This window comes from Nocardia beijingensis NBRC 16342, from assembly GCF_001612785.1.
Taxonomy (GTDB): domain Bacteria; phylum Actinomycetota; class Actinomycetes; order Mycobacteriales; family Mycobacteriaceae; genus Nocardia; species Nocardia beijingensis.
The window spans coordinates 1-108,013 of sequence record NZ_BDBC01000011.1; the positions used below are offsets into that span (position 1 = coordinate 1).

The 108,013-nt window shown below is 69.2% G+C and carries 98 protein-coding genes and 1 pseudogene; 52 read left to right on the forward strand and 47 right to left on the reverse strand.

The features are described from left to right. Positions 1–711: AMP-binding protein (locus tag NB3_RS07450; RefSeq protein ID WP_157111611.1), on the forward strand; the 711-nt coding region annotated here is incomplete at its 5' end. 15 nt (positions 712–726) lie between these two features. Here NB3_RS07450 and NB3_RS07455 read toward each other — a convergent pair. Both NB3_RS07455 and NB3_RS07460 read right to left on the reverse strand, forming a co-directional pair. Continuing rightward, positions 727–1,665, reverse strand: coding sequence for an undecaprenyl-diphosphate phosphatase (locus tag NB3_RS07455; protein ID WP_067798566.1), 939 nt, complete (start codon positions 1,663–1,665; stop codon positions 727–729). A 190-nt stretch (positions 1,666–1,855) separates the two neighbouring features. Next, positions 1,856–2,076, reverse strand: a pseudogene (locus NB3_RS07460) (hypothetical protein); the annotation flags it as partial. A 510-nt stretch (positions 2,077–2,586) separates the two neighbouring features. Here NB3_RS07460 and NB3_RS07465 point away from each other — a divergent pair. Further along, positions 2,587–2,844, forward strand: a complete 258-nt coding sequence (locus NB3_RS07465; protein ID WP_067798571.1) for a hypothetical protein — start codon at positions 2,587–2,589, stop codon at positions 2,842–2,844. Between the two features lie 262 nt (positions 2,845–3,106). On the opposite strand, the gene NB3_RS34855 is transcribed toward NB3_RS07465, so the two are convergent. Next, the gene (locus NB3_RS34855; RefSeq protein ID WP_157111613.1) at positions 3,107–3,244 is read right to left on the reverse strand and encodes a hypothetical protein; all 138 of its coding nucleotides are present in this window, start codon (positions 3,242–3,244) and stop codon (positions 3,107–3,109) included. 277 nt (positions 3,245–3,521) lie between these two features. Continuing rightward, the gene (locus tag NB3_RS07470; protein WP_067798574.1) at positions 3,522–4,370 is read right to left on the reverse strand and encodes a helix-turn-helix transcriptional regulator; all 849 of its coding nucleotides are present in this window, start codon (positions 4,368–4,370) and stop codon (positions 3,522–3,524) included. Between the two features lie 138 nt (positions 4,371–4,508). On the opposite strand from NB3_RS07470, the gene NB3_RS07475 reads away from it, so the two are divergent. Then, positions 4,509–5,288, forward strand: coding sequence for an NAD(P)H-dependent oxidoreductase (locus tag NB3_RS07475; protein WP_067798577.1), 780 nt, complete (start codon positions 4,509–4,511; stop codon positions 5,286–5,288). A gap of 15 nt (positions 5,289–5,303) precedes the next feature. On the opposite strand, the gene NB3_RS07480 is transcribed toward NB3_RS07475, so the two are convergent. The 4 genes from NB3_RS07480 to NB3_RS07495 all read right to left on the reverse strand — a co-directional run bounded on the left by NB3_RS07480 (position 5,304) and on the right by NB3_RS07495 (position 9,518). Beyond that, positions 5,304–6,338, reverse strand: a complete 1,035-nt coding sequence (locus tag NB3_RS07480; RefSeq protein WP_067798581.1) for a cytochrome d ubiquinol oxidase subunit II — start codon at positions 6,336–6,338, stop codon at positions 5,304–5,306. Positions 6,339–6,341: 3 nt separating this feature from the next. Then, complete coding sequence (locus NB3_RS07485; protein WP_067798584.1) at positions 6,342–7,763, reverse strand: cytochrome ubiquinol oxidase subunit I; 1,422 nt, start codon at positions 7,761–7,763, stop codon at positions 6,342–6,344. A 183-nt stretch (positions 7,764–7,946) separates the two neighbouring features. After that, a complete protein-coding gene (locus NB3_RS07490) occupies positions 7,947–9,035 on the reverse strand; it encodes an NAD(P)-dependent alcohol dehydrogenase (protein ID WP_174553176.1) in 1,089 nt (362 codons plus the stop codon). A 6-nt stretch (positions 9,036–9,041) separates the two neighbouring features. Continuing rightward, positions 9,042–9,518, reverse strand: coding sequence for a DUF4334 domain-containing protein (locus tag NB3_RS07495; RefSeq protein WP_067798590.1), 477 nt, complete (start codon positions 9,516–9,518; stop codon positions 9,042–9,044). Between the two features lie 85 nt (positions 9,519–9,603). On the opposite strand from NB3_RS07495, the gene NB3_RS07500 reads away from it, so the two are divergent. The 5 genes from NB3_RS07500 (at position 9,604) to NB3_RS07520 (ending at position 14,675) form a co-directional block, all read left to right on the forward strand. Further along, positions 9,604–10,185 carry a TetR family transcriptional regulator gene (locus NB3_RS07500; protein ID WP_067798593.1) on the forward strand — a complete coding sequence of 194 codons (582 nt, stop codon included), beginning with the start codon at positions 9,604–9,606 and terminating at the stop codon, positions 10,183–10,185. 124 nt (positions 10,186–10,309) lie between these two features. Further along, a complete protein-coding gene (locus tag NB3_RS07505; protein WP_067798596.1) occupies positions 10,310–12,253 on the forward strand; it encodes a glycoside hydrolase family 15 protein in 1,944 nt (647 codons plus the stop codon). A 110-nt stretch (positions 12,254–12,363) separates the two neighbouring features. Further along, entirely contained in the window at positions 12,364–12,999 is a 636-nt protein-coding gene (locus NB3_RS07510; protein ID WP_228828055.1) for an MspA family porin, read from the forward strand. Next, the gene (locus NB3_RS07515; RefSeq protein ID WP_067798599.1) at positions 12,990–13,316 is read left to right on the forward strand and encodes a hypothetical protein; all 327 of its coding nucleotides are present in this window, start codon (positions 12,990–12,992) and stop codon (positions 13,314–13,316) included. Before NB3_RS07510 ends, NB3_RS07515 begins: the two co-directional genes overlap by 10 nt. Positions 13,317–13,610: 294 nt before the next feature. Further along, on the forward strand, positions 13,611–14,675 hold the full coding sequence (locus NB3_RS07520; protein WP_067798794.1) for an LLM class flavin-dependent oxidoreductase: 1,065 nt from the start codon (positions 13,611–13,613) through the stop codon (positions 14,673–14,675). Positions 14,676–14,721: 46 nt separating this feature from the next. Here NB3_RS07520 and NB3_RS07525 read toward each other — a convergent pair whose 3' ends face one another. Continuing rightward, on the reverse strand, positions 14,722–15,753 hold the full coding sequence (locus tag NB3_RS07525; protein WP_067798602.1) for an aldo/keto reductase: 1,032 nt from the start codon (positions 15,751–15,753) through the stop codon (positions 14,722–14,724). A 327-nt stretch (positions 15,754–16,080) separates the two neighbouring features. Here NB3_RS07525 and NB3_RS07530 point away from each other — a divergent pair, with 327 nt between their 5' ends. Together NB3_RS07530 and NB3_RS07535 are read left to right on the forward strand one after the other, a co-directional pair. Then, positions 16,081–17,295 carry an LLM class flavin-dependent oxidoreductase gene (locus NB3_RS07530; protein WP_067798798.1) on the forward strand — a complete coding sequence of 405 codons (1,215 nt, stop codon included), beginning with the start codon at positions 16,081–16,083 and terminating at the stop codon, positions 17,293–17,295. 11 nt (positions 17,296–17,306) lie between these two features. Further along, a complete protein-coding gene (locus NB3_RS07535) occupies positions 17,307–18,674 on the forward strand; it encodes an NtaA/DmoA family FMN-dependent monooxygenase (RefSeq protein ID WP_067798605.1) in 1,368 nt (455 codons plus the stop codon). 140 nt (positions 18,675–18,814) lie between these two features. On the opposite strand, the gene NB3_RS07540 is transcribed toward NB3_RS07535, so the two are convergent. Continuing rightward, on the reverse strand, positions 18,815–19,672 hold the full coding sequence (locus NB3_RS07540) for a MerR family transcriptional regulator (protein WP_067798608.1): 858 nt from the start codon (positions 19,670–19,672) through the stop codon (positions 18,815–18,817). Between the two features lie 124 nt (positions 19,673–19,796). Here NB3_RS07540 and NB3_RS07545 point away from each other — a divergent pair, with 124 nt between their 5' ends. From NB3_RS07545 to NB3_RS07570, 6 genes are all read left to right on the forward strand, one after another. After that, complete coding sequence (locus NB3_RS07545) at positions 19,797–20,291, forward strand: DUF6764 family protein (protein ID WP_067798611.1); 495 nt, start codon at positions 19,797–19,799, stop codon at positions 20,289–20,291. 65 nt (positions 20,292–20,356) lie between these two features. Beyond that, positions 20,357–21,472 carry a polyprenyl synthetase family protein gene (locus NB3_RS07550; RefSeq protein ID WP_084485942.1) on the forward strand — a complete coding sequence of 372 codons (1,116 nt, stop codon included), beginning with the start codon at positions 20,357–20,359 and terminating at the stop codon, positions 21,470–21,472. Between the two features lie 14 nt (positions 21,473–21,486). Beyond that, positions 21,487–23,019: a phytoene desaturase family protein gene (gene crtI / locus NB3_RS07555; protein ID WP_067798614.1), complete on the forward strand. Its 1,533-nt coding sequence runs from the start codon at positions 21,487–21,489 to the stop codon at positions 23,017–23,019. An 11-nt stretch (positions 23,020–23,030) separates the two neighbouring features. Continuing rightward, entirely contained in the window at positions 23,031–23,954 is a 924-nt protein-coding gene (locus tag NB3_RS07560; RefSeq protein WP_067798804.1) for a phytoene/squalene synthase family protein, read from the forward strand. Between the two features lie 106 nt (positions 23,955–24,060). Further along, a complete protein-coding gene (locus NB3_RS07565; RefSeq protein ID WP_067798617.1) occupies positions 24,061–24,642 on the forward strand; it encodes a TerD family protein in 582 nt (193 codons plus the stop codon). A 116-nt stretch (positions 24,643–24,758) separates the two neighbouring features. After that, positions 24,759–26,108 carry a family 1 glycosylhydrolase gene (locus NB3_RS07570; protein WP_067798620.1) on the forward strand — a complete coding sequence of 450 codons (1,350 nt, stop codon included), beginning with the start codon at positions 24,759–24,761 and terminating at the stop codon, positions 26,106–26,108. Positions 26,109–26,120: 12 nt separating this feature from the next. Here the strand turns inward: NB3_RS07570 and NB3_RS07575 are convergent, their stop codons facing one another. Beyond that, complete coding sequence (locus tag NB3_RS07575) at positions 26,121–26,948, reverse strand: SDR family oxidoreductase (RefSeq protein ID WP_067798623.1); 828 nt, start codon at positions 26,946–26,948, stop codon at positions 26,121–26,123. A 165-nt stretch (positions 26,949–27,113) separates the two neighbouring features. On the opposite strand from NB3_RS07575, the gene NB3_RS07580 reads away from it, so the two are divergent. The 3 genes from NB3_RS07580 (at position 27,114) to NB3_RS07590 (ending at position 29,889) form a co-directional block, all read left to right on the forward strand. Continuing rightward, positions 27,114–27,746, forward strand: coding sequence for a hypothetical protein (locus NB3_RS07580; RefSeq protein WP_157111617.1), 633 nt, complete (start codon positions 27,114–27,116; stop codon positions 27,744–27,746). After that, a complete protein-coding gene (locus tag NB3_RS07585; protein WP_218020548.1) occupies positions 27,743–28,654 on the forward strand; it encodes an NAD-dependent epimerase/dehydratase family protein in 912 nt (303 codons plus the stop codon). The genes NB3_RS07580 and NB3_RS07585 overlap by 4 nt, the downstream gene beginning before the upstream one ends. Positions 28,655–28,998: 344 nt before the next feature. Next, entirely contained in the window at positions 28,999–29,889 is an 891-nt protein-coding gene (locus tag NB3_RS07590) for a manganese catalase family protein (RefSeq protein WP_067798629.1), read from the forward strand. A gap of 106 nt (positions 29,890–29,995) precedes the next feature. Here the strand turns inward: NB3_RS07590 and NB3_RS07595 are convergent, their stop codons facing one another. From NB3_RS07595 to NB3_RS07605, 3 genes are all read right to left on the reverse strand, one after another. After that, on the reverse strand, positions 29,996–30,559 hold the full coding sequence (locus NB3_RS07595) for a hemerythrin domain-containing protein (RefSeq protein ID WP_067798632.1): 564 nt from the start codon (positions 30,557–30,559) through the stop codon (positions 29,996–29,998). An 86-nt stretch (positions 30,560–30,645) separates the two neighbouring features. Continuing rightward, positions 30,646–31,941 (reverse strand): FAD-binding domain-containing protein, encoded by a 1,296-nt coding sequence (locus NB3_RS07600; protein ID WP_067798635.1) that lies wholly within the window; start codon positions 31,939–31,941, stop codon positions 30,646–30,648. A 170-nt stretch (positions 31,942–32,111) separates the two neighbouring features. Continuing rightward, positions 32,112–32,795 (reverse strand): TetR/AcrR family transcriptional regulator, encoded by a 684-nt coding sequence (locus NB3_RS07605; RefSeq protein WP_067798638.1) that lies wholly within the window; start codon positions 32,793–32,795, stop codon positions 32,112–32,114. Between the two features lie 63 nt (positions 32,796–32,858). On the opposite strand from NB3_RS07605, the gene NB3_RS07610 reads away from it, so the two are divergent. After that, positions 32,859–33,653 (forward strand): SDR family NAD(P)-dependent oxidoreductase, encoded by a 795-nt coding sequence (locus NB3_RS07610; RefSeq protein WP_067798641.1) that lies wholly within the window; start codon positions 32,859–32,861, stop codon positions 33,651–33,653. A gap of 76 nt (positions 33,654–33,729) precedes the next feature. Here the strand turns inward: NB3_RS07610 and NB3_RS07615 are convergent, their stop codons facing one another. Both NB3_RS07615 and NB3_RS07620 read right to left on the reverse strand, forming a co-directional pair. Further along, positions 33,730–35,532 carry an alpha/beta fold hydrolase gene (locus NB3_RS07615; protein ID WP_218020549.1) on the reverse strand — a complete coding sequence of 601 codons (1,803 nt, stop codon included), beginning with the start codon at positions 35,530–35,532 and terminating at the stop codon, positions 33,730–33,732. 391 nt (positions 35,533–35,923) lie between these two features. Then, a complete protein-coding gene (locus NB3_RS07620) occupies positions 35,924–37,147 on the reverse strand; it encodes a cytochrome P450 family protein (protein WP_084485944.1) in 1,224 nt (407 codons plus the stop codon). A gap of 209 nt (positions 37,148–37,356) precedes the next feature. Here NB3_RS07620 and NB3_RS07625 point away from each other — a divergent pair, with 209 nt between their 5' ends. Further along, complete coding sequence (locus NB3_RS07625; protein WP_371855884.1) at positions 37,357–37,737, forward strand: nitroreductase/quinone reductase family protein; 381 nt, start codon at positions 37,357–37,359, stop codon at positions 37,735–37,737. 175 nt (positions 37,738–37,912) lie between these two features. On the opposite strand, the gene NB3_RS07630 is transcribed toward NB3_RS07625, so the two are convergent. Continuing rightward, positions 37,913–38,533: a TetR/AcrR family transcriptional regulator gene (locus NB3_RS07630; protein ID WP_067798644.1), complete on the reverse strand. Its 621-nt coding sequence runs from the start codon at positions 38,531–38,533 to the stop codon at positions 37,913–37,915. Positions 38,534–38,761: 228 nt separating this feature from the next. On the opposite strand from NB3_RS07630, the gene NB3_RS07635 reads away from it, so the two are divergent. The 5 genes from NB3_RS07635 to NB3_RS07655 all read left to right on the forward strand — a co-directional run bounded on the left by NB3_RS07635 (position 38,762) and on the right by NB3_RS07655 (position 42,800). Further along, positions 38,762–39,688, forward strand: coding sequence for a metal-dependent hydrolase (locus NB3_RS07635; RefSeq protein WP_067798647.1), 927 nt, complete (start codon positions 38,762–38,764; stop codon positions 39,686–39,688). An 11-nt stretch (positions 39,689–39,699) separates the two neighbouring features. Continuing rightward, positions 39,700–40,860: a DUF7802 domain-containing protein gene (locus NB3_RS07640; RefSeq protein WP_067798651.1), complete on the forward strand. Its 1,161-nt coding sequence runs from the start codon at positions 39,700–39,702 to the stop codon at positions 40,858–40,860. A 116-nt stretch (positions 40,861–40,976) separates the two neighbouring features. Then, positions 40,977–41,432 (forward strand): peptide-methionine (R)-S-oxide reductase MsrB, encoded by a 456-nt coding sequence (msrB, locus tag NB3_RS07645; protein WP_067798654.1) that lies wholly within the window; start codon positions 40,977–40,979, stop codon positions 41,430–41,432. Between the two features lie 44 nt (positions 41,433–41,476). Then, positions 41,477–41,944 (forward strand): peptide-methionine (S)-S-oxide reductase MsrA, encoded by a 468-nt coding sequence (msrA, locus tag NB3_RS07650; protein WP_371855885.1) that lies wholly within the window; start codon positions 41,477–41,479, stop codon positions 41,942–41,944. Positions 41,945–42,218: 274 nt separating this feature from the next. Next, entirely contained in the window at positions 42,219–42,800 is a 582-nt protein-coding gene (locus NB3_RS07655; RefSeq protein ID WP_067798660.1) for a DUF2165 domain-containing protein, read from the forward strand. A 10-nt stretch (positions 42,801–42,810) separates the two neighbouring features. Here NB3_RS07655 and NB3_RS07660 read toward each other — a convergent pair whose 3' ends face one another. After that, positions 42,811–45,714 (reverse strand): UPF0182 family protein, encoded by a 2,904-nt coding sequence (locus NB3_RS07660; RefSeq protein ID WP_067798662.1) that lies wholly within the window; start codon positions 45,712–45,714, stop codon positions 42,811–42,813. 223 nt (positions 45,715–45,937) lie between these two features. Continuing rightward, positions 45,938–47,236 (reverse strand): YhgE/Pip domain-containing protein, encoded by a 1,299-nt coding sequence (locus NB3_RS07665; protein ID WP_067798665.1) that lies wholly within the window; start codon positions 47,234–47,236, stop codon positions 45,938–45,940. 65 nt (positions 47,237–47,301) lie between these two features. Between NB3_RS07665 and NB3_RS07670 the strand changes: the two genes are divergently transcribed. Then, on the forward strand, positions 47,302–47,901 hold the full coding sequence (locus tag NB3_RS07670; protein ID WP_067798669.1) for a TetR/AcrR family transcriptional regulator: 600 nt from the start codon (positions 47,302–47,304) through the stop codon (positions 47,899–47,901). A 105-nt stretch (positions 47,902–48,006) separates the two neighbouring features. Here the strand turns inward: NB3_RS07670 and NB3_RS07675 are convergent, their stop codons facing one another. The 6 genes from NB3_RS07675 to NB3_RS07700 all read right to left on the reverse strand — a co-directional run bounded on the left by NB3_RS07675 (position 48,007) and on the right by NB3_RS07700 (position 52,244). Then, positions 48,007–48,153: a DUF1059 domain-containing protein gene (locus tag NB3_RS07675; protein ID WP_067798815.1), complete on the reverse strand. Its 147-nt coding sequence runs from the start codon at positions 48,151–48,153 to the stop codon at positions 48,007–48,009. Between the two features lie 82 nt (positions 48,154–48,235). Next, complete coding sequence (locus tag NB3_RS07680; RefSeq protein ID WP_067798672.1) at positions 48,236–49,123, reverse strand: VOC family protein; 888 nt, start codon at positions 49,121–49,123, stop codon at positions 48,236–48,238. A gap of 16 nt (positions 49,124–49,139) precedes the next feature. Next, complete coding sequence (locus NB3_RS07685) at positions 49,140–50,186, reverse strand: ferredoxin--NADP reductase (protein ID WP_067798818.1); 1,047 nt, start codon at positions 50,184–50,186, stop codon at positions 49,140–49,142. An 83-nt stretch (positions 50,187–50,269) separates the two neighbouring features. Next, complete coding sequence (locus NB3_RS07690) at positions 50,270–50,497, reverse strand: hypothetical protein (RefSeq protein WP_067798675.1); 228 nt, start codon at positions 50,495–50,497, stop codon at positions 50,270–50,272. Positions 50,498–50,501: 4 nt separating this feature from the next. Continuing rightward, positions 50,502–51,644, reverse strand: coding sequence for a 3-ketosteroid-9-alpha-monooxygenase, oxygenase component (locus tag NB3_RS07695; RefSeq protein WP_067798820.1), 1,143 nt, complete (start codon positions 51,642–51,644; stop codon positions 50,502–50,504). Positions 51,645–51,737: 93 nt separating this feature from the next. After that, positions 51,738–52,244 (reverse strand): flavin reductase family protein, encoded by a 507-nt coding sequence (locus NB3_RS07700; RefSeq protein ID WP_084485946.1) that lies wholly within the window; start codon positions 52,242–52,244, stop codon positions 51,738–51,740. A gap of 224 nt (positions 52,245–52,468) precedes the next feature. Here NB3_RS07700 and NB3_RS07705 point away from each other — a divergent pair, with 224 nt between their 5' ends. The 4 genes from NB3_RS07705 to NB3_RS36535 all read left to right on the forward strand — a co-directional run bounded on the left by NB3_RS07705 (position 52,469) and on the right by NB3_RS36535 (position 57,613). Beyond that, positions 52,469–53,302 (forward strand): IclR family transcriptional regulator, encoded by an 834-nt coding sequence (locus NB3_RS07705; RefSeq protein ID WP_067798679.1) that lies wholly within the window; start codon positions 52,469–52,471, stop codon positions 53,300–53,302. A gap of 38 nt (positions 53,303–53,340) precedes the next feature. Further along, complete coding sequence (locus NB3_RS07710; protein WP_067798683.1) at positions 53,341–53,916, forward strand: PadR family transcriptional regulator; 576 nt, start codon at positions 53,341–53,343, stop codon at positions 53,914–53,916. Between the two features lie 61 nt (positions 53,917–53,977). Next, on the forward strand, positions 53,978–55,207 hold the full coding sequence (locus NB3_RS07715; RefSeq protein WP_067798685.1) for a bifunctional 3,4-dihydroxy-2-butanone-4-phosphate synthase/GTP cyclohydrolase II: 1,230 nt from the start codon (positions 53,978–53,980) through the stop codon (positions 55,205–55,207). Between the two features lie 126 nt (positions 55,208–55,333). Further along, positions 55,334–57,613, forward strand: a complete 2,280-nt coding sequence (locus NB3_RS36535; protein WP_067798687.1) for a LuxR C-terminal-related transcriptional regulator — start codon at positions 55,334–55,336, stop codon at positions 57,611–57,613. Between the two features lie 19 nt (positions 57,614–57,632). On the opposite strand, the gene NB3_RS07725 is transcribed toward NB3_RS36535, so the two are convergent. The 3 genes from NB3_RS07725 to NB3_RS07735 all read right to left on the reverse strand — a co-directional run bounded on the left by NB3_RS07725 (position 57,633) and on the right by NB3_RS07735 (position 61,228). Further along, positions 57,633–58,487 (reverse strand): alpha/beta fold hydrolase, encoded by an 855-nt coding sequence (locus NB3_RS07725; protein WP_067798691.1) that lies wholly within the window; start codon positions 58,485–58,487, stop codon positions 57,633–57,635. After that, positions 58,487–59,650, reverse strand: coding sequence for a 3-hydroxy-9,10-secoandrosta-1,3,5(10)-triene-9,17-dione monooxygenase oxygenase subunit (hsaA, locus tag NB3_RS07730; protein WP_067798693.1), 1,164 nt, complete (start codon positions 59,648–59,650; stop codon positions 58,487–58,489). Before hsaA ends, NB3_RS07725 begins: the two co-directional genes overlap by 1 nt. Before the next feature lie 96 nt (positions 59,651–59,746). Beyond that, the gene (locus tag NB3_RS07735; protein ID WP_067798696.1) at positions 59,747–61,228 is read right to left on the reverse strand and encodes an FAD-dependent oxidoreductase; all 1,482 of its coding nucleotides are present in this window, start codon (positions 61,226–61,228) and stop codon (positions 59,747–59,749) included. Positions 61,229–61,391: 163 nt separating this feature from the next. On the opposite strand from NB3_RS07735, the gene NB3_RS36540 reads away from it, so the two are divergent. From NB3_RS36540 to NB3_RS07750, 3 genes are all read left to right on the forward strand, one after another. Continuing rightward, entirely contained in the window at positions 61,392–63,785 is a 2,394-nt protein-coding gene (locus NB3_RS36540) for a PEP-utilizing enzyme (RefSeq protein ID WP_169810653.1), read from the forward strand. A gap of 80 nt (positions 63,786–63,865) precedes the next feature. Then, a complete protein-coding gene (locus NB3_RS07745) occupies positions 63,866–64,771 on the forward strand; it encodes a tyrosine-protein phosphatase (protein ID WP_067798702.1) in 906 nt (301 codons plus the stop codon). A 322-nt stretch (positions 64,772–65,093) separates the two neighbouring features. After that, on the forward strand, positions 65,094–65,294 hold the full coding sequence (locus tag NB3_RS07750) for a DUF7489 domain-containing protein (protein ID WP_067798704.1): 201 nt from the start codon (positions 65,094–65,096) through the stop codon (positions 65,292–65,294). 58 nt (positions 65,295–65,352) lie between these two features. Here the strand turns inward: NB3_RS07750 and NB3_RS07755 are convergent, their stop codons facing one another. Beyond that, positions 65,353–66,138, reverse strand: coding sequence for a tyrosine-protein phosphatase (locus NB3_RS07755; RefSeq protein WP_084485950.1), 786 nt, complete (start codon positions 66,136–66,138; stop codon positions 65,353–65,355). Then, positions 66,128–68,290, reverse strand: coding sequence for a pyruvate, phosphate dikinase (locus NB3_RS35800; protein WP_084485952.1), 2,163 nt, complete (start codon positions 68,288–68,290; stop codon positions 66,128–66,130). The genes NB3_RS07755 and NB3_RS35800 overlap by 11 nt, the downstream gene beginning before the upstream one ends. A gap of 340 nt (positions 68,291–68,630) precedes the next feature. Here NB3_RS35800 and NB3_RS07765 point away from each other — a divergent pair, with 340 nt between their 5' ends. Next, positions 68,631–70,262, forward strand: coding sequence for a FadD3 family acyl-CoA ligase (locus NB3_RS07765; protein ID WP_084485953.1), 1,632 nt, complete (start codon positions 68,631–68,633; stop codon positions 70,260–70,262). Positions 70,263–70,764: 502 nt separating this feature from the next. On the opposite strand, the gene NB3_RS07770 is transcribed toward NB3_RS07765, so the two are convergent. The 4 genes from NB3_RS07770 to NB3_RS07785 are packed head-to-tail and all read right to left on the reverse strand — an operon-like array spanning position 70,765 to position 74,846. Next, positions 70,765–71,583 carry an SDR family NAD(P)-dependent oxidoreductase gene (locus tag NB3_RS07770; RefSeq protein WP_067798713.1) on the reverse strand — a complete coding sequence of 273 codons (819 nt, stop codon included), beginning with the start codon at positions 71,581–71,583 and terminating at the stop codon, positions 70,765–70,767. Positions 71,584–71,641: 58 nt separating this feature from the next. Beyond that, entirely contained in the window at positions 71,642–72,373 is a 732-nt protein-coding gene (locus tag NB3_RS07775) for a glucose 1-dehydrogenase (protein ID WP_067798720.1), read from the reverse strand. Further along, positions 72,373–74,076 (reverse strand): 3-oxosteroid 1-dehydrogenase, encoded by a 1,704-nt coding sequence (kstD, locus tag NB3_RS07780; protein ID WP_067798723.1) that lies wholly within the window; start codon positions 74,074–74,076, stop codon positions 72,373–72,375. Before kstD ends, NB3_RS07775 begins: the two co-directional genes overlap by 1 nt. A 14-nt stretch (positions 74,077–74,090) precedes the next feature. Continuing rightward, positions 74,091–74,846: a glucose 1-dehydrogenase gene (locus NB3_RS07785; RefSeq protein ID WP_067798726.1), complete on the reverse strand. Its 756-nt coding sequence runs from the start codon at positions 74,844–74,846 to the stop codon at positions 74,091–74,093. Between the two features lie 218 nt (positions 74,847–75,064). On the opposite strand from NB3_RS07785, the gene NB3_RS07790 reads away from it, so the two are divergent. Genes NB3_RS07790 through NB3_RS07805 form a run of 4 tightly spaced genes read left to right on the forward strand, consistent with a single transcriptional unit; the run spans position 75,065 to position 78,362 of the window. Further along, positions 75,065–76,192 carry an LLM class flavin-dependent oxidoreductase gene (locus tag NB3_RS07790; RefSeq protein WP_067798729.1) on the forward strand — a complete coding sequence of 376 codons (1,128 nt, stop codon included), beginning with the start codon at positions 75,065–75,067 and terminating at the stop codon, positions 76,190–76,192. Positions 76,193–76,219: 27 nt separating this feature from the next. Next, positions 76,220–76,978 carry a glucose 1-dehydrogenase gene (locus NB3_RS07795; protein WP_067798732.1) on the forward strand — a complete coding sequence of 253 codons (759 nt, stop codon included), beginning with the start codon at positions 76,220–76,222 and terminating at the stop codon, positions 76,976–76,978. A gap of 18 nt (positions 76,979–76,996) precedes the next feature. Next, on the forward strand, positions 76,997–77,944 hold the full coding sequence (gene lipP1, locus NB3_RS07800; protein WP_067798735.1) for a LipP1 family hormone-sensitive lipase: 948 nt from the start codon (positions 76,997–76,999) through the stop codon (positions 77,942–77,944). A gap of 34 nt (positions 77,945–77,978) precedes the next feature. Then, complete coding sequence (locus tag NB3_RS07805; protein WP_067798738.1) at positions 77,979–78,362, forward strand: VOC family protein; 384 nt, start codon at positions 77,979–77,981, stop codon at positions 78,360–78,362. Between the two features lie 28 nt (positions 78,363–78,390). Here NB3_RS07805 and NB3_RS07810 read toward each other — a convergent pair whose 3' ends face one another. Both NB3_RS07810 and NB3_RS07815 read right to left on the reverse strand, forming a co-directional pair. Next, positions 78,391–79,923 carry a flavin-containing monooxygenase gene (locus NB3_RS07810; RefSeq protein WP_067798741.1) on the reverse strand — a complete coding sequence of 511 codons (1,533 nt, stop codon included), beginning with the start codon at positions 79,921–79,923 and terminating at the stop codon, positions 78,391–78,393. 882 nt (positions 79,924–80,805) lie between these two features. Next, on the reverse strand, positions 80,806–81,438 hold the full coding sequence (locus tag NB3_RS07815; RefSeq protein WP_067798744.1) for a TetR/AcrR family transcriptional regulator: 633 nt from the start codon (positions 81,436–81,438) through the stop codon (positions 80,806–80,808). Between the two features lie 96 nt (positions 81,439–81,534). Between NB3_RS07815 and NB3_RS07820 the strand changes: the two genes are divergently transcribed. The 6 genes from NB3_RS07820 (at position 81,535) to fadD11 (ending at position 89,318) form a co-directional block, all read left to right on the forward strand. Beyond that, positions 81,535–82,428 carry a metal-dependent hydrolase gene (locus tag NB3_RS07820; protein ID WP_067798747.1) on the forward strand — a complete coding sequence of 298 codons (894 nt, stop codon included), beginning with the start codon at positions 81,535–81,537 and terminating at the stop codon, positions 82,426–82,428. Beyond that, the gene (locus NB3_RS07825) at positions 82,425–83,477 is read left to right on the forward strand and encodes a PDR/VanB family oxidoreductase (protein ID WP_067798749.1); all 1,053 of its coding nucleotides are present in this window, start codon (positions 82,425–82,427) and stop codon (positions 83,475–83,477) included. The genes NB3_RS07820 and NB3_RS07825 overlap by 4 nt, the downstream gene beginning before the upstream one ends. Before the next feature lie 59 nt (positions 83,478–83,536). After that, on the forward strand, positions 83,537–85,039 hold the full coding sequence (locus NB3_RS07830) for an aldehyde dehydrogenase family protein (protein ID WP_067798751.1): 1,503 nt from the start codon (positions 83,537–83,539) through the stop codon (positions 85,037–85,039). Beyond that, complete coding sequence (locus tag NB3_RS07835; protein WP_067798753.1) at positions 85,036–86,502, forward strand: flavin-containing monooxygenase; 1,467 nt, start codon at positions 85,036–85,038, stop codon at positions 86,500–86,502. Before NB3_RS07830 ends, NB3_RS07835 begins: the two co-directional genes overlap by 4 nt. Beyond that, entirely contained in the window at positions 86,499–87,377 is an 879-nt protein-coding gene (locus NB3_RS07840) for an SDR family oxidoreductase (RefSeq protein ID WP_067798756.1), read from the forward strand. The genes NB3_RS07835 and NB3_RS07840 overlap by 4 nt, the downstream gene beginning before the upstream one ends. A gap of 111 nt (positions 87,378–87,488) precedes the next feature. Further along, the gene (gene fadD11 / locus NB3_RS07845; protein ID WP_244891802.1) at positions 87,489–89,318 is read left to right on the forward strand and encodes a fatty acid--CoA ligase FadD11; all 1,830 of its coding nucleotides are present in this window, start codon (positions 87,489–87,491) and stop codon (positions 89,316–89,318) included. 10 nt (positions 89,319–89,328) lie between these two features. On the opposite strand, the gene NB3_RS07850 is transcribed toward fadD11, so the two are convergent. From NB3_RS07850 to NB3_RS07870, 5 genes are all read right to left on the reverse strand, one after another. Next, positions 89,329–89,901 (reverse strand): GNAT family N-acetyltransferase, encoded by a 573-nt coding sequence (locus tag NB3_RS07850; RefSeq protein WP_218020550.1) that lies wholly within the window; start codon positions 89,899–89,901, stop codon positions 89,329–89,331. A 94-nt stretch (positions 89,902–89,995) separates the two neighbouring features. Further along, positions 89,996–90,226: a hypothetical protein gene (locus NB3_RS07855; RefSeq protein WP_067798835.1), complete on the reverse strand. Its 231-nt coding sequence runs from the start codon at positions 90,224–90,226 to the stop codon at positions 89,996–89,998. Between the two features lie 226 nt (positions 90,227–90,452). After that, positions 90,453–91,871: a phytoene desaturase family protein gene (locus NB3_RS07860; RefSeq protein WP_067798762.1), complete on the reverse strand. Its 1,419-nt coding sequence runs from the start codon at positions 91,869–91,871 to the stop codon at positions 90,453–90,455. A gap of 24 nt (positions 91,872–91,895) precedes the next feature. Next, a complete protein-coding gene (locus NB3_RS07865) occupies positions 91,896–93,716 on the reverse strand; it encodes a DUF3556 domain-containing protein (protein WP_067798764.1) in 1,821 nt (606 codons plus the stop codon). A 97-nt stretch (positions 93,717–93,813) separates the two neighbouring features. Beyond that, positions 93,814–95,280 carry a class I adenylate-forming enzyme family protein gene (locus tag NB3_RS07870; protein ID WP_067798767.1) on the reverse strand — a complete coding sequence of 489 codons (1,467 nt, stop codon included), beginning with the start codon at positions 95,278–95,280 and terminating at the stop codon, positions 93,814–93,816. 170 nt (positions 95,281–95,450) lie between these two features. On the opposite strand from NB3_RS07870, the gene NB3_RS07875 reads away from it, so the two are divergent. The 5 genes from NB3_RS07875 to NB3_RS07895 all read left to right on the forward strand — a co-directional run bounded on the left by NB3_RS07875 (position 95,451) and on the right by NB3_RS07895 (position 99,822). Beyond that, positions 95,451–96,677 carry a PucR family transcriptional regulator gene (locus NB3_RS07875; protein WP_067798770.1) on the forward strand — a complete coding sequence of 409 codons (1,227 nt, stop codon included), beginning with the start codon at positions 95,451–95,453 and terminating at the stop codon, positions 96,675–96,677. A 113-nt stretch (positions 96,678–96,790) separates the two neighbouring features. Beyond that, positions 96,791–97,702 carry a TIGR04222 domain-containing membrane protein gene (locus tag NB3_RS35845; protein ID WP_067798773.1) on the forward strand — a complete coding sequence of 304 codons (912 nt, stop codon included), beginning with the start codon at positions 96,791–96,793 and terminating at the stop codon, positions 97,700–97,702. A 13-nt stretch (positions 97,703–97,715) separates the two neighbouring features. Continuing rightward, a complete protein-coding gene (locus NB3_RS07885; RefSeq protein ID WP_067798838.1) occupies positions 97,716–98,570 on the forward strand; it encodes an MbnB/TglH/ChrH family RiPP precursor modification enzyme in 855 nt (284 codons plus the stop codon). Beyond that, on the forward strand, positions 98,567–98,947 hold the full coding sequence (locus NB3_RS35880; protein ID WP_218020553.1) for an SCO6045 C-terminal-like domain-containing protein: 381 nt from the start codon (positions 98,567–98,569) through the stop codon (positions 98,945–98,947). The genes NB3_RS07885 and NB3_RS35880 overlap by 4 nt, the downstream gene beginning before the upstream one ends. A gap of 374 nt (positions 98,948–99,321) precedes the next feature. After that, entirely contained in the window at positions 99,322–99,822 is a 501-nt protein-coding gene (locus NB3_RS07895) for a metallophosphoesterase family protein (protein WP_067798776.1), read from the forward strand. A 24-nt stretch (positions 99,823–99,846) separates the two neighbouring features. Here NB3_RS07895 and NB3_RS34860 read toward each other — a convergent pair whose 3' ends face one another. The 5 genes from NB3_RS34860 to NB3_RS07910 all read right to left on the reverse strand — a co-directional run bounded on the left by NB3_RS34860 (position 99,847) and on the right by NB3_RS07910 (position 104,627). Further along, on the reverse strand, positions 99,847–99,984 hold the full coding sequence (locus tag NB3_RS34860) for a hypothetical protein (protein ID WP_157111621.1): 138 nt from the start codon (positions 99,982–99,984) through the stop codon (positions 99,847–99,849). Positions 99,985–100,020: 36 nt separating this feature from the next. Then, complete coding sequence (locus NB3_RS07900; protein WP_244891804.1) at positions 100,021–101,127, reverse strand: mechanosensitive ion channel family protein; 1,107 nt, start codon at positions 101,125–101,127, stop codon at positions 100,021–100,023. A 138-nt stretch (positions 101,128–101,265) separates the two neighbouring features. Beyond that, on the reverse strand, positions 101,266–101,406 hold the full coding sequence (locus NB3_RS34865) for a hypothetical protein (protein ID WP_157111623.1): 141 nt from the start codon (positions 101,404–101,406) through the stop codon (positions 101,266–101,268). 143 nt (positions 101,407–101,549) lie between these two features. Further along, positions 101,550–103,007 (reverse strand): lipase maturation factor family protein, encoded by a 1,458-nt coding sequence (locus NB3_RS07905; protein ID WP_067798779.1) that lies wholly within the window; start codon positions 103,005–103,007, stop codon positions 101,550–101,552. Positions 103,008–103,076: 69 nt separating this feature from the next. After that, entirely contained in the window at positions 103,077–104,627 is a 1,551-nt protein-coding gene (locus NB3_RS07910; protein ID WP_067798782.1) for an acyl-CoA carboxylase subunit beta, read from the reverse strand. 201 nt (positions 104,628–104,828) lie between these two features. On the opposite strand from NB3_RS07910, the gene NB3_RS07915 reads away from it, so the two are divergent. Further along, entirely contained in the window at positions 104,829–105,167 is a 339-nt protein-coding gene (locus NB3_RS07915; protein ID WP_067798785.1) for an MmcQ/YjbR family DNA-binding protein, read from the forward strand. A gap of 11 nt (positions 105,168–105,178) precedes the next feature. Here the strand turns inward: NB3_RS07915 and NB3_RS07920 are convergent, their stop codons facing one another. Continuing rightward, on the reverse strand, positions 105,179–106,606 hold the full coding sequence (locus NB3_RS07920; RefSeq protein WP_067798787.1) for a superantigen-like protein SSL4: 1,428 nt from the start codon (positions 106,604–106,606) through the stop codon (positions 105,179–105,181). 649 nt (positions 106,607–107,255) lie between these two features. Here NB3_RS07920 and NB3_RS07925 point away from each other — a divergent pair. Next, positions 107,256–108,013 (forward strand): PP2C family protein-serine/threonine phosphatase (locus NB3_RS07925; RefSeq protein ID WP_218020551.1); only part of this gene is annotated, 758 nt, incomplete at its 3' end.

Sequence of the window (108,013 nt, forward strand, 5' to 3'; positions counted from 1 at the left end):
TTGGTCACGGCCGCAACGGTTGCCACCCCGACGCCGAGCGCGGCGGCGACCGCGGGGACCACGCTCACCCAAGCACTCGTGGCCGCGGTGGAGGACGACCCCGACTCCCCCGCCATCCTGTCGGACGACGACGAGCTGTCCTACCACGATCTCGAGACCCGCTCCTCGCGGTTGGCGCGGGTGTTGATCGCGCGTGGTTGCGGCCCCGGCGCGGGCGTCGCGGTACGGCTCGATCGCGGTGTCGAGGCGGTCGTCGCCACCTGGGCCGTACTCAAGACCGGCGCCGCCGTCGTCCCCCTCGACATCCACGACGCCGCACTACCCGAGGACCTCGAGATCAAGACCGGGCTCACCCTCGGCGACACCCACACCGGCGCCCTCGACTGGCTCGCGCTCGACGACCCCGACCTGACCGCCGAAATCGCCGCCGAATCACCACGACCGGTCACCTACGCGCACCGCACCCGCGCGCTGCGCGGCAGCGACCCGGCGTTCGCCGGAGAGCAGATCCTCAGCTACGACGACCTCGCCGCGGCCGCCGCACAAGTGCGCGACCGGGACGGACTCACCTACGAATCGGAGATCCCCTACCGCGGCGAAGCCGGATCCTCCGAGGGTGTGATCGAACTGGTCGCCGCCGGGATGGCCGGGGCGGCAGTCGTCCTGGATGCCGAGGGCGAGGTGCTCACCGACGAATGCGTGACCGGTTGATCGGCTGGTCCGCGCTCAGCTGAAGTGCACAACCGAGAGCGTGCCCGCGGCAATACAGTACGTGGCGAACGGCAGTAGGGTCCGGGTCTGGAAGTAGCGCTCCAGAAACCGTACTGCCAGCCACGACGACACCCCGGAGACGATGGCGCCGAACAACACCGGTCCCCGGATGCCTTCGGTCTCCGGGCCGACCAGTTCCGGCAGCTCCAGCACTCCCGCACCGAGAATCGCCGGAGTGGCCAGCAGGAAAGCGAATTTGGCCGCGTGTTCGTGTGCGAGACCGCGCCACAAGCCGCCGACCATGGTCAGGCCCGCGCGGCTGAAACCGGTCAGCAGCGCACCGGCCTGGGCGAAGCCGATGCCGATGGCGTCGGCTGTCCCGAGGGCGGCCAGGGGCCGGTCGGATTGGCGGCGCGTCTCCGCCTCGGCGGTGACGGTGCCTCTGCGGGCTTCCTGTCGAGCGAACCGGCGGCCGTATTCGGCCAGCGACGGCGCGTTGCGCCGGCGCAATCCCTCACCGATGATCAGCACGACGCCGTTGAGCGCGAGGAAGATTCCGGCGTAGAAGGGCGTGCCGAACAACGCGTGCAGCGGATGTTCCAGCAGGAAGCCGAGCACACCGACCGGAATGGTCGCGATCAGGATCAGCCATGCCAGCCGCTGCGGAACGGTGTCGAGTCGCCCGGTGCGCAGCGTGGTGAAGAACCCCGCCACGATGACGCACCAGTCGCGCCAGTAGTAGCCGAGCAGCGCCACCGCCGTCGCCACGTGCAGCGCCACCACGAACGCCAGATACGATGTGCCGGAATCGGTCTCGCCCTGGCCGGTCAGTCTCTCCCAATCGCCTCCGAGCCATGCCGCGACCAGTACGGAGTGCCCAAGGCTGGAAATCGGGAACAGTTCGGTGACACCTTGCACCGCCCCGATCACAGTCGCTTGAAAGTATGTGAGCATCGTTGCGAGTCTCGCACGCGCGCAACGCAACCGTGTGAGGGCCTCTCGCGATTGTCGGCAGCAGCTCTGGGCCTTCTTCGACCGCCACCACGGAATTGGCCACCGACAGCGAGGGATTCAGGGAAGCCCCCGCCCGGCACGGATGCCGCACGGGGCCGGGGGACGCGAACGCTGGGCTCCTCCCCCTTACCTACTTCGCCGGTGCGACCGGCGGCTGATCGACAGCGGCGAAGTACTGGACGGCGGCGCCGAGCGCCACCGGAGCCGTGACCAGGAACTGACCGGCGAGGGTGCCCAGCGCGCCGACGGCGATGACGCCGCCGAGGCAGCCGACGGCCGCGCGGGGATGAACGCGCCGAATAGGCCGACGATCGTGGAGGCCGCGACCGTCGCAACCGCGATGCCACCCAGGCATGCTGAGTACCGATTGCATAGTCGAGCGTCTCCAACAAACCAGGCGATCTACGGGCCGGACCAAAATCTGCAACACCATACCGTTGCGTATTCTTCGCTGAACCGCAGCCCACCACCCGCCGAGTAGGCAGGAAAGCGCACACAGACAGGCAGGAAAGTCGGCAAATTTCAGTTCGCTGCCGGGTTCCCAGCAGGTATATCCATCTGTTACATTACCGATGCGGAGCCTATATAAACACGTGCTGCTCCCCCCGTCCGGACGACAACGCAGTCAACGGACATCCGGCCCGACAACGACGTCGGCAGGCCGACAATGGCGTCGGCCGCAAACGGATCCCACCACCCATAGCGACACGAGCCCGTCCCCCGCGCATCGCTTGCGGCGGCCCGATATATCGGTCGACGTCCGCCCGCCCGGCCGTCCGGTATCCGGCCCGAATCGCGCCGCGCGGAACACTCGTGGCGCCCCGCCCCGATCGGACTTCTGAGCCGGAGGAACCCAAAGACATGCCGATCAACTTCTCGAGCGGGCTCGATCTGATCGCCGCACTCGACGTGCGCAATGTGGAAGCTCATCTCGCCGACGCCGTCGAGTCCTGCACCGCTTGCGCCACCACCGCCAATCCAGGACCCGGCTGCCCCGCCGGCCTCGCCGCGCGGATTCGCGAAGCCGCCGCGGCCACCGGATCGGCTCCGCCGACGGCGATCGAGATCATCGACAAGCTCCTCGCGCTGCGCCGGACGCCACAGCCCGACAGCGCGTAGCGCACGTGCACCCCCGCGGGCGACTTGGTCTGCGCCGGGTGCGCGTCCGACCCGATCCCGGCCCGGTGACGAGCCATCGGCCGACAGCGTCCAGCGATACACCGCGACCACGCCTGGCACGCCGACGAATGCCCGCCGCTACCCGAGCCGGGCTGTGTTCGCGTTCGGTGCGCGATCAAGAGACGGCCGACTCCCTTCTGCGGCGTGAGCGGCGCCTCGGCGCTTCCGGAATGCTCTCGGGCTGACCAGCGCAACTCCCCGATCAACTCGAGGTGGCCTGGGTGCGGGGGAAGCGGTGGCCCATGACATCCGCCCACCATGCGCTCAAACGGGACTCGGGCCAGATGATCCGGTCTCGGTCCTCGTCGTCGATGCTGGGCACGTTCGTGTCCTCGATCACGATACAGTTCCTTTGCGCCGTTCAACCTTGGGATGGGGCCCCCTCCTCGCGCGGCGCAAGCTGTTCATGACGTGTGTCGAACCGGCCGGTGGTCGAGCAGCGGGGATGCCCCGAATCGCGTACCGGCACGACCGCGCTGTCGAGCCGATACGTGCACGGGGTACCACTCGCGGCCATAAACAAACCGTTCTTTCGGTCGCGCTTCGCGAAGCAGGCCGCGTTGTCGGCGCGTGGTCGACTTTTCGGTGCCGACGCGACGCAACGGCCCGGGCGCTGGTTACTCGTTCATCTGGGCGTCGACCGTGGGATGCGCGCCACCGTTGTCGGCCCCCAAGCCCGCGAGCAGGCGCAATCCGTCCTCGGCTGGGCTGCCGGGGGCGGCGGACAGCACCAGCAGCTCCATGCCGGAGCCGTCCGGTAGGGCGAAGTTCTCCTGGTGCAGTTCCAGCAGCCCGACCAGCGGGTGCCGGTAGGCCTTGCGTCCATGGGTGCGGGCGCGCACGTCCGCGCGGGCCCAGAGGCGGCGGAAGCGTTCGCTGCCCATCGCCAGCTCGCCGATGAGCGAGGCCAGCCGGGGATCGTCGGGGTATTTGCCCGCGGCGAGGCGCAGGTGCCCGACCACGTCGAGGGTGCACGTCTCCCAGTCCGCGTAGAGGCCGCGCTCGGCTTCTTCGAGAAAGATGTGCCGGGCGGTGTTCAGGCCCGGCATCGGCCGTCCGTAGAGGAGCCCGGCGAGACGGTTCCCGGCGAGCACGTCCAAACGGTGGTCCATGATCAGCGCGGGCGCGTCGGCGACCAGGTCCAGGACGCGCAGCAACTCCGGCCGGATTCGCCCGCCCGGCGCCTTCGCCCGGCGGCGGCGCTGCCGGGCGAGCCGGTAGAGGTGCTCGCGTTCGGTCTCGTCGAGTCCGAGGACCCGGGCGAGCGCGTCGAGCACCTGCTCGGAGGGCTCGGTCGCGCGGCCCTGCTCCAGGCGTACGTAGTAGTCGACGCTGACGCCGGACAGGTGCGCGACCTCTTCGCGGCGCAGCCCTTCGACCCGGCGGCGCCGGTCGGTGGGGATGCCGACGGTCGCCGGATCGACCCGGGAACGCCGGGTGCGCAAGAAGCCCGCGAGATCGTCCATGGCCCCAGTATGGCCGCGGCGATGCCCGTGAGGGTGGTCCTGCTGTTACCAGGAAGTCCCGTCCGACGGTAGCGGAGCCCCTGAACGCCGAGCGCCGCGCCACCCAGGATCGAAGGCATCCGATCCCGAGGAGTTCTGATGAAGACATTGATCGTCTACGCCCATCCCGAGCCGAAGTCGCTCAACGGTTCGCTGAAAGACCTCGCGGTGTCCACCTTGGAAACCGCGGGACACGAGGTACGGGTGAGCGATCTGTACGCGATGCGGTGGAAGGCGGTCGTCGACGCCACCGACTACGGCCCCGAAGCTTCGAGTCCGCTGAAGGTCGCCCGGGACTCGGGCCGGGCCTTCGACGCGGGAACACTGACCCCGGACGTCCGCGCCGAGCAGGAGAAGCTGCTGTGGGCCGACACGATCATCTTCCAGTTCCCGCTGTGGTGGTACACGATGCCCGCGATCCTCAAAGGCTGGGTGGACCGGGTGTTCACCTACCACTTCGCCTACGGCGTCGGGGAGCACAGCGACACCAGATACGGCGAGCGCTTCGGCGAAGGCACACTGGCGGGCCGGAGGGCGCTGTTGTCGGTGACCGTAGGCGGCCCGGAGTCGCATTACGCCGCTCGCGGAATCAACGGCCCCATCGAGGATCTGCTGTTCCCGATCCACCACGGCATCCTGTTCTACCCCGGCATCGAGGCGCTGCCGCCGTTCGTGCTGTACGGCGCCGACCGGATGACCGGCGAGGACTACGCGGACGCCGCCAAGGCCTGGCAGCAGCGCCTGCTCACCCTGGAGTCGACCGAGCCGATCCCGTTCCGCCGGCAGAACTTCGGTGACTACGAGATCCCCTCGCTGCAACTGAAGGAGGGACTGGAACCCGCGGGCCGCACAGGATTCGGCCTGCACGTGCGTAGCTGACGACAGGCTGGTGCCCTACGCCTTCTCGGGCTGCCGGGCATCCGCGGGCTCGTCGCGGACCCACGCGTCGGTCTGGGTCAGCCAGAACAGGTAGGCCAGAGCAGGCAGCACCGTGACGGCGGCGACGGCGACGACAGCCAGCAGTCCGATCAAAGTCGAGCGTGCCCCCGCGGCGTCGGCGATGAGCGTCTCGTCGACGAGGATCCACGGCGTCTGCGCGACCGCCCATCCGATGACGATCGCGGCGACCGCGACCACCGCGGGGACGCGCGCCGAGGCGAAGCGGCGACGGTACACCAAGATCAAGGTCAGCACGCCCGCGGCGGCCGACAGCGCGATCAGCGGCAGGGCGCGCCCGAGTAGCCCGGCGCCCAGGGTCGGTGCGTCGTGACGGATCGGGGCGATGGCCGCGATCGCCACCGCCCCGGTCACGCCGCCGACGATCAGCGTGCGGAGGCGCAGATACCCGGCCAGCGCGTCGTCGCCCGAACGCGCGGCGTCCGCGGTGAGGAAGACTCCGGCCAGGAAGGCCGAGGTTCCGACGGCCAGCGTGCCGCCGAGGAGCGAGGTCGGATTCAGCCATGACCCCACCCGGTCGCCGTACCCTTCGGCGGGCACTCGCCCGGATGCGATCGCGCCTGCCACGGTGCCGAAGAAGAACGGGGTGATGAGCGACGCGCCTGCGAACAACGCGCCGAACAGGCGTGCCTGGCGCAGGGTCGCGGAGTACTTGCGGAACGCGAAGTTCGCTCCGCGCAGCACGATTCCCAGCAGCGCGAGACTCATCGGGACGAACAAGGTGGTCATCACGGCGGCGAACACCGCGGGGTAGGCGGTCCAGAGGAATACCAGGATGTAGATCAGCCAGACGTGATTGGCTTCCCACACCGGTCCGATGCTGTGATCGATGAGCACGCGCAGCCTGCTGCCGCGCCGCGCTCCGCCCGCGGTCAGGTCCCAGAATCCGGAGCCGAAATCCGCGCCGCCGAACAGCCCGTAGAGCACCACCCCGGTGAACATCGCCGTCGCCACCACGTCCGAGAGATCCATCGGTCACGGCTTTCCGACGCTGCGGGCCCGCTGCGCCTGGTCGACCGGCGACGCTCCCGGTCCATAGGGGGCGGTGATGGTCGCGACGCCGGCGCGCCAGCGGCGAGCCATGGAACGCAAGACGACGATCGCGCCCACCGTCATCCCGACGTACACCAGCACCACGCTGACATAACTCCACCACAGGCCGGTGCTCGTGCTGGCGGCGTCGGTGGTGCGCAGCACCTGCCACACCGTCCACGGCTGACGGCCCACTTCGGTGGCGATCCAGCCGCTTTCCAGCGCGAGGATCGCCAAGGGGCCGGTGACCACCGACGCGCCCAGGAACCAGCGTTCGGTCAGCGGGTCGCGGCCACGCCAGCGCAGCAGCCAGAACACGATCACCAGGAGCGCGAGCAGGGTGCCGATGGCGACCATGCCTTGGAAGGCGAGGTGGGTGACGTTGACCGGCGGCCGGTCCCCGACGGGCACCGAGTCCAGGCCCGGGACGGGGGCGGTCAGGGAATTGCGGGCGATGATCGAACCCAGCCGGGGAATCTCGAGGGCTCCCTTGACTTCGCCGTCGACGAGGACGCCGCCCAGTCGCAGCGGGGCAGGCCCTTCGGTGGTGGCGGCCAGCTCGAACGCCGCCAGCTTGGCCGGCTGCGTGTCGTGCACCCGCATGCCGAGCACATGCCCGATGAGCGGTTGCGCGAGCGCCGCGACGGTGGCGAAGACGAACGGGACCGTGAATCCGAGCCGGTGGTGGGCGTCGCGACGGCCGCGCAGCAGACCGGCCGCGTAGACACCGGACACCAGGAAGCCGACGACCATGAACGCGCCGACCCACATGTGCGCGAACTGCAGGTAGACACCGTCGTTGAACATGGCTCGCCACGGATCGACGTCGGTCACTTCCCCGTCGACGAGGCGGAAGCCGGTCGGGTTGTTCATCCACGCGTTGACGCTGACCACGCAGAAGGTGCCGACCACCCCCGCCACGCCCATCGGGATGAGCATGGCCAGGTGCCTGCGCGGCGCCATGCGACCCCACCCGTAGAGGTAGATGCCGAGGAAGATCGCCTCGATGAAGAACGAGAGCCCTTCGAAGGCGAACGGCAGGCCGAGCACGTCACCGTAGCGGCCCATCAGCCCCGGCCACAGCAGGCCCATCTCGAAGCTGAGCACCGTTCCGGAGACCGCGCCGATGGCGAACAGGATCGCCGATACCGTCGCCCACCGCTTGGCCAGCCCTGCGGCGACCGCGTCGTCGCGGACGATGCCACGGCGATGCACGACGTAGATCATGGCCGGAAACGCCACCCCGAAGCAGGCCAGCACAATGTGCCAGCCCAGCGAGAACGCCATCTGCTGGCGGGCGGGCAGCAGGCCGGGTGGCCCCTGCACCGACGCCTGGGAGAGCGCGGCGAGCGTGCTCGACACCATGCCAGCCCCTTCCTGCGGTCTCGGGAGCCGCATGCCCGCGCCGGGCACCGGCTCTCGAGCGGGATATCCCCTTTACACCGCACCAACCAGCTGAAGCCGCCCGGCGCCTCCCGTCGCAGCGGAGCTGTCGTGTGTCGCGAGCCCGCGGGCGCAGGCGTCTGGAGTTCGGGAGTTCCGGTCACCTCACCAGATGAGCACCGGCTTGACGACCGTGCCTGCCCGCTGCTCCGCGAGCGCGACATTGATCTCGGTGTGCGGATACCTGGTGATGAGGCGGTCGATGGGGAACCGTCCGGCGGCGTGCAGCTCCAGCAGATGCGGGATGAACGTCGCGGGCACCGCGTCGCCTTCGAGGCAGCCGCGGACGACCTTGCCGCCCAGGACGATGTCCCGCAGGTCGATCTCGGGAACCCCGGCGCCCAGACCGACCGCGACCACGGTGCCGCCGATCGCCGCAGCGGCGGCCGCGGTGGCGAGCACCCGCGACGATCCCGTGGTGTCGAGGGCGTGCGTGGCGCCGCCGTCGGTCAGCTTCCGGATCGCGGGCACGATGTCGTCGGCCGCGGGATCGAGGGCCGCGGTGGCACCCAGTTCCAGCGCCAGCGCCCGCCGCGCCGGTGACGGTTCCACCACGACCAGTTCGGCGACCTCGGCCGCCACCGCCGCCAGCACGCCCGCCATACCGACCGCGCCCGCGCCGTAGACCGCGACGCGGGCGTCCCGGTCCGGCCGCAGCACATTGAGCACCGCTCCGGCTCCGGTGAGGAAACCACAGCCCAGCGGGGCGAGGACGGCCGGTTCGACCTCGGTGTCGACGACCACCGTGTTGTCGGCGGCGGTCAAGGCGTACGCGGCGAAGCTGGACTGGCCGAAGAACCCGTCCCGCACCGGAGCGCCTGCGACGGTGACGCGCGCCGATCCGTCGGCCCTGGCGCCGAACTGATTGAGTTTCGCCGCTCGCAGGCAATACGCAGGCCGTTCCGCCCGGCAGTTGCGGCAGCTTCCGCAGTGCCGGAAGGTCAACACCACCCGATCGCCGGGCCGCACACCGGTCACCGCCGCGCCCACGGCCTCCACCACGCCGGCGCCTTCGTGTCCGAGCAGGACCGGATGGTCGGCCGCGCCGGCCGCCCGGGTGACCAGATCGGTGTGGCAGATGCCGGTGGCCTGGACCCGGACCAGGATCTCGTCCGCACGGGGGCCGTCGATCTCGACGGCTTCGACGGTGAACGGGGCGGCCGGGTCGCGCGACAGCACCGCGGTGGTGGTCACCATCGCTCAGCTCCGCTCGAGCAGGAAGTAGAAGTACTCGCCCTCGGCCAGCACCAGTTCCGGCCTGCCGTTCATGATGCCCATCAGCGTGTTCTCGTCCAGCCATTTGAAGTGGTCGAAGACCGGGCGCTTGTCGTAGACCATGGTGGCGGTCACCTCGCCGCGGAACTCGATGTTCCACAGCGTCGCTTCCCCGCCGCCGCCGAGTTCGACGTTGGAGAACAGTGATCCGTCCTCGGCGCGGCAGATCAACGGCTTCGCGTCCAGCACGCTGTGGAACGTCTTGCCGTGCCAGCGACTCGCCGACAGCGCTTTGCGCAGCGGGTGCCGGGTGGGGAACGCCGCGCCCTTCCACTCGCCCAGGATGTCCTCGGCGCGCGCGACGGGCAGACCGGCCCACAGCGCATCCAGCTCCGCCGCCGTCACCCCGTCTTCCCGCGCGAGGAGTTCTCGCCAGCCGGTGTCCACAGCGCCCATGGCCATCCTCGTTTCCGATGCGGTTTCCAGAACCTTTTGGTTCGGCAACTGTATATCCGAACCAAAAGGTTCGGCAAGATAGGATGCGGCCATGCGCGCAGCAGGTCAGGCCACCCGCGAACGAATCCTCGTCGCGGCCAAAGCGGAGTTCGCCACGTACGGCATCGCGGGAGCGCGCATCAATCGCATCGCCGACGCGGCCAAGGCCAGCAAAGACCGGCTGTACGCGTACTTCGCGGGCAAGGACGAGTTGTATGCCGCGGTCACCGAGGAGTGGGTCGCCCAGACCACCGACGAGACCGCCTTGGACGCCGGGGATCTGCCCGGTTACGTGGGCCGGCTGTTCGACCACTACATCGCGCACCCCGACAACGCTCGGTTGCAGGCGTGGGCAGAGATCGAGCAGACCCACATCGCCGCTGCCGAGGACGCCATCCGCAGGATCATCGCGGGAAAGCTCGCCGAGATCCGCCGCGGCCAGGAGCAGGGCTTGATCACCGACGCGTTCGCGCCGATCACCCTGATCGTCATGCTGACCGACCTCGCCCGCACCGCGGCCATGCACGCCACCCGCGCCACCCGGCACAACATCACCGAACGTCGCGCCGCGACCGTCCTGGCCGCCCGCAGGCTGGTCAGCCCGGAGGCGCCCGCGGCCGCGGAGCGTCGTTAGCTCGCAGGGCTTGCCGAGCCTGCCCACCAGGTGGTGGGCTGGTGGAAGCGTTGCATCACTCACGCCTCGATACCGCGTGTACGGCCACCGGACGGTAAGCCCCGAGACGACGACGGAGAATCGCATGGACGAGATCGAATGCACGCCGCGGCTCACGGCGTTCCCGCGCATCGACGATTACGGGTTCATCTCCGATTGTGAAGTCACCGCTCTGATCGCCCCGAGCGGAGCCATCGAGTGGATGTGCCTGCCGCGCATGGACTCCGCCAGCGTCTTCGCCGCGATACTCGATCGCTCCGCCGGTTCGTTCCGGTTCGCTCCCGCCGACTTCGTGGTGCCCACCGATCGCCGCTACATCCCCGGCACGATGGTCATGGAGACGAGCTGGCGCAGCGGCGAAGGGTGGGCGACGGTCCGCGACGTGCTGCTGGTCGGGCCGTGGCGGCACCAGAAACCCGGCCGCAGCGCTCACCGGCGGACGCCGACGGACTACGACGCAGAGCACATCCTGCTGCGCACCGTGCACTGCGAGACCGGCCAGATCCAGTTCGGGCTCGATTGCCAACCGGCCTTCGACTACGGCAGGCATCGCGCGCGGTGGGAGTACCTCGGCAGTTATCACCTCGCGCAAGCGAGCGCCGACGGGATCGATCTGCAACTGACGTTGAGCACGGACATGCGCTTGGGGTTGGAGGGCACGCACGCGGTCGCCCGGACCCTGCTGAAGAAGGGCGACACCCGGTTCTGCGCGCTCGCCTGGGGCAGCCGGGACGCGCCCCGCGACGTCGCGGAGGCCGAGGAGCGGCTGCTGCGCACGATCCACCACTGGCGGCACTGGCTGGCAGGCGGACGCTTCCCGGACCATCCGTGGACCGCGGAACTCACCCGCAGCGCGCTCACCCTCAAGGGACTGACCTTCGCCCCCACTGGCGCCGTCGCCGCCGCTGCCACCACGTCCCTGCCCGAAACACCTGGCGGAGAGCGCAATTGGGACTATCGCTATTCGTGGATCCGCGACTCCGCCTTCGCCCTGTGGGGCCTGTACACGCTGGGATTCACCTGGGAGGCGAACGACTTCTTCTCCTACATCCTCGACCTGACCGAGGAAGCCAGGGACATGCAGATCGTCTACGGCATCGGCGGCGAGACCGATCTCACCGAACAGACCCTTCCCCACCTGCGCGGCTACGACAACGCGGGCCCGGTGCGCATCGGCAACGAGGCGTACCGGCAGCGACAGCACGATGTGTGGGGCGCGGCGCTGGACGCGGTCTATCTCTACGGCCGTCATCAAGATCAGATCGATGCGCGAGCCTGGCCGCTGCTGGGCCGTGCGGTCAAAAGCGCACTGACCTATTGGCGCGAGCCCGACCACGGCATCTGGGAAGTGCGCGGGCAGCCCCGGCATTTCACCTCGAGCAAGGTCATGTGCTGGGTCGCCGCCGACCGCGGCGCCCGGCTGGCCCGCATCCACCAGGACTTCGCCCGCGCCCATCGGTGGCAACAGGCCGCCGACGAGATCCACGCCGACATCTGCGCACACGCGGTCGATTCCCGGCGGGTGTTCACCCAGTACTACGGCAGCACGGCGCTGGACGCTTCGACCCTGCTCATCCCGCTCGTTCGCTTCCTGCCACCCGACGACGACCGGGTACGCAACACCGTGCTGGCGATCGCGGAGGAACTGACCGAGGACGGCCTCGTCCTGCGGTACCGCGTCGCGGAGACCGACGACGGATGCGCCGGTGAGGAAGGCGCTTTCACGATCTGCTCGTTCTGGCTGGTGTCGGCGCTGTCGGAGATCGGCGAGAAGAAGAAGGCCAAGCAGTTGTGCGAGAAACTCCTCGGCTACGCCAGCCCGCTCGGCCTCTACGCCGAGGAGATCGATCCCCGCACCGGCAGGCACTGGGGCAACTATCCGCAGGCGTTCACCCACCTGGCCCTGATCAACGCCGTCATGCACGTCGTCCAGGACGAGCAAGCGCTCCTGCGACAGGCGCTCGGCGGTGAATCGATCGCACCGCGGCTGGATGACGCACCCCTCACCCGCGGGTATATCCACCGCTGACCCGGCCCGGCGAAATCCACTGCGCTCCACCGGTGCCGGGGCCTTTCGCGCCGCCGCGGAGGCGAACTCAGTACTATCGCCTTCGACTGTTAACAGGACTAAGGATTTCATTGAAGGGCTCGACGATGGCGATGCTCGGCATCGCCGCGACCGCGGCATTCGGCCTGACGGCCGCCCCCGCGACCGCTGATCCGGTGGCAGACAAGTCTCGCGTGGTCGACACCGAGGACGGCTGGGAGTTGCGGATCAGCAAAACCGCCGAAGACGTGCAACGCGTGCCCAATCTGGCCGCCACGCCGTTCACCAGGGAAGGGTTCGTCACCCTGTCGGCGGCGGCCGACATCGGTGGCGAGGGCCGAGAGGCGGTGAACTCGGGGACACTGCAGCTGGGTTACCAGATCGGTTGCCAGGTGGACGTTTCCAACGGCCTGACCATGGGCCTGTCCGCGGCTATCGGCCCGAACGCCATGGTGACCGTCGCCCCGTCGCCCGGCCTCGCGGTCGGCGGCAGCGCGCTGGCCCTGCCGAGCATGTCGACCACCATCAAGCCGGGCACCATCAACAGCATCACGCTGGGGACCAAACCGCTTGCCGGGCCGCACGGCTCGATCTCCGTCGATCAGATCCAGATCAAGATCGACGCGTGTGCGGGCGCGGTGAGCCTGCGCTCGTTCGCGATCGTGTCGATATCCACCGCGACGGCCGACAATTCGGTCGCGGTCTACGGTGACCCGATATGGCTGTGATCCCAGCGCCCGCGCTGCGGCGCTGGCTGGCGCCGATCGGGGTGGCGGCCGCACTGATCATCGCCGCCCCCACCGCCTCCGCTGAGCCGATCGTGCCGGTCGGGCCGAGCTGCGGTGAGACCCCCTCCCCCGCAACCGCTTGCGGAGACGACAAGCCCGCGACACGCGGCGCGCCCGCCGCGCCGCCCGCACTGCCGCTGCAAGTGCTGGCGCCCCCGCCTGGGAAGTCGGCTCCCAATACCAACACACCCGCCGGTGCACTGGTTCCGCCCGCGCCGGGGCCGGGCTCCGGCAAGCCGATCGTGCCGACCCGATAACGATCAGTCGTGGGCCGCTCGCCCCGCGAGCGGCCCATCGATTCCAGCGCGAGCAGTGATCCGCGCATCGGTATCGCGACAGGCGCATCGGGCGCCGCTGGAATCTGGATGAATTTATGTCTCATCACAGCGAATCACCGCAGGTCAGAATCGGTCTCGCAGCCTGAACAGCGCGGGCTGTGAACGACTTACGGCACCGGGCGAGGTCGATAATTCCGGTGTCCGAAGGCTGGTCGACCCGCCAGTCGGGTGATTCGCCCGTTGATCACGCCCACCGAACAGGAATCAGCGCCGATGAGTTCCGAATTCCTCTGGTACATCCCGAATCAAGTCACGCCGGGACACCGCGGCGACACCATCGTGGCCGACCACAACAGCCTGGACACCCTGACCGCTCAGGCGAAGGCACTCGAGGAACACGGCTGGCAGGGCGCTTTGATCGGCACCGGGTGGGGTCGCCCGGACACCATCACCGTCGCCACCGCTCTCGCCGCGAGGACCACGACGTTCGAGCCGCTCATCGCGATCAGGCCGGGCTACTGGCGTCCGGCGAACTTCGCGTCGGCGGCGGCGACCCTCGACCATCTCTCCGGCGGCCGGGTGCGGGTGAACATCGTGTCCGGCAAGGACGATCTCGCGGCCTACGGCGAAACCGAGAGCGATCAGGCCGAGCGTTACGCCCGCACCGAAGAGTTCCTGCGACTCGTCCGTCGGCTGTGGACGGAGGAGAACGTCACCTACCGGGGCGACTACTACCAGGTCACCGATTCCACCGCGCTGCCGAGGATCGTCGCGCGCGGCGAGCGCCGCCACCCGAAGCTCTACTTCGGCGGTGCGTCGGAGGCCGCGGAGCGGGTGGCGGCGGCCGAGGCCGACGTCCAGCTCTTCTGGGGCGAGCCGCTGTCGGGTGTCCGGGAACGGATCGAGCGCCTGCGGGCCCTGAGCGAGGAACTCGGCCGTGAACACGCGCCACTGGAGTTCGGCCTGCGGGTCACCACCTTCGTCCGTGACACCACCGAGCAGGCGTGGGCGGAGGCGGAGGCGAAGGTCGCGGCGATGGCCGACGACCACCACGCGCCCGTGCCCAACCCGCATCGCCGAACGGCGGTGGGTCAGCAGCGATTGCTGGATCTGGCCGCGCAGGGCGAGGTGCTCGACGACAACCTGTACACGACCCCCGGGAAGTACGGCGCCGGTGGCGCCGGGACGACCTGGCTGGTCGGCTCCCCCGACGACGTCGCCAAATCGCTGCGCAAGTATCAGGACCTGGGCATCACGCATTTCGTCCTGTCCGACACCCCGTATCTGACCGAGATCGAGCGTCAAGGCAACCAGCTGCTGCCGTTGCTGCGGGATTGAGACGGGCAGCGCGTGCGCTGACCCTCCCGATCCGCGTGGCGCGGGCTCAGAGTTTCAGGCCGGTCCCGTGCACGCCGTGCTCGTCGATGAGGGCGAGTTCGTCGTCGGTGAGGGCGGGGAAGCTCAGCGCCGCGATGTTGTGCTCGAGTTGCGCGGTGGAACTCGCGCCGATCAGCGCCGAGGTGACCTCCGGGCGCCGCAGCACCCATTGCAGCGCCAACTGCGCGAGCGACTGGCCGCGCGCCTCGGCGATCTTGTTCAGCGCGGCGGTGCGCTGCCGGTAGGTCTCGTCGATGACATCCGGCGACAGGAAGCTGCTGTTCTGCGCCCGCGCCCCGTCGGGAATCGTCTCCAGGTACTTGTCGGTCAGCAGGCCCTGCGCCAGCGGCGAGTAGACGATCACGCCGAAGCCGTCCTCGCGGGCGGTCTCCAGCAGGCCGCCGCGCTCGGGGCTGCGGTCGTAGATCGAGTAACGGGCCTGGTGGATCAACAGCGGAACGCCCGCCTGCCGGAGCAGCTCGGCGGCCTCGTGGGTGCGGTCGGGCGCGTAGTTGGACAGGCCGATGTAGAGCGCCTTGCCCTGTTGCACGGCGCTGACCAGCGCGCCGACCGACTCCTCCAACGGCGTGCTCGGATCCGGGCTGTGATGGTAGAAGATGTCGACGTAGTCGGTGCCCAGGTCGCGCAGGCTGTGCTCGAGCGAGGTGAGGATCGACTTGCGCGAACCGCCCCGGAGATAGGGGCTCGGCCCGATGGGGTTGCCCGCCTTGGTCGAGAGGATGAGTTCGTCACGGTAGGGAGCGAGGTCCTTGCCGAGCACCGCGCCGAAGTTCTTCTGGGCGGCGCGATGCGGCGGCCCGTAGCGGTCGGCGTTGTCGAAATGCGTGATGCCGAGATCGAAAGCGCGCAGAATGATCTCGCGTTGCGTCGCGAACGGGTGATCGGTGCCGAACTTCTGCCACAAGCCGAACGAGAAGGCAGGAAGGTCGAGGCCGGAGTTGCCGGTGCGGCGGTACGGGATGTTGTCGTACCGGTCCGGCGCGGCGGCGTAGGTCAGATCGAAGGGGCCATAGCTCATCGGGAGAGTGGACCACTTCCGTCCTTCCGGTGCGACCGGTCGGCTCACGCTGATCGAAACCCGTGGTCGGTGTGCCGAGTCCAGTACGTACGGCCGCCAAGGGTATTTCCCCTCGATCGAGCTGATCCGAATCGTTGACACCCTGGGCGCGACGACCGTCGTGTCCGTGCCCGCACCGCTGTAGCCACGCGGTTCCCGATCCGACCGCGGCGGCGTCGCCGATTCGGCCGAGGCCGGCGCTTCCCGCCGCGGCCGTGCTCGACCGGGCGCGTGCCGGTTCGCGCGTTGCACCCCACGACATTCGCGCATGAAGAGAAACGGGAGACGATGGCACCGAACCCACTGCACCTCGGCGTCGCGCTCGACGGGGCCGGCTGGCATCCGGCCGCATGGCGGGAGCCGAACTCCCGGCCCGCCGAACTGTTCGACCCCGGCTACTGGACCGATCTGGTCGCGATCGCGGAGCGGGCGCTGCTCGATTTCGTGAGCATCGAGGACAGCCTGCGCGTCCCCGGTGGTCGGCACGTGCCGTCCGGCGACGCCGTCGATCAGGTGCGGGCGAGGATCGACGCGCATCTGATCGCCGCCCGTCTCGCACCGGTCACCCGTCACATCGGTCTCATCCCGACCGTGACGACCACCCATACCGAACCGTTCCACGTCTCCAAGTCGATCGCCACGCTCGATTACACGTCGCGCGGCCGGGCGGGCTGGCAGGCGCGTGTGTCGGCGACGGCCGAGGAGGCGGGCCATTTCGGACGACGCGCGGTGCGCGACCTCACCGCCACCGAGATCGCCGAAGCGATCGCGTCCGGCGTCTATCCCGGCCACGTCCACGATCTGTTCGAGGAAGCCGCCGACGCCGTCGAAGTGGTGCGGCGGTTGTGGGACAGCTGGGAAGACGACGCGGAGATCCGTGATGTGGCCACCCGCCGGTTCATCGACCGCGACAAATTGCACTACATCGATTTCGAGGGCCGGTTCTTCAGCGTCCGAGGGCCATCGATCACACCGCGTCCGCCGCAAGGGCAGCCGGTGGTCGCGGCTCTGGCGCACAGCCCGCTGATCTATGAATTCGCCGCCCGCGGCGCTGATCTGGTTTTCGTCACGCCGAGCCGGACCGAAGGACCCGGCCAGATCCTGGAGCAAGTCGCGGCGGCCGCGGAACGAGTGGGACGCGCCGGTGAGCCGCTGCGGGTCTATGCCGACCTCACCGTTTTCCTCGACACCGACGAGGAGCAGGGGGCGCAGCGGCTGTCCCGGCTGAACGCACTCGCGGGCGCCGAATTCGATTCCGACGCCGCCTTTTTCACCGGCAGCGCCGACGAGCTCGCCGATCTGCTCACCGACTGGGGCGAGCGTGGGGTCGACGGGTTCCGATTGCGGCCCGGCGTCGCGGTCGACGACTTGGCGGCAGTGGCCGACCGGCTCGTCCCCGCGCTGCAACGCCGCGGTGTGTTCCGCACCGGCTACCCGGACGGCTCGCTGCGCGCGCTGCTCGGCCTGCCCACCGACGTCCCCAACCGCTACGCGACTGCCTGAGCGAGGTCACCATGAGCACCCCCCGTAAGCAGGTCATCCTGGGCGCCTACCTCGGCGGCGTCAACCATCACACCGCCTGGTGGCATCCCGAGGCGGGCAGCCAGATCGATTTCAGTAGTTTCGAGCACACCGCCCGCACCGCCGAACGCGGCAAGTTCGACTTCTTCTTCCTCGCCGAAGGGCTCATCCTGCGCGAACGCGCGGGCCAGATCTTCGATCAGGACATCATCGGCCGCCCCGACACCTTCGCCATGCTGGCCTCGATCGCCGCGGTCACCGAGCATCTCGGGCTCGCGGGCACCATCAACGCCACCTTCAACGAGCCCTACGAACTGGCCAGGCAGTTCGCCAGCCTGGACCATCTCTCCGGCGGCCGCGCCGCGTGGAACGTCGTGACCTCGTTCGACGCCTTCACCGGCCAGAACTTCCGGCGCGGCGGATTCATCGATCCCGCCGACCGCTATGCGCGCGCCGAGGAGACGCTGAACGCCGTTCGCGCCCTGTGGGATTCCTGGGACGCGGCCGACATCGTCGCCGACAAGGACTCCGGGCGGTTTCTGGCCAGGCCGGACGCCGGCGCCTTCGCCTTCCGCGGCAGCCAGTTCGACATCTCCGGTCGCTTCACCGTGCCGCGCAGCCCACAGGGCAGGCCGGTGATCCTCCAGGCCGGCGTGTCACCACAGGGACGCGCCTTCGCCGCGGCGAACGCCGATGCCATCTTCTCCCCGTACGGCAAATTGCCGGAGGCCGCGGACTTCTACCGCGACATCAAGTCGCGCGCCGTGGCGGCGGGGCGGGCCGCCGAGGACATCAAGATCCTGCCGTCGGCCAGTTTCGTGCTCGGCGACACCGAGGCCGAGGCGATCGAGAAGTACCACGCCATCCGCGACGAGCAGGTCACCGGGCAGACCGCGCTGATTCTGCTGGAACAGATCTGGAACCGCGACCTGTCCGGCTACGACCCGGAAGGGCCGGTCCCCGACATCGATCCCGACCCCGACGCGCCGCCGATCATCCAGGGTCGCGCCTTCGTCCACCAGGACCGCTTCGCCACCGCCGAACGGCTGCGCCAGGTCGCGGAGACGAAGAAGCTCTCGCTGCGCGAGGTGGTGATCGACCAGTTCGAACGCGGCCCCCTGGTCGGAACCCCTGCGCAGGTCGCGGAGCAGATCGACGCTTTCGTGCAGAACGACGGCTCCGACGGTTTCATCCTCGGTTCCCACCTGGTGCCGTGGGGCCTGGACGAATTCGTCGACAAGGTGGTGCCGCTGTTACAGGATCGCGGTGCGCTGCGCACCGAGTACGCGGGGACCACCCTGCGCGACAATCTCGGCCTGCCGGATGTGCGCTCGGCGAAGACGGTGCCGGCCGACGCCTGAGTTCGGCCGCGCCCGTCCTATCGACCGGCGTCCGCTGCCGGGCCCACTGGGCCGCCCGGCAGCGGACGCCGGTCCATGTCTGTGTGGCGGGCGGCCGGAGGGGGTTTGTCGTCGCGACGAGTCCGACCTCGGAGCCGGGATCAGACCGCGCCGGAGGTGAGTTCGAGCAGGGCCGCGAGAGCGTCCTCGAGGGTGGTGACGTAGGGAACCCCGGGCGGCAGCGGCACCGCGGACCAGCCCGGCCCGGCCACCAGCACCCGCACCATCGGCTGCCCCACGGCCCGAAGGGTTTCCGGCGTGGCGCTCGGCGGCAACTGCGACCAGAGCACGAGCGAGCAATGCTCGTCGTAATGCGCCAAGGCGTCGCTCAGCGCCGAGTCGGGCACCGCCGCACCCAGCAGCACGGCGACGACGCCCTGCTCGGCCAGCGCGGCCCGCAACACCTCCAGGGGAAGCACATGGTTCTCCCCCGCCGTGCACGCCAGGAGAACCGGCGGCTGGCCGCGCGGCCGCCGGACCGGCGGGAACATCCGGTGCAACCCCGCGATCACCGCCCAGGACAGTAGGTGTTCCACTTCGACCAGGCCGCCGCCATCGGCCTGCTCCGCGACGACGGTCGCGAAGGCCGGTCGGCACAAACCGTTCCACGTCGCCACCACACCGTCGCGCGCGAGCCGCGCCATGATCAGCGTGAGCGCGACATCGGGTTCGAGCCGGTCGGCGGCGACCAACAGCGCGCTGCGGCCTTCTGACGCGCGCGCAGCCTGGGCGAGCGCCTGGCGCGCGGCTCCGGCCGGCGCCGCGCCCGCCGCGATGAAGCCGATCATGCGCCGCAGAGTCGCGATGTCGGTTTCGCTGTAGCGGCGGTGCGCACCCCGCTGCCGGCGCGGCGGGCCGATCCCGTAGCGCTGGTTCCAGCTGCGCAGCGTGGCGACCGGAATGCCGAGCCGCCTCGCCACCGCGCCCACCGGGTATCGGCCGGACTCCTCGTCAACCATCGTCGGACCGCATCCGGCACATGAGTTCCACTCCTTCGAAAAAGTTCGAGCGATGCATCGATTTTGCATCACTACTGGCGTAGCGTGAAGCCTGACAAGCCGAACTTCTCGAGGAGGACGCGCCATGGACCGACGCACTTTCACCCGATCACTCGGGCTGACGACCACCGCCGGCGCGGCATGGCTGGGCATGTGGTTCACCGCACCCACCGCCACCGCCGCTCCGGCGGCGTGCCCCGCACCCGGCCCCGCCGCCACCCAGAGCACCGACGGCACGGCATCGTGCTCGGCGCGCAGCGACACGGGAGGCGCGGCGGCCGCCTACGGCATCGACGCGACAGCCAGCGCAGACGCAGATCCGAGCAGCCTTTCCCTTGCGATCGCGCAGGGCGGCGGCGTCGCCACCTCGAACTCGACGTTCCTGTCCGGTCCGGCCGCGATAGCCGTCGGACCCGACGCGAGAGTCACGACCAGCGGCGTGCGCCCGGGACTGTCGATCGGCATCGCCGGTCCTGGCGCGACGGTCGCGGTCACCGGCGTCACCGCGCCGACCTGCGGCGGCGGATTCGGCTTCGCGGGCGACTTCCAGACAGGCCAGGCCTGCTTCTCGCCTCGATAATGCATCGTTATGTGCGGTATGTCAGACGTGCGGGTGGTTGCCCGAGGCGTGGAAGGAAAGCGCGGATGAACATCGTGTGGTCGGAATCGATAGTGCGCGAACCGGCCGGCGACCTGCCGTCCCTCGCGACCACCCCCATCTCGCTGTGGCGGGAGACGGTGCGGAAGGCGGTGCTCGCCGAGTTGGGCGATTTCGTCCCGCGGGCCTGCCCCGCGCCGCTTCGCCGCCTGGGCGCGGAGGACATTCTGCGGCAATACGCCATGGGCGGGAAGTGCCTGCGATCGACGTTCATGTACCTGGGCTGGCGGTGCGGCGCGCCGGACGATCCTGCGGCGCTGCGCGCGGCCGCAGGCCTGGAACTGCTGCACGCGTTCGCGCTGCTCCAAGACGACGTCATGGACCGGTCGGCGACGCGCCGGGGCGCACCGGCGGCGCATGTCCGGTTCGCCAGGGCCCACCGCGACATCGGGGCGCCCGGCTCCGCCGCCAGGTACGGCGAGTCCGCCGCGATCCTGCTCGGGGACATGTGCCTGGTGTGGGCCGAGCAGATGCTCCGGGAGAGCGGGCTCGCCGAATCCGCGCTCGCGCGGGCGTGGCCGCGCTACGACACCATGCGGGTGGAACTGGCGACCGGTCAGTTCGCGGATCTGCTCAACGACGCGCGCAGCGAGCCCGCGCTGGCCTCGGTGCTGGCGATCGCGCGGATCAAGTCCGGCAACTACACGGTGCGATGCCCCTTGGAGATGGGGGCCGCGATGGCGGGCTGTCCCGCGACCGTCCTGGACGCGCTGGGCCGGTACGGCGCCGCGGTGGGCGAGGCCTTCCAGTTGCGGGACGACATACTCGGCATCTTCGGGTCGCAGGCCGTGACCGGCAAACCCGCCGACGGCGACCTGGCGGAACGCACGGCGACCAGCGTGGTGGTCCTCGCGCGGGAGATGGCGACCCCCTCGGCGCGGGCCGAATTGTCCTTCCTGCTGCATCGCCCCCGGCTGCGCCCCGTGGAGATCGACCGCGCCAGAACCCTGATCATCGAGTCCGGGGCGCCCGAGCGGATCGAGACGATGATCGCCGACTTGGTCGCCCGCGCGGTGGACGCCCTGAGCACCGCCGATCTCACCGCACCGATGCGCGCCGCCTTGGCGCACATGGCCTTCGCCTGCACCGGACGCGTCGCCTGACCAGGAGGTCGCACATGCGCATCGTCGAAGGAGCCACCGACCGGGTGGTGGTGGTCGGCGCCGGACTCGCGGGATTGTCCGCGGCCGCGCATCTGGCGGGCCGCTCCCGCGAAGTGATCGTCGTGGAACGCGAAGCGGTACCGGGCGGCCGAGCCGGGTACGCCGATCCGGCGGGCTATCGCCTCGACACCGGCCCGACGGTTCTGACCATGCCCGACATCGTCGACAGTGTCTTCGCGGCCGTGGGCGCCCACACGGCCGACCACTTGCGGCTCGAGCCGGTGGAACCGGCGTATCGGGCGCATTTCGCCGGCGGCCGAACGCTCGAGGTGCACGCGGACGCGGAACGAATGGAAGAAGAGATCCACCGGTTCGCCGGGCCGGGTCAGGCGGATGGCTATCGCCGCCTGCGGCATTGGCTGACGCGCTTGTACCGAGTGGAGATGGACCGGTTCATCGCCGCGAATTTCGACTCACCGCTGTCCATGGTGACACCCGCGCTCGCCCGGCTGATCGCCCTCGGTGGTTTCGGGCGATGGGATCGCGCCGTCGCGCGCTACATTCGCGACCCCGAACTGCGGCGGGTCTTCACGTTCCAATCGCTGTACGCGGGTGTGGCGCCCAGCCGGGCGCTCGCCGCCTATGCGGTCATCGCCTACATGGACACCATCGGCGGTGTGTTCTTCCCGCGCGGTGGGATGCGCGCGCTCCCGGCAGCGCTGGCCGACGCGGCGACCGAGGCCGGTGTCCGATTCCGCTACGGCGCCGCCGTGACCGCGCTGGAGCGCGCCGGTTCGCGGATCACCGCGGTGCACACCGCGGACGGCGATCGCATCCCCTGCGACACGGTGGTGCTGACGACGGAGCTGCACGAGACCTATCGCCTGATCACGCGCACACCACGGCGTCCGGCGCCGCTGACCGCCGCGCCGTCGGCGGTGATCGCCCATCTCGGCTGCGCGCCGACGGCCGAGATGGCGCATCACAGCCTGCTGTTCGGCGACGCGTGGGAGGAGTCGTTCCGCGACATCATCGTCCGCGGCCAGGTGATGCGCGATCCCTCGCTGCTGGTCACCCGGCCCACGTCTACCGACCCGTCGCTGGCTCCGGCGGGACGGGACCTGCTGTCGGTGCTCGCGCCGGTGCCGAACCTGGAGCGCGGCCGCATCGATTGGGATCGGTCGGGAACCGGCTATGCCGAGCGGATGCTCGAGGTCGCTCAGGATCGTCTGGGCGCACGATTCGGCGAAGTCGAGATCCTGCGCGTGGACACACCCGCCGACTGGGCGCGCCGCGGCATGCTCGCCGGAAGCCCGTTCGCGCTGGCGCACACGTTCTCCCAAACCGGTCCGTTCCGGCCGGCCAACATGATTCGCGGCATCGACAATGCGGTCTTGGCCGGTGGCTCGACCGTACCTGGGGTGGGAATCCCGCCGGTGCTGATCTCCGGACGATTGGCCGCGGATCGCGTCACCGGCCCCAGCCCCGCCCGCCCGCGCCGCACCGTCTCCGCGCTCGCCACCAGCCGCATCGATGAACGACTGTGATGGGAATCGAAATGACCCGCACCGACCTCGACACCACCCCGCCCGCCGACGAGCGATTGCACCGGTCCTACCGGTACTGCCGCCGGCTCAACGCCCGCCACGGGAAGACCTTCTTCCTGGCGACCCGCCTGCTCGCGCCGGATCAGCGCCCCGCGGTACACGCCCTGTACGGCTTCGCCCGCCGCGCCGACGACATCCTCGACGAGTTCGACCCGAGTCGCGATGTCGCCGAACGATCCCTGCGACTGGAGGCGCTCGCCGGGCATTTCCGCGACCGCGCCGCCGACGCCGACGCCGTTCTCCCCGCGGTGCTGGACACCGCCGATCGCTATCGCATACCCGCGGGGCTGTTCGACGCGTTCCTCGCATCGATGCGAATGGACCTGACCGTGACCGACTATCCCGATCGCGCCGCGCTCGACGTGTACGTCTACGGGTCGGCCGAAGTGATCGGACTGCAATTGCTGCCGATCCTGGGCGCCGCTCGCGCCGAGGAGGCCGCGCCGTACGCTGCCGCGCTCGGCAAAGCGTTCCAACTGACCAACTTCCTACGGGACATCGGCGAAGACCTGTTGCGTGACCGGGTGTATCTGCCCGCCGACGAGCTCGCCGCCTTCGACGTCGACCGCGATCTCCTGCGCTGGTGCGCGGCCCGACAGCGCACCGAGCCCAGGGTACGCAGGGCCCTGGCGGCGCAAATCGCCCGCACCCGCGACATCTACCGCTTCGCGGACGCGGGAATCGCGCTGCTGCACCGCCGTTCGCGACCGTGCGTCACGACGGCGACGACACTGTACTCGGAGATCCTCGACCGCATCGAGGCCAGTGACTACGCCGTCTTCGATCACCGCGCGACCGTGCCGAACCGGCGGCGAGCGCGGGTCGGCGCGGCCGGACTGGTCGAGGCGTGGCGGGCGCGCCGACCGGATCGGTGATCGTGCCGCATCCCGCGCCGGACGTCCGGTGCCCAGCGCACCGCCCCTGCCTCGCAGGCGATTCGTCATCCCGGGCGTCGCGGCTCGTCGTCAGTATCCTGATGTCGTGATTACGCTCAGAAAAGAAGACGGTGCCGCGGACCTCGCGGGTATCACGAAATTGAGTGTCGGAGTGAGCTGGGATCCGTCGTCGGGAACGAGCGGCGGCGCGCTCGGCTGGGCCCGCCGCAAACGCGGTGTCGACCTCGATCTGATCGCCGTCCTCATGCAGGGCAACGATCCCGTGCGCTTCGCGGGACTCGATTCCCTCGACCCGTTGGGCAACGGCGCGGTCGCGCACACCGGCGACGAGCAGACCGGCGCCGCCTCCGGTGACGACGAGACCATCCACGTCACCTTCGCCGACGTCCCCACCGCGATCGACGCCATCATCTTCGTCGCGGCCGCGTTCAAGAAGGGCTCATCCTTCGACAAGGCGAACAACATCTCCTTCAAGATCTACGACGCCACCGGCGGCAACAGCCAGCAAGTCGCCGACATCTGGCCATCGCTGCTCGGCACCGACAACGCCAACGCGGTCGCTCGCGCTTTCCGCAACGGCGCGCAGTGGCAATTGGAAGTGCTCAATCGCCAAGGCAAGATCAAGCAGGGCGACATGCAAGCGCTGCTGCGCTTCGCCATGCAGTAGCGCCCGCGATCCCACGCGACGCGGCCTGCGTCGGCTACCCGCACGCGCTCGTCTTCGACTCGCGGCGATACGCCGATTCCGGCAATCGGCGGACAGCCCCCGGTTACTCTGGGCCGATGCGATCTCGGTTCCGTCGGTCCGTCCTGGCCGCGCTCGCCGCCGCGGCATCCACGCTGTTGCTCGCCGCGCACTCCGCGGCCGCCCCACCGATACAGCCGGTCGCCGGCCTACCGGCGCTGGGCGGGGACTTCCTGTGGGGCGTATCGACTTCCGGCTTCCAGTCCGAAGGCCATGCGCCCGACAGCAATTGGACGCGCTACGTCGGTTCCACCCCCGGTTACGACGGCCTCGGCGATTCCGTCGACTTCTACGACCGCTATGCCTCCGACATCCAGCTCGCGGCGGACCTCGGCGTCCGCGTGTTCCGGATCGGGATCGAATGGGCGCGAGTGCAACCCGCGCCGGGAGTGTGGGACGAGGGCGCGTTCCGTTTCTACGACGCGGTCGTCTCCAGCGTCGAGCGGGCCGGCATGCGACCGATGATCACGCTCGACCACTGGGTGTACCCCGGCTGGGCCGCCGACCGCGGGGGCTGGCGCAATCCGCGCATGGTCGACGATTGGCTGACCAACATGCGCGCCGTCGTCGACCGCTACGCGGCGCGCGACCCGTTGTGGGTCACCGTGAACGAGCCCGTCGCCTACATCATGCACGAGGTCCGCCGGGGCGCCGCGGACGCGGGCGAGATGCTCGACCGGGTCGCGCAGGCGCACAACGCCGTCTACGACTACATCCACCAGAAGCAGCCGGGCGCGCAGGTGACCAGCAACATGGGGTACGTCGCCGGTTCGGAGGCACAGGTCAACGGCCCGCTGATGGACCGCATCGCCGATCGGCTCGACTACGTCGGCGTCGACTACTACTTCGCCTTCGACCCGGCGCAATCGCTGGTCGAGTCGATCGTGCGGGCCAGCGGTTCGGCGATGCCGACGCTGCCCGGACCGCACATCTGGGAGCTGCCGTTGCGCACCGAGGGCATCTACTATGCGCTGCAATACTATTCGCGCCGGTTGCCCGGCAAGCCGCTCTACGTCGTCGAGAACGGGATGCCGACCGAAGACGGGCGTCCGCGCGCCGACGGCTATCTGCGCGGCGATCACCTGCGCGACACCGTCTATTGGATCCAGCGCGCCAAGGCCGACGGCATGAACGTCATGGGCTACAACTACTGGAGTCTCACCGACAACTACGAATGGGGAAGCTACACGCCCCGATTCGGCCTCTACACCGTGGACGTGCGCACCGACCCCTCGCTCACCCGCCGCCCCACCGACGCCGTCGGCGCCTACACGCAGATCATCGCCGCGGGCGGAGCGCCCGACGGTTACCGTCCCACCCGCGGCCCGGCCCTGTGCGTGTTCGTCGATCCACCGGCCAGCTGCCTGACTCCGGTGTCGGAACGGTAGGCGCCGGCCTGGTCAGGGCGTGCGCCATTTCTCGTCGGTCAGCAGGGTGCTGGCCTGCGGGCCCATCAGGAGCATGCCGCCGTCCACCAGGTACGACGCGCCGGTGACGTAGCTCGCCTCCGGCGCGGCGAGAAACGCGACCACGGCGGCGACCTCCTTCGCGTGCCCGGTTCGGCCCAGCGGCACGCCGGGGCGGGACTGCTCGCGGGGATCGACGTCTTCCTGACCGGTCATCGGTGTGGAGATCTCGCCCGGCGCCACCGAATTGACGGTGATGTCGTGTTCGGCGAGTTCCAGCGCCAGCACTTTCGTCAGTGCGCCGAGCCCCGCTTTGGCCGCGCAGTACGGCGCGGCGCCCACCCGGGGAACGTGTTCGTGCACGCTGGTGATGTTGATGATCCTGCCACCGGTACCAGCGGCGATCATGTGCGCGGCGGCGCGCTGGGAGCAGAGGAACGCCCCGTCCAGGTCCACCGCCAGCACGTGCCGCCAGGTGTCGAAGTCCATGTCCATCGCCTTCTGCGCCGAGCCGGTTCCCGCGCAGTTCACCAGCACGTCGAGGCCACCGAGTTCGTCGGCGAGTTCATCGATCACCGACCCGGCCGACAACGGGTCGGCCAGGTCGAGACGGCGCACGGCGGCGGTTCTGCCCTGTTCGCGCACCTGGGCCGCGGTGTCCTCCGCACCGCGCCGGTCGCTGTGGAAGGTCAGTCCGACATCGGTGCCGCCCGCCGCGAGCGTGACGGCGATCGCGGCGCCGATGCCGGAGTCTCCCCCGGTCACCACTGCTCGACGCGGAGTGCCCGCTCGTTCTTCCGGAAGTGGAGCTGTAGTAGCCATGTCCCGCGACTACCCGGGCGGGTCCGGACCACACCCGTGCCTGCGGAACACCCGGTCGCGACGAATTGCCGCGCGACACCGACCTCGACGCCGGGCAGTTGACCAGCCAGAACCGAACATTCTTTCCCGGCGCGGGGGTACCCGCGCTGTGGAAAGGAGATGGCCATGCCGGACCCAGACGGCGACGACATGGCGGCGCCGACGGCCGAACAGTTCACGCGAGCCGTCCTGCGCGCCGCCGCGAAACCCGAACGCATCGCCTCGGTGGTGGAACTGGTCGTGGGCGACCGCATCGAGGCGGGGCCGATCAGGGTGGGTCCGGCGCGCCTCGCGGTCGCGGCCGTGGAAGGCCGGCCGGGGATCGTGCGTGCCGCCCCCTGCGAAGCCGACGGCTGGGATGTCGGCGTGGAGGTGCCGGTCATGCTGCGGCTGCGGATCAGCGTGATCGGTGTCGTCGCCCGTTTCGCGGGCGCCGTCGCCGTTCGCCTGCGTTTCGCCTTGGTGCCGGAGAACGCGTGCACGCTGCTGGTACAGACCGAGGACGTGGGAACCGAACACGTCGACGTGGAAATCCTCCCGCTGGATCGGGCCGCCAAGGTGATCGGCCGTATCGGCGACGTCCGCGGCGTGGTCGCCGAGCACATCGTCGCCTACCTGCGTGAGCTGCTCAGCAGCCAGGAGGTGCGCGAGATCCGGCGCATCGACGTCGGCGAACTGATCGACCGCGCGTGGGACTACGGCCTGCTCCTCCCGCCTGCCCTCTCCGGTCGCGACGGAACCGCGCGGCGCGGCGCATGAAGGTCGTGATCACCGGCGCGAGCGGCAACGTCGGGACGGCGCTGTTGCGGGCACTGGCTGCGGACGACTGCGAGATCGTTGGTATCGCCCGTCGCCTACCGGATCGCGCCAGGGAACCCTACGCGGGGGTGCGGTGGGTGTCCTGCGATATCGGCACCGCCCACGCGGCCGAGACCCTGCGGGCGGCCTGTACCGGCGCCGACGTTCTGGTGCATCTGGCGTGGGCGATTCATCCGCGCCGCGGTGACCCGCCGCTGCGCAGGACCAACCTGCTCGGCACGGAAAATGTGCTGCGCGCCGCGGCGCGGACGGCGGTGCCCCAGGTCATCGCCGCCTCCTCCTGCGCCGCCTACGCCCCGGCCGAACGATGGCGGCGGGTATCGGAGGATTGGCGGCTGTCCGGCGTGCCCGGCAGCGCGTACAGCTCGGGCAAGGCGGAGTTGGAAGCGCAGCTGGACACCTTCGCGGCGCGCCACCCGGACATCCGTACGGCGCGCATCCGTCCGTGCGGCATCGCCCAGGCCGAGGCCGCCGCGGAACTGGCGGACTGGATCCTGCCACCGTGGCTGCCGCGACGGCTGGTCGGCGGGCGCCTGACGCCCGTGCCGTTGTGGCGCGACCTGCGGCTGCAACTGGTGCACAGCGCGGATGTGGCCGCGGCGATCCGGCGGATAGCGCACCAGCCTGCGTCCGGGGCGTTCAATCTCGCCGCCGAACCGGCCCTGGGCGCGGACGCGCTCGCTGCCATGGTCGGCGGCTTCCGTCTGCCCGCGCATCGGCGTGCGCTTCATGCCGCCGCGTGGACCGGATGGCGCGCCGGGCTGCTGCCGTTGCATCCGGCGTGGCTGACCTTGGCCGACCGCGCGTGCCTGGTCGACTCGTCCAAGGCCCGGCGCGAACTCGGCTGAGTGCCTCGTTTCGCCGCTCCCGAGACCTGCGCGGAGCTGGTTTCGGCCATGCGCGCCGCCCGCACCGGTCACAGCCCGCCGCTGGCCCCCGACCGCAAGACACGGCTCGGGCGTCCGTCGCACCAGGATCAGCGACCCGGCGGCAGCCACCGGCACTGACCGCCGGAAACCCGGCATGACAAGGGGGTTGTCGCCCCTTGCCGCATCTCGTGTCGCTGCGAGCGACGGGTGATTCGAACCCGTATCGTCGCCAGCGAACAAGCAACGCGTCTCTTGCTCGTCGTGCGCTGGGATCAGGCAGTGAAAGCCATTTCGAACAGCCGACCATATTGGTAAGGAGAGCGATGTTCACCCATAACAAGGATCTCCAGTTCGAAGTTCGCGTGGACCGTCCGGATCCGCGCTTCGCGACTCTGTTGCAAGAACAATTCGGTGGCGCCAACGGGGAATTGAAGGCCGCCATGCAATATTTCAACCAGGCGTTCATGCTGCGTGGCAAGCATCCGAAAACCTACGACCTGTTCATGGACATCGCCACCGAGGAACTCAGCCATCTCGAGATCGTCGGCGCGATGATCACCATGCTGCTCGACGGGCTCAACGACGATCTGAAGCAGGCCAACGAGCGGTGCGACTGGATGCCGATGGTGTCGACCTCCGCTGGACGTGACCAGGTCATCCATCAGGTCGCGGTGAACCCGCTGTATTTCTCGCTCAGTGGCGGCGGCCCCGTCGTGAAGGACTCCGCGGGTGTGCCGTGGTCGGGTTCCTATGTCGACGCCAACGGTGAGCCTTCGGTCGATCTGCGCAGCAATCTCGCGGCGGAGTCACGCGCCAAGATCGTGTACGAGTATCTCAAGCAGTTCACCGACGACCCCGGTGTGCAGGACACGCTCTCGTTCTTGATGACTCGCGAGATCGCCCACTTCCAGCAGTTCACCGCCGCGCTGAACGAATTGCCGGTCAACTTCCCGCCCGGTGCGCTGCCCGGCGACGATCGGTTCCAGAACGTGGCGTTCAATATGTCCAACGGCGCCGCGAGCGCCCGCGGTCCCTGGAACGAAGGGCAGGGGCCGTGGCCGTCGGGCACGGAATGGCGCTACATCGACAATCCGGTCAGCGAGTGGCTCGACTCCGACGAGCGCGTCAATCACGGCGCGGAGACCAACCCGCAAGGCGAGCCCGCGGTTCAGGGCACCAAACCGTTCACCCACGAGTCGCACATCCCGGACTGACCTGTCCCGCGCCGACGGCGACGGGCCGACGGCGGCTCGGACGCGCAGCGACGCGGCGCGCGGCAGTTGGTGCCGCGCGCCGCGCCCGTCTCGCTCGCTGCTGGGGTCAGTGCCGCGGCTTGCTGATCATGTCTTTGGCGCGATCCATCATCGCGGCGAACGGGCCGACCAGGACGTTCGCGGTGGCCGATTCCACGCCGGGATGCGGGCGGGTCGGCGCCATCGTCTCCGCGAGTTCGACGGTTCTGCGCAACCTTTGCAGGGTTTCGTCGTCGAGTTCCGCGCGCAGCCGGTTGAATTCCTCCCGTTCCTCGTGGTCGGCGTGCGCCAGCACCGCTTCGCGCAATTTCGCCAGCCTGACCTGGAATTCCATCGAGCTGATGTCCAGCGACTCCATCTCGGCGAGTTGCTTTTTCGCCTTGTTCTCCTCTTCCAGCCGCGCATCGATGATGGATGCGCCGTCGCCGAGTTCACGCCGGGCGCGCGGGTGGATGATCTCTTCTTCCGCGGTCTCGTGCACCGCGAGCAGGCGCCGCAATTCGAAGAATTTGCTCTCGCGCTCGACGGGATCGGAGGTGCCTGCGGTTTCGGCGAACAATTGCCGGATCCGGCCGTGCTGGTCGACGAGGAAATCGATGGCGTCGGTGGTCGAATCGATCGTGGTTGCCATGGGTTACCTCCCTCGGGCGATCTGACGGACTGCGTCCGTCGCTGCGGTACCCGGCAGTGCGCACGTGAAACCGCCCGGCAGGCCGGTTACGTGCTCGCCCTGCCCACGATGGGAGCGGGATATACCGAGGTCGGCACGCTGTGCCGCCACGGGTGGTGAATCTCCGAGCCCGGCAGGGAAGCCAGTTCCGGAATCCAGCGCCGCACGTAGTTCCCCTCGGGGTCGTAGCGTTCGGCGGTGCCGACGGCTCCCGGGTCCAGACGTCCCACCTGCTGCCAGGTGAAGCGGTCGCTGGCGGCGTCGTCGAGCAGCCACCGGCGGAAGTGTTCGGCGCCGACCCGCCAGTCCACCCGCAGCGTCGTGGTGAGGAAACTGGCCGCGATCACCCGGGCGCGCTCCGGCATCCATCCCTGCGCGGCCAGCTGCCGCATGCCCGCGTCGACGATCGGGTATCCGGTGCGACCGTCGCGCCAGGCGCCGACCATCACCGGGTCGTGCGCCTGCCGCTCGCCCTGGCCGTCATCGGACCGCGCGATGTCGGCCCGGGCGACGAGGAACTGCAGATGGAAGTCGCGCCGGGCGAGCTGGCGAAGGAAGGCGCGCCCGTCCGTGGTCGCCATGTCGGTGTGGTACACCATTTCGGCGGCGGACAGGCACCCGAAATGCAGGTACGGCGACAGTCGGGCGCAGCCCTCCCTGGTCAGTTCACCGGTGGCCCGGCCGCGCGGTTGTCGCCGGTCGGCGAGGCAGCCCCGCCACAGCGCACGGCCGGTGATCTCGCCTCCGACCGCCAGCTGCGGTGAAATGGCCGTGTCGCCGAGTTCGTCGAATCTCGGCACGGGATCGCTGTCGATGCGCGGAACGATCAATTCCGTCGGCTCGGCCAGCGGTCGCCGCTTCGGTGCCGACAGCCATCGGCGAAAGTAGGTCGCGAAGTCCGGAACCTCGTCGTCGGGGCGGTGCGGACCGCAGTCGGCGGGATCCACGGCGGTGAGGGTGGCCGGATGGGTGTGCAGCAGGCAACTGCGCCGCGCCAGCCGTTCGCTCAACGCCCGCAGGCGGCAGCGGCCGGACCAGGCGGCGTCCTCGGCGATGTGAACGCTGTCGGCGTGCACCTGTGCCGCCACCCGATCCACCGCCTCGACGTAGTCACCATGGCGGACCACCAGTTGGCCACCGGCACAGCGAAGTTCGGCGTCGAGTTCGGCGAGCGCGGCGGAAAGGAAGCGAAGTTTGTTGCCCGCGGGCCTGGCGCTGCCGACGAGACGGTCGTCGACGACGTAGAGCGGAACCACCGCCGCGCCCTCGCGTACGGCGGCCGTCAAGGCCGGATTGTCGTGGACGCGCAGGTCACGGGTGAAAAGTGCGATTGTTACGGCCATTCGAAATTCTCGACGACAGGCCTCCGTCGCGCGGATCGGCGACGGCGGTATCGGACATTCGGCGGCGTGCCACGCCGATTCGGAGCGGTATCGGAGTAACGAGCTTTACGCCAATGCTGCGGGACGGCGGCTGCCATGTCAAGTTCGGCCTGCGGGTCACGTGCGCTGGATCAGTGTTCCCGGAACAGATCGGTGAGCCAGGGCTCCAGGTCGGCGCTCAACGCGGTCAGATCCGGCTCCGGCGACTCGTCGAGCGCATCGGCGGTGAGTTGCCGCACGGCGTAGACGACGCCCATGTACGCCGTGACCGAAAGCAGTGGCTGCCGATTCGCGGTCGCCTTCTGCACCAGAGCGCGGATGTACTCGGCGAACAGCCGGATCGACTTTCGTCTGCGCCGCCGGGCGGCGGGCCCGAGGCCGTCGATCTCCACCTGGTAGGCCCGCGCCACGACCAGGTCGTTCTGCAGGGAGCCGAGGTACTGGCCGAGGGCGTCGGCGACGATGGACCTGCGGTCTCGGCCCTTGATGTCCGCGCCCGTCAGTTGCCGCAGCAGCACCTGGATGAAGCGGTCGTAGCCCGCGAACACGCATTCGTCCTTGTTGGCGAAGGCGTCGTAGAAAGCCGCCAGCGAGACGCCAGCCCGCTTGGCGATGTCGGTGGGGCCGAACCCGGCGTAACCGCGGGCGGCGAGCAATTCGGTCACCGCGACCAGCAGCCGTTCCCGCTGCGCCGCCATCACCTGCTCGCGCCCCAGATTGTGCCGTCCCCGCGGCAGCGCGGCGGGAAGTGTGAAGAACACTCCGTCTCGCACCGGGACGATCGGTGCGTCGGCGTCGGCGGGCGCGGCGGACACCTCTGCAGACTACCGAGCCACCCGGTCGGGTATGGGTGCGGCCGCAGTGGGTAGCCGCAGTACATGACCGACACACCACTCGCACTGGTCACCGGAGCATCCAGCGGTATCGGGTTCGAACTGGCCCGGCAGTTCATCGCACACGGCTACGACGTCGTGATCGCGGCGGAAGACGAGGACATCAAGACCGCCGCGGCCGCGCTGCACGACCCGCGGCACGACGTGCGGCCGGTGCAGGTCGACCTGCGTACCGCCGAGGGGGTGGAACAACTGTATCGGGCGGCCACCGAGAACGACCGCACGCCGGACGCCGTAGCCCTGAACGCGGGAATCGGGCGCGGAGGCGCCTTCGTGGAGACGGACCTCGACGACGAACTGGCCGTCATCGACCTCGACATCCGCTCGACGGTGCACCTGACCAAGCTCGTCCTGCGCGACATGGTCGATCGCAACGACGGCAAACTTCTGTTCACCTCCTCCATCGCCGCCACGATGCCGGGCGCACGCCAGGCGGTGTACAACGCGTCGAAATCCTTCATCCAGTCGTTCGCGAAAGCGTTGCGTGAAGAACTGCGCGACACGGATGTCACCGTGACCGCCCTGCTGCCGGGCCCGACCGACACCGACTTCTTCCGCCGTGCCGGAATGCTGGCCACTCGCATCGGCCGGTTGCCCAAGGACGATCCCGCCGATGTGGCGCGCCAGGGCGTCGACGCCCTGCTCAGCGGCAGGCAGCAGATCTTCGCCGCCTCGCTGCTGACGAAGGCGTTCGGCCTCGCCAACCATGTGCTGCCCGACGCGGTCAAGGCCAAGGCCAACCGCATCATCTCCGAACCCGCGCGGTCCGGCGCGCGGTGAAATCGGTTCGGCTGGCACCGCTTCCCGACCACGGCGTGGCCCGGCCCCGTCGCCGGGCCCGGGCCACGCGCAGCGGTCAGCCGAGCGGCAGCTCCAGGCAGGACGGGGCGCCATGCGGCGCGCTGATGGTGATCGTCGCGCCCACCTTGTTGGCGCTGGAGTAGAGCGGATCCATGCCGTCGAGCACCAGCATCAGCCGATGGCCGTCGGGCACGTCGTAGGCGGCCGCTTGCAGCTCCCACGAAACGGTGGCGGGCAGGGCCGAATCGGTGGTCTTCGGCTCGTGCGTGATGATCCGGGCGGTGCCGCTCTCGTCGACATCGAGCAGATAGGCGATCACCGTCGCGGTCTCTTCGCTGCTGTCGATGGTCACCTGCACCCGGGGAATGCCGCGGATCTGCCTCGCGACGCCGCCGCGCGACGCGAGCAGCGGCCCCGTCGACCACACGAGGGCATGGTCGCCGTCGATCTCATCGATCCGATAGATCTTCGGATTGCCGGACCATTCCTGCTGTCCCGTCGTCATGAGCTTGTCCATCGCGACGACCTCCGGCTCCTCGCCCACCGTGAAACTACGCTCCCATCCGGTCGCGAGATCGTGGGTCAGTGCGCCCTCGCCTCCCTCGCGCACATCGGTCAAGTTCAGCACTTCCGTGTCGGTGGTGACGTCGGCCCACGACGCCTTCTCCTCCCGCCGCGCCGGTTCGACGATCACGTTCTGGCCCTCCCCGGCTCCGGGAGTGGTCACGTAGGTGAACATGACCTGGTTGCTGATCTCCGGCCACGCGTCCACGCCGTTGTCCTCGCCCTTGAGGTGGTGATCGAGCCAGGCGTATGCCTCCCGTAGCGGCACGTTCGGTCCCGCGCCTGGCATGGGTGGCGCGATCAAACCGGGGCCTTCCGGCGCCGCGTGATCGCCGATCCACATGTTCAGCCGTTTCGGCCGAGGCAGCTTCTCGAAGGTCTCCAGAACCTGGTTCACCGGGAAAAGGCCCTCGTGCCAGGTATTGGAGAAGAAGGTGGGGATCTCGCGGGAGCCGACATAGCTCTCCGGCGCCCGTTCGGTGCCCCAGTCGACGACCGGGTCCATGTCCACGCCCTCGTCGAACTTGGCCAGGATCTCCAGCGCCTCTTCGTCGAACTTCTCCGCCTGCTCGCCGCCGGTCAGGCCGATCAGTCCCTCGACGGCCTTCAGATGGCGGGTGCCGTTGTCGTACAAGCTGGTGGCGAGATTGCCCCAGGTGCTGAGGGCCACGACGACGTCGACCCGGTCGTCGTGCGCGGCCACGAGCTGGCTGATGCCCGAGCCGTACGACTCACCCATGAACGCGATGCCGCTGGGATCGAGCGCGTCCAGCGCGTAGTCGAGCACCTTCTTGCCGTCGGCCCGGTCCCAGGGACCTGCGACGTCGACGGTGCCTTCGGACGTGCCGAACCACGGCAGGTCGGTTCCCGGTACGGCGGTCCACCCGATGCCGCGCGGCGTGTAGGCCAGCACGTGGTAGCCCTTCGACGCGAGGGTGAGATAGGCGTACTCGAACAAAGGCCACCCGACGGGTGTCCACCCGGCGGGGAAGACCACCAGCGGGCACGGCCGGGTGGTGGTCTGCCGCAGCAGGTGCGCCGACAGTCCGACCCCTCTCGCCCCTTCGATGCGCGGGAACGTCGGCACGGCGACGTTCAGCGCCCGGTCAACCAGCTCGGCCACATCGTCGGGCACCAGTCCCCTGCCGCTGCGCTTCTGCACGGCGCTGACCAAGTTCGACGCGAACTGCACTGCTTCCGGGCGCACCTGCCCCTCGGCGTCCCATGGCCCTCTGGCCGCGATCCGGGCCAGCTGCTCGGACGTGGTCCCGACGATCGGATCTGCTTGCGACATCGGCGTCATCGATCCTTCCTGCCAGTTGCTGCGGAACTGCGGACCGCAGCAGCCTGACACGACACCCACCGCGGCCCGTCCGGATCCGACAATGCGTATCCCGTTCGCAACAGACCATTGACCAGCGCAAACGTTGCAAGATTCGACTACCTGCCCGGCTGCATCGCCGACCTCCGCGCATAGTCGCGAGCCAGGCGAACGTGCAGCGAGTGCGCACCGGGCGGACCGAACCCGCCCAGCAAGCGGCGACTGACCCGCCTGCGTCCCACCGACCGCTGTGACAGTCGGGGAAGTGCGTGAGCCTGCCGACGCGGCAACCGGAACCGTGCGGTTGCGCCGTCCACCATCGGGTGACGAAACCGGCGATCGCCGCTTGCCGCGCCGGCGGCGCTCACTGTTTCTCCGAGCCCAGTTTCACCGGAATCGACAGCGGGCCGACGGTGAAGAACGACGGCGAGTACGGGATGGTCTTCGGGTCGATGGCGAGTTCGAGGTTCGGCAGCCGACGGTAGAGCGAGGCGAGCGCGAGACGCCCTTCCAAGCGGGCCAGGCCGGCGCCGATGCAGTACCGCGGCCCGTGACCGAATCCGAGATGTCCGCCGCGCTGCTCCCTGGTGATGTCGAACTCGTTCGCGGTCTCGCCGTACTCGGCCGGGTCGATTCCGCAGGCCTGGTAGGCGACGCCCACCGCCTGCCCCTTGGGGATGGCGACGCCGGCCACGGTCACGTCGGTCAGCGTGAACCGCCAGCTCGTCATCATCACCGAATGGCGGTAGCGCACGGTCTCTTCGACCACGTCGGCCCACCGGTCTTCCGCCTTGGCGAGCGCGAGCTGCTCCGGGTGTTGCGACAGCGCCAGGATGGCGTAGCCGAGCAGGTGCACCGTGGTCTCGTGACCGGCGACCAGCATGATCCACAGGACGGCGACCAGTTCGTCGGCAGTGAGCTTGTCGTCCCGGTCACGGGCTTGGACCAGACCTGTCGTGAGGTCGTCGCCTGGCTGCTCCTGTTTCCGGTCCGCCAGTTCGTACAGGTACGTCATCAGCGAGTTCTGCGTCGCGAACGCCTCCTCCGGCGGCGTGGTGTGCGCCAGGAGGGTGGCGGTCCAGCGACGCAGCCGATCCCGCTCCGGCTCCGGCACCCCGAACAGCTCGCAGATCACCGCCATGGGCAGCGCTTCGGTGAAGGTGGGCACCAGATCGACGCCGTCACCCGCGGCGACCACCTCGTCCAGCAAGCGGTCGATGATCGCCTGGATGCGCGGCTCCAGCGCCTGCACCCGGCCCGGGGTGAACGCCTTGCTGATCAGGCCGCGCAACCGCCGGTGGTCGTCGCCGTCCTTGGTGGACAGATGATCGCCCTGCACGACCGCGCGCAGCGGCCAGTCCTCCGGAATCGAACCGTCGTGCAGGGCGGGCCAGTGCTTCGGATCCCGGGCGAAGGTCTTGTTGTCCCCGGCGAGGATCTCGCGCACCGCCTCGTGCGTCAGGGCCAGGTAGGCGGGCACGCCGCCGGGGAACTCCACCTCGACCACCGGCGCGATCTCCCGGAGCCGGATGCAGGTGTCCAGCAGATCCTCGTTCGCCGCGGGGAATGCGGGCAGGCTGGTTGTCATCGGTTTCCCTTCTGCGCGTTTGCCCTCCGACCGTCGTGACGACGGTCGTGCACGAGTATCGAGGCGAGACCGCCTGGACCACCGGCCGATCGATGATTCGTGCCTCCAACCCGAAACTCGGCGGCGCAAAACGGAAGTCCGGTGACCGTGCCCGGCCCGGCGCCGCGGGCGCGCGGTCCCGGCAGGCATTAGGGTGGCGGTGTTCGGAGATGTCCGTGGGCGGCCGGGAGGAAATGGTGGAACCGAAGACGGTGCTGGGGCGTGGCGTGCGCGCGGTGAACGCCGGGGTGGTCGCCCTGCTGAGCGCGCCGGTGCTCGGACGGCTGTTGGGCAGGGGATTCGTGGTGATCACCTATGTGGGCCGCCGGTCCGGGCGGACGTTCAGCACACCGGTCAACTACCGGCGAAAGGGAGACGAGCTCGTCATCGGCGTCGCTATGCCGGACAAGAAGTCCTGGTGGCGCAACTTCCTCGGTGCGGGCGGCCCGATCACCCTGCACCTGGACGGCGCCGACCGGCACGGGCATGCGGTGGCGCACCGCGACGAACGCGGCCGCGTTCTCGTCGAAGTGCGGCTCGACGCGAACTGATCCGCCCCCTTCTCGCATCGGCGGCACGGCGCCGAAAGCGACGCAGGCGCTGTCGCCCTGCGAAGCACGGGACGCCGGATCGAACACCGCGTCACTCGAATGGTGGAGCGCCGCTGCTGATACCAATGCCGAGACGAACTCTAAAGTGCGTGTGCGGCAACGGCTTCGAAAAGCCCTAGACGCTCGCCGACGGCTTCATCTGGGCGATGATCGCCGCCCCCATCCACCGGCGTAGATAGCGCCGCAGCTCGTCTTCGCCGCGCGGTGGATTGCCCGGGGAGACGAAGAACGACTGCATCGTGCGCAGGACGTATTCGACCAGCTCGTGCAGCGACGCGTCGTCGTATCCGTAACGCTCCCAATCGACGTCGAAGCGCTTGATCATCGTCATGCCGAAGGCCTGCGCCTCTTCGGAGGTCAGGCTCTCGGGATGGACGTTGGAGTACGTGCTCGACAGCAGAATGCCGAGATGAGGCGTGCGACGAACCTCGGCGAGGGTGTACACCACCGCCTCGGTCATCGCTTCCACGGCGTCCTCGATCCCGCTGACGTGCTCGGTCAGCCGGTCGAGGAACCCGTCGACCGACGCTATCGCCGCCGCGGTCATCAGCGCGTCGGCACTGGGAAAGTACCGGTAGACCGTCTGCCGGATGACACCGAGCGACTCCGCGACGTCGGCGATGCTGATCTCCGAACCCGTCCGCCCGATCAGTTCGACCGCGGCGGCGACGATGCGACGCGAGGCTTCCTCGTCGTCCTTCGGCGGGCTCCCGCCCCACCCACGCCTTCCTGCCACTGCCCGCTTCCTCGACTCGAAGCCTGTCGCTTGCGAACGCCCTGCTGGAGAGCCTGCCGACCATCCAGGTCAGGGGCTCGACCGTATCACAACATTGCCGGTTCTCGGTTCCAGCGCCGATTCTGATCATACACTTGGACAGTTGTGTGTATGATCACTGCGACATGGCCCGGCGCGCCGGAATGCGCCGCCGGGCCGGTTCGTTTCGGAAAGTCGAGGTTCAGCCCAGTGACCGATCTTCAAGTCCGGAAGATGCGCTTCGCATTCGCCGACTACGACGTGCCCTTCTTGTGGAACGAGGAGAACCCGGCCTTCTCCTCGATGGCCAACGCGGTGTCCTTCCTGGCGATCGGCTTCGAGAAGATGATCGTCAACATGATTCGCGAGGCCATGCCCCTGATCACCGATCCGGCGGTGGCCGAGGAAGCCGACGCGTTCGTGCGCCAGGAGGGGCAGCATTCCACCGCCCACCGCCAGCACGCCAACGCTCTGATCCGGCGCTATCCGGGGTTGCAGGAGACGCTCAACGAAGTGATCGCGGAATTCGACCGCCTCACCGTGCACACGTCGGTCGAATACCGGCTGGCCTACACCGCCGATCTCGAGGCGACGTTCACCCCGGTGTTCAAACTCATGCTCGACAACGACTCGACCTTGTTCCGGCCGGGCGACGACCGGGTGGCGTCGCTGTTCATCTGGCACTTCGTCGAAGAGGTCGAGCATCGCAGCTCCGCGCTGATCATTTTCGACTCCGTCGTCGGCAGCGATGTGTACCGGATGCGCATGGCGCCGTCGATCTTCCGTCATGTGTTGAAGGTGATCCGGTTGGCCTGCGCTGGCTTCAACGAGCATGTCCCGCTGGAAGAACGGAAGGTCGACGCGCTGTCGATGTTCGCGAACTACCGGCGCAGGCAGAAACTGCGCAAGTGGTTGCCGTTCCTGCACGCCGAGGACAACGGCCCGATGCCGCGCGCGTTCGACCACCTGCCGCTCCGTGAGCAGCTCGTCGCGCTCGTGGGCGTCATCCGCAGTCAGTTGCCGAAGCACAATCCGGACCACGAGAAGCTGCCCGCGCTGGCCGATGTGTGGTTCGAACGCTACGCGGCCGGCTACGACGTCTCGCACTGGTACACCGCCGAGTCGGCCGCACGCTAGGAGCCGGACCGATGGCTGATCATTGCGCACCCACGTTCGACCGGCTCGCGACCGCGCTCGGCTTCTCCTGCGAGGAGGCAGGCGGACCGGTCGAAGTGCGGAACCCTTTCGCGTTGGAGAACTGGACGCTGCCCGTCCTCGAATGCACGATCGTCCTCGGCGCGGTGCTCGCCCTGGTCTACGCGGTCGTGCGGCTGCGCCGCCACGGCGATCCCACCAACCTGGCGCTCTGGTTCGGGGCGACCGCGTACCTGTTCATCATCGAGCCGCCGCTGTACTTTCCCGCGGCGTTCGGCATCGACGCGCACGTCGACACGATGTTCGCGCACAACCTGTTCACCGTGGAATTCCTCTGGGGCCGACTGCCGCTCTACATCGTCGCGATTTACCCGTTCATGGCCACGCTCGCGTTCGAAATGGTCAGGATGCTCGGGGTGTTCCGGCGATACGGGGTTCTCGCCGGATCGGTGTGCGTGGGTTTCGTCCACCACGCCTTCTATGAGATCTTCGATCATCTCGGCCCGCAGCTGCGGTGGTGGGAATGGTCGGTCGACAACCCGATCAATCAGCCGATGTTCGATTCGGTGCCGCTGCCGAGCGTGGTCGTCTTCGCCGCGCTGTGGCCGATGTCCCTCGCGTTCTGTGTCCAGCTGTTCGTCGGCCGTCACGTCGACAGGGGGCGAACCTTCTCCGGATGGCAACTGGCCGGGCGCACGATCGTCGTCGGCGTGCTCGCGTCGCTGGGCACCGCCGTGCTCCCCATCCCCGCGACGGTCTTCGGCATGGGCAGCACCACGGTGCGCGGCGTGCTCTACGCCGCCGAGCTGGTCGTCGTCTGCGTTGCCGCGGTGCTGATCCTCACCCGCCAGTGGTCGCGGCTGCGGCGCGGCGACTCGGGTGCGGCGCCTTACACGAACGACTTCGTCCGCGGGTACGGCATCGTGTATCTGGGGGTGATGGCAGTGCTCTGGGCGACCGCGCTGCCCGATTTCTTCGGCGCCGTCGACGGTGTGACCAGCGCAGGCGACCCCGTCGGGAATCTCTGGTACACGATCGCGTGTTTCGTTGTCGCGCTGTTGTGCCTGGTCGCCGTCTGGACGGTACCCCGGAGGAAGACAGCCGAGAGCGCTCCTTCTCCGGCGCCGGAATCGGCGGTGAACTCCACGGCCTAGCGCCGAGCGCTTGCGGTAGCGCCGGGCGGTCCCCGGACCGGGTGTGACGCCCGGCTCGCTCGGGACTTTCCTGGCCGGTGTCCGGGTTGTACGAGGGGCCGATATGAGGAGGTCATGTGGCACGGGAGTACAACCGGAATCCCGCGGCGGTCGCCGCCCTGTCCCCTGAGCAGTATCACGTCACTCAGGAGAACGGGACCGAGCGGGCGTTCACGGGCGAGTACTGGGACAACCACGAGCCGGGCATCTACGTGGATGTGGTGTCCGGTGAGCCGTTGTTCGCCTCGGTCGACAAGTTCGACAGCGGAACCGGGTGGCCGAGTTTCACCAAGCCGATCGAAACCGCGAACGTGGTGGAAAAGCGGGACTTCAGTCATCTGATGGTCCGCACCGAGGTGCGTTCGGCGCACGGTGACAGCCATCTCGGACACGTGTTCACCGACGGCCCCCGCGCCGCGGGCGGCCTGCGGTACTGCATCAATTCGAAGGCGCTGCGGTTCATCCACCTCGACGACCTCGAGGCGGAAGGCTATGGGCAGTACAGGACTCTCTTCGCGAAGGAGGAGGCGTGACCGACACGCGCAAGGCGATTCTGGCCGGTGGATGCTTCTGGGGCATGCAGGACCTGATCCGCAAGCAGCCGGGAGTGGTGTCGACCCGCGTCGGCTACACCGGTGGACGCAACGACCATCCCACCTACCGCAACCACCCGGGCCACGCGGAGGCGATCGAGATCGTCTACGACCCGGCCCGGACGGACTACCGGGAACTGCTGGAGTTCTTCTTCCAGATCCACGATCCGACGACGAAGGACCGCCAGGGCAACGACATCGGAAGCAGCTACCGTTCGGCGATCTTCTATCTCGATGGCGACCAGAAGCGCGTCGCCCTGGACACCATCGCCGATGTGGACGCCTCCGGTCTGTGGCCCGGCAAGGTGGTCACCGAGGTGACCCCGGCGAGTGCGTTCTGGGAGGCCGAGCCGGAGCACCAGGACTACCTGCTGCGTTACCCCGAGGGGTACACCTGCCACTTCCCCCGGCCGGGCTGGAAGCTGCCGAAGCGGCAGACCACCGCTCAGTAGAAGCCGCCGAGTTCGGCGGGACCGCGTTTCGGCCCCGCCGAGCCGAGGCAACACAAACGACTGCGCCACCCCACCCGGGTGGCGCAGTCGTCGCGTTTCCACGTTCTCCCACCGCCGGTGCCGTGGCGATGCTGGACGCGAAGTCCATGCGGCAGAGACTATTTCGCTCGTTTCCGGCGACCGTGGACTCCCCGCCGTGGGGAGAACGCGTGACCGAGCGCCGATATGATCGTCGGCGCTTGGAGCTCCTGGCCGGTCGACCCGAGGTAGGCAGATGACGCGCTACGGCACGAAGGTTCTGGACGTGGTGGGCAGCCGCCGGATGGCGGTGGCGACGCTGGCCACCATCACCGGCTTCTACTATCTGTTCGTCGCGTTCACCAACTGCGTCGACACCGACACCAACCGCAACGGTGTGGCCGCGGTGCTGTCGATGAAGGCGACGATCCACAATCCGGGCACGGACTGGCGCGCGATCACCAACGGCAATGTCGCGCTTGTCGCCTACATCCTCGTGGTGATCTGGGAATTCCTGATCGCCTTCGTGCTGCTCGCCGCGGGAGCCGCATGGGCCAGGGTGCTGACCGGACGGTCGCGCGGGCTGCGAGCCGGCCACGAGCTGGCGGTGAAACTGTCCAGCCTGGGCTGGACCATGGCGGTGCTGCTGTTCGCGGGCGGGTTCTTGACCATCGGCGGCGAATGGTTCCGCATGTGGGCCAACGACGACGTGAACGCTTCGTCGGCCGCGTTGCAGAACTTCCTGATCGCGGGCGTCGGCCTGATCCTCGTTCACCTGCCGGACCCGCAGCGTAACGTCGGCGGCGAAAGTCACTCGGCCGCAGCGGAATCGGACTAGGCGCAGCCGGTCAGCGACCGTTGCGATCGAGTTCGCCCAGCTGCTTCTGCAGACGTTCCAGCGCCGCGCGGATCGCATCGATCTGCGCGTTGAGTTCGGCGATCTTCGCTTGATCCACCGGCGGCGCCTGCGCCGGTGATTGCGCGGCAGGCGGCGCGGCGGGCTGCTGGCCCGGCGGCAGCGGAGCGCCGGGACCGCCGCCGGGCGGCGTGGCGAGTCTGCCGGTGGCCGGGCCGAACACCTGCTCGAGCGCTTCGGCGAGGGTGGGCGCGTAGCCGACCAGGACACCGCCGGTACCGGGATCGCGGTAACTGACCAGCACCCGAGCCAGCTGCGGGAACGTCGAGGAGTTCGGCGCCGTCGAAATCCGTTCGGTGAACAGCGGTTCGGCGTAGAGCACGCCGCCGTCGGCGATGGGCAAGGTGAGCAGGTTGCCGTACTGGATCCGGTTCGAACGCTCGAGCAAGGTCCGCTCGGAGGCCACTCTGGTGTCGGAGATCATCGAGTTCTGGATCTGTTGCGGACCCTGGGTGAGGGTGTCGGTGGGCAGCTGCGAGACGGTGATCTTGCCGTAGCCCTCCGGGTCGGAGCGGGCGGAGACGTAGGCGGAGAGGAATTCCCTGTTGTAGCCGACCATCGCGCTCGCGAGCCGGAACGACGGTTCGGCGCTGCTCTGGTCGCCGACCAGGACGTAGAACGGGGGCTGATGCGGATTGGACTCCACGGTGGGGTCACTGGGCACCGACCAGAAAGCGTTCGTGGTGAAGAATTCGCGCGGTTCGTCGACGTGGTACTTGGCGAGCATCTCGCGCTGGATCGTGAACAGATCCTCGGGGTACCGGAAATGGGCCCGCAGCTCCGGGGTGATCGATTCCTCGGGCCGGACGGTGCCGGGAAAGACCTTCATCCAGGCCGCCAGGACCGGGTCCGTGCGGTCGACCTGGTAGAGGGTGACCGTGCCGTCGTAGGCGTCGACGGTGGCCTTGATGGAATTGCGCACGTAGGAGATCTCCCGGGGCGACCCGCGCTCGGTGTCCTCGCCCGGCGCGAGTGCTTCCAGTGAGCTGCGCTTGGCGTAGGGGTAGCCGTCGATCGAGGTGTACGCGTCGACGATCCAGACGATGCGGCCGTTCACGACCGCGGGATAGGGATCGTTGTCGGTGGTCAACCACGGTGCGACGAGTTCGACGCGATGGCGGGGATCGCGGTTGAAGATGATCTTCGAATCGGCGCCGATCGCCTTGGAGAAGACGATGTTGCGCTCGGTGTAGGTCACCGCGAAAGCCAAGCGGTTGAGCCAGTTGCCGATCGGGACGCCGCCCGCGCCGGTGTAGGTGTACGTGGTGGTGTCGGTGTCGTACTCGCGCGGCTGGGCGCCGCCGCCGACGATGGCGTAGTCCGGGCTCGCATGGCCGATCACCTCGCCGAAGTAGACGCGCGGCTGATCCACTCGGATCACCTGGTGGCCGGAGGCTTGGGAGGCGATGTCGCCGACCGCGTAGATCGGGTATCCGCTGTTGCTGCTCGCCGCGTCGCCCGCCGCCTCGCGGACCGCGGCGTTCACCCGGTTGGCCGGTGCGGCCACGAACCCGTTGCCGTGCGTGTAGACGGTGTGCCGATTGACCCAATGGCGCTGGTTGCCGCTCAGCGCGCTCGGGGTGAGCTCGCGCGCCGCCACCACGTAGTCGCGCAGTTGCCCACCGACCCGGTAGCGATCCAAGTCCAGATGCGGGGGGAAACTGTAGAAGTTCTTCAGCTGTTGCTGCTGGGTGAACGTCCGGGACAACACGTTCGGGTCCAGCAAGCGGACGTCGGCGATCGTGGTGACGTCGGCGGGGACCTCGGGCGGCGGCTTGCTGCCGACGCCGGAATACGGCTGGTATTCGACCCGGTCGCCGCCGATCCCGTACGCCTGCCGGGTGGCCGCGATATTGCGTTGGATGTAGACCCGCTCCATGTCTGCGGCGTTCGGACGGACGGAGAACTGCTCGACGGCCAACGGCCAGACGGCTCCCACGAGGATCGACGACAACAGCAGCAGCGCCGCCGCCATCGCCGGAATCCGCAGATCCCGCACGACGATGGCGGCGAACACCGCCGCGGCGCAGATCAGGGCGATCGCGAAGAGAATCAGCCGGGCGGGAAGCACCGCGTTGATGTCGGTGTAGCCGGGGCCCGCGAACGTGGGCTCCTTGCTGTCACTCGACAGCAGGGAATATCGGTCGAGCCAATAGGCGACAGCCTTCAGGAGGATGAATGCCCCGGCCAGTATCCCGAGCTGGACGCGGGCCGCGCGCGTCAGGCCGCCCGCCTTTCCGGACAGCCGCAGCCCGCCCAGCAGGTAGTGCGTGGCCAGGTTCGCGAGGAAGGCGAGGACCACGGCGATGAACAGCCAGTTGACGACGAAACGGTAGAAGGGCAGGTCGAAGACGAAGAAGCCGACGTCGTGCCCGAATTGCGGATCGGACACGCCGAAGGACCCGCCGTGGAGGAACAGTTGGACCGTCCTCCAATTCGACTGCGCGGCGAGGCCGCAGACCAGCCCCACCGTGGCGGCGACCCCCAGACCGAACCGCACCGGATGCCGCAGCACCGTCGTCCGATACGGCCGGAGACTGTCTTCTTCCGCGGACTCGGGAAAGAAGAGCGGGCGGAACCTGAAGGCCAGCCACATCACCGTGAAAAGGACGCCGCCGATGGCGAGCGTGATCACGGCGAACAGCGTGAGCCGGGTGAACAGCACGGTGAGCCAGACCCCACGGAAGCCGACCTCACCGAACCACAGCCAGCTGACGTAGGTCCTGACCATCCGGGGCACGACCAGCAACGACACGACGAATACCGTGGCGGCGACCACCAGCACCCGGGTGCTGCGATGCAACCGCCGCGGGCCGGGGCCGACGCGCGCGCTCATCTTGCACTCCCGTGGCTACCGCCCGGCACAACGGTGGACGGCCGAGGCGGAACCAAGCTCGATACTACCGGGGTGGTCGACGCGTCGAGGAGCGCTCGATCGGCTCCGCGGCTGCACCGGATGATCGGGAGGTCGCTGCGTCTACCGGCACGCCCGACCTCACCGATCTGGCATCGGAGCAGCGCGCCGCACTCGGCAGCGGCGCCGACTTCCGGACCCCGCTTCAGTGAGCTACGGCGGGCACCCCGATGACCGACGCGTTCTCGGCGGGGGTCGACGCCCGGTGCAGGCCGCGGCGGTCATAGGCGTAAGTCGCGGTCGCACCGAGCAGCAGGCCGATGCCGAGGCCGAGCACCGTCATCCACAAGCCTTGGCCGAAACCGGCTTCGGCGTGGGCGTCGAAGAACAGGATGGCGCGCACGGCGAGGTAGATCTGATGCATCGGCTCGAAGGCGGCCAGATTCGCGATATAGGCGGGCGTCGCCTCCAGGGGAACGGTCGCGGCCGACGAGGGCAGCCCGAGGACGACGAACAGGATCAGATTGACCAGCAGTCCGGCGGTGCCGAAGGTGGCGAGCACGGCGAGCGCGGTGACACCGACCGCGATGATGGCCAGCGTGCCGTAGAGCCACAACAGCAGCGGGTTGTCCAGCGGGACGCTCAAAGCGGTGGCGATCGCGAGGAATATCCCCGACAGAACCGGCGCCGCGGTGACGACGACCGCCCATTTCACCAGTAGCGTGCGGAAGCGAGAGATCCCGGTGGCCGGCGGGTGCACGAACCACGGGCCGTATTCGGTCGGCGTGAAACCGAGCACCGAGTCGACCAGCGTGTGGATGATCATGGCGCCGGTGAAGCCGGCCAGCAGCAGGATCAGGGTGTAGAAGAACGCGACGAGGCCCTGTCCGGCGCCGTCGTCCATCGGCCGGTAGGGCGCGGTGACGATCTGCACCGGATCGGTGAGCATCAGCCGGGCCGCGCCGCTGGGCTCGACCGGCGCGCCGGGCCCGGCGGCGAGGGCGGCGTTCACCTGGTCGGTGAGGCTCTTGCCGACGGTCTCGTCCACCTGACGCAACGCGCGGTCGGCGATGCGCTGCATGATGCCGGTGGTGTAGGGGCCGATCCGAGGGTTGGTGTGGACCGTGATGACCGGGCGCTCGATCGCACCGGGCACCACGGCGGCGGCTCCGAGTATCGCGAGCCGCTTGGTGAAGTCGGACGGGATGACGATCGCGCCGTAGACCTCGCCGTCCTGCAACTGCTTGCGCGCTTCGCCGATGCCGACGACCCGCAAGTCGATCTTCTCCGCGGGCATACCGGCGACCAGCGCGTCGGTGACCTGGGCTCCGATATCGGCGGGTTTGCCGCCGATCGTGTCGCCGACATCCTGATTCACCAGAGCGATCGGGAAGTCGTGCAGATTCTTCTCGGTATTGCTGGCGTAGCCGAGGTACATGGTGGCGAGCAGCGCCGCGAAGACCGTCAGCACTGCGATCGGGGCGGTGAAGGTCCGAGCCGTCATGCGAGTCAATGTAGTCACCGACTACAAAGTAGGCAATGCCTACATTTTGTTATCCTGCATACACCATGCCGATCACCAGAAGCCGGTCCTACCACCACGGCGACCTGCGCGCCGAGTTGCTCCAGCGGGCCGAGGCGACGCTGCGCGAATCCGGCGTCGACGGCTTGTCGCTGCGCGGGCTGGCCCGTGACGTCGGAGTCAGTCACGCCGCTCCGACCCGGCATTTCAAGGACAAGCAGGCACTGCTGGACGCCTTGGCGGTATCCGGATTCCAGCGTCTGGCCGCAGCCCTGGAGCAGACCGCCGCCGCGAATTCGGCTCACGGGCACATCCGAGCCCTGGCGCGCACTTATCTACGTTTCGCGACCGAGAATTCGGCGCTCGTCGCGCTCATGTTCGCGCGCAGGCACAGCCCCGCCGCGGGCGACGCGATGTCGCAGGCCGTGGACGCGGCATTCGCCACGCCGGTCGCGCTGATCGTGGAAGCGCAGCGACACGGAGAAGTGATCGATGGCGACCCGCGGCGCATCGCGCTGTCCGCGGTCGCGGCGCTGCAAGGTCTGGCCACCTTCGTCGGCTCGGGTGTGATCGCCGCCGAGACCGCCGACGAATTGCTGGACGAGACGACCACGCACATGATCGAAGGCCTGCGACCGAGACCGTGATCCACCGGCACCAGCGGCCGACGCCGTTCGACCGATGGAATTCGCCCGTGACGGCGGCACCTCCGCCCCGGCTCGGTCGACCAGCGTGGCGTCCCAGGCTGCCGGTCAGTAGGCGATGAACAGGATCTCGTCCCGTGAGTAGTCGTGGCCGGGATGATTCTCGGCCAGATGGGCTTGCGTCTTGGCCACGAGATCGTCCTCGTCGGTTCCGACGATGAATTCTCCGCAGGGGCAGTTCAGCTTTCGCTTCATCAGTCCTTCCTCCTCGATCCGACAGTCTATGCACAGCGCGGTGATCGAGCGCGAGGCGCGGCTGACGCGCGGGGCCGCGGGCTCAGCCACGTGACCATTCGTGGCCCCAGTAGCTGTCGGCGGTGATCTCCTCCGCGCTGTAGGTGGATTCGTCGACCAGCACACCGTCGGTGCCGTATTCCAGATCCCAGCCCCCGGGAGTGCGGACGTAGAAGGAGATCATCTTGTCGTTGGTGTGCCTGCCGAGCGTCGACGACAACGGGTAGCCCGCCCGCATCACGCGGTCGAGCGCGCGCCCGACGGCGTCGAGTTCGTCGACTTCCACCATGATGTGCACCAGGCCGGGCCCGTCGGGCCGGGTGCCCGGGATCAGGGCGAGGCTGTGGTGGCGCTGGTTGACACCGAGGAAACGCACGCGCACCGGCCCCACACCGGGCGGGGTGGGCACCCGGAACGAGCCGCGCGGCAGGAATCCGAGCACCTCGCAGTAGAAACGGTTGGCCTCCTCGAGGTCGGGCACCGGCAGCACGACGTGGCCCAGGCCCAAACCAGCGGTGACGAAACGGTTTCCATGCGCGGTGACGACCGGGCTGTGATCGAGCACCGCGCCGTGGAAGACCTCGACGGTGAACCCGCCGGGGTCGGTGAAGCTGAAGGCATCTTCCACGCGCAGCGCGTCGAGATGATCCTGCGCGAGCGTCGTGACCGCCACGCCCGCCCGCTCGAGCGCGTCCCGCAACCGGGCCAGCGCGCGATAGTCGCGTACCTCCCACCCGACGGCGAGCACGCGGTCGCGTTCCCCCGGAACGAGTTCCAAGCGATACGCGTGCTCGTCCATGCGCAGGTACAGACTGTCCGGATTCGGCCCGGTGGCCTGCGCGAAACCCATCACGTCGAAGGCGAAGGCGCGCCAGGCCGCCACGTCGGCGATGGCGACTCGGACGTAGCCGAGCGAGGCGATGTCAGCCATTGATTCGTCGTACTCCTCAGGAATAGGTGACTTGCACCGTGTCGGTGACCGGGACCGCCTGGCAGGCCAGTACGTATCCCTCGGCCAGATCGGCGTCGTCAAGGACTTCGTTGTGCCGCATCTCCACCTGCCCGGACACGACCCGGCAGGTACAGGCGCTGCATGCGCCCTCGCGGCAGGAATAGGGCGCTTCCAGCCCGTTGGCCAGCAGCACGTCGAGCAGGACCTCGCCGCGCGGCCACGGAAGGACGCGCGTCTCGCCGTCGAGTTCGACCTCGACCGCGGCGCGGTCACCGGAGTCGACGACCTCGGACCGGCCGGTCTCGAACGGATCGCCGCCGAGCGACACGAACTTCTCCACGTGCACGCGCTTGCGGTCCGCGCCGAGCCCGAGCAGCGCCGCGGAGACGGCGTCCATGAAGGGGGCGGGGCCGCACACGAACGCCTCGCGCTCGCGCCACGGTCCGGCCAGCGCCGCGAGCTGCGCGCGGGACGGCAGCCCTTGCACGCTCTCCAGCCAGTGCACCACGACCAGACGGCCCGGATGCCGGGCGGCCAGATCGGCGAGTTCGGCGGCGAAGATCACCGACCGTTCGTCGCGGTTGGCATAGATCAGCGCGCAGTGCCCTGATCCCGACGCCAGCACCGATTTCAGGATCGACAGCACCGGGGTGATGCCGCTGCCCGCGGCGAACAACAGCACATCGTCCTCGAGCGCCGCGGGCGTGAAGACACCCGCGGGCGGCAGCGCGTCGAGGACCATGCCCGCGACGGCGTTGTCGCACAACCAATTCGATGCGTAACCGTCGGGCGTTCGCTTGACCGTGACCTTCAGCGGCCCTTCCTCGTGCGGCGCGCTCGACAACGAGTAGCACCGGCTCACCGAGCCGGTCAGCTCGCTCGGAATCCGCAAGGTCAGGAACTGGCCGGGGCGGTAGTCGATCGGATCCCGCTCCGCGACGGGACTCAACTCCAGCGATACCGCGTCGTCGGTCTCCCGGATCACCCGCGCCACGCGCAGGGTGAGGGGTGCGCCGGGGTGGCTGCCGGTGCCGCCGGACATCCCGGTCTCCGGCGGCGCGGCGGCTCGGGACGGATGCACTTTCGCGTCTCCTCTTCGATCGTCGACGGCCGTCACGTTCGGGCTCACGGCACGTCCCCGTCTCGGGTGCTGACCTCCACGAGTCCGTCCGCGACGGCGGCATCGATGCTGTCGCGCAGCGCGGCGCAGGTTCGCACCCGCGCGCTGTCCGCCCCGGCGAACTCGGCGCACGCCGCGACCGCGCTCGCGTTCCACTGCACGCTGGTGTGCTGCGGACTGAACTTCTCGACCAGCACGCACGTCGCGCAGGTACGGCAGGTGACCCGTTCCATCCGCTCAGGCTCCGGCGCCTGCGCGCTGCCCGGCGAGGTTCTCCGCGACCTCCGCCTCCCATGCCGTGACCGCCCTGGTGGTGTCCACTTCGAACTCGAAGCGATCGGTCATCTTCGGGTCGATGTCGGCCACGTCGGTGTAGAACTGCTCGTACCAGCGCCGCAGCTGGTAGACGGGCCCGTCCTCCTCGCACAGCAGCGGGTTGTCGATGCGGGTCTTGCGCTGCCAGATCGCGGCGTCCTGTTCGAAGCCGCGGCCGAGTCCACCGGCGAACTTCGCCGCGATCTCCTCGGCCTGCTCCGCGGGCACGCCGTGCGGCTTCTTCACGATCGCGCCGTACTGCAGCACGAACTTCGTGGGCGACACCGGGTAGTGGCAGTTGATGAGGATGCCCTCGACCGTCAGGCCCGCGCTCTCGCTGCGCAGGTGATCGATCATGTAGGACGGGCCGTAGTAGGACGCGTCGGAGTGCAGGACGTTCTTGCCGCCCAAGGCTTTAGCGGTCTCCCCCATCATGTCCTCGCGCGACACCGAGGTCATGTACTGGCTGGCGACGTGTCCTTCGAAGACGTTCTTGAAATAGGTGGGGAATCCGAAGTGCACGTAGAAGAAGTGCGCCATGTCCACCACGTTGTCGATGACCTCGCGGCAGTTCGCGCCCTCGATCGTCATGGTGTTCCAGGTCCAGTCGGTCCACTCGTCGCTGAACGCCCCGTCGATGCGCGGGATGGTGATCTCGTCCGGGGGCCGATTGCCCTCCGGGTCGTTCCACACGAACAGTTGCTTGTTCTGCTCCAACGTCGGCCACGAACGGGTGCGCGCCCGGGGTGGCACCCGGCGGCCGTACGGGATGCCGGTGCAGCGGCCGTCGCCGCCCCAACGCCAGTCGTGGAAGGGGCAGGCGATGGAGTCGCCCTTGATCCGGCCGTCACCCAGGTTCCCGCCCATGTGCCTGCAGTAGGCGTCGAGCACATGCAGCTGCCCGCCCGCACCGGCGAAAACCACCAGCTCGGTGCCGAAGATCTCGACGGTGTGCGGTTTCCCGTCACGGAAGTCCCGCGCCAGGCCCAGGCAGTGCCAGCCGCGCGCGTAGCGGGCGGGCGGAGCGCCCGCGTCGATCACTCGGACCTCGGTGTCGGTAGTCATCGGTTCCTCCACAATTCGCGCACGTTTGTCACCTCGATATTTCGGTTCGGCATCCCGGCGCGGAAATGTGCAGTCCCACTGGCCGGGAGGCGCTCAGGCCTCATCGAGCCGTCCGAACGCGGAGCGGTAGAACAGCAGCGGCGGCGCCTCGCGATGCTCCGACAGCGCGGTGACGCGCGCGACGACGATGGTGTGGTCACCGCCGTCGACCTCCTGCTCGACCTCGCAATCGAGCCAGGCCATGCTTCCGGCCAGCCGAGGCGAGCCGTTGGGCGACGGCTCCCAGTCGACCCCCGCGAACTTGTCCGCGCCGCTGCGCGCGAGACGACGGCAGACGTCTTGCTGGTCGTGGGCCAGGATGTTGACACAGAGCCGGCCCACCGCGCGGATGCGCGGCCACGACGTGGACGTGCGCGCCGGGCAGAAGCAGACCGCGGGCGGCTCCAGCGACAGCGCCGAGAACGACTGGCAGGTGAAGCCGACCGGCCCGTCCTCCCCCAGCGCGGTGATCACCGTGACGCCGGTGCAGAAGCGACCGAGCACCGCCTTGAAATCGCGCACGTCCAGTGGCGATCCGTCCATCTCGAGCACCGGTTCCATCGGGCCTCCTATTTCTGTCAGGCATATACCTGACAGCTATGACAGCAGTCACCGCCCGATGGGCGTCAAGATCGGAGTCCGGTCACCGAGATACGGATCCGTAGAACCTACGTAGTTCTCCCGATTCGTCCCGCCGCCCGACGCGTCAGTGTGATGGGAGACACAAGCGATCGAGCGCGTAATGCCTGGTCGACGTAGACCGACTGTGACCGACGGAGGTTCGAATGACCGTCACCCTGCTGCCCGACACCGAGCCGCGCGCCGACCGGGTCCCGCACCGGACCCGCGCCAAGGCGGCGGAAGCCGACGTGCCGGTATCGATGATCGAGCGGATGACCCTCATCCTCGACGCGTTCGACGCGGCCACCCCGACGCTGACGCTGCTGGGCCTGGTGGAACGCACCGGCCTGCCACGCTCGACGGTGCACCGGATCCTCGACCAGATGATCCGGTTGCGCTGGCTGGCCCACACCTCGGGCGGATATCGGCTCGGCATGCGCACCCTGGAACTGGGCGGGCTCACCGCCGACCACAACGAGATCCGCGACGCGGTCAGCCCGCTGCTGCACGAGTTGTGCCAGCGCACCGGCATGGTCGGGCACCTGGCGGTGCTCGACGGACGCGAGGTCGTGTACCTGGACAAGGCGGGCGGCCGCTTGGCCGCGATGCTGCCGACCCGCCTCGGCGGCCGCATGCCCGCGCACTGCACCGCGCTCGGCAAGGCGATGCTCGCCACGCTCGAGCCGAGCATCGCCGAAGCCGCGTTCCATGCCCGGCTGCCGCGGCGGACCCCGCACACCATCACCGAACCCGACGCGCTGCACCGCGCCTTGGCCCAGATCCGGCTGCGCCAAGGGGGCGCGGTGGACCGTGAGGAATCGATGGACGGAATCGCTTGCGTGGCCGCGCCTTTGCGGGGCCGTGGCACCGCACCCGCGGCGCTGTCGCTGTCCGGGCGGGCCGAGGCGATGAGCTTCGACAAGCTGGCGCGGGTGCTGCTCGAGATCTCCCACGAGGCCGGGCGGACGCTGTTCGGACGCCGGGCGCGCTGGCGCTAGGGCCGAATCCGACTATGCCTGGACGGTACAGTCCGACCATGACCGATGGCGTCACACCCGCGGTGCCCGATCTGCCGACCACCGCGTGGGCCGTGCTCGGCATGCTCTCGCACGCCGACGAACTCTCCGGCTACGACCTGAAGAAGTGGGCCGACTGGAGTCTGCAGTTCTTCTATTGGAGTCCGTCGTTCAGCCAGATCTATGCCGAACTCAAACGTCTCGAGAAGCATGGCTACGCCAGTTCCCGCACGGTCGCGCACGAGGACGGCGTGCGCGGCAAGCGGATGTACGCGATCACGCCGGAAGGCCGTGCGGCCGCGGCGAACTGGGTCAATCACGCGCCGGTGGAGGCGCCGGTGCTCAAGCACGGCGTGATGCTGCGGGCGTGGCTGGGCAACCTCGCCGAACCGGACCGGATGCGCGGCATCCTCGCCGAGCACATCGAGTACGCCGAGAAGATGCGCAGGCGGGCCGAGGCCGACGCGAAGGGCGCCGAGGCGAATCCGGACTGGGCCTATCCCGAGCTGGTGCTGCGCTGGTGCGTGCGGCACTACGAGGCGGAGCGCGATTTCGCCCGGGAGCTGCTGGCGGATATCGAACGCCTCACTGAGTGAGACGCCACCTGGTTCTTCCGGTCCTGCCATATTTCGATTAGGCATATGGAGGTGGCCGACGATGACCGGTGAACTGGATACGGTGCCCGCCGCGGTGGCGGCGATCGCGAACGGCGGGATGGCGCTCGTCGTGGACGACGAGGACCGGGAGAACGAAGGCGATCTGGTGCTGGCCGCGGAGAAGGCGACCGCGGCCAACATCGGGTTCCTGGTGCGGCACACCAGCGGCGTGCTGTGCGTGCCCATGACGGGCGGCGACCTGGATCGGCTGGAACTGCCGCCGATGACGACGGTCAACCAGGACCCGAAGGGCACCGCGTACACCGTCTCGGTGGACGCGGCGGCGGGCGTCGGCACCGGTATATCGGCCGCCGACCGCGCGCACACCATGCGCTTGCTCGCCGATCCCGGCGCGTCACCCAGGGATTTCACCCGCCCCGGGCACGTGTTCCCCCTGCGGGCGCACCCGCGTGGCGTGCTCGGGCGGGAAGGGCATACCGAGGCCGCGGTCGATCTGGTGCGGATGGCGGGCCTGCGCCCCGCCGGCGTCATCGCGGAGGTGGTGCGCGACGACGGGTCGATGGCCCGGCTTCCGGACCTGCTGACCATGGCCAGGGTGCACGGAATCCCGATCATCTCCATCGCCGACCTGGTCGAGCACCGCCGCAGGCTGGAGCGGGGCGTCGTGCGCGTCGTGGAGACCCGGCTGCCCACCCGCTTCGGCGAGTTCCGGCTCGTCGGCTATCGGGACACCACCGACCAGGCCGAACATCTCGCACTGGTGTTCGGCGCGCCGGGCGAGCGGGACGTGCTCACCCGGGTGCACTCGGAATGTCTCACCGGTGACGCGTTCGGCTCGCTGCGCTGCGACTGCGGCGAGCAACTCGACGCCGCCCTGCGTGCGGTGGCCGCCGAGGGCAGCGGGGTCGTGGTGTATCTGCGCGGGCAGGAGGGACGTGGCATCGGGCTGCTGAACAAACTGCGCGCCTACGGGCTCCAGGACGAGGGCGCCGACACGGTCGACGCGAATCTGCGCCTCGGGTTGCCCGTCGACGCCCGGCACTACGGCGCCGCGGCGCGGATCCTGGACGACCTGGGGGTGCGGTCGGTCCGTTTGCTCAGCAACAATCCGGCCAAGCAGGCGGGGTTGACCGAATACGGCATCGCCGTCGAACGGCGGATTCCGCTGCAGACCAGCCCCACCGAACACAACGTGCGCTATCTGCGCGCCAAGCGCGACCGGATGCGCCATCAGCTCAGCGACGTCGACGCCGCTGCCGTCGCCCGATGAACGCCCCCGTCGCGGTTCGTCCCGGGTCATCGCGACACCGCCGCCGATTCCGCAGGCACGGTCATCGGAGTTGAATTTGTCCAGAATGCTCTTCCGCGCTCCGCGCGGTACCTAGGGTTGACACCCATGGCGCGGCGTCCCATCGGCAACCTCCCTGCCGAGGTCACCAGTTTCGTCGGGCGCCGGGAGGAACTCGCCGCCGCGAAGCGGCTGCTGCCCACGACGCGGGTGCTGACCCTGCTCGGTCCCGGCGGCGTGGGCAAGACCCGGCTGTCCCGCCAGGTCGGTGTCGCGGTGGCGCGCGCGTTCCCGGACGGGGTGTGGCTGGTGGAGCTGGCCGACGTCCGTGACCCCGATCTGGTGACGGTGACCGTCGCGGAGGCCATGGCGTTGCGCGACGACACCGCGGCGCCCTTGCGGCGGCTCACCGAGTTCCTCGCGGACAAGCGGTTGCTGTTGATCTTGGACAACTGCGAGCATCTGATCGACGCCTGCGCGCGGCTGGTCGGCCGGATCGTGGCCACCACCGCGCAGGTCCGGGTGCTGGCGACCAGCAGGGAGGTGCTGGGCGTGCCGGGGGAACAGGTCATGCCCGTCGCGCCCTTGCCGCTGCCGGACGGCGCGACCACCGACAGCGATGCGATGCGCCTGCTCGCCGAACGAGCGAGCGCCGCCAACCCCGGCTTCGCGGCCACCCCAGCGAATCGGGATGCGCTGGCCGCGATCTGCCGCAGGCTGGACGGTATTCCGCTCGCGCTGGAACTGGCGGCGTTGCGATTTCGCGTGTTTACTCCGGAGCAGATTCTCACCCGGCTCGACGACACCATGGCCCTGCTGAGCGCGGGACCGCGCATCGCACCGGAACGGCAACAAACCATCGAGGGCGCGATCCGCTGGAGCTACGACCTGTGCACGCCGGCCGAACAGCGCTTGTGGGAACAACTGTCGGTGTTCTCCGGCGGCTTCGACATCGACGCCGCCGAAGCCGTGTGCCTGCCGGCCCCCGACGGGCGGATCGCGATGGACGCGCTGACCGGGCTGGTCGACAAGTCGGTGCTGAGCCTGCGCTACGACGGCGATGTCGGGCGGTACTCGATGCTGGAGCCGATCCGGCAGTTCGCCCACGACCGGCTGGCCGAGCGGGGCGACGAGCCCGAGGTGCGTGCGCGCCATCGCGAGCACTACCGGCGGCTGGCGCTGCGCGGCCGCACCGCGTATTGGAGTTCCGACGACGTCGCCTGGTTCCGTGAACTGAACCGCGAGCACGCGAATCTGCGCGCGGCGCTGCAGTCCGGCCTCACCGACGCCCCCGAGTCGGCGCTCGAGATGGCGGCGGTGCTGCGGCCGTTCTGGGAACACAACCGTTTCCTCACCGAGGGCTATCGCTGGCTGACCGACGCGCTGACGAAGGCGGGCCGACCGACCGAGTTGCGCGCACGCGGACTGTCCGCGGCGGCCTCGCTGGCGGCGCTGCTGTCGGATCGGGGACCCGCGCGCCAATTGGTCGACGAATGCGTCGCCCTGGCTCGCAAGGTCAATGCCCCCGATATCCTCGCGGAGGCCATGCTCGACTCGGCGCTGCTGGCTTTCAACGACGGCGACACCGCGGGCGCGCTCGAATTGGCCGAGACCGCGACACATCTCGCGGCCGAATGCGGCCATCACGCCATGGAGATGGACAGCCTGGCCTTTGCGTTCGTGTGCGCCCTCGTGCTCGCCGACGAACGCTGCACCGCGTTCGCCGAGCGGCTGCTGGAGATCACCACCGAACGCGGTCCTGCTCTGCTCGGCGGGCTGGCGCAGTGGTGTATGGGGCTGGATCACTGGCGGCGCGGCGATCAGGACGGCGCGACCGCGTATCTCGCCCGCGCCGTCGAGATGTTCGCCCTGTTCGACCGCTGCGTCTGGCTGGCCTCCGCGTTCGAAGGGCTGGCGTGGACGGCGGTCGCGCGCGCCGATTTCGAGCGAGCCGCCCGCCTGCTCGGCGCCGCGGAGATCCTGGCCCGCAGCACGGTGCGCCTCGCCCACGCCATCACCGGTGTGCTCGGCGACCGGATGCGCGTCCGTGTGCGGGAAGCGTTGGGCGATCGGAGATTCGACGAGGTCTTCGACAGCGGCGCGATGCTGTCGCTGAGCGAGGCGATCGATTACGCACTCGGACGCGCGCCCGCCGCCGCGCGCCCGCCGCAATCCGCAGCGGTCCGGTCCCGAGCCGCCGACGTCCTCACGCGCCGGGAGAAGGACGTCGCCCGATTGGTGGCGGCGGGTCACAGCAACAAACGCATCGCCGCCGATCTGGTGATCTCGGTGCGAACCGCCGAGACCCACGTCGAGCACATTCTCACCAAGCTCGGTTTCACCTCCCGAACCCAGATCGCGGGGTGGGTGCGCGATCACGACGTGTGATCGACGTGGGCGGCGGCGCTCAGAGCCCGGCGGTGAGGAAGTCGGCGACGGCGCGTTCGAACGCCGACTTGCGTTCGATCTGCACCCAATGACCGCACCGGGCGAAGACGCGCAGATCCGCGTTCGGGATCTGGCGCGCCGGGAGCAGCGACGCCTCCACCGGCGTCACCCGATCGTCGCGCCCCCACAGGATCTGCGTCTCGGCGCGCAGGCCGCGCAACCGTGCCCACAGCGGAACCGGCTCGGCGAGAGCGGGATCGGCGAAGGTCGCGTAGGCGTCGCGCAGGGCGGCGATGGCGGCGGGGTCGGAGGCGGCGGCCGACCGGGCTTCGATCAGCTCCTCGGTGAGGGTCGCCGGATCCGACACCATGCTGCGCAGCCATGGCATCAACCGTTCCCGGGTGGGTTCGGCGCTGAACTCGAGCAGTCGCGTGATGCCCTCGGACGGTTCCGGTCCGAGGACGTTCACCCCGACGCCGCCGGGCGCCATCAGCACCAGGCGGTCGATCCGGTCGGGGTGTTCCAGCGCCAACAGCGTCGCCACCGCGCCGCCCATCGAATTGCCGAGCAGGTGCACCCGTTCCAGACGCAGGTCGTCGAGCAGTCCGAGCACGGCGTCGGCGGAGATGCGCAGGTAGTTGCGTTCGTACACCGCAGGGCGGCCGCTGGCGCCGAATCCGGGCTGATCCACGATCAGGCAGCGGAAACGCTCGGCCAGCACCGGCAGGTTGGCGCCGAAGTTCGCCCATCCGGAGACGCCGGGCCCGGAACCGTGCAACAGCACCAGCGGCGCGCCCGAGCCCGCCTCGTGGTATCGCAGTCGCAGCCCGCCGGTCGTGCTCCAACGCGTGGTGTTCTCCGCGGTGAGCGTCATCAGATCATCCTATCGGTGACCGGAAGGCCGAACGCGTCGCGGCCGTACAGGACGAGCGCGCGCTCGACGTCGTTGATGACGTGCACGCTTCCGGCGTGCGCGTCGCGCCAGTGCCGTTCGATCGGATTGGGTTTGCGGATGGCGTGGCCGCCGGAGTTGTCGAACAGCAGGTCGATGGCCTCGATGGCGCGTTCGGTGCCGCGCACCTGGTCGCGGCGGCTGCGTACCCGCAGTTCCAGGGGGATCTCCTCGCCCGCCTCGGCGTAGCGCAGTTGCTCGCCGATGTTGCGCTCCATCTGGAGGATGGCGGCGTCGATCTCGGAGGCGGCGCGCGCGACCCGGACGTGCGCGAACGGGTCCTCGGCGGCCTTCTGCCCGCCGTAGGAGATCCGCACCCGCTCGCGCATGCGCTCGATGTGCGCTTCGTAGGCGCCTTGGGCCGCGCCGATGATGGGTGCGGTGATGGTGTTGGAGAACACCGCGCCGAACGAGATCCGATACAGCGCGGCGGTATTGACCTCTTGTCCCGGTCCGCGCAGCTCGGCCTGCTCGCTCGCGCTGTAGGTCCGGTGCGCGGGGACGAACGCCTTCTCGATGACGATGTCGTTGCTGCCGGTGCCGGACAGCCCCGACACGTGCCAGACGTCCTCGATGCGGTAGTCCACGCGCGGCACCAGAACGGTCAGGTACTCCGCTACCCCTTCGTCGTTCGGCACGACCGCGCCGAGGAAAGCCCAGCGGGCGTGATCGCAGCCGGAGGAGAAGCTCCACCGGCCGCTGATCTCGAAACCGCCCTCGACGGGCGTCAGCTTGCCGGTCGGCGCGTACGACGACGAGACCAGGGTGTCCGGATCGGCGCTCCACACGTCCTCCTGCGCCCGCGGCGGGAACAACGCCAGCTGCCACGGGTGCGCGCCGAGCACCGACGCCACCCACGCCGTGGACGGGCACGCCGTCGCGATGGCGCGGATCACCTCGTAGAACGCGACCGGCGAGGATTCGTCGCCGCCGAAGCGGGACGGCTGCAGCATGCGGAACACCCCGGCATCGGTCAGCTCCCTGATGCTCTGGTCGGGCACTCTGCGCTGCAGTTCGGCGTCGGCGGCTCGCTCCCGGATCGCGGGCAGCAGATCCCGTACCCGATCGAGCACCTTGTTGGTCATATGCGGTAATCCTCCTGGTAGTGCCGTCTTTCGACGCTAGGCCGGTGCGGCGCCGTCCGGTCCGATCCATCCCGATGACCGGACACGCCGCCGGGATCAGCTGGTGCGGGCCGCGGCGGCGCCGGCGCGGCGGCCGAAGAAGGTGCCGTCGCCGAGCGACGTGCCGCTGATGTAGCCCTCGCCGTGCAGGTTGCTCGCGGCGCGTCCCGCGGCGAACAGTCCGGGGATCGGGTCGCCGTCGATGTCGAGCACCGCGCCGTCGAGCGAGGTGTGCAGACCGCCGAGGGTGAACACGGACGCGCCGGTGCCGCGGCGATCACCGGACTCCGACGGCGGCCGCACCCCCGCCCGCACGTCGATCGCGGCGAGCGGCGGCGTGAGGGGCCGCACCCAGCGCGGAGCCTTCCCGAACTCGGGATCGGCGCCGGCCGAGGCGAAGTCGTTGTACCGGCGGACGGTGTCGGCCAGCGCGGCCGCGGGCACGCCCATCAGGTCGGCGAGTTCTTCGGCGGTCTCCGCCACGTGGGTCGGGCGCACACCCCACCGCTGTTGTTCCGGCACTTCCTCGAACGCTGGTTCGTCCAGCACGACCCAGGTCCGCATGTCCTGGCGGAACAGCGCCGCCTGGCCGATCCGGCCGGGATAGGTGTCCTCGTTGACGAAGCGCTGCCCCTGGCCGTTCACCACGATGCCGCGCGCGGCGAGACCTGGAACGAGCGAGATGCCGACCTGGCCGGTGGACATGTGCCGCACCGCCGCGCCGAGCGCCTGCGCCATCCGGATGCCGCTTCCGTCGTCGGTGCCCGCGCTGACCTTGGTGTGCCCCAGCAGCCTCGGCGCGTGCGCGGCGAGCATGGCGTCGTTGTCGACGAAACCGCCGGTGGTCAGCACGACGCCGCGGCGCGCCCGGATGGTCAGCTCCGCGCCGTATCGCCGAGCCACCACGCCGACGACAGAGCCGTCGGCCGCGACGATCAGGCGCGTCGCCCTGGTGTCGAAAAGCGCTGTGGCACCGGCCGACCGAGCGGCCTCGGCCAGGCGATCCATGAGCAGCTTGCCGCCGAAGTCGGGGGCGGCCGGGCGATGTCCGCGCGGCGCGGGCGTGGCGAGGCCGGAGAACGGCATGCTGTTCTCCCCCAGCCACATGAGCCCGTCGTCCGTCGGCGGCACCCAGGCCGGAGCGTCCCACAGCGTGGGTTGGAACGGCACGCCGCGGTCGGTCAGCCAGTGGAAGTGCGCGACGCTGTCCTCGCTGTAGCGGGCGATCTTGTCCGGGTCGGCGCCCGGACCGAGGGCGGCGGACAGGAACGCCGCCATGGCCGCGGGATCGTCGTCGAAGCCGCAGGCCCGCTGGATCGGTGTGCCGCCGCCGAGATAGATCTCGCCGCCCGACAGAGCGGATGCGCCACCCGGACCGCTCATCCGATCCAGCACCAGCACCTGCTCTCCGGTCACCGCCGCCTCGAATGCCGCCGCCGCTCCGGCGCATCCGTAACCGATCACCAGCACATCGGTCTCGAGGTCGTAGGCGCGCACTTCGGCGTCCGCCCGAGGCGCGACCGAATCCCGCTCACTCATGGGATCGACCTTCGCGCTCGGACCGGCGGAACCGGCCGCCGGTCTTGGTGAGCGACCCACCGGTCCCGTTCATCGGGACTGTGGTCGGTCGCGGGCGCGCCGCATGGCGATGGTGTGTGAACGGCGTCACGTCTGCATGGGCGCCAGCGAGGAGGAAGAATTCATGCGGGTCCTGGTCACCGGAGTTTCCGATCCGACCGGTCGCGCGGTGGCACGCATGCTGCTGGCCGCCGGGCACGACGTGGTCGGGCTGGACCGGGCACGGCACCGGTACGTCGACCCCCGGGTCGAGGTGATCACCGGCGACCCGGCCGAGCCCGCGCTGTGCGCACGGGCCGTCGCCGACTGCGCCGCGGTGGTGCATCTGGGCGGATCACTCGCGCCGATCGCGTCGGCGGCCCGAACGGCCGGAGCGCGGATCGTGGTTCCGGTGGTCGCCGGTGCGGATGCGGCGGCCGAGGACGTCGTGCGCTCCAGCGGCGCGGCGGCCTTGATCGTGCGCACCGCGCCGGTCGCGGGCAGGCGTGTCGAGGGCGAGAGCTGGCGGACCCTGCGCAGGCTGCTCGGCTCCCACCGCGCGGGCGGATTCCAGGTGCTGCACACCGACGACTTCGAACGCTTCTTGGTGCTGGCCGCGGGGTCCGCGCGCACCGGCGCGGTCGAACTGGCCGCGCCCGGCGTGATCTCCGGCGCGGACGCGGACCGCATCCGCGCGGCGGCGGGAACGCGGAAGTGGCGACGGAAATCCGGCACGACACCGCAATTGGATACCGCTGCACAACACGAATGGGGGTTCCGCTGCGGATGGACCGCGTCCGAGGTGGCGGCGGACATCGTTCGCGGACTGTCCGGTCGCAGGCTGGACGGCGACGAGTTCGTCACCCGGCCAGGGGCGATCCCGCTGCCCGGCTATGTCATACCCGCCCGCGCGGCGACTTCGGACGGACACGCCCTGGTGTCGGTCGCGCCGGAAGGTCTCGAGGGTGAGTTCGACGATCGCGTCGACCCGGCCTACCCGGTGCACACCGCGACCAATACGTCCGAGGCGCTGCCAGGACCGCTCACCCCGCTGACCGTGGATCTGCAGGCGGGCGCGATCCGGCTGGCCAATGCCGCGATGGGCCGGATGATCGCGCTGGACGGCATCGCGCTGGAGCACTGGACCAGCCGGGTCACCACGGTGCTCGGCCACCACATCTACATCAACGCCTCCATCGGGGTGCTGGCCGCGGAGAACATGCCCGGCTGGGACGAGCAGAGCATCCGCCGCGATGTCTACGGCAACATCCCGGCCGAGATCTCGCTCACCCCGCACGGCAAGCCGCCGACGCCGACCGGATTCGCCAGCACCCGCGCCACGTGGCGCGCGGCGGGCCGGGTGCTGCGCACCGCGCTGCGTTATCGCGAGACCACCGACGACATCAACGCCGCCGCGCATCAGGAAGCCCTCGGGGCGGCGGCGATTCGCGAACTCACCGATGAACAACTGCACGCCCGCGTGCTGCTGTGGCGGGACCGGCTGAATCAGTCCTGGGCGGCGGCGTCCATCGGCGTGATGATGACCGGCGCGGCCACGGCCATCCACTCCCGCGGCAAGGAAGCCGCGACCGTGCCCATCGATCTGGAACGGCTGGAGTCGGCCAGGACCATGCTCGCGGTGGAACGACTCGCCGCACTGTGCCGGACCGACCCCGCGTTGCACGACGCGGCGCACGCGGGCGATGTGACCGCCGCGCGGGCGATCTCCCCGGCGTTCTCCGCCGCGCTGGACGAGGAGCTGCGGCGGATCGGGCATCGCGGACCGGGCGAGTGCGAACTGCTCAACCCGACCTTCGGCGACCGGCCGGAGCTGCTGGTGACCGCCGCCGCCCGCGCCGCGCAGATGCCCGCGCCCAAGCGCGAACCGGTCGGCCCCGCGCCGAGCCGCACCGCGCGGATGGCGGCGGGGGCGACGATGGCGCGCGAACGCGTCCGCGACGCCGTGGTCCGCTACACCCACTGCCTGCGCCTCGCCGTGCGGGAGCGGGCGCAACGGCTGATCCGGCACGGGCTGCTTCAGCAGGCCGAGGACGCCTGCTTCCTGACGCTCGACGAAATCCTCTGGGCGCCTGCCGATCTGGCCGAGCGGGTAGCACGACGGCGAGCGGAGCTGACCCGGTTGCAGGGCGTCCGCATGCCGGATGTGATCGCGGGCGACTGGGAGCCGCTGCCGCATGCGGACGCGTTGCTGCCCGGTGACAGCCTGTCCGGCATCGGGGTGTGCCCCGGCGTCGTGGAGGGCACCGTGAAACGCGTGCTGTCACTGGACGACGACATCGAGCCGGGCGACATCCTGGTGGCGTCGGTCACCGACACCGGGCACACCGCGATGTTCGCCTACGCGGCAGCGGTGGTCACCGACATCGGCGGTTCCGCGTCCCACGCCGCCATCGTGGCCAGGGAATTCGGCATTCCCTGCGTCGTGGACACCAAGACCGCCAGCGCCCGGCTGGCCGATGGGCAGCGCGTGCGCGTCGACGGGGCGGCCGGCACGGTCACCCTGCTCGCCGGCGCCTGAGCCGTGGCCGGGGTCGCGCACCCCGGCCCACCTGCCGGTTCGGCGCCGCCGGGCCGCGACCCTATGGAAGGAATGAGCCAGTGACGATTTCGCGTGCTGTCCGCGGGGCGGTGACCGGTGTCGCCGCCGCATTGATCGCCGTGTTCCCGTCCACCACCACTGCATTGGCGAGCCCCGGACTCGTGCATACCGTGCACGACCGCTCCATGCAGCTGTCGACAGCGCCGAATGCCAGGGACATCGGTGACTATCCCACCCAGGGCAGCGGCAAACTCCGCACCGGCGTCGTGTTCCGCACCGACGCCCTGGACAAGCTCACCGCCGCCGATCAGCAGAAGCTGGTGAGTTCCGGTATCACCGCGGTGATCGATTTCCGCAGCCCGAACGAGACCGGGGCCAACCCGGACAAGCTCCCGGCGTCGATTCCCACGCTCGCGCGTCCGGTGTACGACCCGGGCAACGACTTCTACCTGCTGGTGGGCAAGGCGGTGCAGGGCGGCCCCGCCGTGCAGCAGCAGATGTTCGGCGACGGCAAGGCCGCGGGCATCATGCGCGACTACTACCGCTGGATGGTCACCGACGCCGGCGCTCGCGCGCAGTTCGGGACCGCCGTCCGGGATGTCGCGAACGCGAACGGGCCGGTGCTGTACCACTGCACCGCGGGCAAGGACCGCACCGGATGGATGACCGCCATCCTGATGACGGCGCTCGGCGTCCCGAAGGGACAGGTGTACAAGGACTATCTGGAATCGAACGACAACCTGGCCGCCGGTAACAAGGCCGTGATGGACGGCCTGGTGGCCAAGGGGCTGGTCACCGACCCCGCGCTGTTCGATCCGATCCTCGGCGTGCGCGCCGAATACCTCGACGCCGCTTTCGACCAGGCCGCCGCGTCGTTCGGATCGTTCGACCGGTTCGTCAGCGACGGGCTCGGCGTCGACGGCGCCACGCTGGACGCGCTGAGAACCAAACTGCTGCCGCGGTAGTCGATGACCGCAGCGGGCCGGGTGGAGCATGTCCACCCGGCCCGCTCGGTCGTTCCGGGGCAGGGAAGGCGGCGCGGGCTGGTCACGAACTCGTGATCGCTGAGCGGCCCGCCGCTGGCATGCGGGGGTGGTGGCTTCCCTTTCGAGCCCGGGATGGTGTGGAAGCGACATCAACCCGCTGACTGATGCGGTGTCCGCCTTCGGGCACAGCACGTCTACTTCTCAGTGGTGATGCGCCGAGCGCGGCGGGTCGCGACACTGGAGACACGCCGGTCGGGGCATCGCTACAGCGTCAGCGTCGAGTCGAGTGAGGAGTCGATCAATGGGACAGCAGGAGTGGCGCGGGACGGTCGTGAAGAAGTCGCGTGGATTGCTGGACGGCGCGAATCTGTACCGGCGCTTGCATATTCGCTTGCCGGACGGCAGCACGATGAAGATTCGTGCGAGCCGAGCGTTGTGGGAGTCGCTGGAGATCGGCGACTCGGTGACCAAGCGGGCCGGAGCCGATCCGGTCAAGGATTGACCTGCCGGATCGGCTCCATTGCGCGGCGAGCAGGAGAGGATGCCGCGACAGCGATCTCCTACTCCGGCGCGATCAGCACTTCACGCAGTCGCACCAATTCCTCGGTGGTGAGCCCGCTGCTCAGCAACCATTCCGTCGCGCCGCCGTGGTCAGCGGACAGTTTCGCGAGGAAACGCCCCATCACCTCGGCCTCGACGCCGAGAATGCCGGTGCTCACCGGGGGCAGCCCGGTGTAGGAGGGGAGCGCGTCGAGCCGGTCGCGGACGCGGTGCATGCGTTCACCGGTCAGGGCGTAGTCGGCCGCGATGGCCTCCGGCGGCACGCCCACCGCGTCCAGCAGCACCGCCGCCAGCACGCCGGTGCGGTCCTTGCCCGCCGCGCAGTGGAACAGCACCGAATGGCTACCCGAGTCGATGACCAGGCGTACCGCCGCGACGATGGAGTCGGCGCTGCCCGCCAGCAGCTTCTCGTACAGGTCCACCAGATCCACCCGGCTGGAATCGGGCACCAGATCCCGCGCGGCCAGCGAGGATCGCGGCGATTTCCGCACCGGCAGGCAGACCCGCCGCACGTCGGCGCCGGCCAGCAGGCCGTAGCCCTCGCGCTCCACCTCGTCGGGCAGCCGCAGATCGATCAGGGTGCGCAGACCGATCGGCCCGAGCAGTTTGGCCAGGTCGGACTCGGTGAGATTCTGCGGCGTGCTGGAACGGTAGACCACCCCGAAACGAGTGGCGCCCCCGCCCCGCACGGGAAGCCCGCCCAGGTCGCGAACATTATCGATCTGGGCGAACTCGACCCAGCGTTCCTGTGGCGCGGTGGATTCGCCCGTGATGTCAGTGGGCACGGCCGGCCGCCGCCTCGTCGGCGCGGTTCAGGCCGCACAGTCCGATCAGGTCCTCGTGCAGTTCGAACCACACGGTGTGGTAGCTGTCGAGCACGGGTCGCGCGACCCATGCGTGATCACCGGCGGCGATCCGCTCGATCGCCTGTGCGAAGCGGGTGGAGTACCGGGCCAGCCGCGGCGCGACGTCGCCGATCCGCCGCAGCAGCGGTTGCACGGCATGGTGCAGATCGGTCAGCCTGGTCAGCACCGCACCGTCGTATTCGGCGTCGGCGTGGTCGTTGACGGTGGCGGGGTCCTTCATCTGCCATGCGGTGACGATTTCTTTCAACACACCGTTGAACTCGCAGAATTCGGCATAGACGGAGGCGATCGCGGCCCGATCGACTGCCCGTCGCTCCAGCGTCAGCAGGCCGTCCAGGTGTCGGCGGCCGTCCGGGGTGAGCCGCACGCCGATCGGTGTCGCGGCGCACCAGCCCCCGGCCACCAGTTCTTCGCATCGAGCGGCGACGGTCTCGGTGGGCGCGCCTACGCTCGCGGCCAGCGCGTCGTGAGCGGCCCGGCCTTTGATGCCGATCAGCCGCAGCAGATCGAGGTCGGGAATCTCCGTCACCGTCGCCGGTGCTGCCGCGTGCGCCTTCGCCGAGACGTCCGTCGCCCGCGCGTCGAGCCAGGTCGCCAACCCGTCGATGTCGGTGCCCGCCCACCCGGCCAATCGGGCGACGTCGGCGAGGGTGGCGGCATCCACGGGTTTGCCTTCGACCCGGCCCGGCCAGACCGTGCCCGCGCCGCCGTCCACGGTCACCACCCGACCGGCCAGTGCCGCGACGACACCGGGGCCGCACCCGACCACGCACGGCCTGCCGATCTCACGGCCGACCAGCGCGGCATGCGAAGTGGCTCCGCCCAATTCGGTGACGATCGCCTTGGCGGCGATCATGCCGTGCAGGTCGTCGGGGCTGGTGGTCGGGCGGACGAGGATCACGTCCTCGCCCGTCTCCGCGCGGCGCTCGGCCTCGTGCGGATCGGTGACGACGACACCCGAGGCCAGGCCGGGACACGCCGCTTCGCCGCGAGCAATCGGTGTCCCGCTGTACTCCCCGGTCGCCGGACGCAGCACGGTGCGCACCTGTTCGGCGGTGACCCGCTTCAGTGCCTCGTCGGCGCCGATGAGCCCTTCCTCGGCCATCGCCACCGCGGCGCGCACGGCCGCGCGCGCCGAGCGCTTGGCGGGCCGCGACTGCAACAGCCACAAGGCGCCGGATTCGACGGTGAACTCGATGTCCTGGATATCGCGGCCGTCGCGTTCCAGCAGGTCGGCCGCCGCGACGAGTTCGGCGTGCACCCGGGGCAGCAGCGTCGCCAGTTCGTCGAGCGGTCGCGGAGTGGTCCGGCCGGACACCACGTCCTCCCCCTGCCCGCCGACCAGCCATTCGCCGAACAGCGCGCGTTCCCCGGTGTTCGGGTTCCGGCTGAACAGCACGCCGGTGCCGGACTTGTCATCGAGGTTGCCGAAGACCATGGCTTGAACGGTGACGGCGGTGCCCAAGGTTCCGGACACACCGCGATTGCGTCGATACGTCTGCGCCCGAGGCGAATCCCAGGACCGGAACACCGCGCTGATGGCCGCCCGCAACTGCTCCCAGGGATCCTCCGGCACCGCACCGGCGGGGTCACCCAGTACGGTTTCGCGATATTGGGTGCGGAACCGCTCCCGGGTGTCGGCCGCGTAGCCCGGGTTCCCGGTCTCCGCGGCCAGCGCTCGCGCCACCGCCTCGTTCATGCCGAGGTTCAGCACCGTGTCCATCATCCCGGGCATGCTCACCGCGGCGCCCGAGCGGACCGATACCAGCAGCGGGCGGGTGCCGGAGCCGAAGACACGTCCGGTGCCGCGCTCCAGGGCGGCGATGCCCGCTCGGACACCGTGCCAGATGTCATCGCCGATCTCCCCGCGCGTCGAGAAGTCGGCCCAGCCGTCGATGGTGATGACGAACGCGGGCGGCACCGACAGGCCGAGTGCGCGCATGCGGTTGACGCTCCACGCCTTCCCGCCGATGCGGTCCCGGGACAGCGAACAGGCGCCGTCGAGTTCGACGACCGGCCCCGCGCCCGCTGCCTCGTCGTTTCGCTCCACTAGCTCTGCTCCGGCCGTCATGTCACTCCTTAGCAATCACTGCTGCGCTCCAGCGCGATTCGGATCTCCTGCGACGGACCGTGCCCGGCGGGAACCGCGGCGCACACCTGTCGCTCGATTCGAGCCTGCCGCGCCGCCGGTCACCTGCCGTACCCGTGGTCCCGGTGAGCAGGACGACCGGCACCGCACGAGCCGGCCGGCCCGCTGTCCGAAGCTGCCGGTCGTCGCCCTCGGTGCGCAGCGCCGCACCGGTGCACGGGGCCGCGCTGCGCGATCTCTCGACCGGGATCGGGTTCCCGGTCAGCGGGATGTCCGGCGGCGATCGGACCGTATCGAGCTGCCGGTGCGGCACGATCGGGGCATGGATCGACGGCGGGCGGCCGGTGGGCTCGGATCAGGATCTGCTGCCGCGCCCGACCGTCCGCAGCACGACTCCGCGACGATTCCGGCGGTGCTGGCCGAGCGGGCACGCCGCGACGGCGCGCGGCTCGCGGTGCTAGCGCCGCAGGGGCAGTTGACCTACGCCGAACTCGCCGTGGCGGCGCAGCGCGTCACCCGGGCGGTGCTGGCGCGATCGGTGCGGCCCGGTGACCGGGTGGCGATCTGGGCGCCCAACACCCCGCGATGGATAGTCGCCGCGCTCGGCGTGCTCGGCGCGGGCGCCACGCTCGTGCCCATCGGCACCCGCCTGCGCGGGCCGGAGGCCGCCGACATCCTCGCCCGCAGCCGCTGTCGCATGCTCCTGACCGTGGGTGCGTTTCTCGGCGTCGACTACCCGGAAATGCTGCGTCAGACCGGGCACCCGCTGCCCGAGTTGCGGACCACCGTCCTGCTCGACGAGACGTCCGAGTATTTCTCATGGTCGCGTTTTCTTGCGCTCGGCGACGAAGTATCCGTCGCAGAAGCATGTGCCCGGACCCGGTCCGTACACCCGGATTCGGTCTCCGACATCCTCTTCACCTCCGGCACCACCGGAATACCGAAAGGCGTGCCGTCCACCCACCGGCAGACCATCGAGGCGTTCAGCCACTGGGCCGATGCGGTCACCCTGTCCGGCGATGACAGATATCTGCTGGTCAATCCCTTCTCGCACACCTTCGGCTACAAGGCGGGGATCATCGCGTGCCTGCTGCGCGGCGCCGCCATGGCGCCGATGGACCGATTCGAGCCGGAGCAAGTGTTCGATGTGATCGAGCGCCGCCGGATCACCGTGCTGACCGGTCCTCCCACCCTCTTCCACGACCTGCTCGCGCACGGCGGTCCAGTCGGCCGCGATCTGAGTTCCCTGCGCCTGGCGGGCACGGGTGGTTCGAGTGTGCCGACCGAATCGGTGGAGCGAATCCGCCGAGAACTGGGCGCCGAAAAGGTCTTCACCGGTTACGGGTTGACCGAATCCACCGGCATCGCCACGGTCTGCACCCCCGACTCCCCCGCGAGACTCCTCGCCGAGACCGCAGGAAAGGCGCTGCCCGGCGTGCGGATTCGGATCGTGGACGATTCCGGACGACCGGTACCGGTCGGATCACCCGGCGAGATCGTGATCTCCGGCCCCAACGTGATGCGCGGCTACCTCGACGACCCCGCCGCGACAACGTCCGCCATCGACTCGGGTGGCTGGTTGCACACCGGCGACATCGGGACCCTCGACACCGACGGCTACCTCCGCATCACCGACCGCCGCACCGATACGTTCATCGTGGGCGGATTCACCGTCCACCCCGCCGAAGTCGAGCGAATCCTCCGCACCCACCCCGATATAGCCGAGGCCGCGGTAGTCGGCGTCCCCGACGCTCGTCTCGGCGAGGTCGCCCACGCCTACGTCGTCCCCCACGACCCCACCGAATTCGACCCCACAGAGATCATCGCGTGGACCCGCACCCGCATGGCCGGATACAAGACCCCCCGCCACATCGAGGTCGTAGCCGCACTACCGCGAAACGCCAGCGGCAAGGTCCTCAAGCGCGTCCTGCGCTCGCAGGGGTCTCAGTCCTGAGCACTTCAGAGACCTGCCCACGCCTACAAAGGTGCCCGTTGGGTGTGCCCTACGAGGCGGCGGTGGACCCGGAGACTTCCACTCGGCGCTCAATCGCTTCGAAAATCCCGATATCGGTCTTCTTCTGCCACTCGGGCAACTGCTTCCCACGGCGCGATATAGCCAGGCTTCGGGTCCGGTATCCGCGCCAGAATCTGCCCGATCCAGCAGATCGCCACGAATTGCCCTTTCAGCTCCGGACTCAGGCGCGCAGCCGCGTTCCCCGTGAGTTCGAGGAAGGCGACCACCTGACCGTAGACCGCCGCCGCGCATGCTTGCCGAATTCATGTGCCAGGTCCATTTACTCGACCTGACGCTCGAACGCGCGCGAGCTGAGGTATATCCACCGTCTGCATCGCCCGGGCGAGTGCGTCGTGCACCTGGAGGCGAGCTGTCTGTTGCTGATCGAGGACGACGACTGAGTGCGTCCGGCGGGGCGCTGTCGCCACCGCCGGACGCGCTGTCAGGCGACCTCGTTCTTCATCTGGGCGGTGAGGATCTTCTGATATCCGGCACCGAAAAGTCTTGGCAGCCAATCGATGACGTGGGCGTCCGTGCCGATCAGGATTTTCGCCTTGTTCTTGCGGATGCCGTTCACGATGACGCGGGCGGCGTGCTCGGGGGTGGTCTTGGCCAGGCGGTCGAAGTTGGCGGCCAGGGCGTCGCGGTCGCGGTCGCCGCCCGCCCGTGCCTTCCAGGCGATGTCGGTTTTGATCATGCCCGGGTGCACGCTGCTGACGCCGACCGCGTGCCCGGCGATGGTCATCTCCTGCCGCAGCGCGTCGGTGAAGGCGCGGATGGCGAATTTCGTCGCGCTGTAGGCGCCTTGGCTGGGGCAGGCGGCCAACCCGAACATGCTCGACACGTTCGCGATGTGGCCGTCACCGGAGGCGATGACATGCGGCAGGAACGCTTTGGTGCCGTAGGCGACGCCCCAGAAGTTGATGCCGACGATCCATTCGAAGTCCGCCCAGCTGAGTTCCTCCACGTTCGCCGTCAGCGAGACTCCGGCGTTGTTGACCACCAGATTGATCCGGCCGAAATCCCCGGCCACCTCGTCGGCGTGGCGGTATACCGCATCCCGGTCGGTCACGTCCAGCTTGTACGCGCGGGCTTGCGCGCCTTCCTTGCCGCACAGCGCCGCGGTCTCGGCGACGTTGTCCACGTTGCGGCCCGACAGCGCCAGCCGGGCACCGCGGCGGGCGAGTTCGATCGCCACCGCCCGGCCGATGCCCGCGCCGGCGCCGGTGATCACCGCGGTCCTGCCCTCGAAATTCTTCACAGTCGATTTCCTTGTCTCGCTCGGTGGTCGGTCCGCCGGGTCGCCCTGCCGGATGTCCTCACAGGCACGTGTAGCCGCCGTCGGCCACGAATTCCGAGCCGGTGCTGAAGCTCGATTCGTCGCTGATCAGGAACAGCACCAGGTTCGCCAGTTCCTCAGGTCGGCCGGCCCTGCGGATCGGCTGGTTGCCCGACATGCCCTGCGAGCGCGCGGAATCCGCGGTCATCTCGGTGACAACGACGCCAGGGTGCACCGAGTTGACGCGGATGTTGTCGGCGGCGAACTCCTGCGCGGCGGTCTTGGTCATGCCGCGCACGGCCCATTTGGACGCGGTGTAGCCGAGGATGTTGGAGAAGGCGATGATGCCGCCGATCGAGGAGATGTTGACGATCGAGCCGCCTCCGGCCCGGCGCATCGACCCGAGCACGGCCTTCATGCCGAGGAAGACCCCGACCTGGTTGACGTCGATCACCTTGCGGAAATCGGCTTCCGCCAGCCGCTCGATGGGATCGACGTGCACGATGCCCGCGTTGTTCACCAGGCCCGAGACCGGCCCGAAGACCTTCTCGGCGAACGTGACCGCGTCGTGCCACGCCGACTCGTCGGTGACGTCGAGCGGGAGGAAGGTCGCCGCGTCGCCCAGCTCGGCGGCGAGCGCCACGCCGTCGTCCACCAGGACGTCGCTGATCACCACGGTGGCGCCGTCGGCGACCAGCCGCCGCGCGAAGGCCGCGCCCATCCCCCTGGCGCCGCCGGTCACGATCACGTTCTTGCCGTCGACGCGTCCCATCAACGCGCTCCTTCCGATGTCTGCGCACGCTGCGCGGTCGGCTGGTTGTCCGCGAGGTGACCGGCGGCGATGTAGCCGAACACCATGGCGGGACCGATGGTCGCGCCCGCGCCCGCGTAGTCGTTGCCCATCACCGAGGCCGAGTTGTTCCCGGCCGCGTACAGGCCGGGTATGGGCTGGTCGTCGCTGTCGAGGACGCGCGCGTGCTCGTCGGTGACCAGGCCGCCCTTGGTGCCCAGATCACCCGGCACCATCTCGACGGCGTAGAAGGGGCCCTGCTCGAGCGGCGCCAGACAAGGATTCGGCCGCACGGTCGGGTCGCCGTAGTACCGGTCGTACGCGGAATCACCGCGGCGGAAGTCCTCGTCGCGACCGGCGCGGGCGAAGCCGTTGAACCGTTCCACCGTCGCGGCGAGCGCGGCGGGCGGCACGCCGATCTTCGCGGCGAGTTCGGCCAAAGTGTCGGCCTGCCGGATGATTCCGGCATCCAGGTACTTCTGCGGAAGCGGACGTTTCGGGAAGTTGCCCAGGAACAGATACCGGTCCCGGAACCGCTGGTCCATGATGAAATGCGCCGGGATGTGCCCGACACCGGCCGCTTCCTGCTCGTACATCGTGTGCACCACGTTCACGTACGGGGCCGATTCGTTGACGAACCGCTCGCCCGCGTGGTTCACCATGATGCCGCCGGGCTGGGAGCGCTCGGCCAGGCAGAAGAACGGCGGCCCGTCGGGATTGCGCACGGACGGGCCCCACCAGGCGTCGTCCATCAGATCGACTGCGCCACCGGCCTTCTGGCCGGCGACGATGCCCTCACCGACATTCTCGGTGGCCCCCACCGTCCAGTCCGTGGACTGGGGGCCGCTCATGTACTGACGGCGCATGTCCAGGTTGTGTTCGAACCCGCCCGCCGCCAGCACCACACCGCGGCGCGCCTTGATCACCACGGGTGTCCCGTCGTGCTCGGCGCGTACGCCGACCACGGCGTTGCCCTCCGTGATCAGTTCGGTCAGCGGCGTGTTCAGCCACACCGGCACCCCGGCGTCGCGCAGCGACAGCCACAAGCGCGCCGCGAGCGCCTTGCCGAGGCTCAACGGCAGCCGTCCGCGCAGCTTGTTTCCCACCGCCTGGATGCCGACCTTGATCGCGGTGCGTTTGCCTGCCCAGGTGCGTGCGATCATGTTCAGATCGTGGAAGTCGCTGACGGTGAAGGCGATGCCCTTGGGGCCCGACATGGTCGGCTGGTTGATCTTGTGCAGGTCGCCGCCGAGCAGCCGTCCGTCCAGCGGGGCAGGTTCGATGCTTCGCCCTTGGGCGAGACCACCGGGGAACTCCGGGTGATAATCGGAATAGCCGCGGTCGTAGACGAATTCCCAATATTTGCTGCGGGCGCCGAGATAGCGCATCATCTCCGGTCCGCGCTCCAGGAAGGCCCGCTGTCTGGCCTCCGGAACCCGGTCGCCGACCACCGCCGCGAGATAGGTGCGGGCCAGTTCGGGGCTGTCGGGCACGCCTTCGCGTTGCAGCACCGGGTTGTTGGGGATCCAGATGCCGCCGCCGGAGCGCGCGGTGGAGCCGCCGAACGCGCGGCTCTTCTCGATCAGCGTCACCGACAGGCCACGGTAGGCCGCGGTCAGCGCGGCGGTCATGCCCGCGGCGCCGGAACCGACAACCACCACGTCGAATTCGAATTCCTGAGTCATCGCGTCGCTTCCCGTCAGTAGCCGCAGCCGGTGAGCATGCCGCCGTCGACCACGAATTCGCCTCCGGTGCAGTAACTGGCCGCGTCCGAGGCCAGGAACACCGCCACATGCGAGACCTCGATGGGCTGCCCCCAGCGCGGGATCGGCAGGCTCGCGAAGAAGCCGTCTCCGTCGACGCCGGACGCGCCCGACACCGCAGCGGTCATCGGCGTGGCGATGCCGCCGGGGTGCAGCGAGTTGACCCGGATGCCCTGGTGGCCCAATTCGCGGGCGGCCGACTTGGTGATGCCGCGGATCGCGAACTTGCTCGCGCTGTAGGCGGACAGGCCGGCCGCGCCGACGAACCCTTCCACCGAGGAGACGTTCACGACCGAACCGCCTCCGGTCGCGGCGAGCGCCGGTGCGGCGGTCTTGATGCCCAGCCAGGTGCCGGTCACGTTGACCGACATGATCGTGGTGAACTCCGCAGCCGTCATCTCGGCGATCGGGAGGAACCGCAGGATGCCCGCGTTGTTCACCAGTGCGTCCAACCGCCCGAAGTGGGTCACCGCCTCCGACACCGCCGCGGACCACTCGGCTTCGCTGGTCACGTCGTGGTGCACGTAGCGCACGGCGTCACCCAGCTCAGCGGCCAGGGTCTTTCCCTCCTGGTCGAGCACGTCGCCGAACACCACCCGCGCGCCCTCGGCCACGAACTGCCGCACGTGCTCGGCGCCCATCCCCCGCGCCCCACCGGTGACCAGCGCCACCTTGCCGTCGAGTTGTCCCACCGATTCCCGTCCTCTCTGACCGTCGCTTCGCACCGACGCTAAGACGCCGGTCGGGGCGCGGCACCGGAGCGTCCCGGCCACCGGGACTAGCTCCTGACCTGAGAAGTTCCACCGGTCATATTTCGATTAGGCATACAGCTTCCGACCGCCCCGCAGCGGGACGAGTCACCCCCGACGTAACCGGAAACGCCCGATCGGGCGATCGACAAGGAGACCGGATGAAGTTCTCGATGATCTTCGAGGCCCAGATGGCCAACCCCTCGCGCGAGCACGAGCACCAGGTGCTGCGCGACTGTGTCGAGCAGGCGGTGCTCGCCGATCAGATGGGATTCGACACCGTCTGGGCGGTCGAGCACCACGGCTTGAAGTGGTACGCGCACATGAGCGCCCCCGAGGTCTTCTTGACCTGGGTGGCCGCCAAGACCGAGCGGATCAGGATCGGGCACGGCGTGGTGTGCATGCCGTTCAACTTCAACCACCCCGTGCGCGCGGCCGAACGCGCCGCGATGCTCGACGTGCTGTCCGGCGGCAGGCTCAACCTCGGCGCGGGCCGCGGCGCGACGCCGGTGGAGACCTCCATGTGCGGCGTCGACCCCGAGCGCACCTATCAGGAGGTCGAGGAGTCGCTGCGCATGATCGGCAAGGCGTGGCAGGACCCGGAAGCCGAATTCGAGTACAACGGTGAGCTCTTGCAGGTCTCGCCGCATTCGCTGCTGCCGAGGCCGGAGCAGTTGCCGCACCCGCCGCTGTTCATGGCGTGCACCAAGAAGGACACGCTGAAGATGGCCGCCGACTACGGAATCGGCGCGCTCGTACTGGGTTTCGCGGGCGTGGAGGAGATCGCGGAACTGCGGCGCACCTATGACGAGGCGATCGCCGCGCGCACCGGTGAGCGTTTCGTCTCCACCGTCGTGAACGATCATTTCGCCGCGCTGTGCCCCACCATCGTCCTCGACGACCGGGAGAAGGCGCAGCAGATCGGCGCCCGCGGGCAGCGGTTCTTCGCGCAGTCGATCAAGCACTACTACGGCGCGGGCCCGGCCCCCGACGAGGCCGTGGACCCGAACGCGGACGAAGTCGCCGCGATCAAGCAGGCGGCCGACGACCACGTGGCCTACCTGCACGAGGCCAAGATTCCGTTGAAGACCGGCGCCACCTCGGTCTTCAACGTCGAACACGCCTACGGCAGCCCCGAGGACGCCATCGCCTACGTCGAGCGGCTGCAGGCCGCGGGCGCCGACGAGATCCTCTGCCTGATCCAGATGGGCACCGTGCCGCAAGAGGCCTGCCTGGAGACCATCCGGCACTGGGGCGAGAAAGTCATCCCCCATTTCCGCAACAGCTGACCCCCGCCCGACATCGAGGAGTTCGACATGGTTGACCTGAATGGAAAGGTCGCCCTGATCACCGGCGCCGCCAGGGGACAAGGCGCCGCCGAGGCGCGGCTGTTCGTGGCACGCGGCGCCCGCGTGGTGATCACCGACGTGCTGGAAGACGAAGGCGCGCGACTGGCCGAATCGCTCGGCGCCGCCGCGCGTTTCGTCCGCCACGACGTCGGCCGCGGCGACGACTGGGAGGCGGCCGTCGGCACGGCGGTCTCGACGTTCGGCAAGCTGGACGTCCTGGTGAACAATGCCGCCATCTACACCGCGAAGCCGCTGACCGACACCGCGCCGGAGGAGTTGGAGCGCATCCTGCGCGTGAATCTGGTCGGCCCGTTCCGCGGCATCCAGGCGGCGATCGGCCCGATGACACGGGCGGGCGGCGGCTCGATCGTCAACATCTCCTCGCAGGCAGGCCTGGAGGGGTTGATGGGCCACTCCGCCTACGGCTCCTCGAAATGGGGACTGCGCGGACTGACCAAGACGGCCGCGCTCGAGCTGGGTCCGGCCGGGATCCGGGTCAACTCGGTGCACCCGGGCCCGATCGCGACACCGATGGTGCCGTACCTGACCACCGGCCCCGGCAGCTTCCCCTCCCTGCCGCTGCAACGCACCGGCACGCCGGAGGAGGTCGCCGAACTGGTCGCATTCCTGGCCTCCGACGCCTCGGCCTACATCACCGGCGCCGAGGTGACGATCGACGGTGGCCTGGCGGCGGGCAAGTTCCTGCCGCCGGACCTCCAGCAGTAGCGGAAGGAGCCGGCCGCCATGCCGCTTTCCCCGCAGGCGCGCGCGATCGTCGATGCCGCGAGCGCCGCGTTCCCGAAACTGGGCACCGACGTGCTCGACGCCGCCGAAGCACGGCGGCTGCTCGCCGCCCGCCCGGCGCCGGTGGTCGATCCGATTCCCGTCGCCGAGGTGTCGGAGCGATCGATTCCAGGGCCGCCGGGCGCACCCGAGATCCGGGTCCGGATCTATCGTCCCGCCGCGGCGGTGCAGCCGCCGCCGATCGTGCTGTTCTGCCACGGCGGTGGATTCGTCCTCTGCGGTCTCGACAGCCATGACCGGTTCTGCCGGGCCATGGCCGTCGGCGCGGAGGCGATCGTGGTGTCGGTGGACTACCGGCAGGCGCCCGAACACCGGTTCCCCGCGGCGGCCGAGGACGCGTACACGGCACTGTGCTGGGTCGCCGACCACGCCGGATCCCTCGGCGGCGACCCGGCCTGCCTGGTCGTGGCCGGGGACAGCGCGGGCGGCAACCTCGCCACCGTGACCGCGTTGCTGGCACGCGATCGCGGTGGCCCCGAGATCGCCCGGCAACTGCTGCTGTATCCCATGCTCGACCCGGCCTGCGCCACCGAATCCTACTGCGAGAACGCCGACGGCTATTTCACCACCGCCGCTCACCTGCGCTGGTATTGGCGTCAATATCTGGGCTCGCACGACGGCGCCGATCCGTATGTCAACCCGCTGACCGCCGACCTGGCCGGACTTCCGCCCGCACACATCGTCACCGCCGAGTTCGACCCGTTGCGCGACGAAGGCGAGGACTACGGGCAGCGGCTACGGCAAGCCGGGGTGGCGGCCGACATCCAGCGCTACGACGGCATGTTCCACGGATTCATGAGCATGGCCGACCATCTGCCCGAGGCGGTGCGGGCCAACACCGCCGCCTACGCGGCCGTTCGGGCCGCTCATGCCGAGCGGCGTCGCTGAACGAGCCCGCCCCACGCACTGTGAGGAACCACCGATGACGATCCGACGGATCGGCCCCGCCTACCCCACCGACGACCTGCCCGCCGCCGTGGCGCTGCTGACGGCCGTCCTCGCCGCCGAACCCACCGTCGTCGACGGCGACCGCTGGGCCCAGTTCGACAGCAACGGTGTCCGCGTGATGCTCGCGGGCACCGACCGCGAGGACGACGATCCGTTTCTCGCGATCAAGGTGGACGACCTGGATGCCACGTTGAACCGGCTGCGCGCCAGTGGCTTTCCAGCGACGCAGCCGGTGATCGGCCCGCACGAACGCCGCGCCGTCCTCCGGCCGACACCCGGCTGCGCATGGCACATCGCCATCTACGAACCGATCAGCCCTGGTCCGATTCCGGTAGACCGACCGGGAACACCGGAATAGCGCGGAATTACGGCGCGGCCGAGCGAGCTCATTCGGAGTGGATGCCCGCGGCCGGCTCCGACACGGTCGCATCCTGCGGGTCCGGCAGCACAGGATCAGGGAGGACCGCACGGAATGATTCGGACGGCGGTCGCCGCAATGCGCGTTCGAAGGCACGCGCCGAGGCCGGCCACGGGTTGGTGACGCGCCCACTGTCGTGTTTGTACCAGCCGCCCGGTTTCATGGCGGGCCACACCGTCCCGGCGACCGCTTGCTCGAGCCACTGCTGATGTGCGCGCATCGCGGCCTCCGTCACCTCGATCGCGGCCGCGCCGATCCGCTCGCGCCAGCGCAGGCAACGGATGATGTAGTCGATCTGACGCTCCTTCATCCCCGGGTTGCTGCCCGCCGGGTTGAAACTGTTCGGCCCGGCGATCAGGAAACAATTCGGAAAACCCGGAACCGCCACGCCCAGCAGCGCGGTCGCTCCGGAGCGCCACTGATCGTGCAGCAGCACTCCGCCGCGCCCGCGCACGGTGACGGGGACGAGGAACTCCGGAGCGCGGAACCCGGTGGCGTAGACGATCACATCGGCCCGATGGTGCGCGCCGTCGGCGGTGCGCAGTCCGTCGCGGGTGATCCGGGTGATCGGCTCGGTGATCAACTCCACGTTCGCGCGCGTCAAGGCCGAGTAGTAGTGACTGTCGAAGATGATGCGCTTGCCACCGATCGGATAGTCGGGGGTGAGTTTCGCCCGCAGGCCAGGGTCCGCGACCCGGCTGCGCAGGTACCGCCGGGCAGCCCATTCGGCGGGCCGCGCCGACCAACCCCGGTGCATGATCGGCGCCAAGACGACATCGGCTCCGTAGTACAGGGCGCGGCGGTAGAGGCGGTGCGCACCGGGCAGCCGCAGGGCCGTTCGCGCGAGCGGCCCGAAACGGGCGGGCGGTTTCGGCAGTACCCAATGCGGCGTGCGCTGGAAGACGCGGACGTGGCGGGCGGTCGTGGCCAGCGTCGGCAGCATCTGCGCCGCGCTCGAGCCGGTGCCGATCACGGCCACGTCCATCCCGTGCAGGTGCTGGGCATGGTCCCACCGCGCGGAGTGGAACGACGGGCCGGCGAACTCCGCCCGGCCGTCCAGTTCGGGAATGTTCGGGCGGTGCAGCTGGCCCACCGCGAAGATCACCACCTCGGCGCGGACGCGCCGGCCGTCGGAAGTGGTCAGTTCCCAGCGGTTCTCGGCTTCCAGATAGGTGGCTTCGCCGATGGCGGTACCCAGCCGCAGATGCCGGGTCAGCCCGTGCTCGGCGGCGACCCGGCGCAGGTACGCCAGGATCTCCGCCTGGCGCGGATATCGGATGCGCCGACTCCGATAGGGCGCGAACGAGAACGAGTACAGATGGGACGGCACATCACAGGAGCACCCCGGATAGGTGTTGTCCCGCCAGACCCCGCCGACGTCGCCGCCACGCTCGAAGATCACGAAGTCGGTGATCCCCGCTCGTCGTAACCCGACTCCCATCCCGATGCCGCCGAAACCAGCGCCGACGACAGCCACCTCGCAGGTGAGCGCGATCGCCACCCCGCCTCCTTATCATCACACAGTCAATGTGCAGCTACCTCCTCTCTTCGTTGGCTGAAGCCTTCTGGATGGAAAGATCGCGAGTGCGTACGAGTGGAACGGCGACGACCCAGAAGTACGGGGGCACAGGGGATCAACGTCATGACACGATCAGCGGGACGATACTCGACGATCCGTTCCCGGTGGACCGGGGACCGCCGGGCACCCAGCGATGACCGCTCACACACCCGCCCACCAGCACACTTTTCGCTATTCACGGGTCGACGCCGCATCGTGTTCTCGCGGGGATCGCGGGCTTCCCGTCGACCCCGGCCGAGGAGCAGCGGGGACGCCGCGGGCCGCGCCGACGAGGACGGCGCCGACATGGCGCTGGTCAACGGCACACCCGTGATCGCCATGTGGACGACGACTTCTTCTGATCGAGCTGGAAAATATTGCGGCGCTGCGGGAATCAGCTGAGGCTTCCAGCTGCCATCGACTCACCTTGCGGTGCGACGACACCGCAGAAGCGGAACGGTGACCATGTAGGAAGAGGTACGACCCGTCACCACATGCGGCGCAGGGGTTTTCACACACGCACACCGCGACCCCTCCCGCCAGCGCCGACTCCCCCGTGGCGAGGCCGCGGCAGTCCTGGCGCACAGCGCGCTGGACAATCGATCGGCCGCCCTCCCCTCGACACGAAATCGAGGAAAACTCAGCCACTGAAGCCGAAAGGCGCGCCGGACGGCAGGAACCGATTCGCCGCGCCGGCCCGCCCGCTCCTCACGCCGTCGCGCGGGCGGTGAGGTCGTCGAGCAGAATCATGACCTCCCCTTCCCGCTTCAGCACCTGGGTGAGACCGCGCATTTCGTGCGACGACCGGCCCGGCGCTTCGTACCGTCAGCCGGGCACGGCGTTCGCTCCGACCACCACCGGGACCAGGTACGTACGCGCGAAATCGTCGAGTTGCTCGTCGGTACGGAGTTCGGCGAGTCCGTGCGGGGCGAGGATCAGCGAGTGGACGATCCGGCACACGATCTCCGCGCGGATGGTCAGATCCGCCGCGGGCGGCAGGATTCCGCGCTCGACGGCGCGCTCGAACGCGGTGGCGGTGGCGTGGACGGACATCGCGAACGGGCCGGCGCCGTCCACGGTCAGCTTCAGGACCACGCGCGCCGGTTCCAGCGCCAGCATGCGGTCGACGAGCTGATTCGTGCGCCAGCGGGTGATCACGGTGACGAAGATGTCGGCGACGAGATCGCCGAGCTCGTCGTGGCGCTCCACGATCTCGGTGATCTCGGCGAGCACGGCGGCCACTTCCCGGCTGATCACGGCTTGCACCAGGTCGTCGCGGCCACCGACGTGGCGATAGACCGTCACCCGGTCCACGCCCGCCTTCCGCGCCACCTCCTCGATCGTCGTCTTCTTGACGCCGACCTGCTCGAAGAGGACCAGGGCCGCGTCCAAGATCCGGGTGACGAGGGTATCGGCGGCGTTCTCGCTGCTCGCAGCGGCCTTCGAGGCGGTGGGCATGAGCCAACGCTAGCAAAATCGACCGCTCCTGCAACATTCACAGCGACTTGTTGCTGCAACATTGCAATGCGATTTGTTGTTCTGTACGGTCGTGGCATGGCTGAGCAGGCGGGCGCGACGCAGCGCCGGTACCACGACGAAGCGCATGCCATCCATGCGCGCGACGTCCACTTCGATTTCGACTCCGTGCCCATGCACTACGTGCCGGGCGAGGCCTTGGCCACCCACATCGTCAATGTGATGCACCTGGTGCTGCCCGAAGGGGAACGAGCCATGGCGCAGGCGCTGGCCGAAGCGCTGCCGTACATCGACGACGAGCGGTTGCGGGAGGAGGTGACGGGGTTCATCGGGCAGGAGACCATGCACGCGAACAGTCACGAAGCCGCGCGCAGGCACCTGCAATCTATCGGCCTCGACGTCGACTCCTACGTCGGCAAGGTCGCCTGGCTGGTCGATCGCATCCTCGGCGACCACGGCTTGACCGGCCGCGCCAAGCAGGAGTGGCTCAAGGAGCGCCTGGGCCTGTTCGCGGGCATGGAGCACTACACAGCGGTGCTCGGGGAATGGCTGCTCAACGCGGACATCCTCGAAGCGAAGGGCATGCATCCGGCCATGCTGGACCTGGTCCGGTGGCACGGCGCCGAAGAGGTGGAGCACCGCAGCGTCGTCTACGACGCCTTCATGCATCTCGACGGCAGCTACGCGCGCAAAGCCCGCACGGCGATCCTCGCCAGCGCGACTCTGCTGCCGCTGTTCATCGTCTCGACCGCGTACCTGTACCGGAAGGACCCGTCGCCGCAGAAGGGCCGGTTCTGGGGACTTCAGTTCTGGAGCGCGACCCGGCGTGGCGTCATCCCGAAATGGACGGTCTTCCTCACCGAGATGCCGCGCTACCTGCGGCCGGGCTTCCATCCGTCCCAGCTCGGGCCGATGGACAAGGCCCTGCGCTACCTCGCGCACTCACCGGCCGCGCGGGCGGCGCACCAATGAGCGGATCACCTGCCCTTACCGCGCGCTCCGCGTCCACCGGACTGCGCCTGATCGGCGACGTCATGGACGTCTACCGGAAGGTGTTCGTCACCGGACGCGCCGCCGCGATCCTGTCCCGCCCGAACACGGTGCGCCGCACCGGCTTCGACCTCGACACCACGATCACCGGGATCGAACGCGAAGCCGCCGACGTGGTGAGCCTGACGCTGCGCGCCGCCGGGGGCGGGCCGCTGCCCGCGTGGCGGCCCGGCGCGCACGTGGACGTCTTCCTGCCCTCGGGCCGCCAGCGCCAGTACTCGCTGTGCGGCGACCCGAGCGACCGGTTCCGGTATCGCATCGCGGTGCGGCTCATTCCCGAAGGGGGCGGCGGATCGCGCGAGATCCATCAATCCCTGCGGGTCGGCGACCGGCTGCGAATTCGCGGGCCGCGCAACGCGTTCACCTTCGTCGACGCGCCGTCGTATCTGTTCGTCGCCGGTGGCATCGGCATCACGCCGATTCTGCCGATGGTCGAGGCCGCCGGTGCGCGTGGACGCCTGGTGTACACCGGCCGCTCCCGCGAGACCATGCCGTTCCTCGCCGAACTGCCGGACGCGGACATCAGGCCCGACGACGAATTCGGCCCGCCGGATGTCGCCGCGCTGCTGGCCCGCGCCGAACCCGGTGCGGCCGTGTACGTGTGCGGGCCGCCGCCGATGCTGGAGGCGGCGCAACGGTGCCTGTTCGATCTCGACCCGACCGCCTCGCTGCACACCGAACGGTTCTCCGCCCTCCCGGTCGTCGACGGCGCGGAATTCGACCTCACCCTGTCCCGCAGCGGGACAACGGTCCGGGTCGCGGCCGACGAAACAGCGCTCACCGCGATTCAGCGCGCACTGCCGAACACGCCCTACTCCTGCCGCCAGGGATTCTGCGGCACCTGCCGGGTCGCGGTCGTCTCCGGCGCCGTGGACCACCGTGATCGCGCGCTCACCGCGGCCGAACGCGGGGACCAGATGCTGGTCTGCGTCTCCCGCGCCGCGGGCGATCACCTCGTGGTCGATCTCTGACTCCGTCACACGAAAGGGACAACGTTGTCTATCCGTCGCCGGCCGAGGGAGACGGCCCGATGAGCGTCTCCACCGGCACCCCCGCACCGCCCGTCGCGTCGACCTTCGACGTGCGCGATCCGGCCACCGGCGAGGTGGTCGGCACCTACCCGGTCCACGACCGCCATGCCGTGGACACCGCCGTCGCCGCCGCCCACGATGCCGCGACCTGGTGGCGCGATCTCGGCTTCGCCGGACGCGCTCGGCATCTGGACGCCTGGCGCGCCGAGATCGCCGGCGGCCGCGACGAGCTGGCCCGGATCATCCACCGGGAGATGGGCAAGCCGGTCTCCGACGCGAAACTCGAGATCGCCATGGCTCTGGAACACCTGCGGTGGGCCGCCCGCAACGCCGAGAAGGTGCTCGGCCGTCGCTCCGTGCCGTCCAGCATCCTGACGCTCAACCACGCGGCCACGGTCGAATACCTTCCGCTCGGGGTGGTCGGCGTCATCGGACCGTGGAACTACCCGGTGTTCACTCCGCTCGGCTCCATCTCCTTCGCGCTGGCCGCAGGGAACGCGGTGGTGTTCAAACCCAGCGAGTACACCCCCGGCGTCGGGCTGTGGCTCGCGGAAGCGTTCGCCCGCACCGCGCCCGCCGAGCCGGTGCTACAGGTGATCACCGGCCTGGGCGACACCGGGAACGCGCTGTGCCGCAGCGGCGTCGGCAAGATCGGGTTCACCGGCTCCACCGCGACCGGCAAGCTCGTCCTGGCCGCGTGCGCGGAGAATCTCACGCCGGTGCTGATGGAGTGCGGCGGCAAGGACGCGCTCATCGTGGACGCCGACGCCGATCTCGACGCCGCCGCCGACGCGGCGGTGTGGGGCGGGTTGTCCAACGCGGGACAGACCTGCCTGGCCGTGGAACGCGTCTACGTCCACGCCGCGGTCTACGACGAGTTCCTCACCAAGCTGGTGGCGGCGGCGAGCCGGATCGAAGCCGGTAGCGCGGACGCGAAGATCGGCCCCATCACCATGCCCAAGCAGCTGGCGATCATTCGCCGCCACATCGAGGACGCCCTCGCGCGCGGCGCCGAAGCCGTGCTCGGCGGTCCGGACGCCATCGACCGGCAGTTCGTCCAGCCGACCATCCTCGTCGACGTTCCGGAGGACGCCGCCGCGGTGACGGAGGAGACCTTCGGCCCGACGCTGACGGTGACCAAGGTCAGGGACATGGACGAGGCGGTCGAACTGGTCAACCGCTGCGCCTACGGGTTGGGCGGCACCGTGTTCGCCCGCCGCAACGGGCGCGAGATCGCCGACCGTATCCGCGCGGGCGGCGCCTCGATCAACGCGTTCGTCGCGCACGCCACCATCCCCGAACTGCCGCTCGGCGGGGTCGGCGCCTCCGGCTTCGGCCGCGTGCACGGGCCGGACGGACTCAAGGAATTCACCTACGCCAAAGCCGTTACGCGCCAGCGCTTCCCGTCGCCGCTGCCGCTGACCACGTTCCGGCGCGATCAACGCGTGGACACGATCGTCGACCTGCTCATCGGGGTCGTGCACGGAAGGAAACGCCAGTGACATCCGATCGGATCGAACACACCCCCGTCGCCATCGTCGGCGCCGGGCTGGGCGGCATCGGCCTGGCGATCAAACTGCGCGAGGCGGGCTTCGACGACCTGGTGATCCTCGAACGCGCCGACGACCTCGGCGGCACCTGGCGGGCCAACACCTACCCCGGTTGCGCCTGCGATGTGCCGTCCCATCTCTACAGCTACTCCTTCGCGCCCAATCCGGACTGGTCGCGCACCTATGGCAGGCAACCCGAGATCCTCGACTACATCCGCTCGGTGGCCGTCGAGCACGATGTCGTCCGGCACATCCGCTTCGGCGCCGAACTGCTCGACGCCCGGTGGGACGAGCAGCGTTCACTGTGGCGGATCGAGACCGCCCGCGGCACGCTCACCGCGGACTTCCTGCTCTCGGCCGCAGGCCTGTTCGCCGAGGCGAAGTACCCCCAGCTGCCCGGCATCGATTCCTTCGCGGGCACGTCGTTCCACTCGCTGCACTGGAACCATGACCACGATCTCACCGGCGAGCGGGTCGCGGTGATCGGCACCGGCGCATCGGCCGTGCAGTTCGTGCCGGAGATCCAGCCCCAGGTGGACCGGCTGCTGCTGTTCCAGCGGTCGGCGCCATGGATCGTCCCGCGCATGGATCGCCGCACTCTCGACCTCGAGCGGCGGCTGCTGCGTCGTATCCCGTTGGCGCAACGCGCGATTCGCGGCGGGTTCTACGCGGCGATCGAGACGTTCGGGCTCATCTCGCTGGTCGATCAACGCTTCCGCCACCCGTACGAAGCGCTGGGCCGGCTGCAATTGCTGCGGCAGGTCCGGGACCGGGACCTGCGCAGGAAGCTCACCCCCGACTACGTCATCGGCTGCAAGCGAGCCATCTTCTCCGACACCTACCTGCCCGCACTCGACCAGCCGAACGTCGACGTGCTCACCCAGCCCATCGCCGAGGTCCGGCCGCATTCGATCCTGCTGCGCGACGGCAGCGAGCACGCGGTGGACACCATCATCTTCGGAACCGGCTTCACCTCGATCCCGACCGCCTACGAGCGCTACGTCGGGCGCGACGGACGCACACTGGCGCAGCTGTACCGGGAGCGACCGCAGAGCTATCTCGGTGTCGCGGTGGCCGGGTTCCCCAACTTCTTCTGCACGCTCGGTCCGTTCGGCGCCGCCGGGAACCAGTCCGCCATCTACATGATCGAGTCCCAGATCGCCTACATCGTCGACGCGCTGCGCACCGCGCGCACCAGTGGAACTCGCCGGATCGAGGTGCGCCCGGCGGCGCAGGCCGATTTCGTCGCGGAGATGGCTCGCCGGAGTTCCTCGACGGTATGGCTCACGGGCGGGTGTCAGAGCTACTACCAGACTCCCGACGGGCTCAATGCCGGTCTCTACCCGAACTGGAGTTTCGAATACCGGCAGCGCACCAGCCGGTTCGACGCCGAAGCCTACGAGGTGGCCCGATGATCGGCGACCTGCTCCGGATCGGACGGGACCGGCGCGGGTATTCGGTCGCGGGCAAGGTCGTGCTGATCACCGGCGCCGGCCGCGGCATCGGCCGCGAACTGGCGGCCCAGCTGCACCGCAGGCAGGCCTCGGTCGTCTTGGTCGATCTCGACCAGGACGCCGTCGGCACGGCGGCCGCGCAGCTGGGCGACCGGACCCTCGCGATCGCCGCCGACGTCGCCGACCGCGCGGCGATGCGGGCGGTCGCCGACCGGGCCGCAGACCGTTTCGGCCACCTGGACGTGGTGGTGGCCAACGCGGGCGTCGTGCCGCGCCCGGCGACGGTGCGCACGCTCGACGGGCGCGACTTCGACCGGGTGATGGACATCAACCTCACCGGCGTGTTCAACACCGTGCGCCCGGCGCTGGACCACGTCGTCGCCGCCGAAGGACATGTCGTCGTGGTGTCGTCGTGCGCGGCGTTCGCGCCCGGCATGGCGGGCGCCCCGTACATGATCAGCAAAGCCGCGGTCGAACAGCTGGGACGGGCGCTGCGCGTCGAGCTGGCGCCGTTCGGCGCGTCGGCGGGCATCGCCTATTTCGGCATCGTCGACACCCGCATGACCCACGACACCCTCGACAACGACGACCTCGGCCGTGCGCTGGACGATCTGCTGCCGTGGCCGTTGAACGTGCGCATCTCGGCGGCGGAAGCGGCCGAGACCATCGCCGACGGGATCGAGCGGCGCGCGGCGCGCACCATCGCACCGGCCGGATGGGAGCCCTACGCGCTGCTGCGCGGGGCGGTCAATGTCGTGCTCGACAGCGCACTCGCGCGCGACCGCCGCGTGCACGACCTGCTGCGCCGGGTGGAAGCGCGCACGACGCCGTCCTGACGCCCGAACCCGTGTCATCCGCATGCGCACGCCGGTCACGACGGCTCGCGGTCGCGCCACCGCACGCGATCCGGCCACGGCATGCATCCCCCACCTGAAGGAATTCCTCCCGTGAGCACTCCACGCTTCGACACGCTCCCCGCCGCCTTCCAGCACAACGCCATCGTCGACCCTGACGCCGTCGCGCTGCGCACTCCCGGTGACGCCACCACCCTCACCTGGCGCGAGTACGCCAGGCGGGTCCGGCTGATCGCCGCCGGACTGGCGGGGCTGGGGGTGCGGCGTGGCGACACCGTGGCTTCGATGATGTCCAACCGCATCGAGTTCTACCCCCTCGAAATCGGGGCCCAGCACCTCGGCGCCACCAGTTTCTCGGTGTACAACACCGCCGCACCCGAGCAGATCGCGTACGTGCTGCGCAACGCCGGGGTGCGCCTGCTGATCTGCGAGCCGCGATACGTCGAGCGGGTCCGCGCGAGTGGCGTCGAACTCGACCACATCATCTGCGTCGACGACGCGCCGGAGGGCACGTTGTCGGTCGCCGATGTGCTCGTCGCGGGCGCGCCGGACTTCGACTTCGACGCCGCCTGGCGGGCGGTGCGGCCCGACGACGTCGCCACGCTGATCTACACCTCGGGCACCACCGGCGATCCCAAAGGGGTGGAGACCACGCACGCGAACCTCATGTTCGAGTGCTACGCGGTCGAGCAGGTGCTCGGCATCCGCTTCGGCGACACCATCACCTCCTACATGCCCACCGCGCACATCGCCGACCGGCTGACCGCGCTGTACTTCCAGGAGGTCTTCGGCACCCAGGTGACCTGTGTCGCCGACCCGACCGGGATCAGCTCGGCCTTGGCCGACCTGCACCCCACGATCTGGGGCGCCGTGCCACGGGTGTGGGAGAAGCTGAAAGCGGCGATCGAATTCGCGGTCGCCAACGAACCCGACGAGCAGCGCAAGGCCGCTCTGCGGTGGGCGTTGACGGTCGCCGCCCAGCGCAGCGCGCATCAATTGAACGGCGAGCCGGTCCCCGCATCCGTCGCCGCCGAGTGGGCGCGCGCCGACCGGCTCGTCCTGTCGGGGCTGCGCGCGAAACTCGGTCTGGACCGCGTGCGCTGGGCGATGTCCGGCGCGGCGCCCATCCCGGCCGAAACGCTCGGATTCTTCGCCGGGCTCGGCATCCCGATCGCCGAGATCTGGGGCATGTCCGAACTCACCTGCATCTGCAGCGTCAGCCACCCGGACGAGGCCAGGCTCGGCACCGTGGGCAAACTGCTGCCCGGCATGCGGGCCAGGATCGCCGACGACGGCGAGCTGCACGTTCGCGGTCCGCTGGTGATGAAGGGCTATCGCGGCGAGCCCGGCAAGACCGCCGAGGCCGTCGACTCCGACGGCTGGCTGCGCACCGGAGACGTGATCACCATCGACGACGACGGATACCTCAGGGTCGTGGATCGCAAGAAGGAGCTGATCATCAACTCCGCCGGCAAGAACATGTCCCCCACGAACATCGAGAACGCGATCAAGGCGGCGACACCGCTGATCGGAGCCATCGCCGTGATCGGCGACGGCTGCCCCTACAACACCGCGCTGGTCGTTCTCGACGCCGAGACCGCCGGACCGTACGCCGCGCGCCACCACCTGCCGGATGCCTCGGCGGCGGCCTTGTCGGCCGATCCCGGCGTCATCGAGCAGATCGCGGCGGGCATCGCGGCGGGCAACGCGAAGTTGTCGCGGGTGGAGCAGGTCAAGCGGTTCCGCCTCCTGCCGACTTTCTGGGAGGCGGGTGGCGACGAAGTCACCCTCACGATGAAACTCAAGCGCCGGGTGATCGCCGAGAAGTACGCCGCCGACATCGCCGGACTCTACGACCCCGTGCCCGGCCCGGATGTCCACGAACTGAGCGCACCTGCCGCCATCCCGGTGACCACCACCTGAGCGGATCGGATCAACGCTTTTTGATCCAGTACATGCCGCGACCGGACTCCGCGGGCGCACGCTTCTCGCGTGGCTCGATCCGGTCCAGTCGATAGCCGAGCCGCCGGGCCACCGCGGCGCTGCGGACATTGGCCTCGTCACAGTGGATCTCGACCCGATCGACGCCCGGCAGTGCCAAGGCGATACGGGTCAAGACAGCTGCGCTGCGGGTGATCAGGCCGCGGCCGGTGTGGGCGGCGTGACACCAGTAGCCGATCTCCACCGCACCGGGTCCGAGCCGATCGTGCAGGCCGATGGCGCCGAGCACGTCGCCCTCGGCATCGAAGATGCCGTAGTTGAACGCTCCGGCGGCGCTGGGCCAGCTCTCGTCGGTCTCCCGGCCGAACGCGCGCTGGCTGTCCAGCGTCGCGGGTTCGGGAAGCCAATCCATCCAGGGGTGGATGAGCTCGAACGACGCGTTGATCGCCTCGAGGCGCGGCCGCACATCCTCCGGAAGCCACCGCCGCAACAGCAGCTCGTCCACCTCGACGCGCTGGGGTGGCCCGACCCCCGGCGCGAGTGCGCAGCACGACTGCATGTCCATACCGCTATGGTGGGCGCCCTGCGTCCGGCCGGGCAACGGATATTCCGGCGCCTGTGTTGGTCACCTCGGCATCGGCGCGGTTAGGCGCTGGTGATCAAGCGCCTCGGAGGCGGACCTCGGCGTCCAGCTCGGCGGCGGCTTCGGCCAGCGCGGCGGCGTCCGGATCGGCTCCGAGCCGGTCGGCCAGGTCCGCTCGCGACAGGATCAGCATCCCGCGCGGCTCGGATCGGGAGCCGGGTTCGACTTTGACGTGCCCCTCTTCCAGCACCAAGCGCGCGTCCGGTTCGTCGGTGGCCAGCAATCGGCGCAAGTCGTCTCGGGTCACTCGACCGGAACCCTGCGCGCTGCTCGACGTCGTGTCCGCCGCGTGTGCCGCTCCGCTCGTGTTCTCAGCATCCATGCTGACCGATTGCCCTGGCGAACCTACGGGAAACCGGCCGACCAGCACGCGTGCCCACCTCGCCTGCGACTCTCGGGCGGAACTGAACCGGGCGGCCGGTGCCCAGCGAGCCGGCGTGTCGATGCCCGGGACGCCCTACCCGACTTCTCGGCTATCCGATACCCGACCGCCGTAGCGCACGCTGCGCGGCGTTCGCCCCGCACATGCCGTGCGCCCCCGGTCCCGGGGGCGTTGCGGCGGAGCAGAGGTAGTGGCCCGGTACGCCGACGTCATAGGGCTGCAGGGTCATGCGAGGGCCGAACAGCAGCTGCGGGATGTCTTTCGCGCCGGTCATGATGTTGCCGCCGACGTAGTTGGGGTTGTATTCGGCGAATTCCGCCGCGCTGCGCGCGCTCGTTCCGACTATCCGGTCGCGGAAGCCCGGAGCGAAGCGTTCGATCTGGGCGGTGATCGCGGCCGTCGCGTCACCGCGATATCCGTGCGGGACGTGGGCGTACGCCCAGATCGGATGAATGTCGCCGACCGAACGTCGGGGGTCGGCGAGGTACTGCTGACCGACCAGCACGAAGGGACGTTCGGGCATGCGGCCGCGGTGGATGTCGCGTTCGGTCGCGACGATCTCGGCGAACGTGCCGCCCAGATGCACCGTCCCCGCACGGCGAGCCGCCTCCGCCGTCCACGGCACTCCGCCGTGCACGGCGAAGTCGACCTTGCACGCGCCGGGACCGTAACGAAATCGGTTGTACGAACGTCTGATTCGTGGCGGCAGGTGCTCGCCCATGATGTCCGCGACCGCGGTGGGCGCCACATCCCACATCGTCACATCCGCCGGCGGCAGATCGGACACCGACCGCACGCGAACACCCGTTTCGATCTTCCCGCCCAGGTCGCCGAGGACCGCCGCCATGGCGTCGGTGATTCGTCGCGATCCACCGGCGGCGACCGCCCAACCGTAGGTGTGGCCTGCGGTGAGGATGCCCAAGCCGATACTCGCGCTGAGCGGTCGATGCAAGGGATGGAAGGCATGAGCCGCGACGCCCCCGAAAAGCCCCTTGGCCTGCTCGGTCCGGAACAGTCCGGCCAGCAGAGCGGCCGGGGCCAAGGCGGGAACCCCGAAACGCGCCAGAGAGATCGGATGGCGTGGCACGCGCAGCAGCGGCCGCATGATGTCACCGCTCATCCGCTCGTAACCCGCGGCCGTCCGCTCGAACAGCAGCCGCCACACCCGGCCGTCGCTGCCGAGTCCGGCCGCGGTCTCCGCGACCGAGCGCAGCAACACGCCCGCCGTGCCGTCGTCGAGCGGATGGGCGCAGTCGACCTCCGGCCATGCCCAGGACAATCCGTAGCGCTCCAGGTCGAGACCGCGCAGGAACGGAGAGCCGACCGCCATCGGGTGGATGGCCGAGCAGTGGTCGTGCAGCAGACCGGGCACGATGGCCTCGCCGGTGCGGGTGCCGCCGCCGATCTCGTCGGCGCCCTCCAGCACGGTGACGTCCACTCCGGCTCGGGCCAGGACGATGGCCGCCGCCAAGCCGTTGGGTCCGCCGCCGACTACGACCGCTGTGCTCATATCGCTCTCCGTCCCCGGTGTCGCTCAGCCGACCGTCTGGGGCACGGGAACCGGGGCCGATTCGCGCGGCGGCATCGGCACCGTGTAGCCCGCGCGCCGCCAGGTCACCTCGTGCGGAATCGGCCCGTCGGGCAACCACGGCTGCGCCTCGACCGCGTCACGCACCCGCCAGGTGCCGCGCTCGACGACGCCGAGCGCCGCGTCGATGACCTGATACTCCTGCACCCCGCGATGGATCGGCTGCGATTCCACCCACACCACGATCCACTCTCCCGGAGCGAACCCGACTCGGGACTGCACGGCCTCGATCAGATCGAGATTGTGCAGGTGACCATCGCCGAAGTTGAAGCCGATCAGGGAATTGCAGCCGAATTCGCCCTCTCGCACGGTCCAGCGATCGATGTCGGGGATGTGGGTGTACAGCAAGGAGAACAGGCCGCGTCCTTGGCTGTGCATCGAGCGCCACGCGATCGTCTGCTGCATGGTGATCTCCGCGACCGCGGGAGGGTAGCCCATGGCCCGCAGCTGGTCGATCTGGTTCACCGTGGGCCGGTGCGCGATCGTGTTCAGCTTTTCCTCCGCGCCGGGAGCGAACGCCCAGAGAGCCGAGGCCCAGTTGCCCGCGTACTGGCGCATCGACGGGAGGAACGACACCAGATCCGGGCGCAGGTTTCCGAGAATCGGGAAGAACGCCAGCGCCGCGACGATCGCCACGGCCAGCCACGGCGAGGAGATGTCTCCCAGGCCGTAGCCCGCGCCGTTGGGGAAGCCCAGGAACAGGAACACGGCCAGGTAGGCGAACAGCACATTCCACTCCAACGGCACCGCCAGCGGGAACGTCGAGGTGATGAACGCGTGGAACACCACCATCAGCACCACTCCGGCCAGCGTCAGCCAGTGGTTGGTGGAGAACAACAGCACCAGGGGGGTGATGATCTCGACGGTCGTGCCTCCGACATGGGCCAGGAACGAGGCGACCTTCGACGGCCGGATGTCGCGGGGGAAGTCACGGTAGTGCAGTCGCTTGATCCACTTCGCGGGCACGCCCGGGCTGTTGGACACCATCGGCGGGACCACGTTGCTGAAGTGCCTGCCGAACTTCGACACGCCCGCTCCGATCCACACCGCGCAGATCAGCAGCTTGGCCGCGACGATCATGTCCACGAACGGCAGCACCGCGAAGAACACCAACGCCGGCAGGTACTGCTCGCCGCGCGCGGTCAGGAAGATCGTCTTGTCCCGCAGGCCGCACAGCACGTACAGCACGATCGGAGCGGCGAGCAGCGCCGGATTCACCAAGCCGGAGGTATTGTCCGGCAGCGCCGCGGCGAGCGACGCGCTCGGCACGCCGGGCAGCGCGATCGCCGTCAGCAACGTCGCGACGAACGCCAGATACAGCAGCACGTCACCGACCGTGCGGGTGTCGCCGCCGGTGAACGGCACCCGCCGCCACGGCCGCAGGCGAATCGCGCCGGGCCGGGCGTAGAACAGGATTCCGCCGGTCATCGGCCGGAACTTGCCGGCGAGCGGTCCCCAGGACCCGGCGATGCCGAGCGCTTCGATCAAGACGGTCCACAGCACCAGCTTCTGGTAGACGATCGGTTCGTTCCACCACGCCGCGACCTCCCAGAACGGGCCGACGCCGGAGCTCCAGGTCGCCGCGGCGACGCCGCCCAGCACCGAGACCAGCAGAACCTTGAGCAGATAAATCGTGTGGATCATCCTCGGCGAGCCGAAGCCGTATTCGACCCAATGCAGGGCAAGCGTCTTCATCCGCTCCCGCAATGGCTGGTCGAGGAATGTCGTCACATCGACGGGCGGGAAATCCGCTGTTTTGAATCCCATTGTCCGGACCTTTCTCATCCGATGAAAAGAGCATGCGAGGACCCGGCCGGAATCGGTTCGGATCGTGGAGTTCCGCTCACGCAGAGCGGATTTTCTGCTAGGCCGTGGTGACCGCTTCCGCGACCGACGCGCGAAGCTTTCGTTTGTCGATTTTGCCGACCGGATTGCGCGGCAGCGCCGCGGTGAGTTCGATCGAGACCGGGACCTTCGACCGGGCAAGGGTTCTGCGGCAGTGCTCGACGAGATCCGCGGCGTCGGCTCGCGCGCCGGGCATCGTCACCACATGGGCGACGGGGACCTCACCGAGGACCGGATCGGGAGCGCCGACCACCGCGGCCTCCAAGACCGCAGGATGGGCGTGCAGGACGTTCTCGATCTCTTTCGGGTAGATGTTCTCACCACCTCGGATGATCATGTCCTTGATCCGATCGACCAGCACCAGATACCCGTCCGGGTCGAAATATCCCACGTCACCGGTGTGCAACCAGCCGTCCACCACCGTGCGCGCGGTCGCCTCGGGCCTGCCGAGATAGCCGCGCATCACGTTCGCGCCCCGGATGACCACTTCCCCACTCGTTCCCGCAGGCACGATTCGGCCGTCGGCGTCCATGATCGCGACGGTCTGCCCGGGCAGCGGCCGCCCGACCGTGCCCGGCTTCCGCGGTCCCTCCGGCGGATTCAGCGTCGACGCGCACGTTCCTTCGGACAGTCCGTAGCCTTCCACGATCGGCACACCGAAACGCTTCTCGAACCGCGCGATCAGTTCCGCGGGCATGGGCGCGGCCCCGCAGATCGCGCGGCGCAACGACGAAGTGTCCGGCGTCGAACCGTCCGGCTGCGCGACGAGCATCGCGTAGATCGCGGGGACACCCGAGAAGTACGTCGGGCGAACACGTTCCACGATGCCGAAGAAGGCCGAAGCGGAGAATCGGCCCGCGATGGTGGCCCGGCCACCGGCGAGCAGCGGCGACAGGACGCTGACCACGATCCCGTTGACATGGAACAGGGGCAGGATCAACAGGCTGTGGTCGGTGTCACGCAACGCCAGTGCCTCGACGAGCATCTCGCACATCGCGGCGATGTTGGCGTGATCGAGCACCACGCCCTTCGGCTGCCCGGTGGTGCCGCTGGTGTAGATGATCAGCGCCGCCGCGGCGGGATCCACCGGCGCGGGCTCGGGTCCGGCGAGCTCGGGACCGAGCCCGGCGACCTCGGCCACGTCCAGCGTCGCCGCCGCGCGCCCGCCTTCGGTCACGACCACCTTCGCCCGGCAGTCGCCGACCTGATAACGCACCTCCTCGATGGTCGAATCCGGCCTCACGGGAGTGACCGCGGCGCCGAGCCGCCACGCCGCGAAGAGAACGACGACGAATTCGAGTCGATTCGACAATACGAGGGCGACGACGTCGCCTTCGCGAACGCCGTGCGCGGACAGGACGGCGGCGGCCGTGCGCACCCGTTTCGCGAAAGCCTGATTATCGATGTGTTCGCGGTCGTCCGCAATACAGGGCCCGGACGGATTCCAGGTCGCCCTGACCTCCGGAATTTCCACAATGTTCCGCACTTATATCCTCACCTGCTCCGAAGTGACGTGGATTACAGTCCAAATTAGGTTCGGCGCGGCAACCGGGCTACGGGTCCGCATCCCAGAGTTTTCACCGGGCTTTGTACCGGCGGCACAAAAGAACGCGGAATGCGCCGGAGCCGCCGCACCGATTCCGGTACGGTCCCGGCATGAGCGCCGACGTGGACACGACCATCCGCGAGGTCGCCGGACGCGTCAAAGCCGATCTCGAACGGCTGACCTCCGGCATGACCGCGAGGTTCGCCGAGGTGATCCCGGAATTCCGCCACGACGACGAAGTGCATCGATTGATGATCGCCAGTACCGCGTCCAACCTCACCGCGATCCTCGACATGCTCATACTGAGCATCTCCCGCGACGACATCACCGTGCCGCCCGCCGCCGCCGAGTACGCTCGCCGGTTCGCCCAGCACGGGATGTCCCTGGAGGCCCTGCTGCGCGCGTACCGCCTCGGCGAGCACATGTTCATGCAGCAGGCCATCGCCGTGCTCCGGCAGTCCGGGACACCCGCCGATCTCGCCCTGGCGACAACCAGCCGGGTCGCCGTGCTGGTCAACAGCTACATCGACCAGGTCATCGAAGGCCTCATCGATATCTACGAAAGCGAACGCCGCCGCTGGGACGCGCGTTCGGACACCACGCGAGCGGCGCAGATCCGCGCGGTGCTCGACACCGACAACCTCGACGTGGCCTCGGCGGAGGAGATGTTGTCCGCCTCCCTGCGGGGGTGGCATATGGCCGCCGTCATCTGGGTGCGCGAACCCGGCGCGTCCGCGATCGAACTGCTGCGGGCCGGGACCTCGATGCTCGCCACCGCGACCGGAACGCATCCGCTGACGGTCCTGGTCGACGAGCAGAACTGCTGGGCTTGGATCTCGTCGGTCGGCAAACCCGCACTGGATGCCGACCGGCTCGAACGAGACCTGCGCCGCCGCCCCGGAATCAGCGTCGCCATGGGCGATCCCGGCCCCGGGCTGGCCGGCTTCCGGCAGACCTTCCGCGATGCCCAGCGCGCTCGGAGCCTCGCGCTGGTCGCCGAGCCGGCCCGCCCGCTCACCGTGCACGCCCGCGTGGCGCTGGCGAGCCTGCTCGTCGACCATCTGCCCGACACCGAAGCGTGGGTGCGTCGGGTGCTCGGCGATCTCATGCGCGACGACGAGACCACCGCTCGTCTCCGCGAGACGGTGCGCACCTATCTGGAGGCGCGCGGCAGCCTCACCGACGCCGCGGCGCGCATGCACGTCCACAAGAACACCGTCCACTACCGGATACGCAGGGCCGAAGAGGTGCTCGGCCACCCTCTGACGGTGAACCGGCTGGAGACCGAAGTCGCCCTGATGGTCTCCGAGCAACTCGGTCTCGCCCCCGGGAAGTGAGCCGGGCGGCCGGGTCGCGACCACTACTGGTGCGCGTCACGGCGATTCGTCATGGCGTGTGCGCCCGCGCGGCCTGATACTGAGGGCAGGTTGGACCGATTCCGAGGTGGGAGATGAATGTGATCGGGGTGGGCTCGGACGGGCTTGTCGCGGCCGGTGATACCTGGGGTATCTCGGGGCCGCAGTTCCTCGCGGTCTATGTACCGCTCGTGCTGGTGGCCGTAGTCGTGGGATTCTGGCTGCGATCCCGGGTGACGGGCGCGGATCCGGAAACGGACACGGTCGCCGCGCCGGGCGCGGAGCTGACCTCGCCCGAACTGGGGATGCTCTACGGCGACCAGAACGCCGTACTCGCGGCGATGGCGCGATTGCGCGGCGTCGAGGCGATCGATTCGGCCGCCGCGCCGGTTCGCCCCCTCACCGCGCAGGAGCGTGGGGGTCTGGATCCGTTCACCGTGTCGGTGTACGACCGGCTGGCGGCGGGTCATGGCAAGACCGTCGGCGCCATCGTCGGCGGATCGCTCGACGCGCTGCGCGCCAGGATGGTCGACCTCGGGTACTTCCCCGGGCCCGAGATGCGCCACGGTCTGCGTGACGCGGGCATGCCGATCCTCGTCACCGGCGCGCTGGGGGTGGTGCGGATCATCGCGGGCGCCTCGCACGGCAACCCGGTCGGTTTGCTGGTGGTGCTGGTGATCGCGCAGGCGTTCGGATACTGGCTGGTGGTGCGCAAACCTCGGCTCACCGCGCTGGGCGTGCGGGCCCGAGACGCCGTATCCGAACGCAATCGGCATTTGCGGCCGACCAATTCGCCGTCCTACGCGACCTATGGGGCCGAGAGCGCGGCGGTCGCGGCAGCCGTTTTCGGCATCGGTGCGCTCGTCGCGCTCGATCCCGGACTGGCCCAGGCGGTCGCGCCGCCGAGCACGTCGGGCGGCGGCGACGGGGGCGGCGACAGCGGCGGCGGTGACGGAGGCGGATGCGGCAGCGGGTGCGGCGGGGGCTGCGGCGGTTGCGGTGGCTGAGCGCCCCGGGCCGCTGCCACCCGACGCGCTCGGCATCGGCTGGCGGCCCGAGATCTGCGGGGTGATCGCCACCTTGGACGGACTCGGATTCTGCGAGGTCATCGCCGAATCACTGGTCCGCGATCCGCACCGAGGCGGGCAGGTCGCCGTCCCCGAGGAACTGGCCGCCCTGCGGGCGCGCGGCGTCGCCGTGGTGCCGCACGGCATCTCGCTGTCGCTGGGCGGTGCGGAGCCGGTCGAGGGCCTGCGGGTCGAGCACTTGGCAGCCTGTGCTGCGGCGGTGGCGGCTCCGCTGGTGAGCGAGCACGTCGCTTTCGTCCGCGCGGGTGGTCTGGAGGCGGGCCACCTGCTGCCGATCCCGCGGACCCGGGAAGCGCTCGACGCGCTCACCCGCAATATCGCGCGGACCAGGGCGGCGCTCGACGTCCCGCTGGCGGTGGAGAACATCGCCACCCTGTTCGACTGGCCCGAGGACGAATACTCCGAAGCGGAATTCCTGTCCGAACTCGTCGAACGCACCGGTGTGTCGCTGCTGCTCGATGTCGCCAACGTCTATGCGAACGCCCGCAACCGCGGTCGCGACCCGCTCGCCGAACTGTTGCGCCTGCCCACCGAACACGTGGCGTACTGCCACGTCGCGGGCGGTCACGAATCCGGCGGTCGCTACCACGACACCCATACCGATCCGGTTCCCGGCGAAGTTCTCGCGCTCGTGGCGGAATTCTGCGCGCATCGTCCCGTGCCGATGATGCTGGAGCGCGACGGAAACTATCCGCCCGCCGCCGAACTGCTCGACGAACTGGACGCCATCGCGGCGGCCGCCGACCGCCCGCCGATCACCGCGGGCGCCAAGGCGGTACCGAGGTGAGCGACGCGTCCGTGCCTGCGCGGCCACCTGACGGCGCGACGCTGGCCCAGCGGCAAGCGGCGCTGGTGCGCGCATTGGTCGCGGGAGCCGCCGTACCCCCCGGATTCGACGCGGAGGCCGTCGGCGCGGCGGCGGACGCACTGCTGCGCAAGCGGGCCGGCGAGGTGGCCCGGCGTTTCCCGCTGCTGGCGCACGCGTGCCACGGCGACTTCACCGCCCGCTTCACGGCGTGGGCGCGCAATCACCCGAAGACCACCACGTCCGCCGATGCCGCCGCTTTCGCGTCCGCCACCGGAATCGACTGGCCGACCACACCTCACGGCCGGGCCAGGAGGCGCTGGTTTTCCCGGTATCGCGCATCGGGCGGCGCGCGCTGAGTTCGGTCCGGCCCTACGGGTGGCGGGCTTCGACCGGGACCGCGGCGTCGCCGGCGTCGCGACGCTCCTCGAGCCACACACTGACCGCCACCGTCACATACGCAGCGACGGTCGCCATCCCCGGAAGCATCAGCATGAGCATGAGAAACGAAAGCATCGAAGACACAAGCCCTCCCGGACAACACGATGGAAACTGTCGCACCGGTGCGCAGCACTGCGTCACCGTCACGGCCGGGCATACCCACGACCGGAGGTCCAATCTCCACTGGGTCGCCGAGATCATGTGAGAGATATCACATGGCCGATTTACCGCGCGGTCCGTGGATCGGCGGGGACAATCCGCGTCCCGTCGCGCCCGTGGTAGACCGGTCACCATGCGGTTGCTCATCATCTCCGACACGCACGTGCCGAAGCGCGCGCGGGATCTGCCGGAGGCACTCTGGCGCGAAGTCGACGCCGCCGACGTGATCGTGCACGCGGGCGACTGGGTCGAGGTCGCCTTGCTGGACCGCCTGGAAGCGCGCAGCGCTCGTCTCATCGGTGTGTTCGGCAACAACGACGGTCCGGAACTGCGCGCGCGACTGCCCGAGGTCGCCCGTGCCGAACTCGACGGCCTGCGGCTGGCGGTGGTGCACGAAACCGGTCCCGCGAAGGGCCGCGAGCAACGGTGCGCCCGGGATTTCCCGGACACCGATGTCCTGGTCTTCGGCCACAGCCACATTCCCTGGGACAGCGTCGCGGACAGCGGCTTGCGCCTGCTCAATCCCGGCTCGCCGACCGACCGGCGCAGACAGCCGCAGCACACCTACCTCACCGCGCGGATACAGGCGGGGCGGCTGAGCGAGGTCGTGCTGCACACCGTTCCGCAACACTGATCTTTCGATGCACCGCCCGCGCCTTCAGCGTCTGGTCGCGGTGATCACGTCCGAACTGACCGGCTCGACGAAACGGCCACCGGGGTCGATCGCCAGCAGTGTGTCGGTGACCTCCTGCTCGAACACGGCCCGCCGGCCGCCGAGCAACCGATACAGCGGCAACTCGGCCGGAACCGACGCGGAGACTCGATGGTAGCCTCAGTCGCTCCGATCGCCCACCAGCGCCAGATGCCGGTCGCCGAGGGGGGAATCGGTGATCGCGGTGGAGATCTTCGGCAGGGCGTAGGGGTGGTTGCGGCCGAGCCAGGCCAGCATTTCCTCGCGCACCGCGCACCGCAGGTTCCACGCGTCGTCGGCGTCGGCCGCCGACATCGTCGCGCGCACCACGATATTCGTCGGCGTGCTATCGGTGACCTGCAGGCCCCAGGAGCGACCGTCCCAGTCCGCGCGCGTGCGCAGATACTCCTCCAGGTGCTCGCGCAGCAGCGGCACCGGCGTGCTGTGGTCCAGGTACAGGAAGACCGTCCCGGTGAGCTGCGAACCGCCGCGCGACCAGTTCTCGTACGGCTTGTTGTTGAAGTAGGAGACCGGCATGGTCAGCCTGCGGTCGTCCCAGATCCGCACGGTGAGGAAGGCGAGAGTGATCTCCTCCACGATGCCCCACTCCCCCTCGACCACGACGGTGTCACCGATCTTCACCGAGTCGCCGAACGCGATCTGCAATCCGGCGATCAGGTTGCTCAGCGTCGACTGCGCGGCGACACCGGCGATGATGCCGATCACCCCCGCCGAAGCCAGCAGCGAGGTGCCCAGGGTCCGCAGACTCGGCACCAGCAGCAGGATCACGACGGCGGCGGTGGTCACCACCAGGACCGAGGTGACGATCCGGCGCACCAAGCCGAGCTGGGTGCGCAATTGCCGCACCCGCGTGATGTCCTGGGTGCGCCGCGCATACGAGCGCAGCGTGTTCTCCGCGACCGCGTCGGCGGCGCGGATGACACACCACGCCGCGGCCATGATCGCCGCGGTCGCGAGACCGGTCCGGATCATCACGTCCTGGGGCAGATCGAGGTGCGCCAGCGGGTAGGTGGCGTGCAACGCCAACGCGCCGAGCAGCACCTGCACGGGCATCTGCACCCGCCGCAGCAAGGTGGGGAGCTGGTTGCCCGGTCGTCTGCGGGCGGCGTAACGCAGTAAGCGATCGATCAGCAGACCGGCCGTCACGGTGATGGCCACCGTACCGAGAAGCACGATGAGCGGCCGTAGTATTTCCTCCAACGGATCGAACTCCTTCTCCTCGTCCACTCACCGCGCCACGGCGTTCTTCGCCGCATCGGGAAAGCAGCGCCAGGGATCGCCGGCGCTGCTCATATTCCGCGCAGGTGAGTGCGATGCTTCGATTCCGCTCCGGCGAGCGGGCTTGCACACGGGCGAGTGATGGTCTTACAGCAGCGCCAGCGCGATGCTCAGCACCGCCAGTACGAAAACCCATGCCGCGACGGTCCATTCGGCAGGAAGTTCTGTGCCGGGATGGCCGCCGCGTCGGGCGGCGCGATACTGCGAGCGCGAGGCCGAAATGGACATACATCCTCCTTCGGTCGGTTGCGTCATCCAGGCGCATACCCGCTTTCGCCGCCGATCGTCGCCACGCCGGTGTGGCGAATCCCACCGCGGACGGCAGAGGCGTTGTCCATCAGGGATTCTCGGCAGCCGCGCGGCGCCGATGGTCATCGGCGGCCGGAATGGCTGCGGTAATGCAGGTCCTCCAGCGAAAGAGGCGGAACGTAGCGCGTCACCAGTGTGCGGTCCCACCACGCCCGGGTGCGGGCCAGTTCGCGTGGTGTGGTGAAGCGGTACAGATACAGCTGGGCCCGGACGTAGCGCGGTGCGGCATCCGGGAACGGATTGCGCCGTAGCAGTCGCAGCGTGGCGGCGTCGTTCTCCAGCAGTCGCGCCAAGAAGGGGCCCAGCCACGACTGTGCGTACCGCGGTGACGCGGCGGCGAACCACATGAGCCAGTCCAGGCGCAGATGGTACGGGGCCCATTGGCGCGGGAGCCGGCGCGGATCACCGGGTTTGCCCTTGAACTCGTATTCCCGCCACCGTGTCCGGTCGGTGACGGCCGGTTCGTCGGTGCCTTCGACGACCACCTCGTAGCGGGTGCGTCCGATGCTGCCGAACGCTCCATAGGTGTTGACCAAGTGATAGGGGTCGAACGACCGGTTCATGGCCTGGTGGCTGGAGATCAGATTGCGGGCCGGCCGGTAACTCAGGAAGACCACCACCGCGGTGAACGCGATGACCAGGCCCGTGAACCACGGCGGCGGCCCCGGCAGCGACGGCGGTGCGGGCACCGGCAACACCGCGGCGGCCGCGGGCCCGCTGACCGCGCCGCACGCGAGGACGATCGTCAGCCAGTTCAGCCAGGCGAAATTGCCCGACAGCACCAGCCACAGCTGGGTGATCACGATGACGGCCGCGGCGATGCTCGCCACCGGCTGCGGCGCGAACAGCCCGAAGGGCACGACCAGCTGGGCGACATGGTTGCCGAGCACCTCCACCCGGTGCAGCGGCTTGGGCAGGTGGTGGAAGAACCAGCTCAGCGGTCCCGGCATCGGTTGCGTCTCGTGGTGGTAGTACAGGCAGGTCAGATCGCGCCAGCACCGGTCACCGCGCAGTTTGATCAATCCGGCGCCGAACTCCACCCGGAACAGCAGCCAGCGCGCCAGCCACAGCACCAGCACCGGGGGCGCGGTGCGGTCGTTGCCGAGGAAGATCACCAGGAACCCGCATTCCAGCAGCAGCGACTCCCAGCCGAACGCGTACCAGTCCTGTCCCACATTGACGATCGACAGGTAGAGCACCCATAACAACGCCCACATCAGCATCGCCGCCCACAGCGGCACCAGATCGGCGAGGCCGGCCACCATCGCCGCGGACAGCGCCGCACCGAACCAGGACACCACGGCGAAGAACCGGTCGGAATAGTGGACATGGAAAATGCTCGGCGCCTGCCGAAAGGACCGCCGGGCCAGCCATCGCGGCACGGGTAGCATGCCGTGCTCCCCGATCAGCGCCCGGAATTGCCGGGCGGCGACCACGAAGCCGATCAGATAGACGGCCGCGACACCGCGAGTCAGCAGCTGCCTGCTCAACCAATATTCGGATGCGGTGAACCAGTCCATGCCCGCAACTCCTCCGACCGCGGACCTTCGCCCCACCGCATACCCAGCCCGGCGGCGGGGAAACCGGTGCTACATCGGATACAGGCTGTGCTTGCGCGGGTTGTGTTCGGCAGCCGCCTCTTTGTCCCGCAGCAGCCGCAGCGCGTGCCGTATCTCCAGCCGGGTCCGGGATGGCTCGATGACGGCGTCGATGTAACCGCGTTCGGCCGCGATCCACGGCGTGGCCACCGTGGTGTTGTACTGGTCGATCATGAATTCCCGCACCGCGGCGCGCTGCTCCTCCGGCACCTGCTCCAGCTGCCGCCTGCCCGCGATGTCGACCGCGCTCTCCGCGCCGATCACCGCGATGCGGGCGGTGGGCCAGGCCAGGCTGATGTCGGCGCCGAGCTGCTTGCACGCCATGAAGCCGTACGCGCCGCCGTAGGACTTGCGGACCACGACGTTGATGATGGGCACGGTCGCCTCGATGATCGCGCGGAACACGCGACCGCCGCGGACGATGACGCCGTTGCGTTCCTCTTCCACGCCGGGGAGCACGCCGGGAGTGTCGACGACGAACACCAGAGGAATGCCGAACGCGTTGCACAGCCGGATGAAATGCGTTGCCTTGTCGGAGCATTTCGCGTCGACCGCGCCGCCGAGAACCAGCGGCTGGTTGGCGACGACGCCGACGCTGCGGCCGTCTACGCGGGTGAAGCCGGTGATGAGATTCGCCGCGGTGGCCGAGCGGATCTCGTGGAAATCGCCGTCGTCGAAGATGCGCAGCAGGATCTCGTGCATGTCGTAGCCCTCCCGGTCCGAATCCGGGATGATCAACTCCAGCTCGAGATCGGTGGCGGTGATCTCGGGTTCGAGACCCGGGTTCACGATCGGAGCCTGCTCCAGGCAACTCGACGGCAGGTAGCTCAGGTATTTACGGGCCCAGTCGAAGGCCTCCTGCTCGGTGGCGGTCACGTGATGGATGGTGCCGTTGCGGGCCTGCACGTGGGCGCCGCCCAGTTCCTCCGCGGTGACGTCCTCGCCGGTCACGGTCTTGATGACCTCGGGGCCGGTGACGAACATGTAGGAGTTCTCGGTCGCGACGAGCACGTCGGTGTTCACCGGGCCGTACACCGAACCGGCGGCGCACTTGCCGAGCATGATGGACACCTGCGGGACGAACCCGGACAGCCGCTCCTGACGCCTGCTCATATGGGCGAACCAGGCCAGCGAGGTGACCGCGTCCTGGATGCGGGCGCCGCCGGAATCGTTGATCGCCACCACCGGGCACGCCTTCTCGTAGGCGAACTTCAGGATGTGGGCGACCTTCCGCCCGAACATCTCGCCGACCGAACCGCCGTACACCGTCTGGTCGTGCGCGATGACCACGACCGGCCGCCCCTCGATGCGGCCGTGGCCGGTGACCACACCGTCGCCGTACTTCGCGTCCTGCGCTCCTGGCGTGCGCGCGAGCGCGCCGATCTCGACGAACGTCCCCGGATCGAGCAGCGATCGCACCCGCTCCCGAGCACTGGGAATACCCTTGCTCCGGCGTTTCGCGATGCCGGACGCACCGGCGGGTTCCTCGGCGATCGCGAGGGTGTCCCGCAGCTGTTCCAACTTCTCTCGCGTGCCGACCATCCGCAAACTGCCTCTCGACCTCACTGGCTCCTGCGCAGACGATAGGGGGCTGAACGAGCGGCGCCGAGTTCCCGAAGCGTTTACTGGGCAGCTCACAACGCGCGGACAATCGCGTTGGCACGGCGCCCTATGGACCGCTCCGGCGCCGGCGCTGTCCGTCCGCCTCCGAGACTTCCCGTGTGGCCTGGCAGGATTCGGTGCATGAGCTTCACCGGGGACGATGTCCGCACCTTCGCGCTGTCGCTGCCGGAGACGTCCGAACAATTCGCCTGGGGGATGCCCACCTTCCGGGTCGCGGGCAAGCTGTTCCTGACCCTTCCGGAAGGCGAGACCTCGATGGCGGTCCGCTGTCCCATCCTCGACCGCGACGAACTCGTCGTCGCCGAACCGGACAAATTCTGGATCGCCGCGCACGAAGCGGGCAACGCCTGGGTCCGCGCGCGGCTGGCCGCCCTCGACGACCGGGAGGAACTGGAAGCCATCGTGCGCGACTCGTGGCGGCAGGCCGCACCGCGTCAGCTACTCGACGACGCCCGGTGACCTGCTCGGCGTCAGCGGGCGCGGCGGCGGCGCGGCCGTGGCGCGAGTTTCAGGCCGAACAGCAGATCGGTATTGCGGACCGGCGTCGGTTGTTCGGACTTCCTGAGCAGTCCCGCTTCGCGGATCCAGCTGTGGTGCCAGTGGTACAGATCCGGCAGGGTCACCTCGCACGCCGCGGCGAGCCTGCGGAGGCGGAAACCCGCCCCGCCGATGGCGCCGGCGAACAGCTTCGTATTGGGTGTGGGGCGTGATTCCTGGTGCTCGCGAGCTTCGTAGAGCAGAGTCCGCGCCGACGGGGGTATCACCCAGACATACAGGTCGGGAGCGTGGGTGTAACCGATGGGGCCGTTGAAGATCAGCGCGTCGGTGGTGAGCGCGACACACGGGATCGCGTTGAGTTCCATCGCGGTGGCGCCGGTGAACAGTGCCGTGACGATCGCCGCTCCGTCCACCGGATCCGCCGTCCTGGCCCGGACCCGGGCGACGAGGTCGTCGTCGACCGGGACCGTGGTCAGTCCTGGACCGACCGAGTAGGCCAGGTCGGGCGGCAGATCGAGGCGCAGCCCGTGCAGCAGGAACGCCGCTTGGGCACCGCGCAGGCGCGTGATGGTGTGCCCCCGGCTCGGACTGTCGGCGACGAGGCTGCCCAGGAACCGGTACAGGCTCAGGATGTCGTTCCACTCGTCGACCAAACCGGCGCCCTGCTGGAAACGGTCCGGCACGCTGAGGCGAGGTTGCAGTACCGAGAGCATGTATTCGGCCAAGCCCGCCCCGCGCGGCCCAAGCCAGCCGCCGACGCCGTTCTGGTTCAAGTCGTGCCTGCACGGTCGTCCGGTGTGCTCGGCCAGCCACCGGCAGGCGGTCTGGATGCCGTCGGTGTAGACGGCATCGATGCGCGCGAATTCCTCCGGCGGCAGGCTCCGGTAGGCATCGGCGCGGAAAGTGGTGACGTCCCCGTCGGAGATCTGCGGCAGCAACCCGCCTCCGGCCGCTTCGGGGAGCGTGATGATGCGCGATGGCCGGTGATTGGTCTGCCCGTATCCCACGTGCCTGGTCGGTGGCTCCGGGCCGACGATGCGGGTGGTCGGCGGGTCAGGGACGGCTACGCGTGTGGTCGGGGGTTCGGGAGCCCCGACACGTGTGGTCGGGGCGTCGGAAACGTCCACACGCGTGGTCGGCGGGTCGGGAGCATCGACGCCCGCGGTCGGCGGCCCGGGAACGTCCACGCTCGCGGGTGGCTGTTCGGGAACGTCGATGCGCCTGGTGGGCGCGGACGCGCTGCGGCGGTCCTGCAACCACTGCCACAGGTCCTCTTCCGGCACGCCCAGCCGCTGCGAACTCGATCGCACCTGCTCGGCGGAGAGTTCATCGTGTTCGTCGAGCTGAGCCAATCTTTCCAGCTCGGACGGACGCAGCGTGGGCACGCTCGCGTCGGCCACAGCCACAACCTCCCGGATTTACCGAACCCGTAACGCGTCACTGCGGGTTCGAGACGTCAGTTGCAGAGCATTCGATCACGTACCCACCGGTAAGGCTGGGAATTCACCCGAGTTTCGGATGTTGTCTACGTCACCGACAACTGCACACTCTATCGAAATCGCCGTCTGCTGAATGCATTTTGCCTAGTCATGCTGTCTGTCGGCAGCCGCGACGGAAACAAATGAGCGATGCCGGCATCCGAAAAACCCACGCCGCGTTGTCTACTGCGCTGGACACTCGCGCCGAGCTGCCGCGATCGGCAGCGACGGCCCGCCTCGGCGGCAGCGTAGACGTACCGCCGGGCAACAATCGAGCCGCAGGGTGCCGACGCGGGAGAGACGAACAAACCGGACAAACGTGATCGTCGTCGGTGAGTTATGCGCTGCGTGGGCGCCCTCTTCCACCACCGTGAACGCAATTGCGCCGAGCGCTGATCAGTGCGCCGGCCGATAGCCGGAATGCGGCCGGGACCTCCGCCGTGACCAGATCGAGAGCGAATTCTCAGCGTTCACACAACCGTCTCTCGCCAAGCCCAAATACTGCTGCGGTGTCATTAGAGGGTGCTGGTCGGCAGCACTTCTTCAAGCCCAGCCCCGAGGAGACCAGTTCGTGTTTACCGGCACCACCGCGAGCATGCCGCGGATCCACACGTCGTGGCTGGGCGGGGCGACGGGCGCTTCGGCCAGCCGGCGGGCGTCCCGGTCGATCAACGCCGACGCGGTAGCGATCGAGACCGACGCCACGACCGGAACGACGGCGTACGTCGTCGCCGACGGCGTCGGAGATCATCTGCTCGGCGCCCGCGCGGCGCGTACGGTCGCCGCCGCAGCGGCTCGCGCCGCCGCACGCGAGGGGGCACGGGCGGGAATTCTCGCGGCTCAGGAGGAACTGCTGCGCGAAGTCCCCGAACCTTCGGCCGACAGCGTGCTCGTGGTCGCGGTGCTTCCGGCCGCCGGTCAGCCCGACGGCCCCTGCGAGGTGGCGTGGGTCGGCGACTGTCGGGCGTATCGCTGGAACGGGCGGGTGCTGCACCAGATCACCACCGACCACACCGTCGCGGAGTTGTACCGCACCCGCGGGCTCGTTCCCACCCCGCGCATGAGTCATCTGGTCACGACCTCCGCGCGCACCGTCCAGCCGGACGCGATCGGGTACGCCGCCACCGGGTCCAGCACGGGCAGATTGCTGCTGAGCACCGACGGTGTCCACAAACCACTCGGCATCGCCGAGGTCAAGGCCATCCTCGCCGACGGCGACGCCGCTCCCACGATCGCGAGCACCTTGGTGGACGCCGCCCTCCTGGCCGGTGGAAAGGACAACGCCACCGCACTGGTCGTCGACCTGCCCGCTCGGATCTGCGGCGACTG

What these genes read in the sequence shown, in the direction of transcription:
- NB3_RS07455 (WP_067798566.1), bottom strand. Translation starts at nt 1,665, where the DNA reads ATGCTCACATACTTTCAAGCGACTGTGATCGGGGCGGTGCAAGGTGTC.
- NB3_RS07465 (WP_067798571.1), top strand. Translation starts at nt 2,587, where the DNA reads ATGCCGATCAACTTCTCGAGCGGGCTCGATCTGATCGCCGCACTCGAC.
- NB3_RS07470 (WP_067798574.1), bottom strand. Translation starts at nt 4,370, where the DNA reads ATGGACGATCTCGCGGGCTTCTTGCGCACCCGGCGTTCCCGGGTCGAT.
- NB3_RS07475 (WP_067798577.1), top strand. Translation starts at nt 4,509, where the DNA reads ATGAAGACATTGATCGTCTACGCCCATCCCGAGCCGAAGTCGCTCAAC.
- NB3_RS07480 (WP_067798581.1), bottom strand. Translation starts at nt 6,338, where the DNA reads ATGGATCTCTCGGACGTGGTGGCGACGGCGATGTTCACCGGGGTGGTG.
- NB3_RS07485 (WP_067798584.1), bottom strand. Translation starts at nt 7,763, where the DNA reads ATGGTGTCGAGCACGCTCGCCGCGCTCTCCCAGGCGTCGGTGCAGGGG.
- NB3_RS07495 (WP_067798590.1), bottom strand. Translation starts at nt 9,518, where the DNA reads ATGGCCATGGGCGCTGTGGACACCGGCTGGCGAGAACTCCTCGCGCGG.
- NB3_RS07500 (WP_067798593.1), top strand. Translation starts at nt 9,604, where the DNA reads ATGCGCGCAGCAGGTCAGGCCACCCGCGAACGAATCCTCGTCGCGGCC.
- NB3_RS07505 (WP_067798596.1), top strand. Translation starts at nt 10,310, where the DNA reads ATGGACGAGATCGAATGCACGCCGCGGCTCACGGCGTTCCCGCGCATC.
- NB3_RS07515 (WP_067798599.1), top strand. Translation starts at nt 12,990, where the DNA reads ATGGCTGTGATCCCAGCGCCCGCGCTGCGGCGCTGGCTGGCGCCGATC.
- NB3_RS07520 (WP_067798794.1), top strand. Translation starts at nt 13,611, where the DNA reads ATGAGTTCCGAATTCCTCTGGTACATCCCGAATCAAGTCACGCCGGGA.
- NB3_RS07525 (WP_067798602.1), bottom strand. Translation starts at nt 15,753, where the DNA reads ATGAGCTATGGCCCCTTCGATCTGACCTACGCCGCCGCGCCGGACCGG.
- NB3_RS07530 (WP_067798798.1), top strand. Translation starts at nt 16,081, where the DNA reads ATGGCACCGAACCCACTGCACCTCGGCGTCGCGCTCGACGGGGCCGGC.
- NB3_RS07535 (WP_067798605.1), top strand. Translation starts at nt 17,307, where the DNA reads ATGAGCACCCCCCGTAAGCAGGTCATCCTGGGCGCCTACCTCGGCGGC.
- NB3_RS07540 (WP_067798608.1), bottom strand. Translation starts at nt 19,672, where the DNA reads ATGGTTGACGAGGAGTCCGGCCGATACCCGGTGGGCGCGGTGGCGAGG.
- NB3_RS07545 (WP_067798611.1), top strand. Translation starts at nt 19,797, where the DNA reads ATGGACCGACGCACTTTCACCCGATCACTCGGGCTGACGACCACCGCC.
- NB3_RS07550 (WP_084485942.1), top strand. Translation starts at nt 20,357, where the DNA reads ATGAACATCGTGTGGTCGGAATCGATAGTGCGCGAACCGGCCGGCGAC.
- crtI (WP_067798614.1), top strand. Translation starts at nt 21,487, where the DNA reads ATGCGCATCGTCGAAGGAGCCACCGACCGGGTGGTGGTGGTCGGCGCC.
- NB3_RS07560 (WP_067798804.1), top strand. Translation starts at nt 23,031, where the DNA reads ATGACCCGCACCGACCTCGACACCACCCCGCCCGCCGACGAGCGATTG.
- NB3_RS07570 (WP_067798620.1), top strand. Translation starts at nt 24,759, where the DNA reads ATGCGATCTCGGTTCCGTCGGTCCGTCCTGGCCGCGCTCGCCGCCGCG.
- NB3_RS07575 (WP_067798623.1), bottom strand. Translation starts at nt 26,948, where the DNA reads ATGGCTACTACAGCTCCACTTCCGGAAGAACGAGCGGGCACTCCGCGT.
- NB3_RS07580 (WP_157111617.1), top strand. Translation starts at nt 27,114, where the DNA reads ATGCCGGACCCAGACGGCGACGACATGGCGGCGCCGACGGCCGAACAG.
- NB3_RS07585 (WP_218020548.1), top strand. Translation starts at nt 27,743, where the DNA reads ATGAAGGTCGTGATCACCGGCGCGAGCGGCAACGTCGGGACGGCGCTG.
- NB3_RS07590 (WP_067798629.1), top strand. Translation starts at nt 28,999, where the DNA reads ATGTTCACCCATAACAAGGATCTCCAGTTCGAAGTTCGCGTGGACCGT.
- NB3_RS07595 (WP_067798632.1), bottom strand. Translation starts at nt 30,559, where the DNA reads ATGGCAACCACGATCGATTCGACCACCGACGCCATCGATTTCCTCGTC.
- NB3_RS07600 (WP_067798635.1), bottom strand. Translation starts at nt 31,941, where the DNA reads ATGGCCGTAACAATCGCACTTTTCACCCGTGACCTGCGCGTCCACGAC.
- NB3_RS07610 (WP_067798641.1), top strand. Translation starts at nt 32,859, where the DNA reads ATGACCGACACACCACTCGCACTGGTCACCGGAGCATCCAGCGGTATC.
- NB3_RS07615 (WP_218020549.1), bottom strand. Translation starts at nt 35,532, where the DNA reads ATGTCGCAAGCAGATCCGATCGTCGGGACCACGTCCGAGCAGCTGGCC.
- NB3_RS07620 (WP_084485944.1), bottom strand. Translation starts at nt 37,147, where the DNA reads ATGACAACCAGCCTGCCCGCATTCCCCGCGGCGAACGAGGATCTGCTG.
- NB3_RS07625 (WP_371855884.1), top strand. Translation starts at nt 37,357, where the DNA reads ATGTCCGTGGGCGGCCGGGAGGAAATGGTGGAACCGAAGACGGTGCTG.
- NB3_RS07640 (WP_067798651.1), top strand. Translation starts at nt 39,700, where the DNA reads ATGGCTGATCATTGCGCACCCACGTTCGACCGGCTCGCGACCGCGCTC.
- msrA (WP_371855885.1), top strand. Translation starts at nt 41,477, where the DNA reads ATGCAGGACCTGATCCGCAAGCAGCCGGGAGTGGTGTCGACCCGCGTC.
- NB3_RS07655 (WP_067798660.1), top strand. Translation starts at nt 42,219, where the DNA reads ATGACGCGCTACGGCACGAAGGTTCTGGACGTGGTGGGCAGCCGCCGG.
- NB3_RS07660 (WP_067798662.1), bottom strand. Translation starts at nt 45,714, where the DNA reads ATGAGCGCGCGCGTCGGCCCCGGCCCGCGGCGGTTGCATCGCAGCACC.
- NB3_RS07665 (WP_067798665.1), bottom strand. Translation starts at nt 47,236, where the DNA reads ATGACGGCTCGGACCTTCACCGCCCCGATCGCAGTGCTGACGGTCTTC.
- NB3_RS07670 (WP_067798669.1), top strand. Translation starts at nt 47,302, where the DNA reads ATGCCGATCACCAGAAGCCGGTCCTACCACCACGGCGACCTGCGCGCC.
- NB3_RS07675 (WP_067798815.1), bottom strand. Translation starts at nt 48,153, where the DNA reads ATGAAGCGAAAGCTGAACTGCCCCTGCGGAGAATTCATCGTCGGAACC.
- NB3_RS07680 (WP_067798672.1), bottom strand. Translation starts at nt 49,123, where the DNA reads ATGGCTGACATCGCCTCGCTCGGCTACGTCCGAGTCGCCATCGCCGAC.
- NB3_RS07685 (WP_067798818.1), bottom strand. Translation starts at nt 50,186, where the DNA reads ATGTCCGGCGGCACCGGCAGCCACCCCGGCGCACCCCTCACCCTGCGC.
- NB3_RS07690 (WP_067798675.1), bottom strand. Translation starts at nt 50,497, where the DNA reads ATGGAACGGGTCACCTGCCGTACCTGCGCGACGTGCGTGCTGGTCGAG.
- NB3_RS07695 (WP_067798820.1), bottom strand. Translation starts at nt 51,644, where the DNA reads ATGACTACCGACACCGAGGTCCGAGTGATCGACGCGGGCGCTCCGCCC.
- NB3_RS07700 (WP_084485946.1), bottom strand. Translation starts at nt 52,244, where the DNA reads ATGGAACCGGTGCTCGAGATGGACGGATCGCCACTGGACGTGCGCGAT.
- NB3_RS07705 (WP_067798679.1), top strand. Translation starts at nt 52,469, where the DNA reads ATGACCGTCACCCTGCTGCCCGACACCGAGCCGCGCGCCGACCGGGTC.
- NB3_RS07710 (WP_067798683.1), top strand. Translation starts at nt 53,341, where the DNA reads ATGACCGATGGCGTCACACCCGCGGTGCCCGATCTGCCGACCACCGCG.
- NB3_RS07715 (WP_067798685.1), top strand. Translation starts at nt 53,978, where the DNA reads ATGACCGGTGAACTGGATACGGTGCCCGCCGCGGTGGCGGCGATCGCG.
- NB3_RS36535 (WP_067798687.1), top strand. Translation starts at nt 55,334, where the DNA reads ATGGCGCGGCGTCCCATCGGCAACCTCCCTGCCGAGGTCACCAGTTTC.
- NB3_RS07725 (WP_067798691.1), bottom strand. Translation starts at nt 58,487, where the DNA reads ATGACGCTCACCGCGGAGAACACCACGCGTTGGAGCACGACCGGCGGG.
- hsaA (WP_067798693.1), bottom strand. Translation starts at nt 59,650, where the DNA reads ATGACCAACAAGGTGCTCGATCGGGTACGGGATCTGCTGCCCGCGATC.
- NB3_RS07735 (WP_067798696.1), bottom strand. Translation starts at nt 61,228, where the DNA reads ATGAGTGAGCGGGATTCGGTCGCGCCTCGGGCGGACGCCGAAGTGCGC.
- NB3_RS36540 (WP_169810653.1), top strand. Translation starts at nt 61,392, where the DNA reads ATGCGGGTCCTGGTCACCGGAGTTTCCGATCCGACCGGTCGCGCGGTG.
- NB3_RS07750 (WP_067798704.1), top strand. Translation starts at nt 65,094, where the DNA reads ATGGGACAGCAGGAGTGGCGCGGGACGGTCGTGAAGAAGTCGCGTGGA.
- NB3_RS35800 (WP_084485952.1), bottom strand. Translation starts at nt 68,290, where the DNA reads ATGACGGCCGGAGCAGAGCTAGTGGAGCGAAACGACGAGGCAGCGGGC.
- NB3_RS07765 (WP_084485953.1), top strand. Translation starts at nt 68,631, where the DNA reads ATGGATCGACGGCGGGCGGCCGGTGGGCTCGGATCAGGATCTGCTGCC.
- NB3_RS07775 (WP_067798720.1), bottom strand. Translation starts at nt 72,373, where the DNA reads ATGGGACGCGTCGACGGCAAGAACGTGATCGTGACCGGCGGCGCCAGG.
- kstD (WP_067798723.1), bottom strand. Translation starts at nt 74,076, where the DNA reads ATGACTCAGGAATTCGAATTCGACGTGGTGGTTGTCGGTTCCGGCGCC.
- NB3_RS07790 (WP_067798729.1), top strand. Translation starts at nt 75,065, where the DNA reads ATGAAGTTCTCGATGATCTTCGAGGCCCAGATGGCCAACCCCTCGCGC.
- NB3_RS07795 (WP_067798732.1), top strand. Translation starts at nt 76,220, where the DNA reads ATGGTTGACCTGAATGGAAAGGTCGCCCTGATCACCGGCGCCGCCAGG.
- lipP1 (WP_067798735.1), top strand. Translation starts at nt 76,997, where the DNA reads ATGCCGCTTTCCCCGCAGGCGCGCGCGATCGTCGATGCCGCGAGCGCC.
- NB3_RS07805 (WP_067798738.1), top strand. Translation starts at nt 77,979, where the DNA reads ATGACGATCCGACGGATCGGCCCCGCCTACCCCACCGACGACCTGCCC.
- NB3_RS07815 (WP_067798744.1), bottom strand. Translation starts at nt 81,438, where the DNA reads ATGCCCACCGCCTCGAAGGCCGCTGCGAGCAGCGAGAACGCCGCCGAT.
- NB3_RS07820 (WP_067798747.1), top strand. Translation starts at nt 81,535, where the DNA reads ATGGCTGAGCAGGCGGGCGCGACGCAGCGCCGGTACCACGACGAAGCG.
- NB3_RS07825 (WP_067798749.1), top strand. Translation starts at nt 82,425, where the DNA reads ATGAGCGGATCACCTGCCCTTACCGCGCGCTCCGCGTCCACCGGACTG.
- NB3_RS07830 (WP_067798751.1), top strand. Translation starts at nt 83,537, where the DNA reads ATGAGCGTCTCCACCGGCACCCCCGCACCGCCCGTCGCGTCGACCTTC.
- NB3_RS07840 (WP_067798756.1), top strand. Translation starts at nt 86,499, where the DNA reads ATGATCGGCGACCTGCTCCGGATCGGACGGGACCGGCGCGGGTATTCG.
- NB3_RS07850 (WP_218020550.1), bottom strand. Translation starts at nt 89,901, where the DNA reads ATGGACATGCAGTCGTGCTGCGCACTCGCGCCGGGGGTCGGGCCACCC.
- NB3_RS07860 (WP_067798762.1), bottom strand. Translation starts at nt 91,871, where the DNA reads ATGAGCACAGCGGTCGTAGTCGGCGGCGGACCCAACGGCTTGGCGGCG.
- NB3_RS07865 (WP_067798764.1), bottom strand. Translation starts at nt 93,716, where the DNA reads ATGGGATTCAAAACAGCGGATTTCCCGCCCGTCGATGTGACGACATTC.
- NB3_RS07875 (WP_067798770.1), top strand. Translation starts at nt 95,451, where the DNA reads ATGAGCGCCGACGTGGACACGACCATCCGCGAGGTCGCCGGACGCGTC.
- NB3_RS35845 (WP_067798773.1), top strand. Translation starts at nt 96,791, where the DNA reads ATGAATGTGATCGGGGTGGGCTCGGACGGGCTTGTCGCGGCCGGTGAT.
- NB3_RS07895 (WP_067798776.1), top strand. Translation starts at nt 99,322, where the DNA reads ATGCGGTTGCTCATCATCTCCGACACGCACGTGCCGAAGCGCGCGCGG.
- NB3_RS34865 (WP_157111623.1), bottom strand. Translation starts at nt 101,406, where the DNA reads ATGTCCATTTCGGCCTCGCGCTCGCAGTATCGCGCCGCCCGACGCGGC.
- NB3_RS07905 (WP_067798779.1), bottom strand. Translation starts at nt 103,007, where the DNA reads ATGGACTGGTTCACCGCATCCGAATATTGGTTGAGCAGGCAGCTGCTG.
- NB3_RS07910 (WP_067798782.1), bottom strand. Translation starts at nt 104,627, where the DNA reads ATGGTCGGCACGCGAGAGAAGTTGGAACAGCTGCGGGACACCCTCGCG.
- NB3_RS07915 (WP_067798785.1), top strand. Translation starts at nt 104,829, where the DNA reads ATGAGCTTCACCGGGGACGATGTCCGCACCTTCGCGCTGTCGCTGCCG.